This window comes from Borreliella chilensis, from assembly GCA_000808095.1.
In the GTDB taxonomy this organism is placed as follows: domain Bacteria; phylum Spirochaetota; class Spirochaetia; order Borreliales; family Borreliaceae; genus Borreliella; species Borreliella chilensis.
In genome coordinates this window covers 288,358-403,700 of the sequence record CP009910.1, presented here as the reverse complement: position 1 = coordinate 403,700, position 115,343 = coordinate 288,358, and the positions used below count along the sequence as shown (strand labels likewise).

The following is a 115,343-nucleotide window of genomic DNA, read 5'->3' as shown; positions in this document are numbered from 1 at the left end:
TAAAGAAGGCCTTTCTAAGTCAGATGCTGAAGAATTGAAAAAGAAACTTGAGGCAGTTGGCGCAAAAGTTGAAGTTAAATAAAAGATTAAAAATATATCAAAGTTGTTATTCCGCATGTCGTTGTGATATGCGGCTTGTTATGTCTTAAAAAAGGAGTCTTTTAATGATAAAAAGAGTTCATCTGGGACAAGGAAGAGCTGATGAGATTTTAGACTTACCTAACCTGATAGAAATACAATTAAATTCTTATGAAAAATTTTTACAACTTGATAAATTAAAAAATAAAAAGCCTTTACTTAATGAAGGCCTTGAGTCTGTTTTTAGAAATATATTTCCCATTAAAAGCGGCAATGGAGATGTTGCTCTTGAGTATGAAAGATACTATATAGAAAAGGATGCTCTTGATTTTACAGAAAAAGAATGTAAAAGAAAAGGGCAAAGTTATGAAGCTGTTTTAAAAGTAAGACTAAATTTGCAATTTTTGACTACTGGGGAAATAAGGCAAAAAGATGTGTACATGGGAACTATTCCTTTAATGACAGAAAGGGGCACTTTTATTATTAATGGGGCTGAAAGAGTTGTCGTTTCTCAGATTCATAGATCTCCAGGAGTTGTTTTTTATAAAGAAAAAGATTTGTATTCTGCTAGAATAATTCCTTATCGCGGTTCTTGGTTGGAATTTGAGATTGATTCTAAAAAAGATTATCTTTATGTAAAAATAGATAGAAAAAAAAGAATACTCATAACTCTTTTTTTAAGGGCTTTAGGGTTTGATACAAGAGAAAAAATAATAGAGACTTTTTACAACATTAAAAAAATTAAAGTTGAAGACGTTACAAAAAGAGATCTTCCAGGACAATATTTAGCCAAAAGTATTAGTATAAGAGAAAATATGTATTATCGAGCAGGAGATAAGATAACACTACAAGATGTTGAAGACTTTTTACAAAATGGAGTAAATGAAATAGAGCTTGTTGATTTTGATGGTTATGATGCTATTCCTGGAAAGTGCTTTGTAAGTTCAGATGTTATTTTAAATTGTCTTGAGAAAGAGGATGCTTTTTTTGCCTTAAAAGATGGTTCTAAAGAGCTTTCAAGAGAATCAGTTATGCTTGCTGTTTATAGTGCTCTTTTACCTGGTGAGCCAATATCAATTGATAATGCTGAAAACGATTTAAAAACTATATTCTTTTCTGAAAGAAGGTATGATCTTGGACGTGTAGGTCGTTATAAGCTTTCTAAAAAATTTGGGTTTGATGATTTAACCACATCAGTTTTAACTATGGGTGACATTGTTAACACCATATCTCATCTTTTAAGAATATATGAAGGTCACGATGTTCTTGATGATATTGATCATTTGGGAAATAGAAGAGTGCGTTCTGTTGGAGAGCTGCTTACCAATATATATAAAGGTGCGATGTCAAGGGTTGAAAAAATCGCTAAGGATAGAATGTCTAATAAGGAAGTTTTTAATCTAAAACCTCAAGAATTAATAAGCGTTAAGCCTATTGTATCTGCTGTGAAAGAATTTTTTGCGACTAGCCAACTTTCTCAGTTTATGGATCAGGTCAATCCTTTGGCCGAACTTACTCATAAAAGGCGTCTTAATGCTCTTGGACCAGGAGGGCTTTCAAGAGATAGAGCAGGATTTGAAGTAAGAGACGTTCATTACACCCATTATGGGAGAATGTGCCCTATTGAAACTCCCGAAGGACCAAATATTGGACTTATTGTTTCTTTAGCTACTTATTCTAGAGTTAATGATTATGGATTTTTAGAAACTCCCTATAGGAAAGTTATTGATGGAGAAGTGACTGATGAATTGGAATATTTATCTGCTATTGATGAGGAGAAGAAATGTATTGCTCAGGCTAATGCTGCTTTTAATTCTGACGGCAAGTACCTTGAAGATTTAGTTTCTGTTAGAATTTCTGGTGATTATACTACAACAAATCCTAAAAATATAGATTATATGGATGTTTCTCCTAGACAGTTAATTTCAGTATCTTCAGCATTAATTCCTTTTCTTGAGCACAATGATGCAAATCGAGCTCTTATGGGTTCTAATATGCAAAGACAAGCGGTACCTTTGCTTTTTCCTAAACCGCCTATTGTTGGTACTGGTATGGAAAGTATTGTTGCAAAGGATTCAGGAGTAGTAATTAAGGCCAAAAGAAGTGGGGAAGTTATTTTTGCGACAAGTAATAAAATAGTTATTAGACCTTTTGAATCAGAGAATTCTAAAGATGTAGATGAGTATCATATTGTTAAATATGAAAGGACAAATCAAGATACTTGTTTTAATCAATCTGTTTTGGTTAAAGAGGGACAAGAAGTTGAAAAGGGTGAGATAATAGCTGATGGTCCTGCTACTAGATATGGAGAGCTTGCTCTTGGCAATAATTTATTGTTAGGAGTTATTCCTTGGAATGGATTTAATTATGAGGATGCTATATTGATTTCTGATAGAATTGTAAAGGAAGATCTTTATACATCTATTCATATTAAAGAATTTAGCATAGAAGTAAGAGAAACTAAACTTGGGCCTGAAAAGGTTACGGGGGATATACCTAATGTTAGTGAGAAAATACTAAATAAATTAGATGAAAATGGAATTATACGGATAGGAACATATGTGAAGCCTGGCGATATTCTTGTTGGTAAAGTTACTCCAAAGTCAGAAGGAGACATTACCCCTGAATTTAGGCTTTTGACTTCAATTTTTGGAGAAAAAGCAAAAGATGTTAAAAATAATTCATTAAAAGTTCCTCATGGTACCGAAGGCACAGTTATTGATGTTCAAAGGATTACTAAAGAGGATGTTGGGAATCTTTCTCCTGGGGTTGAGGAGATACTTAAAGTTTACGTTGCTAAAAAAAGGAAGCTTAAAGAGGGTGACAAAATGGCTGGGCGACATGGCAATAAGGGTGTTGTTGCAAAAATTCTTCCTGTTGAAGATATGCCCTATCTTGCAGATGGAACTCCTCTTGATATATGCTTAAATCCTTTAGGAGTTCCATCTAGAATGAATATTGGACAGCTAATGGAATCGCAATTAGGCCTTGCTGGTAAATATCTTAGTGAATCTTATAATGTTCCTGTTTTTGAGTCTGCTACAAATGAACAAATCCAAGAAAAATTGAAAAAAGCTGGATTTAATGCAACTTCTAAAGAGATTTTATATGATGGTTATACAGGAGAGCCGTTTGAAAATGAAGTAATGGTTGGAGTGATTTATATGCTTAAGCTACATCATCTTGTTGATGATAAAATGCATGCAAGATCAACAGGACCATATTCTCTTGTTTCTCAGCAGCCTCTTGGAGGAAAAGCTCAGTTTGGTGGACAAAGACTTGGAGAAATGGAAGTTTGGGCTCTTGAAGCTTATGGTGCAGCTCATACTCTTCAGGAACTTTTAACAGTCAAATCTGATGATATGACGGGTAGAGTTAAGATATATGAAAATATAGTGAAAGGTATTCCTACTAATGTGTCAGGAATTCCTGAGTCTTTTAATGTGTTAATGCAAGAGCTTAGAGGACTTGGACTTGATTTGTCAATTTACGATGATAATGGGAATCAAGTTCCTTTGACAGAAAAGGAAGAAGAATTGATTAATAAAAACTAGGTTTTTGGAGTTTTTATGAAAGAGATAAAAGATTTTGAAAGAATAAAAATTAAAATAGCATCTCCTGATCAAATTAGAAATTGGTCTTATGGAGAGGTTAAAAAGTCTGAGACTATTAATTATAGAACTTTGAGACCCGAAAAGGATGGACTTTTTTGTGAGAGGATTTTTGGTACTACAAAGGAATGGGAATGTTATTGTGGAAAATTTAAATCAGTTAGATATAAGGGTATTATTTGCGATCGTTGTAATGTAGAGGTTACTCATTTTAAGGTGAGACGCGAGAGAATGGGGCATATTGAGTTAGCAGCTCCAGTTGCTCATATTTGGTATTACAAGTATATACCCTCTAGAATTGGGCTTTTGCTTGATATTACGGCGTCTAGTTTGAATTCTATTCTTTATTATGAAAAATATGTGGTAATTGAACCAGGTGATACCGATCTTAAAAAAATGCAACTTTTAAGTGAGGATGAGTACATAGAGGCTAGAGAGCGATATGGAATGTCTTTTAATGCTTCTATGGGAGCTGAAGCTATTAAAACTCTTCTTGAAAATCTTGATCTTGATGAGCTTTCTTCTAAACTTAGGGTTCAAATGATAGATAAAGATGACAAAACTGATAAGAAACTGTTAAGACGTCTTGAAATTATTGAAAATTTTAAAATTTCTGGGAATAAGCCAGAATGGATGATTATGGACGTTCTTCCTGTTATACCTCCAGAAATTAGGCCAATGGTGCAGCTTGATGGAGGCCGTTTTGCAACATCTGATCTTAATGATCTTTATAGAAGAGTTATAAATAGGAATAATCGTTTAAGAAAGTTGCTTCTTCTGAATGCACCAGAGATTATTGTAAGAAATGAAAAAAGAATGCTTCAAGAATCGGTAGACTCTCTTTTTGATAATTCTCATAAAAGAAAGGTTGTTAAAGGTTCGTCTAGCAGACCCCTTAAGTCTCTTTCTGATGCATTAAAGGGTAAACAGGGAAGATTTAGACAAAATCTTCTTGGTAAAAGAGTAGATTATTCTGGTCGTTCTGTTATTGTTGTTGGGCCTGAATTAAAACTGCATCAATGTGGGTTGCCTGCAAAGATGGCTCTTGAGCTGTTTAAGCCTTTTGTAGTAAGAAGGTTAATTGAGAGTGAAGCAGTTTTTAATATCAAAAGAGCAAAAAATTTAATTGAACAAGAAGTTGATGAAGTATGGCAAATTTTAGATCTTGTTATTAAAGAGCACCCCATTCTTTTAAATAGGGCGCCTACTCTTCATAGGCTTGGAATTCAAGCCTTTGAGCCGGTTTTAGTTGAGGGTAAGGCAATAAAATTGCATCCTCTTGTTTGTCATGCCTATAATGCTGATTTTGATGGTGACCAGATGGCAGTGCATGTGCCCCTTACTCCAGCAGCACAAGCTGAAAGTTGGGCTTTAATGCTTTCAACGAATAATCTTTTAAATCCTGCTAATGGGCATCCTATTGTTTTCCCATCTCAAGATATTGTTTTGGGTTTATATTATTTAACAATGGAAAAAAAGAATGTTGTTGGAGAAGGTAAAAAGTTTTTAAACTTTAATAATGTTATTCTTGCTGTAAATAATAGGAGTTTAGATTACAATGCTTCTATTTATGTTAAAATCGATGGTGAATACAAAAAGACCACAGCTGGTAGGGTAATATTTAATGAGGCTTTGCCTAATGGGATTGAATTTGTAAATAAAACTCTTAGTGATTTGGAGTTGCAAATTTTGATATCAAAAGTTTATGTGGTTCATGGTTCTTCCACTGTAATTGAAATGCTTGATATTGTCAAGGAACTAGGTTTTAGGTATGCTACTAGGTTTGGGTGCACAATTAGTATGAGTGATATTATTGTTCCTAATGAAAAGAGGGCTTATGTGGAAAGAGCTAATAAAGAGATTGCTAAAATTCAAAATGATTATGCTAAGGGTGTTATTACTGGTGAAGAGCGTTATAACAATGTAGTTTCTGTTTGGTTAAAGACAAATGAAGAGCTTACTAATAAGATGATGGAAATTTTAAAAAAAGACAGAGATGGATTTAATGTTATTTATATGATGGCAGATTCTGGTGCTAGGGGCAGTAGAAATCAAATAAGGCAACTTGCTGGTATGAGAGGATTGATGGCAAAAACTTCTGGAGATATTATTGAGCTTCCAATTATTTCCAACTTTAAAGAAGGTCTTTCTGTGATAGAGTTTTTTATATCTACAAATGGAGCAAGAAAAGGTTTAGCAGATACTGCTCTTAAGACAGCTGATGCTGGATATTTAACTCGAAGATTAGTAGATATTGCCCAAGATGTTGTTGTTAGAACAGAAGATTGTGGGACTATAAATGGAATAAAAGTTGAAACTGTAAAAAATGGTGAGGAAATATTAGAATCTTTGAAAGAAAAAGCTGTTGGGAGTTATTCTATTGAAAGAATAAAAAATCCAATTACCGGTGAGATTGTTTTAGACGTAAATGAAGAAATCTCAGAAACTAAAATAGAATTATTAGAAAAAATTGGTATTGAAAAACTTGTTATTAGATCTGTTTTAACATGTGAAGCTGAACACGGTGTTTGTCAAAAATGTTATGGGAGAGACTTTTCAAAAAACAAGCCTGTTAACATTGGTGAGGCTGTAGGAATAATTGCTGCTCAGTCCATAGGGCAACCAGGAACTCAATTGACCATGAGAACTTTTCATATTGGTGGTGTTGCTCAGGCTGGCAGTGAGGATGATAAAATATCTTTAAAGAATGCCTTTATATTGAATGGAATAGAGGGTTTTAATGTTAAGGTTGATAATGGAATTCTTTTTACAAGGAAAGGAACTTTAAAAATAATTAATGTTTTTTATGATGAAAAAATCAAGAACATAAAAGAAATTAAAGTTTTAGATTCTCAAAGGGTGATCAAAGGAATTCCTTTGTTTGTTAATAAAAATGGTGTGGAGATTTTCTCTTCTTATATTGGTTATGTTAAATTAAGAGACGATAATTTTTTCATAGTATCAGAAGAACAAGAAGTTGTCTTGAAAGCTGGTACAAAGCTCGAAATTGGGGTTGGCGATTATGTTGAATCGGGGAAAGTTATCGGCACATTTGATCCATTTGCAGAACCTATTATTGCAGAGGTTAAGGGAAAAATTAAATTTAAGGATATTATTTTAGGAACTACTCTTAAAGAAGAAATAAATACTGAAACAGGTAATGTTGAGAAAAGAATTACAGACAATGTTTTTGAATCTCTTGATCCGAGAATTTTTATCGTTGATAGTAGTGGTATGGAGGTTGCATCTTATGTATTGCCAGGGGATGCTTATCTTCAAGTTGAAGATGGTCAAAATATTAATATAGGGGATGTTGTTGCTAAACTTTCCAAGGGTTCTGAAAAAACACAAGACATTACAGGAGGATTGCCTCGTGTTAATGATCTTTTTGAAACGAGAATACCTAAAAATTTGACTGAAATGGCTAAAGTAAGTGGCATTGTTCAATTTAAATCAATTCAAAAAGGTAAAAGACTTATTAATATTTTAGATGAGTATGGAGTTGAGCATAAGCATTATATTCCAGCTGGCAAACATCTTTTGGTTAGAGATGGAGATGTTGTTAGAGCAGGAGATATGCTTTGTGATGGTAGGATTAATCCTCATGATGTGCTTGAAATTTTAGGTGGGATTAGTTTGCAAGAGTTTCTTTTGGCAGAAATTCAGGATGTTTATCGTAAACAAGGTGTTAGTATTAATGACAAACATATTGGTGTAATAATCAAACAAATGATGAAAAAGGTTAAGATTGTGGCAGTTGGTGATACTAATTTTGTTTATGGGCAAAAGGTAGATAAGCATGCTTTTTATGAGCAAAATAGAAAAGTAATTGAACAAGGCGGTGAGCCAGCAATAGCAAGTCCTATTCTTATAGGAGTTACTAAGACATCTCTTAATATAGATTCTTTTATTTCTGCAGCTTCTTTCCAGGAGACAACAAAAGTACTAACAGATGCTTCTATTGCTGGGAAAATAGATGATCTTAGAGGATTGAAAGAAAATGTTGTAATTGGTCATTTAATTCCTACTGGAACTGGTATGGGTCTTTATAAAAAAATTAAAGTTAGGGAAAATGTCGATTCTGAAGTTTAACTTGAAAATAAGTGATATATTTGCTACCATTTTATTAATAATTTCAAGAAAAGGAGAGCGTTGATAAATGCCTACAATTAATCAGTTAATTAGAAAGCCTAGAAAAAGTCAAACGGAGAAGACCGCATCTCCTGCGCTTCAAAATTGTCCTCAAAGAAGAGGAATTTGCACACGTGTAATGACTGTAACTCCTAAAAAGCCTAATTCAGCTTTAAGAAAAGTAGCTCGTGTTAGACTTTCAAATGGATTTGAAGTAACAGCATATATTCCAGGAATTGGTCATAATTTGCAAGAACATTCTGTAGTTTTGATTAGAGGGGGTCGGGTTAAAGACTTGCCTGGGGTGAGATACCATATTATTAGAGGAGCTAAAGATACTCTTGGTGTTAACAATAGGAAAAAGGGTAGATCTAAGTATGGAACAAAAAAGCCTAAAGCTTAATTAAAAGGTGGATTAATATTAGATATGTCAAGAAAGAATAAAAAAATCAAAAAGAAAATTTTTATTGATACCAGGTATAATTCTAGGATTGTTGCAAAGTTTGCAAACAGAATGATGTATGATGGAAAAAAATCAATAAGCGAGAGTATACTTTATAGTTCTATTGACTTGCTTTCTGAGAAGCTTGAAGATAGCGACAAGATGGCTGTTTTTTATAAAGCTTTAGATAATATTAAGCCATTGGTAGAGGTAAGAAGTAGGCGGGTAGGGGGTGCCACATACCAAGTTCCTGTTGAAGTTAGAGAAGAAAGAAGAGAAGCTTTGGCTATGAAGTGGATTATTTTTGCTGCTAGGAAATCTAGTGGCAAGTCTATGAAAGAAAAGTTGTCAAACGAGCTTTTAAATGCATATAATTCTACTGGGGCTGCTTTTAAGAAGAAAGAAGACACTCATAGAATGGCTGAAGCAAATAAAGCTTTTACTCATTATAGATGGTAAAAAGACGCCTTTTAAGGTGTCTTTTTGTTATTTATATATGTCGTTATTGGGGATATTTTTTTTATTATTTGTTAAAAGCAAAGGAGGATATTTTTGTGTTAAAAAAAGTTTATTGCTTTTTAATTTTTTTATTTATTGTGGCCTGTTCTGGTTCTAATGATAGTAAGTCAGCGTCAAAAACTGTTTCTCTTATAGTTGATGGTGCTTTTGATGATAAAGGATTTAATGAAAGTTCTTCTAAGGCATTAAGAAAATTAAAAAGAGATTTTAATATAAATATAATTGAAAAATCATCTACAGGTAATTCTCATTTGGGAGATATTGTAAACTTAGAGGATGGTAACTCAAGCTTGATTTGGGGAGTTGGATTTAGATTGTCTGATGTTATTTTGCAAAGAGCTGACGAGAATTTTTCTGTTAATTATGCAATCATAGAAGGGGTTTATAATGAAATTAAAATACCCAAAAATCTTCTTAATATTAATTTTAGATCTGAAGAGGTGGCTTTTTTGGCAGGATATTTTGCGGCAAAAGCTTCTAAAACCGGCAAGATTGGATTTATTGGGGGAGTAAGGGGAAAAGTTTTAGAATCTTTCATGTATGGGTACGAAGCTGGTGCTAAGTATGCAGATTCTAATATTGAAGTGATCTCTCAATATGTTGGCACATTTGGCGATTTTGGACTTGGTCGATCAACGGCATCTAATATGTATCGAGATGGAGTTGATATTATATTTGCTGCTGCAGGGCTTTCTGGTATAGGGGTAATTGAGGCAGCAAAGGAATTAGGACCCGATCATTATATTGTTGGAGTTGATCAGGATCAATCATATCTGGCTCCTAATAATGTGCTTGTTTCTGCTGTAAAAAAGGTTGATTCATTGATTTATGATTTAACAAAAAAGTATTTAGAAGTTGGAGCTTGGAATGGGGGAGATACCATCTTGCTTGGACTTAAAGAAGATGGACTTGGTTTGATTTTAAATGAGAATTTAAAATCAAATTATTCTGAGGTGTATAATAAATCATTGAAAATTGGAAAAAGTATAATCGATGGTGTAATTAGAGTTCCTTATGATAAGGTATCTTATGACAACTTTGTTTCGCAAATAGAAAATTAACTTGTAAAAATGTTTTAAATTCCTTAAAGAGATTGTAGAGAGTCTTTTAATCGTTGCAAGATATATTATTACATTTATCTTGCAAAAGGGTTTAAATTTAGATATTATGGTGCTGTGGGGAAAAGTTATTTTTTCTACCACTGTATTTTTATTAACATTAAATGTATTGGCTGGCATACTTGTAAAGTAGTTTATTAAAGTTATTATTTTATAAATGAATAAAATAATATTTGTTAGTAAAATAAAGTTAATATTTTAAAATTTAGAATTTTTTAAATAAATTTTGTAAGGAGAGGATTAATTTTGTTTAAAAATTTTATTTTTATTGCTTCATCGTTATTGATATTGGCTTGCTTTAAATCTAATAGTAAGTCTATTAACTCTAATAAAGCTGTTGTAGGTGTTTTGGCTAATGGTAGTTTTTACGATAAAGGCTATAATCAAAGTGCTCTTGATGGTGTTATAAATCTTAGAGATGATTTTGGAGTAAAGCTTATAACTAAATCTTTAAGGCCTTACCCTATTGAAGGAAAAAGACTTCTTACTGTCAATGAGGCAATGGTAGAGGATGCTTATGAGGTTCAAAAGAGTCCTTTAAATCTTTTTTGGTTGGTTGGATATCAATTCTCCGATTTATCGGTTAAGCTTTCATATGAGCGTCCAGATATTTGCTATGGGATTATAGATGCTTTTGATTATGGGGATATTCAAGTTCCCAAGAATTCTTTGGCTATTAAGTTTAGAAATGAAGAGGCCGCATTTTTAGCTGGCTATATTGCTGCCAAGATGAATAGAAGGGAAAAGATTGGATTTTTAACAGGCCCTATAAGTGAATCTTTAAATGATTTTAAGTTTGGTTTTAAGGCTGGAATTTTTTATGCCAACCCCAAATTAAGATTAGTTTCAAAAAAAGCACCTTCTTATTTTGATAAAGAGAAAGGTAAAGCAATGGCTAGGTTTATGTATAAAGAGGATAAAGTAGGTGTTATTTTTCCAATAGCTGGTATAACTGGTCTTGGAGTTTATGATGCGGCTAAAGAACTTGGATCTAAATATTATATTATTGGTTTAAATCAAGACCAATCATATATTGCGCCTCAAAATGTTATTACTTCAATACTTAAAGATATTGGCAAGGTTATTTATTCTGTTTCGGCAGATTATATTAAAAATGGTGTTTTTAAAGGCGGAGTTGTTATTGATCGAGGTTTAAAAGAAGGGGTAATAGAAATTGTTAAGGATCCTGATGTTTTAAATAGTAGGTTGGTTGACGAAGTTATTGATCTAGAAAATAAAATAATAAATGGAGAGATTATTGTTCCTGATAGTGAATATGCATTTGATTTATTTAAATCAAAGTTATAAACTAAGTAAATGCAATTGTGATTTTAAAAGGGAGAATAGATTATGGGTAAATTATTGTTGTTGATTTTGTTTGAAAGTATCGTTTTTTTATCATGTAGTGGCAAAGGTAGCCTTGATAATGGAGTTTCTAGGGTATCTTTAATCATTGATGGTACTTTTGATGATAAATCTTTTAATGAGAGTGCTTTTAATGGTGCAAAAAAAGTTAAAGAGGAGTTTAATATCGATCTTGTTTTAAAAGAGTCTTCAACAAATTCTTATTTATCTGATCTTGAAGGTCTCAAGGATGCAGGTTCAAATTTAATTTGGCTTATTGGATATAAATTTAGTGATGTGGCCAAGGCTGTTTCTTTGCAAAATCCCGAGATGAAATATGCAATTATTGATCCTGTTTCTTTTAATGAACCTATTCCTGCAAATTTAGTGGGTATGACTTTTAGAGCTCAAGAGGGTGCGTTTTTGACAGGTTATATTGCTGCAAAGATTTCTAAGACAGGTAAAATTGGGTTTTTAGGGGGAATGGAAGGCGAAATAGTAGGAGCCTTTAGGTATGGGTATGAAGCTGGTGCTAAGTATGCCAATAAGGATATAAAGGTATCTATTCAGTATATTGGTAGTTTTTTTGACATTGAAGCTGGAAGAAGTATTGCTACTAAAATGTATTCTGATGGAATGGATATTATTCATCATGCAGCAGGTCTTGGGGGAATTGGGGCTATTGAAGTTGCAAAAGAACTTGGTTCTGGACATTACATTATTGGAGTTGATGAGGACCAATCATATCTTGCTCCCGATAATATTATTACATCTACAACCAAAGATGTTGGCAGATCTTTAAATATTTTTACATCTAACTACTTAAAAACTAATACTTTTGAAGGTGGAAAATTAATAAATTATGGCCTTAAAGAAGGAGTTGTAGGATTTGTAAGAAATCCCAAGATGATTTCCTTTGAGCTTGAAAAAGAAATTGAGAGTCTTTCTAGCAAAATAATCAATGAAGAATTTATTGTTCCATATAATAAAGAAAGTTATGAAAAATTTCTTAAAGAATTTGTTTAAATAAAGAATCAATTTCTATGTTGTATTTTTAAATATTTAAAAATACATATTTATTTTGTTTGAATGATAAAAATGGAGAAACGTTTTGTATGGGAATTGTAATTTTTATTTTCAGCATTTTATTTATTTCTTGTTTTAATGAGAATGAAATAGAATCTAGTTCGAGTAAAATCAAGATATCTATGTTGGTAGATGGTATTCTTGATGATGAATCTTTTAATTCGACTGCTAATAAGGCTTTATTGCGTTTGGAAAAGGATTTCCCAGAAAGAATTGAAAAAGTTTTTTCTAAGGCTGCTTCTGGAGTTTATTCTAGCTATGTTTCAGATCTTGATAATTTAAAAATGAATGGTTCAAATTTGATTTGGCTTGTAGGGTATATGCTTACAGATGTTTCTTTATCTGTTCCGTTAGAGAATCCAAAAATTAGTTACGGAATAATAGATCCTGTTTATAGTGGTGATGTGCGGATTCCTAAAAATTTGATTGCTGTTGTTTTTAGAATAGAGCAAGGCGCTTTTTTGGCTGGCTATATTGCGGCTAAAAAGAGTGTTTCTGGAAAAATAGGTTTTATAGGAGGAGTAAAAGGAGACATAGTAGATGCATTTCGTTATGGTTATGAAGCTGGTGCAAAGTATGCTAATAAAGGTATAGAGATTGTAAGTGAATACTCTAATTCGTTTACTGATATTGGTATTGGTAGAGTGATGGCTGATAAAATGTATTCTCAAGGAGTAGATATAATTCACTTTGCAGCCGGTTTGACAGGAGTCGGTGTTATTGAGGCTGCAAAAGGACTTGGCGATGGTTACTATGTTATTGGAGCTGATCAAGATCAATCCCATCTTGCTCCTAAAAATTTTATTACTTCTGTTATTAAAAACATTGGTGACGCGTTATACTTGATTACTAGTGAATATCTTGAGAATAATAGCGTTTGGGAAGGTGGTAGGGTTGTTCAAATGGGATTAAGAGAGGGTGTTGTTGGTTTATCCAATGCAGATGAATTTGAGTACATAAGAGTTCTTGAAAGGAAAATAATCAATAAAGAGATTGTTGTTCCTTATAATCAGGAAGGATATGAGATTTTTATAGAGCAAGTATTAAAGCTGTAGGCTTTCCAGATAAAAAGATTTTAATTTTCTAGTTTTTAATTTTTTAATTATGTTGCATTTATTGTGTTATAATAAGTAGAAGTATATTTCTATTGTTTTAGAGGATTTTAGCATTGAATAAAAAAATGTTTCCCAAAATTTACTATTATGATCAAGACTTTATTGATATTTATAACAAAAGTTTGTCTTGGATTCAAGATAAGATTATTTTTCAAAAAGTTTCTGATAAAAGTAAAAAAGATAAAAATTATTATTCAGAAAATTGTAATTATATAGATCAGATGCAAGCTTGTATGTCAAGCTTTTTTCTTGTTTATAGCAATGGGGAATATTCATCTACATCTGCAATTGATAAATTTTATCAATTGCAGGAAGAATCTGGTGCAATCAGGGCTAGGTACGACAATCAAAATACTATTATTGATCTTGATGAGAATGAAGAGAATATTGGATTTCCTATTTTTGCGTGGGCTGAATATAATTTATATCATAAAACAGGGAATAAAAAGAGAATTTCTGAAGTTTTGCCAATTCTTGATAAGTATTATAAATGGATAGAGAGCAAATTTTTAAAGGGAAATGGTCTTTATTCAATTGATGTAAATAAAATTTTTTATAAAAACTCTCCAAGAGTAGATGCATACTATCCTGTAGATTTTAATTCATTACAAGTTCATAGTGCATATTGTATTTCTAAATTAGCAGACATTCTAAATGATAAAAATTTGTCGCTTGAATATAAAAAACGATTTTTTTCTCTTAAGGCTAAAATTAATTCTTTAATGTGGAGTGAAAAAGATGGATTTTATTATGATCTTGATGTTAATGAAAATATTCTTGAAATTAAGACAATAGTGGGTTTTTTCCCAATGCTTTCTGAGATTCCCAGTGAAGACAGAATAGAGAGAATGCTTTTTTACTTAAAAAGTAATAAGCATTTTGGTACTCCAAATCCTTTTCCAACGCTTTCTGTGAGTGAGCCGGGGTTTAGTGAATGTGGTAATGGGTATTATGGTTCAGTTTACACTTACATGAATTTTTTTGTAATCAAAGGTCTTGAATATTGTGGTCGTGCAAATATTGCAAGAGAATTTACTATAAGGCATTTATATTATATATTAGATACTTTAATGCCTTTTAATAAAATTAAAGGCCACATTTGGGAAGCTTATAAGCCTATGCAAGAAGGACCTGCATATTTTGATTCTAATAAAAAAACTTATACAGAAAGAGATCTTATTTGTTATCTTGCACTTTTTAGCATTAGTTTGATGATAGAAAATATTATTGGACTTACAATTAGTTTGCCTGATAAAACTGTATACTGGAATATACCCACTCTTGAGATTATGGGAATAGAAAGCTTATCTCTTAAAAAGAATCAAACTACAATAATTTGCAATAAAGGGAAAAGAGGTTGGGAAATAAAAATGGAATCTGAGAAACTTTATTATTTTACAATAAATATATTAAATAAAAAAGAAAAAACCCTTCCTATTCCTTCAGGAAGATGTTCTATGTTGTTAGATAAGCTTTGATGAATTAGATTCATTAAATGTCTTGTAAAATTTAAACTTTTGGAGGCCTTTTAATGATAGATATTGATGAATTGAGAATTTTTCTTAAACAGAAGAGTTATTCTAAAATTAAAGAAAAATTTTTAAAGCACGATTCTTTTGATATTTCTGAGGCTCTTAAAAGACTTAATGGGTCTGAATTGATTTTACTCTACAGATTTTTACCCAAGAAAATAGCAGTTGAAACTTTTTCTAATTTTGACCAATCTACGAAAAACAAATTAGCAAATTCTTTTACAAATAAAGAAATAAGCGAAATGATTGATGAGCTAAATCTTGATGATGTTATTGATCTTTTAGAAGAAGTTCCTGCAAATGTTGTTCAGAGATTTTTAGCAAGTTCTACAGAAGAGAATAGAGAGATTATTAATAAATTTTTGTCTTACAGTGATGATTCTGCCGGTTCAATTGTAACAATTGAGTATGTTGAGCTTAAAGAAGATTATACTGTTGGGCAAGCTCTTGACTATATTAGAAGAGTGGCTAAAACCAAAGAAGATATTTACACTTATTATATTACAGATGATGAAAAGCATTTAAAAGGAGTTATAAAAATTGAGGATTTAATATTAGCTAAAGATGACGTTATTCTTTCATCAATAATGAGAAATAGTGGATTTTATATTGTAAGGGTTAACGATGAGAAAGAAGATGTTGCGCTTCTTTTTCAAAAGTATGATATTACTAGTGTTCCTGTTGTTGATAATGAAGGAAGAATGATAGGGGTCATTATTATTGATGATATTTTAGAGGTTATTCAATCTGTGAATACTGAAGATTTTCAAATGATTGCTGCTGTTAAACCTTTGGATACATCGTATCTTGATACGTCTATTTTGGTTATGACTAAAAATAGGATAATTTGGCTTTTAGTTCTTATGGTATCTTCTACTTTTACAGCAACAATAATTTCAAGTTATCAAAATTTAATGTTGTCTTTAGTAATTTTGGCTAGTTTTATTCCCCTTTTAATGGACACTTCAGGTAATGCTGGTTCTCAGGCATCCGCATTAATAATTCGTGAACTTGCTCTTGGTACTGTCAAAATAAAAGATTTTTTTAAAGTTTTTTTAAAGGAAATATGTGTTAGTATTCTTGTGGGAGCAATTCTTGCTAGTGTTAATTTTTTAAGAATTGTATTTTTTGTGGCTCCACAACATTCTGATAAACTGAAAATAGCTTTTGTAGTTTCAGCTTGCTTGATGGTAAGTTTGACAGTAGCAAAGATATTGGGAGGTCTTTTACCCATTGTTGCTAAAATTTTTAAATTGGATCCGGCACTTATGGCAGGTCCTTTGATTACTACGATTGCAGATGCTATTACTTTGATAGCTTATTTTAATATAGCAAAATGGGTTTTGGTTAGTTATGCTGTTTGAATTTCATTTAAATATGTTAATTTCTATTTTTTTATAATAGGATATTTTTAATGTATAATTGTATTTTTTGTAAAATAATAAAGAAAGAGCTTCCTTGTTATAAAGTTTATGAGGATGATTTAGTTTTAGCATTCTTAGATATTAATCCTTTAAGCGTTGGTCATACTCTTGTTATTCCTAAAGAGCATAGCGAGAATTTATTGAGCATGGATGATAAATTTAATCAGAGAGTTTTAAAAGTCTGTAAAAAAATTTCAAATGCTTTAAAAAAAATGAATTTAAGCATTTGTAGCGGAATAAATATTCATTCTTCTTTAGGGGCTGATGCTGGGCAAGAGGTTTTTCATACCCATTTTCATGTAATTCCAAGATTTAAAAATGATGGTTTTGTTTTTAAAAGAAGTGACAAGCTTAACCTTGAAGTTGAAAAATTTAAACAGTTGTCTATTCAAATAAGTATGAACATTTAAGTTTATTTAGCCAAAAGGGATTTTTTATGAGAAGAAACTTTTTTTTCTTTTTTGTTTTTATGTTTAGTGTATTAAAAATTTATTCAGGAGTTCCTGGCTATCTTAATGTATACAATGGAGTTGGAGTTGGAGTTGATAATTTCACTAAAGATTTATTTTTTTATGAAAGACTCAAGTATCAATTTTTTAGTGGTCTTGGTGTTAATGTTTCTCAAAATTTTGCATTTGGTGGAGAATTTAATTTAGATATTAAATTTTTGCCAAGCTATACTTCTTATGCTAAAGAGATTATGTTTATGTTGGATAATCAAACATATTGGAAGTATCCTTCAAATTATTTTATAGTAAAAGATGTTTCAGTTTCAGTGAGAATGTATGGCAATTATTTCTTTTTACCCTATACCCCAATGTTTAGTTTAATCTTTTTTACAGGCTTAAAATTTTCATATATTGGGGCAAAAACTTATTTCATAGATTCAAATGGTTGGACATTGCTGAATAATGTTTTTTTTGGTGTAGATATTGGAGCTAGAATTAATATAGAGTTTATCTTTTTGGAATATTCAGCTTCTCCAATTTTTTACAACAGGCTTTTACTTTTAAATCAGATGCATAAAGTAACTCTAGGCTTTATTTTTCAGTTTGATGTAGCAACAGAAAATGACAAAGAGATACTTTCTATTTTGTAAATTTTATGATCTAGGGATATTTTAGATTTTCTTCTTTAATATTGTTTAATATTTGTAAGTATTTAGCAGATTCATATTTAGCCATATCAAGGTTGTGTTCTTTGTAATTTCCACATTCTTTGTGGCTTGCACCTGGAATAGGTTCTGAAAAGTTTATAATTTCGGAAAAAAGCCATGATATTAAGTCAACAAGATCTTCGCTTTCATAGTTTCCAAAAATCACTAAGTAAAAACCAGTTCTGCAGCCCATTGGACCAAAATATACTATTTTTTCAGCCCAAACTTCATTATTTCTAAGTAAAGTTGCTCCTATGTGCTCTATTGTGTGTATTGCCGCGTTTTCGATGATTGGTTCAATGTTAGGAGCTTTGATTCTAATGTCTATTGTAGTAAATATTACATTTTCAAAGATATCTTTTCTTGAGACATATATTCCAGGTTTTAATTTTGCATGATCTACTGTAAAGCTTGTTATTTTTTTCATTTTTTTAGTACCGTTTGTATTTTTTTTACAAAATCTAGTTTTTCCCACTCAAATTCATTTTTTCCAAAATGGCCGTAAGTGCAAGTTTTAAGATATATGGGTTGTTTTAGTTTTAATTTTTCAATTATACCATTGGGAGTTAAATCAAAGTTATTGATAATGAAATTTAGTATTTTGTTTGCATATTTGGGATCGTTTATTCCTGCAGTTATTTGAATAGATATTGGGTTTTCAATTCCGATTGCATATGCAAGCTGTAGTTCAAATTCTTTAGAAATCCCGGCTGCTACCATATTTTTTGCAATATATCTTGCCATGTAGGCGGCCGATCTATCTACTTTTGTGGCGTCTTTTCCGCTATATGCTCCTCCCCCGTGTCTTGCAAATCCTCCATAACTATCAGCAATAATTTTTCTTCCTGTAAGGCCCGTGTCTCCAGTAGGCCCTCCAATTACAAAATTTCCAGAAGGATTAATGTAATAAGTAGTATTTTCATCAAGCATTGATTTGTCTTGAATGGTAGGCTTAATAATTTCTTCAATTATTGTTTGTCTTATTAGCTTTTGGGAGATGTTTGGATGGTGCTGGTGAGAGACTATAATATTTTTTATCTTTACAGGTTTTCTGTTTTTATCATATTCTATTGTAACTTGAGATTTTGAGTCGGGTCTCAACCATTCTATTGCTCCTGATTTTCTAAGATTGCTAGCTTTTTTTAGAATTGAGTTGGCAAGTTCGTAAGGAGCAGGTAGAAAATTTTTTGTTTCATCGCAGGCATATCCAAATATTATTCCCTGATCACCGGCTCCAAGGGTAGTAGATCCTTTTTTTTTAATTGCGCTTATAATGTCGCTTGATTGATTGCCAATAACGTCTATTACCGTTATTGTTTTGTAATCAAGTCCATAATCAATATTTGTATAGCCTATGTCTTTAATGATGTTTTTAGCAATTTCTTTTATATCTATATTTTTTTTTACAGGACTATTTATTTCTCCTGCTATTACTACTAAATTTTGTGCAATTATGACCTCGCAAGCTACTTGTGCATTTTTATCTATTTTTAGTATTTCATCAAGAATAGCATCAGAAATTTGATCTGCAATTTTATCTGGATGCCCTTCAGATACAGCTTCGGAAGTTGAAGTTTGGTTAGCTGCTATTATTTTATTCATATTAGCCTAATAAGCTCCTTTGTCATTTTGCTAGAGTTTATTGATGATGTTTGTAAAAATTTATTAAAGTCTATATGGTTATCTTTACTGTTTGGTAAATCAGAAATTGAACGGATTATTATGAATGGTATTTTAAACATGTGGGCTACTTGAGCTATTGCGGCTCCTTCCATATCTACAGCTAAAGCATCTTTGAAATTTTTTTTGATTGTCTCAAGATTTTTTTCATTGTCAACAAATTGATCTCCTGTTAGTATTAAGCCAATATGGATATCGATGTTTAAAAGCTTGCTTTCAACAATATCGGCAACTTTTTTCAACAGATCTTCATCTGCTTTAAACTTTTGTGGTAAATTAGGGACTTGTCCTATTTTATGTCCAAATTTGGTTAAATCAAAGTCATAGTATGCTGCTTCTGAGGATACTATGATATCTGATATTTTAAGGTTAGAGTTTTCTTTTATTCCACCAGAACTTCCAGAATTTATTATATGAGTAATTTTGTATTTAGATATAATTTGACTACTCCAAGTTGCTGCGTTAACTTTTCCAATTCCTGTAGTTAAAGATATTACATCTTTTCCCGAAATTTTCCCTTTATAAATTCTTTTATTTTCTAAGCAGCTGTTTAATACAACTTCTTCTTTATTATCAATCATTTTATTTATTTCTTCTGATTCTTCTTGCATAGCTGATATGATCAAAATCATGCTGTTTCTCCTTTTACGTGTTTTTACATATTTTTTGTTAAAGAATATTTATTTTTAATTATTTCTATTTCATTTTGATTTAATATTTTTTTTATTCCTGTGTCTGTATTTGGTACGGATTGAACGTTAGATTGCTCATTTTTGTCTACAACTTTTCCATTTTTTATTATGTAGTTTATATATGGGAGATTTGGATCAGAATCGTCTATATCTATTATTTTGGCTATAGAATTGTCATTAAGCTCTACAATAAAGTCTATAGGACAAGAAGATATTGCGCTGATTATTAACTTTAAAACTCTTTTGTCAAATTTTTTGTCCGCATCTTTAATTAATTCAATAATAGATGCTCCAGAATTAAAAGATTTTCTGTATGTTTTATCTAGGATGATAGCAGAGTATGCACTAGCAGCGCCTATTATATTTGATTCTATGCTGATGTTTTCACTTGTTAGCCCTTTAGGATAGCCTGTTCCGTCTAGATTTTCTTTATGTGTTAGAAGGGTTAAACATATTGATCTTGACAAATTACTTGTTGAAGCTACTTGATAACTTATTATGGGATATTTTTTTATTATTTCTAATTCTTTATCAGTTAATGTTTCTTTTTTTTCACTGATTTCTGAGGGTATGAATAGAAATCCTATTTTATGTAAAAGAGCAACACTACAGAGTTCTACTGTTTTGTAATTGTTTAATCCCATTTCATTGCCAAGGGCTACTGTTAAGATTGCTGTATTTACTGAATGGATGATATGATAGGCTGCAGTAAGCTTGGGAATTCTAAAATATTTGATAAAAATTTTTTTGTGTTTCTTATAAAACTCTATTACTTTTTTTACAGTAGGCGTAATATCTTGGTAGTAGATTTTTTTATTTCTTTTGCAATTTTCATAAATTTCTTCTAAATTGCTTATTATTACATGATAACTAGAGATAGCCTCTTCGTTAAATTTTTTATGTATTTCTTCATATTCTTTTTTAACAGAATCATCACTGAAAAAATTTGTTCTCTCTTTAATATATGATTTTAAGCCCCATTTTTCAATAAGCTCAATATTTTTGTCTTCAATAAATGCATTTTCAGGCCAGACTAAAAATTCTTTGTCTATCAAATATGATAAATTTTTTATATTTTTGATAATGCTTTCAAAATTTTGCATTTATTTCCTTGAAATTAAGCTCTATTAACCATGTATATCACATTATTTATTAATTGTCCATCTATTAGTATAATGTATTTATTATATCTCAATTTTTGGATTAAGCTTTTTTGAAGAGATTTTTATGGTAGAAAAAATACGCTTAGGTTTTAATATTATATTTCTTGGATTATTTATTTATTTTTTGGTAATTTTAAGATTTCAAATGAAATTAAGCTTTATTTTGTTTAATTATCAGTTCTTTGTAATCTATTTTTTATTAGTTATTGTTTTTAATATTATTTATTCTCAATATTTTTCTTCCAGGTTGTATTTTATTTTAAATGGAATAGAAGACACATTTACTTTTTTAAAGCTTAAAATGATTCGTAAGAAGCTTAAAAGTATTTTCGAAATATCTATTCTTCTTAGATTTATTTTAATAAAACAAGATAAGAAAAGTCTTGATGAGCTTTATTTTTATTTAAAAGACAATAGATTAGGACATAAAACGATAATAGAGCTTTATTCTGTTCTTATTAGCTTTAGAGAAAAAGAAAAGGCTTTTAGTTTGATTTTAAATTACAAGGGCAGTAGAAATAAGTGGGTGAAATATTGTGAGGCTCTTAGCATGTTGTCTTTTGAAGAGCACTTAAAACTAAAAGATTTGGTAAATCTTTTAGATAAGTTTTTTTTAAAAAATGATATTTTTACTATTTATTTTTATTATTTATTGCAAAAATCGAAAATGTCTTTTGATTTGCTTGAAAGTAAAAAAATTAAGATTAGAAATCGATATTATAAATTTAAAAATAGGATAGATTCTAAGCATACAAGGTTGCTTCGTTCGAATTTATTTTTTGTTGTTTTTTATTATATTTATGATTTTTCTAAAAAAGATATTTTTTATTGAAGAGGTTGAGTTTTGAGTATAAGAGTTCGTTATGCGCCTTCTCCAACGGGTTTGCAACATATTGGTGGGATTAGAACAGCTTTGTTTAATTATTTTTTTGCAAAGTCTTGTGGGGGTAAATTTTTACTTAGAATTGAGGATACAGATCAGAGTAGATATTCTCCAGAAGCTGAAAATGATCTTTATTCAAGTCTTAAGTGGCTTGGTATTTCTTTCGATGAAGGTCCTGTTGTGGGGGGTGATTATGCTCCTTATGTTCAGTCTCAAAGAAGTGTGATATATAAGCGATATGCTAAAGATTTAATTGAATCTGGGCGCGCTTATTATTGTTATTGTAGTCCTGAAAGGTTGGAAAGGATTAAGAAAATTCAAAATATTAATAAGATGCCGCCTGGATATGATAGGCATTGTAGGAATTTAAGTGATAGTGAAGTTGAAAATTTACTAACTCAAAAAATTGCACCTGTTGTCAGATTTAAAATTCCTTTAGAAGGAGAGACTAGCTTTGATGATATTTTGCTTGGCAAGATTACATGGGCGAATAAAGATATTAGTCCTGATCCTGTTATTCTCAAGTCAGACGGACTTCCGACTTATCATCTTGCGAATGTTATTGATGATTATTTAATGAAAATTACTCATGTTTTAAGGGCCCAAGAATGGGTCTCTTCAGGTCCATTACATGTGCTTCTTTACAAGGCTTTTAAATGGGATTTGCCTATTTATTGTCACCTTCCAATGGTTATGGGAAATGATGGTCAAAAATTAAGTAAAAGGCATGGATCAACAGCTTTAAGGCAATTTATTGAAGATGGGTATCTCCCAGAAGCTATTATTAATTATGTTACTTTGCTTGGGTGGTCTTATGATGATAAGAGAGAATTTTTTTCAAAAAAGGACCTTGAGCAATTTTTTTTAATTGAAAGGATTAATAAATCTCCTGCGATTTTTGATTATCATAAGTTGGATTTTTTCAATAGTCACTATATTAGAGAAAAGAAGGATGAAGATTTGTTTAATCTTTTGCTTCCTTTTTTTCAAAAAAAAGGATATGTTTCTAAGCTTGGTACTTTAGAAGAGGTTCAAAAATTAAAATTATTAGTTCCTCTTATAAAGAGTAGAATTAAAAAGTTAAGTGATGCTTTAAACATGGCTAAATTTTTTTATGAGGACATTAAATCTTGGAATTTAGATGAGTTTTTGGGTAAGAAAAAAACAGCTAATGATGTTTATTCTATTTTAGAATTAATAAAGCCTATTTTAGAGGGATTTGAAAAAAGGTCGTCAGAAGAAAATGATAAAATTTTTTACGATTTTGCTGAGAAAAATGGTTTTAAATTGGGAGAAATTCTTCTTCCTATTAGAATTGCAGTGCTTGGCAGCAAAGTTTCTCCGCCGCTTTTTGATTCTTTAAAATTGATAGGTAAGTCTGAAGTTTTTAAAAGAATAAAATTAGCACAGGAATTTTTAAGAATAAATGTATAGCTATTAAGGATATTTTTATGGTTAGAATGGAAGATATTATTTCTCTTGCAAAAAGAAAAGGATTTGTATTTCAGTCTTCAGAGGTTTACGGAGGCCTTTCTGGAGCCTGGGATTATGGTCCTTTGGGAGTTGAACTTAAGGAAAATATAAAAAGAGAGTGGTGGAAAAGCATGGTGTATTTGCATGAAAATATTGTGGGTTTAGATAGTGCGATTTTTATGCGACCTGAAATTTGGAAAGCATCAGGGCATGTTGATGGTTTTTCAGATTCTATGGTTGATTGCAAAGATTGCAAAGGTAGATTTAGGTCAGATTTTGTTGATTTGTCAAAAAATTGTCCGAATTGCAAAGTTGGGAATAATTTTACCTCTCCAAGAAGTTTTAATTTAATGTTTGAGACTCATATTGGGGTAGTAGAGGGTAGTTCTAGTGAAATTTATTTAAGACCCGAAACAGCACAAGGAATTTTCGTTAATTTTAGGAATGTTTTGGATTCTTCAAGACTTAAGGTTCCTTTTGGTATTGCTCAGGTTGGTAAAGCGTTTAGAAATGAGATAGTTACGAAAAATTTTATATTTAGAACTTGTGAATTTGAACAAATGGAAATGCAATTTTTTGTTCATCCTAAACAAATAGATGAATGGTTTTGTTATTGGAAGCAAAATAGAATGAATTTTTTTGTAGAAACTCTTAAGATTAGGCCTGATAGATTAAGATTTAAGGCTCATGACTCAACTCAACTTGCTCATTATGCAAAATCTGCATTTGATATTGAATATGAATTTCCGTTTGGATTTCAAGAAGTAGAAGGTATTCATAACAGGGGTAATTATGATTTAACTCAGCATTCTAAATTTTCTAACAAACCTAAAATATTTGAGTATCATGATTTATTGACAAAAGAAAGATATGTGCCTTATGTTATTGAAACTTCTGTTGGGCTTACAAGGTCTGTTCTAATGACCCTTTGTGATGCTTATTCTGAGGAGAATCTTTCAGATGGAGATAAGCGTATTGTTCTTCGATTGCATCCCAAGTTGGCTCCTTATAAGATTGCGATATTCCCTCTTGTAAAAAAAGCTGAGCTTGTAGAGATTGCTAGAAGGATTTATATAGAACTTTGTGATGATTTTCATATATTTTACGACGATGGTGGAACAATAGGCAAAAGGTATAGACGCCAAGACGAAATAGGGACTCCTTATTGTGTAACAGTAGATTACAATACTATCGAAGATGAAACAGTTACGGTTAGAGAGAGAAATAATATGACTCAGAAGAGAATTTTTATTAATGATTTATATTCATACATTAAAACAGAGATTTTAAATTACAAAGAGGATTTTAATAAATGAATCTTGCTTTGAGTATTTTACATAAGCGTGGATTTTTAAAGCAATGCACATCTTTAAAAGTTTTAAGTGATTTAATGGATAGAGAAAAAATAGTTTTTTATGCAGGAGTTGACGCAACATCTAGTTCTCTTCATATTGGTCATTTGATTCCTTTTTTAGCAATGATGCATCTTGGAAAATATGGCCACATACCAATTGTTTTGATTGGAGATTCTACAGCTAAAATAGGTGATCCTTCTGGGAAAAGTGAAATGAGAAAGATTTTATCCTCAGAAGAGATTAACAATAATGCTTTGTCGATAAAAAATCAACTTCAAAGAATTACAAATTTTAGTTCAAGATGTTTTATTAACAATTCAAATTGGTTAGATAATCTCAATTATATTGAATTTTTAAGAGACATTGGCGTTCATTTTTCTGTTAATCGTATGTTGAGCTTTGAAACTTATAAAAGAAGGCTAGATTTTGGACTTTCATTTATTGAGTTTAATTATCAGCTTTTACAGTCTTATGATTATTATATGCTTAATAAAATGAAAAATTGTCGACTTCAAATTGGTGGTGATGATCAATGGGGGAATATCATCTCGGGTGTCGATTTGCTTAGAAGAAAATTTGGAATAGAAGCTTTTGGGCTTACGTTCCCATTGATTACAAGAAGTGATGGGAAAAAGATGGGCAAATCAGAAAAAGGTGCTGTTTATCTTGATTCTAATCTTTACAGTATCTATGATTTTTATCAGTATTTTAGAAATACTTCAGATTCTGATGTAAAAACTTTTTTATACCTTTTTACTTTTTTAGAAGAAGATGAGATTGAGTTAATTTCAAATTTTAAGGGTAATGCTTTGAATAAAGCCAAAGAGATTTTGGCTTTTGAGGTAACCAAAATTGTTCATGGAGAAGTAGAAGCTTTAAAAGCTCAAGCGGCGGCCTTTGCAGCATTTAGAGGGAGCGGAGATAGAAGCAATATTCCTTTTTTTAAATTTAGTTTTTCTGGTTTAGAAGAAGGAGTATTGTTGATTGATTTAATGCTAGATTCAAAAATTGTGTCTAGCAAGTCAGAAGGCAGAAGATTAATTAATTCTGGAGGGGTATATATTAATGGTAAAAGGATAGAAAATCAGAATCATTGTCTTATTGGAAAGGATTTTAATAACAATGAAATTGAGCTAAGAGTAGGTAAAAAAAAATTTTTACGAATTGTTTTATAGTTGATTTTGAATGTATGATAGAAGATCTTTAAATTGTTTATTTTTTAATGTATTTTTGTTTTTCATGGAATCTAAGCATCTTGTTTTTACTGAAGAACACATTTTTTATGGACTGATTAAAAGCGATAAGGTTAAAGAACTATTAAATTTGTGTGCAATTGACTTTTATAAACTTAATAAACAGCTAGAAGAATTTTTTAGTAAGCTTCCTTTAAGAGGTGATTATATCTTAGAGTATGTTTCTAGTATGGATTATTTATATGATGATATAATCAGCACTCTTTTTTTTTATAAAAAGCCTTATAAAATACAAGAAAAAGATTTATTGTGGGTTCTTGTCAAAAAAAGAAAAAATAGCATTTTAGATGCTTTGCTTAACTCAGGCTTTAATTTAACTATTTTTGATAAACTTATTGAAGTTCATGATTATTTGGGAATAAATACTAATTCTGATTCAGGTCGTGATAGTGAATTGATTGCAGAATATATTCATAATAATTCGCTAAAAAGTAAAGGAGGCTTTCATATTTTTGATGATAATCGTGATAAACTGGATCAAAATAATATTTTCTTAGAAAATAAAAACTCTATTGGTAATTTTTTAACAAACGTTATTGATGCTTTGGATTTGAATTTAAAGCACAATCCTTTGATTGGTAGAAATAGAGAATTATCTCGGTTAATTCAAGTAATACTTAGGAAACATAAAAGTAATCCTATTTTATTTGGAGAACCTGGTGTTGGAAAAACAATATTAATCCAAGGTCTTGCATATAAGATAAAAATAGAAAATGTTCCAAAGGATTTAATAGGGTATGAAATCTATTCTCTTGATATTGGCAGACTTATTTCGGGTACCAAATACAGGGGAGATCTTGAGAGTAGAATAAATAGGGTTTTAGATTTTTTAAATTCAAGAAAAAAAGTTATGCTTTTTATTGATGAAATCCATATGATAGTAGGGGCAGGAGCTACTTCATTTGGTAGTATGGATGTTTCTAATTTGTTAAAGCCTATTCTTACTTTAGGAAAAATCAAATTTATTGGAGCTACTACAGAATATGAATATAGAAAATTTTTTTTAAAAGATAAGGCTTTAATGAGAAGGTTTCAAAGCATAGAGCTTAAAGAGCCCGGTTTTGACGACACTTATAATATTTTGCAGGAGATTAAAAAAGATTATGAGAGATATCATAATGTGGAATATACAGACGAGGCAATACAAGCTTGCATTACTATGTCTCAAAAATATATTAAAGATAGGTTTCTTCCAGATAAGGCTTTTGATATTTTAGATGAACTAGGTTCTAAATTTAAGCTCGAAAACATAAAAAGAAGCATAACAAAAGATGATGTTTGTGATTTGATTAAATCTGTTGTTGGCTCTAATATTTTTAATTTTGAAGAGTATGATAGTGAATTGCTAATTAATTTAGAAAATAGAATAAAAAAAGAACTCATTGTGCACGATAGTTTGGTATTTGATTTGATGTTAAATATCAAGCTATTAAAATTTAATTTGCTTGCTAACAGAAGTACTATTGGAATATTTGCTTTTGTTGGTTCTTCTGGAGTGGGTAAGGGTAAGTTGACAGATATTTTGTCAGAAGAGTTTAAAATTCCAAAATTTAATATTAATATGGGCGAGTATAGTGATTTTAGTTCTCTTGATAGATTGATTGGTCCTGTTTTAAATAATGATGGTCACTATGAATCTGCTCGATTTTTCAAATTTTTGAATAAATCTACTAATTCTATAATTTTTCTATCAGATTTTGATAAATGTAATAAAAGGGTTTTAAATTTTTTTTTGGAAGGGTTTAAAACAGGTAGAATTTTTGATGGTCTTGGTAAAAAGGCAAGTTTATCAGAAAGTTTAATAGTGATAGGTATTAATGTTGAGAACAAAGAACTTAATAGTATTGGTTTTAAAAATAGAATGAGAATGGGAGATGATTTTAATCTTGTATTAGAGAAGAGATTTCCTAATGAATTTTTAGAGTTAATAGATCATGTGTTTGTTTTTCAATCTATTGATGAGGTAAATTTTGAAAAAGTGATTTTTAATGAACTTGGTAGTTTTGCAAAGATATTGAGAGATAGAAAATTTGATGTTTTTTTTGAAAAAAGTGTTGTTGATTATATTCGAGAAAAGATTTATGGAAAGGGTTATGGATTAAAAAGTGTTAAAAAGTTTATATTCAAAGAAGTAGGGAAGGTTTTAATAGATGAAATTCTTTTTAAGAAAATTGAAAATTCTGGTAAAATAAAAATCTATTTAGATGAAACAATAAAATATAAGTTTTTGTAAGGTTATGGGAGTATTTATGAAGATATCAATAATAGGGGCAGGCGCTTGGGGAACAGCTATTGCAAAGTCTTTGGCAGATAAATTTGATTTTAATATTTTTTTATGGTCTTTTGAAGAAGATGTTAAGGATAGTATTAATAATAATAATGTTAATGACAAGTATTTAAAGGAAATCAAATTGCCAAAAAATTTAGTTGCAAGTTCAGATTTATTTGAAGTTGTATCAATGTCTGATTATATTTTCATTGCAACGCCTTCTCTTTTTACTGTTGATATTTTAAAAAAATTGGACCAGTTTTTTTATTCTTTGGGGATAAGGCCAAAATTAGCAGTACTTACAAAAGGATTTATTACTTTTAATGGAAAAACTCAGACAGTTGTTGAAGTTGCTGAGAAGGTTATGCAAGGGTATGAAGATGAAATTACTTACATTGTTGGTCCAAGTCATGCTGAGGAGGTTGGACTTGGTGTGATAACAGGGCTTGTTGCGGCTAGCAATAACAGAGAAAATGCATATTCGTTTATCAATTTGTTTCGTAAAACGCCAATTTCTATGTTTTATAGTAATGATGTTTTTGGAGTGCAAGTAGCAGCATCTTTGAAAAATGTTTTTGCAATTGCGTTTGGAATTTTATATGAGTATAAATTAAATTATCCTAATTTGATAGGTAATAATACAGAATCATTTTTGTTTGCAATATCCTTGAATAATATGAGAAATATTGCAATTGAGCTTGGAAGAGGAAATGTTGAAACGCTGTTATTTTTGGCTGGTTCTGGAGATTTAGATGTTACTTGTAGAAGTATATTTGGAAGAAATAGACGATTGGGAAGTGAAATTGTTAGCAAAAATGTTTTAGAGAGGTTTTCAAATATAGACGATTTGATAAGCAATATTAAAAAAATTGGATATTTGCCAGAGGGAGTTTTAGCTGCTAAATCAATTTTTGTCCTTTTAAAAGAATCAAATCGTGATCTAAATCCTAATAGTTTGTTAAGTGTTATATATAAAATTTTGAATAAAGAGTTGGGACCTGAATCTATACTTGATTATATGAGAGATGCTATTCAATAAAATAAAGCCTCTTTAGAGGCTTTATTGTTTTTGTTCGTTCATCATATATAAAATTTTGTTATAAACATCTTCAATTATTTCAAAATTCATTACAATTTCTGTAAGTTCGTTAGATTTAATAGTTCCTATTATGTTTTCATTTGTTGTTAGATCGTCTCTTTTGACCAAAGAATTGCTGTCTACTAAAATTTTTATTCTTGTTATGTCTTTGTTTATTTTTTTAATGTTTTTGATTCCCCCAAAACATTCTACAATATGCTCTGCTACTTTGATTTTGTTTGTTTTTTCTAAATCCACCATAGTAATTTTATTCCTTGTAGAAGGCTTTGTATGCTAAGTAAGCATTGTATAAATCAAATTTAGAAGTTATTTCCATTGGAGAATGCATGCTTATAACAGCAGGTCCCATATCTATTGTTCTTATTCCATAGCTAGCTAAGAATTTGGCAACAGTTCCCCCTCCCCCTTCTTCTACTTTTCCAAGTGTTGCTACTTGCCAAGCAATGCTGTTTTTATTTAATAATTGCCTAATGTAAGAAACAAGCTCAGCATCAGCATCGCTTGCCATACTTTTTCCGCCATGTCCTGTATATTTCATTATGGGTATACCGTAGCCAAGCTTGGGGGCATTCTGTTCGTCATGAACTGAGCTGAATAGTGGATTTATTGCTGCGCAAACATCAGCAGAAATGCTTTTTGAATTCCATAAAGCTTTTTGAACATGAAGGTTGTTGTATTCTGAATTTTTAATTTTAAATATTATGTCAGAAACAAAATATTCAAGATATCTTGAATCTAGTCCAGTTGAACCTGTTGAACCAATTTCTTCTTTATCTACAAGAAAGCAAATAGCAGTTTTGTTTGGGATCTCTTCAAGATCAAATATAGATTCTAATGAGGTATAAACACAAATTTTGTCATCTTGTCCATAAGCACCAATTAAAGCTCTGTCAAATCCAATGTCTTTTGCTGTTCCTGCTGGTACTATTTCAATTTCTGATGACACGAAATCCTCTTCTTCTATTTTGTATTTTTCTTTTATGAGATGAAGAATTGCCAATTTAACTTTATTTTTTTCTTTTGTGTCAATTGGTAGACTTCCAATTAAAATTTTTAGATTTTCTCCTTCAATAATTTCATCGGATTTTTTGTTTCTTTGTATTTTTCTGTCAAGATGAGGCAAAATGTCGGGAATTATAAATACAGGATCATTTTCATTGTCGCCAATATTGATTTCAACTTTTTCTCCATTTTTTAAGAATGCCACACCTCTTATTGAAAGGGGAGTAGATAGCCACTGATATTTTTTTATTCCCCCATAATAGTTGGTTTTAAGAAATGCAAGTTCATTTTCTTCAGAGATTGGAGAAGGTTTTGCATCAAGCCTTGGTGAATCTGTGTGAGAAACAATGAAATTTATTCCATTTTCAATAGGATTTTTACCAATAATAGCAAAAGCAGCAGATTTGTCTCTACAGGTATAAAAAATTTTATCGCCTGGTATTAGATTTTTTTTCTCCTCAGCGTTAAAAAACCCTCTTTTTTTAGCTTTATCGAGAGCATAGGCTATAACTTCTCTTTCTGTTTTAAATTTACTTATAAATTTTTTATAATTTTCAGAAAAATTGAAAATTTGATTTTTTTCTTCTTCGTTTAAAGATATCCATGGATTTTGTTTTTTCATTACTAAGTCCTCCTATTTTATTCTAACATTTAATTGTTTTTAAAGTGTGTACAAAATAAATTATTTATTGTAAACTTACCTTTAATTTTTAATATGATAAATAAATCATAAGGGAGAATTTTTATGTATAAGAATGGTTTTTTTAAAAACTATTTAATAGGTTTTTTATTATTTTTAATAATTGGGTGTACTTCAAAAGACAGCTCAAGTGAGTATGTTGAAGAGCAAGAAGTTGACAATCCTTCTGAGCTTAATGAGGCCTCTAAAATAGATGAACACACCATTGGGCATATTTTTCATGCTATGGGAGTAGTTCATTCAAAAAATGATCGAAAAAGTTTGGGGAAAAATATAAAGGTTTTTTATTTTTCTGAAAAAGATGGATATTTTGAAACAATACCTTCAAAGAAGGATGCAAAGTTAATAGTTTATTTTTATGACAATATATATGCAGGAGAAGCTCCAATTAGTATCTCTGGCAAAGAAGCTTTTATTTTTGTTGGGATTACCTCTGATTTTACAAAGATTATAAATAGCAATTTACATGGTGCAAAAAGCGATCTTATTGGTACTTTTAGAGATCTTGATATTAAAAATTCAAAATTAGAAGTTACAGTAGATGAGAGCAATCCAGATGCCAAGACTTTTCTTAAATCTGTTAATTATATTATTGATGGTGTTGTAAAAATTTCACCTATGATGATGAATTAATTTATATTTTTGAATTTAGGCTTTAATTTAAAATTAAAGCCTATTTTGAAATCAAGCTCTCAAGCCCTTTTATTAAAATTTCTGCTGTTTTTACGTTGGTTGCAAGTGGTATTTTATGTACATCACAAAGTCTAATAAGAGCAGATACGTCTGGTTCATGAGGCTGGCTTGTTAGTGGATCTCTAAAAAAGAATATAGCTAAGATATTCCCTTCAGCTACTTCAGCCCCAATTTGCTGATCTCCCCCCATAGGTCCTGATTTGTATTTAATAATCTCAAGATCTGTAGCTTGTTGAATTCTGGATCCTGTTGTTCCTGTTGCAATAAGCTTGAATTTGGATAAGAAGAGATGGTTTTGTTTTACAAAATTTACCAAATCGTCTTTTTTTTTGTCGTGTGCAATTAATGCTATTTTTTTCCCCATTAATTTTATTCCTTTTCCAATGCAAAATAATTTTTATTGAAATTTAATAAAAATTAACAAATTTAATCATAGTACCATTTTTAGATTTTATTGTTTTTTAGAATTTATATTGGTTCTGGTTTGTGCCATAAGAATCCTTGTCCATAGTCTATTTCTAGTTCATTTATTTTTTTTAGTATTTCTTCGTTATATACAAATTCGGCAATAATTTTTATATTTTTTGTATCTGCTATTTTTTTAATGGATTTTATTATTACAAAATCTATTTCGCTAGAGTTTATTGCTTTTATAAAAGATCCGTCTATTTTAAGCAAGTCTATTGGCAGTGTTTTTATATATGAGAGTGATGTATGGCCGCTTCCAAAATCATCAAGTGCAAGCTTGATTCCAAAACCTTTTAATTCTTGGAAATATTTATTTATTATTTCAAAATTTTCAAGAATTCCAGTTTCTGTTATTTCTAAGCATATATTTTGAAGTGGGATTTGACTTTTCAATAAAGTATCTTTTAAAAAGATTCGAAAGTTTTGAGATTTTAGTGAGTAAGGAGATATGTTAATTGAAAAAATGTGAACTCCATTTTTTGATACAAAGCTTTTGTATTCTCTTAAAGCCTTTTTAACTATCAATTTATCAACTTCAACGGTTAAATTATATTTATCTATTAAGCTGAAAATTTGATCGTTTGGTATTGGTTTCCCCATATGGTCAAAAAGTCTTGTCAAGATTTCTATTTTAGGTTTTAAGTTCTTTTTAAGAGGAGTTATTTTTTGGTAATAAAGAGTAAAAAAATCATTTTTTATTGCTTTGAGTATATATTGAAAAATTTTATTTTGATTTTTTAAAATTACTGCTTCTGGAAGTTCTTCTTTGTACACAATAGGACTAGATTCTTTGTATTCAGATGATATTTTTGTAGCCATCATTAATTTAGGGATTTTAATTTCTAAGTTTTCTTTTAAATTTACTTCTATTATTCCGATATTGAATTCAAATATAATAATACCTTCTTTTTTTAATGCTAACGTAATTGTTTTTTTTATTTTTTTTGCAATTGAGATTATTCGTTTTTCACCGCCACTTGTGCATATAATTACTATTAAATTGTTATTTTTTAACTTAAAGATGTATTCAGAATACAACGACATTATTTTTGAATACATTATTTTAAGTATTTTTATGTGAAGTTTTTCTTTGTCTTCTTTGTATTCATATTCTGTTGTTAAGGATAGGTCTAAATTAAGCAAGTATATTCTGTTTTTTTTGTAAGTACCCATTTGGTTTACTAGTAATTTTTCAATTTCTTTGATATTCTGCATCTCATCTTGTGAATCAATAATTTCTAGGTATTTATAGTTTTCTATTTCATTAGTGTTTGGTATTTCTTTGATTGTTATTAATTTATCAATATTGTTTTGAGCAATTGTGCTAATAAATATATCTACATTTAATTTTTTATTATTTTTTAAAGTTAAAAGACAATCGGTTATTAATATGTTTTTAAATTCAGGAATAGAATTTGTATGATGACTTAAATCTATTTTTTTCAACTTTTCCCAATCTCTAATATCTATGTCGGTTACTTTGATTGTATTTCCAGAGGTTGTCATTGGAAGATTAAGATCTTTGCTTCCTTTTTCGTTGATATAAATAATTTCATTTTCTATGTTTGTAATAATTACTATTTCTTTTATGAGTTCAGATAAATTTAAGAAGAAATCTAGAGTTGTATTTTTGTTATCACAAAATATTTTTTTTTGGTGTATCAAGCTTTGCTTATATTCTAATTCGCTTATATCTTTTATTATTTCTATGTGATTAAGTTTTAAATATTCCTCATCAAATTTTTCATTACTAATTATGATAGAATGGATTTTGTTTGTATTTTTTAATTCATTTGCGATATTTATTGAAAAATCTATTGGTTTTTCATAATTATAAATAATAGCGAACTTAATATTATTTTGTTTTACATATTCACTATATAAAGCTTTTTCAGATTTTACGATTTGAATTAAGTTGAAAATAGATTTGAGCTTTATAAGGTCTTTAATATCAATTTCGTTTTTAGAAATTACAACAGAATTTATATTTTGATAATTATTAACCCCTTTCATTTTATTGGTTTGCTCTTATTTTAATTTTTGTATTTTAAATTAGTATTATTTTTTATTTTTTTAACTGCGATTTTTTTAGTGACTATTATCCAGATCAAGCCTGAAAACATTAGTGTTAGTGAAAGTATTTGTCCCATTGATATGTTTAAAAAAGAAAAGTCGGATAGATTTTTAATTGGCTTGTAATTTATTATAAATCCAAGTTCTTTGTCTGGCTCTCTTAAATATTCAATAAAGAATCTGAAAAAAGCATAAAGCATTATATATGCACCAAAAATAAATCCATCGTATTTTTTGATTTTTCTAAATAAAAACCATAATAACATAAAAGTTACAGGACCTTCGAAAAATCCCTCAATAAGTTGAGAAGGTATTCTTGGGAGGTTGATTAGCAGGTCATGAGGCAAGATTTCAAGCCCTACGGATGATGCAAATTCTTTTACGCCTGGTATATTTGTGTCAAGTGGTTCTGCATTTGGAAATATTATTCCTCCTTTTATTACTCTTCCATAAAGTTCTGCATTTGCAAAATTAGCAAGTCTTCCAAGTATGTAACCAGAAGAAAAAGCTATTGCCCCATAGTCTGTGAGTTTTAGAAAATATTTTTTTACATTTGTATTTTTAAGCTTTGTATTTATTATGATTAGAGGAGCAATTATTACTCCTAAAAAACCACCATGTATGGCCATTCCTCTAAAGCCTGTAAAATTCCAATGCTGATCAAATGGTAAAAGTATTAACCAAGGATGAGAATAATAAATTCCTGATTTGTCGTAAACTAAGGTAGCTGCTAATCTTCCTCCTAAAATTGCTCCAAGTACAAGTGAGAACATAAATGTTTCATAATGTTCTTTTTTGATATCAATATTGTCTTTTTGTATTTGATACCAAATAAACTTGTAAGAAATTAGTATGATAGAAATGTAAGATAGGCTATACCATGTAATTGGGATGCCTTGAATTACTTCAGGGTGTAACCAACTTGGGTAATTTATATAATTTGGCATTAGACCTCCTTAGTCTTTTCAAGCTTTTCAAAAAGCTTTTTTTTAAATAACATATTTTGCTTTCTCAAGGTTTCGATTTCTCTTTTCTGAGATTTTATTATATCAATAATTTCGCTATTGTCTATTGTTTTGTTTTTTATCAACGATTCAAGATATTCAATTTTTTGAATATATTCTTCTTGTGCTTCTCTTAGTACAAAATCATAACTTTCATTTAAGTCTTCTTCGTTTAAAAGCTCAGCATCATTTGTTAAATCTTCAATTTCAATCAAATTTTTTGCAATTTTTTTTAGACTTTTAGAGGTTGAGCTTGTAGGTTTGTATATAGTTATGGGAATTTTATTGTTTAAGGCCTGATCTACGAGTTCATCTTTATAAATTGCTCCTATGCTTTGTAAATTTATGCTTAAATAGTTTTTTGCTGATTTTATTATTTTTTCGGTTTTTTCAATGTCATTAGGAGTTTTTAGCATATTGAATACCATAAAAGGACTAATTTTTTTAAATAGTTTGTTAAATTTAGAGTAATTTTCAGGGTCTTTGCTTTCTAGTTTTAACAACAAATTAGGTATATATATTTTTTGAAGATCGATTGAATTTTGTTTTATTGTTATAAGAATTTCATTTCCTTTTGTTCCTCTTTTAAATACTGTTGATAACAGTCTGAATATTATATTTTTAAGAAATAAATACGCATTCATTGTAGCTGTTATTGTTGGTGTTGTTACTATTATTCCTCTTTTTGACATTAAAAAGAAGTCTATGATATTAAAGGTTGTTCCTGCGCCAAGATCAATCACCAAGTAATCATATTTTAAAGCTTTTAAGTTGCTTATTATAGTTTTTTTTTGAGAAGCAGCTATATTGGCAAGTTCTGGGATGTCGGAGTCTCCTGCAATAAAGTTTAGATTTTTAATTCCAGATTCAATAATAATGTCTGAGAAATTGATCTTTGTTTTTAAAAATGTGCCTATACTTTTTTTGGGTATAATGTTTAACATTGAATGTAAATTAGATGCTCCAAGGTCAAGGTCAATAAGCAAGACATTTTTTCCTTCGTTTGCCAGGCAAATTGCTATGTTTGCTGAGAAAAGGGATTTACCAACTCCCCCTTTACCACTAGCTACAGGAATAATAATCAAGTCTTACTCCGCTGTTTTTCTTTTTGCTTTAATTAGCGCTAACATTGTTACATTAAATGCTAGATAAACTAAAGTAATTCCCAAGAGCATAGCTAAAGAGGTTTGATAGGCGTATACTTTAAAAGTAAATCCTAAGATAAACAATAATAATGTCAATATTATTTGGAATAATTTAGTTATTACTATAATGTTGTGAAGAATTTTAAATTTTTCGTAGATAAAATAATACAGTGTTAAATTGGCCATAAAAAATTCAGGCGAGTATAAAATAAATGTTAGCATAAACTTTATGGAGTAATTATTAATAAAGATTAACTTATTAATGGCTTGGTATAGTAAGGCTAAAATTAAAAGGCTTTCAATTATTTGCAATATAATAAGGCTTACTCTTAGAAGGCATTGTTTTTTTTTAGAGTGTGAGTTTAACATAGTTTTAAAATATTATATTATGAAAATAAAATCAAGTTTTAATTTTTGCATTAGGAATGAATAAATGAAAGATAAATTTTTAATATTTGTGTATTTTTTGTTGACTCTAGGTATAAGCTCTTTAGTTATTGTTGAATCTATTTTTGCTTTTGGTGAATCTGATAATAAGCTATCAAGATCTAATTATGAGCAGATGATGATTCAAGCCTTTGAATTTGTAAAAGAAAATTATGTTGATCCTGTAAGCGATGAGGTAATTTTTGAAGGTGCTTTAAAAGGAATATTTCAAGCTTTAGGCGATCCTTATTCTCAATATTTGACAAAAAAGGATTTAGAAGAAATTTCAAAAACAACAGTGGGAGATTATGTTGGCATTGGGATTTCTATAATAAAAAAAATGCGCTCTCAAGATAAACAAGACAATATAAAAGATCTTGATCCTAATAACTCTTGTGTTTCTATTGTTACACCTTTTGAGGGAGGTCCAGCTTATAAGGCTGGAATTAAGTCTGGGGATTGTATTACTGCTGTTGATGGCAAGAGTGTTTCTTCTATGGAGGTAGATCAAGTTGTTGATCTACTAAAAGGCAAAGAGGGCACAAAAGTTAAAGTATCTATTCTTAGAGGAAAGGATTTGGCATTAGATTTTGAACTTACAAGAGAAAAGATAGAAATACAAACAATAAAGTATGATGTTATTAGTCCAAATATTGGTTATGTAAGAATAGTAAGCTTTAATCCACATACTTCTGTAGATTTTAGCAAAGCTTTAGACGATCTTAAAAATAGAAATATTAAATCTCTAGTTTTGGATTTAAGGCTTAATACTGGAGGATATTTTCAAGCAGCTATAAAAATGGCAGATGATATTTTGTCTAGAGGAACTATTGTGTCTACAAAATCAAGAAATTCTAGTAAGCCTATTGATTATAAGGCGGGTTCAAAGCAAATTTTGCCTTCGGATATAAAAATCGTTGCTTTAATAGACAGATCATCAGCTTCAGCATCAGAGGTTTTTGTAGGGGCCTTAAAAGATAATAATAGGGCATATATTATAGGCGAAAAGTCTTATGGTAAGGGGCTTATTCAGCATGTAGTTCCTTTTTATACTGGCGGGTTTAAAATTACAAGCTCAAAGTATTATACCCCATCTGGAAAGAGTATTCACAAGGTTGGGATTGAGCCTGATTTGGAAATAAAATCACCGAATTTTTCTGAAGAGGAAGCGTTAATATACAAAGAAATTTTTGATAAAAAGCTAGTAGAGGGCTTTTTGAAGGATAAAAAGTCTATTACTGAAGAAGAGATTGATTTTTTTGTTGAGAATCTTGTTAAAGAGAATCCAAAATATAAAATTGATAAAGAATTTTTAGGCAAGTATGTGTTTTTTAATTATTATCAAGACAATAATAAAGAACTACCAATTTATAATCTACATTATGACAAGGTTTTAAAAGCGGCTTGTGAGTATTTATCTAAAATGGATAATTAAATTGTGAAACAAATTGTTTTGGATGAGAATTGCTTATCAGGCAATTTTATTGTTGTTAATGATATAAAAATATATCATCATCTTATTAATGTAAGGCGACTTAAAAAGGGTAATAAGCTGAACATTCTTTTAAAAAATAAAGAATTAAGAGCGTCAGAAATAGTTGAGATTGGTAGTGATTTTATTAAGTTTGCTACCAATAAAATAGAGAAAATTGAAAAAAATAATTTTGAGATAAGTATCTTTATTTCTAGTTTAAAGGGTAAAAAGATAGATTCTGTGTTAAGGCAGGTTGTTGAAATTGGAGTTTCAGAGATTAATGTTATCAATTCAGATCATTCTGTGTCCAAAATAGATATAAGCAATACATCTGCTAAGACTTTAAGATTTTCAAAAATAATAAACGAGGCCTTAAAGCAAAGCGGCAATAAAATTGTTCCTAAAATTAATTTTTATAATAGTTTTTTTTCTGCGCCTTATTCTTTTTGTACTACTAAATATTATGTTGCTCATCAAAGTGGGGTGCTTTTAAGCAAGAATGAAAGTTTTGACAATTTTAGTAAAATTGGAATTATAATAGGTCCTGAAGGATGCTTTTCAAATGCAGAAATTTCCTTTTTCAAGGAGAAAGGCTTTAATTTTGTTAAGTTTGACACTCCAATTTTGCGAGCAGATACGGCTGTTATTTATTCGCTTGTTTATTTTAAGGCATTGTTAGAGGTTTGTAATGGCTAATTTAAAAGATATATATTCAAAACCAGACAGATTTTATTTTTTAGGCGTACCCATAGATGTTTTTGATAGTCGCAGTAAGCTTATAAGTAGGTTTGCGTATCTATCAGGGCATCCTTATCATTCAATAGTAGTTTTTATCGGGTTTAAAGCTTTTTTAAAGGTTTTGATTTTTAAAAAGTTTAGAAATCGCATTAAAAATTCTTCTCTTGTTTTTTTAAATTCCAAGATTGTAAGATTTTTTTGTAGGATTTTTAAAAGAGTTAATATTGATTGTTATGATTCAAATACAGTGCTTCTTATTTTAATGGGGATACTAGAAAATGCTCATAAAACATGTTATATTATTGACAAGGATAAGGTTATTTCAAAGAAGAAATTTTTAAGATTGAAAGAATCTCATAAAGAAATTAGTTTTATTGGGTATTATGATTTAAAAGCTGTAAAGAGAAATAAAGAAATGTTTTTTGCAAATATTAATAAACTTACTCCTAGTGTAATAATAAGCTTTTGTAATGATAGGTATCTTGAAAATTTATTTTATGAAAATAAATTTAATATTAGAACTAATTTAAGTGTTTTTTTATGAGTTTTTAATTTTAATTTGTCTTTCTATATTTTATGAGGTAAGTATGGCATTTTTGCTAAATCAATCGGTAGTTTATCCAATGCATGGAGTAGGTACTATTAAAGATATTAAAACTAAAGAGTTTAATGGTGAGATTATTGATTATTATGAAATACATTTTCCATTTAGCGATATGATTTTTATGGTTCCTGTTGCTAAGGTTGATGATTTTGGAATTAGAGCTTTGGTTAGTAGAGAAAAGGTAGAAGAAGTCTTTGAGATTATTAAAGACTTCGAAGGTCAAATAGATTCAAAAAAAATAAAAGATGGTGGTCATGAATTTTATAAAAAGAGCGATATTTTGGATACAGCAAAGTTATATAAGTTTTTATATAAAAAATCTACTCAAAAAGAACTTCCTTTTTATGAAAAGAGGATTTTGAATGATTTTGAGTTAATATTGGAGCACGAGATTAGCTTAGCTTTGCAAATTAGTTTTGATGAGGCTAAGAAGAAGATTAAAAATATTTTGGTCGACAGTAAAAAGGCTTAAAAGTTTCTTCAATTTTTGAGGGGGAGGATTTGCTGTGTTTGATTCTTTAAGATTGATCTTTTTAATAATTTATAGATTTATTTTAATATTTTGCCTTGTTTCTTTAATGTTTATCTGTACGTTTTATTTAAAATATAAGTTTTTGCATTTTAATTTTTCTATTTTTAGCTACAGTCTTTATTACAATTCTTATATTTATTCTTTCCCTTTGTCACTTGTTGTTACTTTTATGAGAGTGCCTTGCCCTTTTGATGGGGTGTTGTTAAAATCCTCTAGGGAGGTTTTTTCTTTTTATTTTATTATCTTTATTTTTATTGTATTATTTTCTTATTTAGGATTTTTGGTTAGTCGCAGTTTTAATTCTTACTTTATTGATATTAATAGAAATAATAATTTTATTCTTAAAGATGAAGTTGTGCATTTTTTAAGTGACAAAATAATCTTTTCTAGCAATAAACCTAAATTTTATGGTTTTAGTGGAGTTTTAATCGTTTCAGAGGATGACGAAAAAGATAAAAGTTTTACTTATAGATCAGATCTTTATGATTTTAGTAAGATTGATTTTATTGAGAATAATTTTGTAGATCAAAAGATTTATAATAATTTTGTTGATTATCTTTTTAGAGATTTAAAAATTTTGAATAATTTTTTACTCTCACTAAATTATTTTAATTTGATTTTTAATATATTGGGAATTTCTTTGTTATTATTTGCCTTCTCTTATGTTTTTAATCTCATTTTTTCAAGTAGTTTTGCAATTTTTCTTTATCCTATTTTTATTATACTTTTTTTAAAAATTTATAATATCTATTCGATTGAGTTTCCTAAGATTTACAACATAATAGTAGGAAAGAGCATGGTTTCTGATTTTATTCCTTTTATTTTTTGTGTTTTAACTTTTTTTTCTACCTACTTATTTGGCTTTGTTTCAGAATATATTAAAATCAGTAAAGATTTAGATAATAATTTATATAAGGGTAGTTAGTTATTAAAGCTTATGAAAAGAGAAATATATGCATTTTTGAGCAACTTTATTATTTTTCTATTTTTTTTTCTAGGTTTAATCTTTAGTTATTCTTACTTTTTTGGAGAAAATTTTTTAGAAAAGCATAGATTAATAGCAACTTTTTTTGATTCTATTTTACTTTTTTATAAGTATTTTTATGGGTTTTTTATTTTTATTGTTTGTATTTTCTTTGCTTTTTGTATTCAGCAAGAGATAAAGGTTTATTTAAAAACATATAATGGTTATTTGTTTTCTAGGCTTTATGCATTTTTATTATTATTTTTTATTATAGGGATTATTTTTACTGTTATATTTAATTTAATATTGCCTTATATAATTACCCAGAGAAATGAGTATAAATTTAGTTATGATAGGTATAATCTTCTTGAGAATGAGGCAAATAAAATATCTCTTAAGATTAAAAATATAGATATAAGCTTGTCTTCAAATAGATTTTTTGCATCCTCTGATTTAGTAGATTCAATGAGGCAAAAAAGAAAATATCTTGAAGATTTGATTAGAATATATGATAAAATGCGGATTATTTATGTAAATAATGAGGAGCTTTTAACAAACTATTATTTAGTGAAATCTGAATATAATAAAATTCCAAATTATGATGTTGATTTGGAAAAGATTAAAAAAACTTTTTCCTTATATCCTTTGCAAAGCCTTAAAAAGCAAGATTTTTTTAATATTGTCAATGGATTTATTTCTCAAAGTGATTATTATACCGCTAATTACTTTGCTTATATTGCTTATGTTGCAACAAAAGACGATAATTTTGTTGCGCTTTTAAATTTGACTTTAAAGTTTATTAATGAAAATAGAAATTTGCAAAAAGAGAGAATGCAGTTAATTTCTGAAGAAAAGCAAAAAAATTTTTTGTATCTTAATACTGACAAATTTAAATTAGCTTATTACGGTTTTTCAAATCTTCATAAACTATTACCTAGTGATAATGAAATTTTGAATTATAAAAACAAATCGCTTGAAAAGCTTAGAAAAAAATATCTTTTTTTTGATGAGATTGAAAAATATTTTGAATATTATGGAATAAACGATGTGTTTTTATTGCAATCAGATTCTAATAGAGGTTTTTATGATTATATTTATATGCAAAAAGTTGTAGCACTCAATCGTTATTCTAAAATAATAAAAAATTTTGAACTTATTAGATTTAATAGAACAGGAAATGTTGTATTGCATATTAAAATCCCATTTGCTACTTTAAGAGGCAATTCTGTATATCAAAATGTTTTAGACAAAGACAATGAGTGGAGTGAAATCACTCTTACTAAAGTTTTTGTGTCTATGAATAGTTTTGATACGAACGTTTTAGAAGTTATCAAGATTAATGAGAATGTAGAAAATTTAGCTTTATTTTCAAATTTTACTGAAGTTGGATTTTTTTTAAAAATTCAAAATTTGCCAAGTGCTTTTCATAAGGTTACTATATTGAATTTAAAATTAATTAATATTTTTTCCTTAAGTTTGGTTTTGCTAATTTCTCCCATTTTACTAGTCTTAATGGGCGCTTTTTTTATTTCTTTATTTTCTAAAATAGAGTTTAATTTCAATTCTAAGGCTATGATTTTTCTAGTTTCACTAATGATAGCTATTTTTTCAGGAATTACTTGTTTTTTTATAAATTATTTTTTAATTATTTTTACCTCTCTTATTATATATGTATTTAATAGCGTTTATATATCTTTAACTATTCTTTCTATGCTATTGTGTTTCTTTATTTTTAGAATAATAACATTAAATTATAAAGAAACACATATTTAATTTATTGTGGCTATTTAATTTTTTTTATATTCTTAATTCTAGAGAAAAACCACTCATTTATTAGTAAATTTTCTTTTTCAATAGTTTTTTTATTTAATATATAAGAATAGGCATTGATTTGAGTTTCATCAATAATAAAAGGAGATATTTCGTCAATTGATTGTGTTATTTTTAAATTTAATCCTTTGTAAAGAGTAAAGCCATTTGCAAGCCCAAAGCATGTATTTGATTGAGATTTGTTGTTAAAACTAATTAAGTTTTTTTGGGTATTTTTATCTAAAATCCAGTTGATAAATTTTTTAGTCAAAATAGATGTTTCTATAATCCCAATAAAGTTTGGGCTTGAGATAACAATTTCATTGTTATTGTTGGTTAAATATGAAAATTTTATTTGGTTTTTTTCTTGTTCGTTTAAGCTATTATAGAAATTTAGGTCACTTAATCCTGTTATTAAAAGAGATTTTTTATCAAGTAATATTTTGCTTAGTTTAAGGTAACTATATTTATTGAAGAAATCTTTTTGCAAATCTATTTGTTTTGCATTTAAAAATGATGAGAAGTATTCTAGCATTTCTGAAATTTTATTTTCATTGTAATTTAATTTGTTCTTTTCAAAAGAAAACCTTACATCGTTTATTTCAGAAATCACATAAAACAAATTTTCGGAAATATAGGGTGATATGAAAAATTTTCCTTCTTTAATGAAGTTGTCGTATTCTTTTTTTAAATATTTAATGTTTATGTATTTTTTAATGTTATGTGTATTCTTATAGATTAAGATAGGTAGGTCAAAGCTTAATGGAATAATTTTATAGTTGAATTGTTTGAAAATGTGTTTTAAGATGGGGTAATCTGGATTATAATTGATTTTTATAGATTTAAAATAGTTAATAATGTTTGCATTGCTAATGTTTTTAGAAATAATTATTTGTGCATTTTCTTTTTCTATTGTTTGTAGATCAATGCTATCTCTAAACTTAATTATAAAATTTAGTTTATTTTCGACGTTAAATTGATTTATATAAAATGGTATTTTTTTATTATCGGTTAGTACAACTATATTATTGTTTTTTGAACAGCCAGTGCTAAGCAATAAAATTGCTATTAATATTAAGTTTTTTATTCTCATAAAATTATTCAAGTTTTTTCTTTTATTTTACAATAAATTATGTATAATTTTTATAGTTAATATTGATTTTCATTTTAATTGGAAAATAGAGCAAGGGAACTGAAGATTTTTTAGGGGGATGATGAATTTGGGTTTATTTGATTTTATACTTTCTATGTTTAGTATTAATAAGGAGCTTACTTCGGAACAAATAAAGCAAAAAAGGCTAAAAGAAGTTAAAATTAGTTTAAGCAGGGTAAGTAATTTTTTTAATGCTTCAAAAATTCAGGCTTTACCCCAATTTTCTAGATTTCTTTATAATTTTTATAAGGTTTTTTCTCCTTTAAGGCCATTTGCTCAAAGGTATAAAAATTCTAATAAAATTGTTCATTTTGTTGTTGAAAAATATTTAAATGAAAGTCAAAAGAAATCTTTAGATTATATTTATTCTTTTTCTGCAAATGAGAACATAAATTTTGCTTCAGATCTTCCTAAGAATTTGCATAATAATTTATCTTATTTGTTTAAGAATATCACTCAAGAACAAATTAAGTTGATAGATGAAACTTATGAGGCATTGCATAATTTTTTTGATTTAGTCTTATATCAATACCACTTGGTTCTTAAAAATTTTGACAGTTTGCTTCCAGAAGATGATTTTGTATATAGGCCTAGGTTTAGTTCCATAGGTTGTGGAGTTATTATAGATGATCTTAAAGATTTGCTAGAATGTATGTCTTGTATTAAGAATATTTCTATTTGGAAAAACCTTTATGATATTATTTTGGAAATTTATGGGAATAAAGAAGATTTTCCTATTAAATTAAATGTTTGGAACAAGATTATTATTTCCATTTTGGATGTAAATAAGAGTAAAGAAATTTTATATCTAATAAGATATGTTAGTGGAGATCCAGATTATTTTCCTATTTCTATTGGGCAAAAGCCTAATCCAATAGCAAGAATGTTTTTCAATGACCTTACTAAGCATGTTGCAACTGAAATCGAAAAGATTAAAGTTTTGCAAAAAAATAGCAAATCTAAAATATTGGCTGAGCAGCTTTTCCCAGGAGTATCTCTTTTAAACTTGGATAATTATAATGAGAAAATGAATGAAAAGATTGTATCTAAAATTATGAGTACTACAGGATACATTTATTGCGAGCTTTTAGTCTATTTAAGAACTTATACTATTCATTTTGTTAAAAAAGATCTTAATGATATTATTAATTTACTTATTATTAAAGGACAATGGAAACTTATAGAGCTTTCAAGAGAAATGTCTAATGATATGCATGCTTTGATTAATATTTATACAAGTCTTATTGACTTTGATTCTAATTTAGGAGAGCAAGGCGGGTATGGTAATAGAATAAATGCATTGTTACATAGAGCTTCTGTAGGGGATAAATCTTCAGAAAAGTTATTGCTAAATATAATAGCAGATGTTAATAAAAAGGCGTTTACTATATCAAGTGAATATTATTCCAAGGTTTGTTCTATTGAACAGCGTTTACAAGATTGTCTTTCAGATTATTCGAAAGTTTCTTTGGAAAGAGAGTTGATTTATAATTGGAAAGAGCTTGACATGGATCTTGCTAAAAGCTATGGAAACAATTTAAATTTTGGAGGTATAATGAAAAATGTTTTAGGTAATTTGTCTTTATTTTTAAAGTTAATGGATTTATATTTGGAGAAAAAATCATAAGATCTTAAGGAGTGTTTAATGGCTAGAAAATGTGAGATAACAGGGAAAAAAACTATGTTCGGGAACAATGTTCCAAGAAAGGGGCTTGCTAAGAAAAAAGGTGGCGCTGGACAACATATTGGAGTAAAAACCAAAAGAACTTTTAAGGTAAATCTAATAAACAAAAAATTTTTTGTTCCAGAGCTTGGAAGAAGTGTTAATATTAAAGTTTCTGCTAATGCATTAAGAAGTATTTCAAAGATGGGACTTGATGCTTTTTTAAAGAAAAACTGCAAAAAAATAGAAAGCTTTTTATAGATTTTAATTTTTATAATTTTATTTTGTTAGAATGTTTCCCGATATCAAGTATTCTGGAGAATTAATTATTGTTTTTGATTCTTCAAATTCGAAGGTTTTAAAAAGGCTTGAAATGGTTATGATTGCATTTATGTTTTCTGGAAATATTTTTTTTGATTTATACTCTTTTAATATTCGATTGGAAGTAGGCGATTTTTCTTCAAGTAAAATACTTTTTAAATTTTCTTCAAGCTTTATAGCTTTTCTTATATTTGTAGATTTTGAGATAAAGTAAGATAAAAAAATAAATGAATTTTCTTCTTTATTGGTAAAAGGTTTTAAAAATTCACAAAATTTTATTAAGTGTTTATTGTAAGTTTTCCCAAAAATTATTGGAATTATTTTTATATTTTTCTTTATGTTACTAATAAAATTCAATGTAATTTCAATTTTATGATCATTTTCAATTAGTTTATTGTCTATGTTGACAAAATTTAAATTTTGTAATAGCTTTAATATTTTTAGATTTACTTTAATTTTTTTATTAAAAATTTTCCATATATGGTGATTGGATATATTAATTAAAAAATTGCTTTTTGCTTCAGATATTATAAATACATTATTGGTTTGATTTGATATTATTTTTTTAAACAAATATGCATTTTTTAAAAAAAACTCATAGTTGCCATAACTTGTTAGGATAGCCTTGTGAGTTTTTTTTTCTGACAACTTAAATGATAAGTTGTTTGTATTATTTGAATAAAATATATTTTCAACCAAGGGGCTTCTAATTTGTTTTATATATTTCGCCCCTTGATTGCGTCTTCTACTGTGTTTATTTCCATAAATTCTGTACCCTTGTCAGTATCTCTATTTGGGTTTCCAGAAATAATTATTACAGTATCTTTGTCATTAACAATGCCTTGTGCTTTTAGCATTTTAAGAGAAGTTACTACAAATTCGGTAGTTCTTTTAAAATTATTGTCTACAAGATTGGAATAAACCCCATAAGACAATGTGAGTTCTCTTGCCAGCCTCTCGCTGTTTGTTGTAATAAACAATGGAACACTAGCTCTATAAGTTGCCATTATTCTTGCAGTTTTGCCTTTTAGAGAATCTACAATAATTGCTTTTACATCCATAAGCTTTGTGGCATCAATTGCACATTTGATAATATAGTTTCTTGTAATGCTTTTGTCGTAAAAAAGTTCATCTTTAAATGAGGTCATTTCCCTGTGTTTTTCAACTTTTTTAGCAATGCTTGTCATCATTTTTACAGCTTCAATTGGATATTTCCCGTAAGCGGTTTCTCCGGATAGCATAATTGCATCTGTGCCGTTTAGAATAGCATTGGCGATGTCAGATACTTCTGCCCTAGTAGGTCTTGGATTTTCAATCATTGTATGAAGCATTTGAGTTGCCGTGATCACAGGTATTCCATATTGTATGCAAGTTTGTGTTATTTTAAGTTGGGCAATAGGGACATCTTCTGCAGGAATTTCAACCCCCATATCTCCTCTTGCAACCATTATTCCGTAGGATGCTTTTACTATTTCTTCAATATTGTCGATTCCTTCTTGATTTTCGATTTTGGATATGATTTTTACATCAGGATTTCCAGCAGCGTTTAAAATTTTTTGGACATCTTGTACATCTTTGGAATGTCTTACAAACGAATGAGCAATAAAATCAACATTATATTTTGCTGCAAGCTCAATAAATCCTTTGTCTTTTTCTGTTACTGATTGCAGTTTAAGAGAAATGCCAGGAGTATTGATTGATTTTTTATTTTTAATTTGGCCGTCATTTTTAATTTCACAAATTAATCGGTCAGGCAGTTTGCTGATAACGGTCATTTCAAGCTCACCATCATCAATTAGCACTTTAGATCCTTGAGGTACTTCTTTAACAAATCCATCATAATTGGTTTGGAAACTGTTAAGTTCATTAACAGGCGAATTTGATATGATTACTTTATCTCCAGTTTTTACAATAATAGGATTTTCAATATTTGCTGTTCTAACTTCCGGTCCTTTCGTGTCGATCATTAGAGCTATTTTATTTGAAATTTTTCTAACATTGTCGATTACTTTTATTGTATCTTCGTGTGATTGATGAGCAGTATTTAGTCTTATTACATTTACTCCTGCATCGTATAAATCTTTTATGTGTTCTGGTTCACATCTAAGATCAGATATTGTTGCTACAATTTTTGTTAGCTTTGAAATCATAAAGTTATTCCTCCACTTTTTTAAATTTTATGCTTTTTGTCTTTGAATAACAATATTTTGTAGAAAATTCAAAGTTTTGTTTTGTTGTTTAGTAGTATTTTAAGTTTGATTTTTTAATTTTTTTATTAGATTTTCATCTAGCTTAATATATAAATTTTTTTCTGCTTTTGGAATTACAAGGCCCAGCTTTCCGTTTTTAACTCTTCTTAAATTTTTAACTTGGGTGTAGTAAAGATCTGCCTTTCTCAATTTTTTTGCTAGTTTTGTATAAAATACACATAAATTGCCAGCAGCCAGAAGAACATTAAGGCAAGGAGTTTTGTTTTTTTGATTTTTAATAAAAACATAAGCTCCAGGATAATCTCTTGTATGAAGCCAATAGTCATTTCCTTTAACATAACGTCTTAATAGTTCGTCATTTTCTTTTGCGTTTCTTCCAACAATAATTTCAAATCCATAATAAACAAAATGTAAACCTATTTTTGGCGTTTTTTCCTTTTTTTTAATAGTAGTTTCTGTTTGAATATGTTCTTCTTTTGGAATGAAATTTGTGGTTTTTATCATGGTTATTTTTGATTGAATGGAATCAAATTTGTCTATATTTTCTTTTAATTGATTTTGAACGGTTTTAAAAGAATTTTTGCCTTTTTTATATGCTTTAAAATATTGCAAAGCATTTTCTTTGGGTGATAATGATTGGTTTAATGATATTTTTATTTTTTCTTCTTTATAATTCAAGAGACTGATTTCTTTAATTCCTTTTTGTATTTTGTGAATATTTGATAAAATCAGCTCACCTTTTTCCTTTTCATTTTCAATGTTTTTAATCAGTTTTATTTGTTGTTTTAAAGATTCTATTCTTTTCTCTAAAACAATTAGTTCTTTTTTATATTTTTCAATAAGCAATTCTTTTATATTGGTTTCTTTAATTTTGTTACTGAGTGACTCGTAGTAATCTTCAAGAAATTCAGAATAAGATGTATGGTTGATATTATTATATCCTTCTTTTAGACCCATGATTTTTTTATCAGACATTTTATTGCTTTCATATATTTCTTTAGCTTTTAAAAAGATTTCGCCAGTTATTTCTTTTATTTTTGGTCTTCTGTAGTATGCATCTAGTATTTTGAAGTTTGGATTTGTAGCTATTATATTAGGAGATGATGGCCACAATTTAATAAATAAGATAATTATGTCTTTTTTTAGAATTTCAAGAGAAATGATTCTTTCATTTTTCATTTGGCAAGCTTTTAGAATTTTTCCGTTTTGAATTTTTGATTTTAAAAAATCAGAAAATCTTAATTTTAAAGCATTCTTTTTGAATTTTTTTTTTGTTATATGAAATCTAGTTGTGTTGGGATTTAAACAGATTAATATTTTAATATTTTTATTATCAATTTTATTATAAATCTCTAAAATCAAGTTTTTATAATCAGGTTGTATTATTTTTTTTATGTAGGAGTTTACAAAAGGGATTTCTTTAATCAAATTATTTATTTCAACGTAATTCAAAGACATTCTTACTAAATCCTAATTCTTTAAAAGTGTTTTTACAATCAATCCTTAAATTTGTATTTTATGTAATAAACTATTATTAATAATAGTTTATTTCTATGATATGTAGTATTATGGAAATAAAGTTTATTGACAATAAATATTAAATTCAATTTTGTTAATAGCTTAAGCTAATAATAAGAGTTCATAAAATGATAAAAATAATACTTTTATTGGTTTTGTATCCTATTGGCATGTTTGCTCAAATATCTGCAAATCAATACTTTGAGGGAATTTATTCTAAATATCAAAATATAGAGGATATGCAAGCAACAATTAACCTCACTTTAAAGGGGTTAAAGCAAACAGGTGTTTTGCTTTATAAGTTTCCAGACAAGTTTATTGTTAATTTAGACTCAAATAATCAAGTTTTTGTAAGTGATGGTGAAGTTTTGACAGTTTATGTTCCATCCCTTGGTACTTCGTTTAATCAGCAATTAATAAAAGGTAGCAGTGGGGGAGGACTTATGAAAGTTTTAAATAGCGAGTACAGCGTGTCTTATACCAACTCCCCAAATTTAGAAGCTCTCGATTCATCTGAGCCTGGCAAATTTATTAAATTAACCTTTTCTAGAAAGCTTTACAAGGGGGCTGCTACTATTAATTCTTTTATTATTGCTTTTACTCCTGATGGAATAATTAGAAGAATTTCTGCTTATCCTACTAGTGGTGGGCGTGAAATAGTTATTGATTTTAACGCTGTGAAGTTTAATGTTGGAATTCTTGATAGTAAATTTAAGTATGATCCTCCAAAATCTTCAAATAAGGTAGATAATTTTTTGTATGATATTAAAAAAAATTAAGGTTTAATCTATGGAAGAAAATGATTTTATTAAATTTGGGAGTTATTTGAGAAAGGTTAGGAATGGCAAAAATTTGACTCTTGAAATGATAGCTGATGATATTAAAATTTCTATTAAGTATCTAAAAGCCCTTGAAGATTCTAATATTGAAATTTTTCCTAATGAAGTTTTGGCTGTCGGATTTTTGAGAACTTATAGCGAATATTTAGATATTGATCCTAGATTTATATCAACACTTTTCAAAGATTATAAAAGAAGGCTTAATAATAGCTATATTGGCATTAGATCTGAGGATAAAATATCAAATTCAGGGTTTTTAGGCAATAATAAAGTTTCAGATAAAAAGTTAAACTTTTTTAGTTTTGAGTCTTTTGGTGTGGCAAAAATCCTGTTAGGGATTATTGGTGTTGTTTTATTAGTATTGGTTGTTTTTGCTTTTAAAGAGATGGAGGGATATTTTAGGAAATTTTTTAGACTTAGTCAGGATGAGAAAATGATTTTAAATATTCATGAAGTGTCTTTTGATAAACAGAATTTTTGGAATGTTTCTCTTAAAGAGGGGGATTTTTTATCCTTAACGCATGGTGACAATATTTCAAAATATAGAGTGTCTTTTGTTAGTGATAATTTAGCTATGATTGATGAGTCTAAAAAAAGTGAAAATATTTTTAATTTGGGAGAGTTTAAAGAGATAAATCTTGATGATAATATTAGAGTCAAGATTATTTATGAGAATTATTCTTATGATAAGTCAAAAATAGCTCATGTAAGTTTAGAGTCTTTTGCTTTAAATGTTAAATATGTATCTGAAACTAATATTGACAATAGATTTAATATTTTAAATTGGCAGTTTGATGTTAAGGGTACTGAAAAGTTACCAAGTAGTAATTATCTTACACTATATTCTACTCAAAAACTTTCAAATGTTGATTTAAAAATCGATTTTCTAAATGATACATTTTTTAGATATGCTGATGAGAACAATCTTCACGGTAAGTCTTTTTTTGCATCGAAAGGTATTCCTATTAATCTAGTTTTTGAAAAGTCTTTGATACTATTTTTTTCAAGACTTTCTGATGTTAACATTATTCTCAATGAGAGAGACATTACCCCTTTTCTAAAAGAGCAAGGAAAAGAAATTTTTGCTGTTCAATTTTTTTGGGTAAAGACACCTTCAGGATTTGATCTTAAGGTTTCTGAAGTTTATTAGCAATGGATAAAATAAAAAATTTTTTCTCTAGCTTAAATTCTTTTCAAGAGAAAATTGTTTTTAATGAAAGTAAAAATCCAATTCTTGTTTTAGCAGGACCTGGAAGTGGTAAAACAAGAATTATAATTGCAAAAATTGCATACTTAATCAAACATATGAATATAAATCCTAATGAAATCTTGGCTCTAACTTTTACCAATAAAGCTGCAAATGAAATGAATGACAGAATAAATGATCTTTTAAAATTTGACAAGAAGCTTCATATTCAAACTTTTCATTCTTTTGGGTCTTGGCTTTTGAGAATTTACTATAAGGATTTTGATAAAAATTATGATTCAAATTTTACAATTTGGGATGCTAATGATGTTGCTAGATTTATCAAACAAATTGATCTTGCCCCGAATCTTGAAATGGCAAAACATATTGCAGCTTTGATTTTAAAAGACAAAGAAAATTTTTTTTTAGAAAAATTTATTGAATCAAACGAAAAAAGATATGAGTATATCAAAATTTATGAAGAAGAGAAGTCTAAGAGTAATGCTTTTGATTTTGCAGATCTTATTATCAAACCTATACTAATGCTGAGACAGTCTAAATTGCTAAAAGAATCTGTTCAGTCCAAATTTAAAGTTATTTTTGTTGATGAATATCAAGATACAAATTATTCTCAATTTTTATTTTTGAAAGAACTTTATTTAGATGGTATGTATTTTATGGTTGTAGGAGATGAGGATCAGTCGATATATTCTTTTAGAGGAGCTAGAATTGAAAATATTCTTGAATTTGAAAAAACTTTTTCTAATGTTATTAAATTTTATTTAGTACAAAATTATCGTTCAAATTCAAATATAGTTGGTATTGCAAATGAAGTTATCTCAAAAAATAAAAATAGATATGAAAAAAAAATAACGACTCAAAATAGTTCTGGTAAAAGAATGAAATTTTTAGTTTTTCAAAGCACACCAGATGAAGCTGAATATTTTTCGAACTTGCTTGTTAACAATAACATTGAAACGGCAATACTTTATAGATTTAATTCTCAATCTTTTCATTTTGAAACATCTTTTTTAAAGAAAAATATCCCATATAAGGTTTTAGGATCAATTAGATTTTATGATAGAGAAGAAATAAAGGATATTATTTGTTTACTTAGGCTGATTATAAACAAGAAAGATAAAATAGCTTTTTTAAGAATGATAAACAAGCCTTCTAGAGGAATTGGGAAAACTACTCTGGACAAAATAATTAGTGTTTTAAACGATACCGATGTTAATTTTAATTTGATTTCTGCTAGTAAGAAGACTTTATGTTTGCTTAAAAACAGAGCCAAAGAGTCTCTTTTATTTTTTTTAAATATTTATGATGAATTGAATAAAAAACTTTTTAAAGATAGTTATATTAATTTATCTGCTTTTATTGAAGATGTTGCAATTAAGTTCGGGCTTTTAGATTATTATAAAAAATTTGATAAGGATGAAAAATTAAGAAATATTGATGAACTTATAAATAGTGGAATTGAGTATTCGGGTACTTTTGAAGGTCTTGCGATATTTTTAGAAAATTCTTCACTTTCTCCTATGATTTCTGGAGATTTTAAGTCCAATGTTCTTTTGTCTTCAATCCACGGCGTTAAAGGACTTGAATTTGATAGAGTTGTGATTTCTGGACTTGAGAAAGGTCTTTTGCCAGCTGAAATCGAAGAATTAACAGAAGATAGACTTGAGGAGGAAAGAAGACTTTTTTATGTTGCAATTACAAGAGCTAAATCAGAACTTATTATTACTCTAAATTTAAGAAGAGCTTTTAGAGGTTCTTTTAAAAGCACCGCACTTTCAGTTTTTTTCCAAGATCTTGACAAAGATTCTTATGACATTATCTTTATTCCTGAATATTTAAAAGAAAATTTTAATAATTTTTTTATTGATAATAAGAGAGATATTAGATTTAATATTGGAGACTATATAATTTATAATGGAGATAGGGGGATTGTCGTTGATAGTTGGTACCAGGACAACTTGCAGTTTATTAAAATTAGTTTAAGAAATGGTAAAAAGGCAATTTTGAGTCCTGATTATATGAAAAGAGTGGTGAAAGTTTAGGAGTTTATTTTGGAAGATATACATTTGGAGAACAGCTTAAAACTAAGTTTGGTGACACTTAGCAAAGAAGGTGAAAATAAGTTCATTTCAAAATTTGAGAAAGTTATTAGGCTGGTTAATGGAATTTCAAATTTTGAAGTTCAAGTTAATTTTAATGCTAATAAGAGAAATATTTCTACATTGCGTGAAGATAAAGTAACATTTTCTCTTCCAATTGGATCAATTAAAAAACTTAGTAATTCATTTTTAGATGGATATTTTTCATCTCCTAAAATATTAGAATAAGGATAAGGCTTTGGACTTAAGCAATTTAACTTTAACCAAAATTCAAGAATTAGTTTTAACTAAAAAATGTAAAATTTATGATATTTTGCTTGCTTATAAAAAAAATTATGAATTAAATAAAGATATTAATGGTTACATTGAATTTTTTGATGATTCTTTAGAAATTGCAAAAAAGTATGATGATTGTTTTGAAAATTGTGAGTTAGTAGATTTACCTTTAATTGGTATGCTTATTGCCGTTAAAGATAATATTTCAATTCAAGACAAGTCTTTAACTTGTGCTTCTGAAATTTTAAAAGGCTATATTTCTCCTTATGATTCTACTGTGATCAAAAGACTTAAAGATAAAGGAGCAATTTTAATTGGTAGAACCAATATGGATGAATTCGCCATGGGTTCTACTTGTGAATTTTCTTGTTATGGTGCAACTTTAAATCCTTTAAATAGAGAATATGTTATAGGGGGTAGTTCCGGAGGTTCTGCAGCTGTAGTTGCGTCTTTTCAAGCGCCTTTTTCGCTTGGCAGCGATACTGGGGGTTCTGTTAGACTTCCTGCGTCTTTTTCAGGAATTTTGGGCTTTAAACCTTCTTATGGAGGCTTGTCTCGTTATGGGCTTGCATCTTATGCTTCGTCTTTTGATCAAATAGGATTTTTTTCTCATTCTATTGAAGACATTGCTTTAATTTTAAAGCATACCTGTGGGGCTGATAAGATGGATTCTACTAGTGTGGACATTTTTGATAATTTTTATCCTTTAAAAATTGAGTCTTTGCAAGGTAAAAATTTAGCTGTAATTAAAGAACTTAGCGAAGATTTAATGGACAAAAGTGTTGCAAGTAGTTTTGCTAAATTTAAATTTGATCTTTTGTCAAAAGGTATTAATATAAAAGAAGTTTCAATAGAAGAGATTAATTTTATTTTATCAATTTATTATACAATTTCGCCTGTTGAAGCATCTTCCAATCTTGCTCGTTATACCGGACTTTGTTATGGTAAGAGAATCTCAGAAAATTTAAGTCTTAATGATTTTTATTTTAAACATAGGAGTGATTTCTTGTCAGAAGAAGTTAAAAGACGTATTGTTCTTGGAAATTATTTATTGTCAGAAGGTTATGATTCTAAATATTATTCAAAAGCTTGTGAAATTCTGCAAAATTTAATTATTCCCAAATTTAACAAGCTTTTTGAAAGTTGTGATTTTATTATTACTCCAACAAGTTTTATAAAGCCTTTTAAAATTGGTTTAGATTTTGATGATCCTGTTAAAATGTATTATTCAGATATTTGTACTGTTATTGCAAATCTTATTGGAGCTCCTGCTATTTCGATTCCGTATTCTAAGGATAACGAAGGATTGTCAATTGGGATGCAAATAATTGGGGGTATTAAGAAAGATTTTGAACTTTTAAGTTTTTCAAAAAATGTTGTTAGGGAATTGGGATTGAATGGAATATAAATTAGTTATTGGATTAGAAATTCATGTTCAGCTAGGTTTAAAAACAAAGGCTTTTTGTGGGTGCAAGAATGAGTTTGGGGGAGTTCCTAACTCTCGTATTTGTCCAATTTGTCTTGGGTTGCCCGGTGCATTACCAAGTGTGAACGTAGAGCTTATTAATAGTGCAATTTTAGCAGGGCATGCCACAAATTCAAAAATCAAACATATTATTAAATTTGATAGAAAACATTATTATTATCCAGATTTACCAAAAGGCTATCAAATCTCGCAAAATGATAAGCCTATTTGTGAGGGGGGAAGCTTATTGATTGAAACCCCTTCTGGGTTTAAAAAGATTAATATTACTAGAATTCATATGGAAGAAGATTCGGGTAAAAGTTTGCATTTGTTGGATATTGAAAATCAAAGTTATATTGATTTTAATCGCTCTGGTGCTCCTTTGCTTGAGATCGTTTCTGCTCCAGACATTAACAATGGTGATGAGGCAGTTGCTTTTTTAAGCTCTTTAAGGGAGATCTTTAAGTATCTTGATTTGTCAGAATGTAATATGGAAAATGGTTCTTTTAGGTGTGATGTAAATGTCAATTTAATTGTTAAAGAGTGTGGTGTTGAGTATAAAACTCCCATAGCTGAAATAAAAAATTTGAACTCTTTTAAATCTATTAAAACTGCTATTGAATATGAAGAATTAAGACAGCAAGAGGAATGGGTTCAATTTAGGAAAACCCTTGATAGTTGTGGTAAGCATACTAGAGGATTTGATGATAAAAGTGGAATAACAGTAATTCAAAGAGATAAAGAGACCGTATCTGATTATCGTTATTTCCAAGAACCCGATATACCCTTAATAGAAATTGATGATTCTTATATTAGTAATATTAAGAATTTAAAGTTAATTGAGCTTCCATTTGATGCAAGGGTTAGACTTAAAAATCAATATGGGCTAAGCGATTTTGATGTTATTACTTTAACATCAGATAAACATTTACTTAGATATTTTGAAGATGCTGTTCTTGATGCAAGCGATCCTAAAAAAGTAGCCAATTGGATATTATCTGAAGTTTTAAGTGTTCTCAATGATAAAGGAATTAGTGTTCTTGAATTTAATTTGCCGCCAAGTCATATTGCAGAACTTGTTGAATTTGTTGTTGCTGGTAAAATAAGCGGTAAAATGGCAAAAAAGGTATTTTCAGAGATGATGTCTAGAAAAGTGTCTGCTGCTGTTGTTATAAGTGAAAGTCAATTAGAACAAATAAGTGATAAAGTTGTTATTAGACAAATTGTGCTTGAAGTTTTAAGTGAAAATCCCAAGTCAATTGAACTTTATAAAAAGGGCAAAGATCATGCTATTAAATTTATGATGGGGCAAATAATGAAAAAATCTTTGGGTAAGATTAATCCTATTCTTGCAAATGAAATTCTTTTAGAAAGTTTAGCAAATGTATGATTTGTCCTTAATAGACAATTTGCCAATAATTAAAAGAGCAAGATTTTTTTATCTTTACGATATTCACGGTAAGAGATATTTAGATTTATATTTAAATGGTGGGAAAAATTTTTTAGGCCATAGAATTCAAGGCTTAAATCGTCTTTTTAAGCAAACTGTGTCAAAGGGTTTGACATCTCCTTATCCTTCTATTTTTAAAAATCAGTTTGTCAATTTAGTATTTACTTTTTTTAAGGATGCTGGGTCTGTTTATATTTTTAAGCTAGAACAGGATGCAAAAAAGTTTTTATTATCTTCAACTGGTAAAGATAAAGTTTTTATGCCTTGGGAAAAAAAAGAAGGAATATATGAGTTTAAAGTGGGATTTAGGAATATTGAATATCCTATGATTTTTAATATTCCTTTGCCTGAGTTTATGTCTGTTAGTATTGTTGTTATGGATAACCTTTCTAGGAAAATAGAATTTAAAGATAATTTTGATGCTGTAACTTTGTCTTGTGCTAGACATACATTAAGCAAACTTTTATCTTATAGGAAAAATCTCAATGTTGATTTTAATTCTTTTGCTACATCTTTGTTTAGAGTGACTGATAGGTATATGTTTCCTCTTTATAATTCTTGTTATCATGCTGCAATTTTTGATGAATTTCTCAAATGTGGGTATTTAATTAGTCCAAATTTTAATATACCATCTATTGTTCCTTTAAAGTTTTCTAAAGGAGATTTGGATAATTTTAAGAAAATTTGCTGTGTTCTTAAGAATAAGTTTATTGATGGACTTGACAGTGATCCTTACAAATAATACAATAAATGAGATTTATGCATAAAATTATATGTAAAGGTAATGTGCTATTATGAGTAAAATAACCAATAATGATACGATTTGGGTCAAGCCAAAGACTGTTGAGAAAAAATGGTATGTAATTGATGCGGCAGATAAAATTTTAGGTAAAGTTGCTGTGGATGTTGTTAGAATTTTAAGAGGCAAGCATAAAGCTTATTATACTCCTCATCAAGATTTAGGGGACAATGTTATTATTATTAATGCTTCTAAGGTTAGGCTTACGGGTAAAAAATATCAACAAAAACTTTATTATAGGCATTCAAGATATCCAGGAGGTCTTTATTCTGATACTTTTAGAACATTGTCAGAAAAAAAGCCCTGCGCTCCTCTTGAAATTGCTATTAAAGGCATGTTACCAAAAGGTCCTTTAGGTCGTGATCTTTTTAGAAATTTAAAAGTCTTTTCTGGTTCAGAGCATACTCTTAAAGCTCAAAATCCTGTGAAACTGGAAGTTAATTTAAGAGAGGTAAAATGAAAAAATCAAATTTTAGCAATGTTAATTTATCAATGGGAACTGGTAGGAGAAAATCTTCTGTTGCTAGGGTTTACATTAGGGAAGGTAGTGGCAAGATCAAAGTAAATAATAGAGACTTTGATTCTTATATCCAACTTGAAAATTTAAGAACAATGGCACTCTCTCCGTTAGTTTTGACAAATACGATTGGGAGATATGATCTATATATTAATGTTTATGGGGGAGGAATTTCAGGTCAATCGGGAGCAATAAGGCACGGCATCTCAAGGGCTCTTTTTGAACTTGATGAATCTAATAAGATGATTTTGAGGTCTAATGGATTTTTAACAAGAGATTCAAGAAAAGTTGAACGTAAAAAGTTCGGGCAGAAAAAAGCGCGAAAAAGTTTTCAATTTTCCAAAAGATAATTTTATTTTTTATACATTTTACATTTTTATTTAAGCAAAAAAAAATCCCTTTCGCAGGGATTTAGTTTACTTTTGTTTAATTGAATAAAATACGTTTTTACCATGGTATTCAGCAGTTGTTTCCAATTCTTCTTCTATTCTTATGAGTTGGTTGTATTTTGCTATTCTGTCTGTTCTTGAAAGTGAACCGGTTTTGATTTGTCCTGTTCCAAGAGCTACTACAAGATCAGCTATTGTTGTGTCTTCTGTTTCTCCCGATCTGTGAGATACTATTGCTGTATACCCCGCTTTTTTAGCCATTTCAACAGCTTCAAATGTTTCTGTTAGTGTTCCAATTTGATTGACCTTGATAAGAATTGAATTAGCAACTCCCATCTCAATTCCTTTTTTAAGGAATGAAGTATTTGTTACAAATAAATCGTCACCAACAAGTTGTATTTTGTTTCCAATTTTATCTGTAAGTTTTTTCCATCCATCCCAATCTTCTTCGGCCATGCCATCTTCAATTGAAATAATTGGATATTTTTCTACCCATTTTGACCAATACTCAACCATTTGTTCAGAAGTAAGTTCTTCTTTTGTTGACCATTTAAGTACATATTTTTTTGTTTTTGGATCATAAAGCTCAGATGTTGCCGGATCAAGAGCTATTGCTATATCTTTACCAGGTTCATACCCAGCTTTTTTTATTGCCTCTATAATCACTTCGCAAGCTTCTTCATTTGATTTTAAATTTGGAGCAAATCCCCCTTCATCTCCAACAGAAGTTGCATATCCCTTGCTACTTAGAATGCTTTTTAGTGTATGGAAAACCTCTGCTGCCATTCTTATTGCTTGACTGAAAGTTTTCGCTCCTATTGGAATTATCATGAATTCCTGAAAGTCAACAGAGTTGTCAGAATGTGCACCGCCATTAATAATATTGCACATGGGTGTAGGCAAAATGTTAGCTTTGTATGCTCCAAGATATTGATAAGCCTTAAGTCCAAGGTATTTTGCAGCAGCTTTAGCTGTAGCCATTGAAACTGCTAAGATTGCATTAGCACCAAGCTTTTCTTTTGTAGGGGTGCCATCAAGTTCGATCATTTTTCTGTCGATTGCAACCTGATTTAAGGCGCTCATACCTTCAAGTTCTGGGGCAATTATGTTTTTTATATTTTCAATTGCTTTTAAAACCCCTTTTCCCATATATACAGACTTATCGCCGTCTCTAAGTTCAACAGCCTCATTAATTCCTGTTGATGCACCTGATGGTACAGCAGATCTTCCGCAAGTTCCATCTTCTAAAATGACATCAGCTTCAACTGTTGGATTCCCCCTGGAATCAATAATTTGTCTGGCTTTGATTTCATAAATATGAAAACCCATTTTTGTACTCCTCGTATTATTTACTTTAATTTATGCTTTTAGTATAATGTCAAAAGGTTTAAATGTGTAGTATTTTACCAAAAGAATTATTATTGTGAGTTTTGTATATAATCTATGAAAGAAAGGTGTTTGTATTTATTGATTTTTGCAGCTTTAAGTGTTAATAATCTTTTTTCAGATGATTATGTTATATATGATTTTGATTTGAGTTTAAATGAATTTTTAGAAGTTTCAACAAGAAAAGATAATCTTGCTCCTATGATTGACTCCAAGCGTATATTGTTGTTTTATCCTCCCAATAAAGAAATTAGAAAAATTTTTGCTGCTTTTGATTTTGATCAGTATTCTAAAAAATATTTATTCAAAAAAAATGAGTATGGAGTTTTTTTTGTTAAAGTCAATATTCCTCATGGTACAAGTGATATAAAATATAGGCTTATTGTAGACGGTGTTTGGACAAATGATGAATATAATAAAAATGTAGTTTATAATGAGGATTTAATCCCATTTTCTAAAATTGAGGTTGCTAAAGAAAAGTCTAGTTATATTTCTTTAAGAAATCCAATACAATCGTATGATAATAATGAAATTGAAATTTTTTATATAGGTCGTCCTGGACAAATAGTTACAATAGCTGGCAGTTTTAATAATTTCAATCCTTTTTTAAATAGGCTGATTGAAAAAGAAGACAATAAAGGAATTTATACTATTAGGCTTAAAAATTTACCTAAAGATAGAATTTATTATTATTTTATTGATTCTGGTAACAAGGTAATAGATAAGAATAATGTTAATAGAATAAACTTATATTTTGTTGAAGGGATTGATAATAAAATAGATTTTGAAGTCTCCTATTTCGATCATAAATAATCTTTAGTTAAATTTATTTATTCATTTCATCAAAAAGATATTTAGATACAAAGTGGTCTTTTTCTACTTCTTCAAGTTTTGGATGTACTTGGTTTGATAAATGAATGCTTCTAATGTTTGCTAGGGTTTGTTCGTCCAGTTTTATAGTTTTATTTTTTCTTTTTTCAGGGTTAATTTCAGGAATAGATGCTATTAGCATTTTAGTATACGGATGAATTGGGTTTGAAAATAGAGTTTCTCTTGGTGCAAGCTCGAGAATAACTCCAAGGTACATTACTGCAATTTTATCACTCATATATTTTACTACAGCTAGGTCATGAGAAATAAATAAATAAGACAAATTGAATTCTTTTTGCAGAGTTTTTAGTAGGTTTAAAATTTGAGCCCTGATTGATACATCAAGTGCAGAAACAGCTTCGTCTAAAAGTAAAAGCTTAGGATTTAAAGCTAGTGCTCTAGCAATTCCTATTCTTTGCCTTTGACCCCCTGAAAATTCATGAGGATATCTAGCTAACATGCTTTTATGTAGTCCAACAATATCTGTTAGTTTATTTACTCTTTGTTCTATTTCTTTTTTTGTTTTTGGAAGAATTTTGTTTTCATTATATATTTCTAGTGGTTCTGCTATTATTTCTTTTATTGTCATTCTTGGATCAAGCGAGGTATGAGGATCTTGGAATACCATTTGCATATCTTTTTTTGTTTTTAAGAGTTCCTTTTTTGAAAGTTTGGTTATGTTTTTATTGTTAAAGTAAATATTTCCAGAAGTTGGTGTATAAAGCTGCATGATTGAGCGAAGAGTAGTAGATTTTCCACAGCCAGATTCTCCAACAAGTCCCAAAGTTTTATTTTTTTCAACTTCAAAGCTAATGTTGTTTACCGCATTTACTTTTTGTTTATTTTTCCAAAATAAAAAATCTTCTCCAGTTGTGAATGTTTGTATTAAGTTTTCTACTTTAAGAATTATTTCTTTTTTACTGTTCATTTAAAACTCCTCAATACTAGTTTTTGTTATCTTAATAGGATTTTCTTTTATTGAATAAAGTTTTTTATTTGGATCGTGTTCTAGTGTAAGAATTGATTTTAAAAGTCCAATAGTGTAAGGGTGTTTAGGATTGTTAAATATTTCCTCTACTGTTCCTTCTTCTACAATTTTACCTTGATACATTACAGACACCGTATCACAAATTTCAGCAACAACGGCAAGATCATGAGTTATGAATATGGTAGAAGTATTAAATTTTTTAGATAGGTTTTTGATTAATAATAATATTTGCTCTTGGATTGTAACATCAAGAGCTGTTGTTGGCTCATCTGCTATTAACAAGGATGGGTGACAGCTTAGTGCCATGGCAATCATGACTCTTTGTCTCATTCCTCCTGAAAATTGATGAGGGAAATGTTTTATTCTCTCTTCTGCATTTACAACGCCAACAGTTTTTAACATTTCTATTGCTTTTTCTTTAGCTTCTTTTTTACCTAATTTTTGGTGTAAGATGATTGTTTCTTCAAGTTGAGTTGATATCCTTAAAAATGGGTTTAACGAAGTCATTGGATCTTGAAATATCATTGATATTTTATTCCCTCTGATTTTCAAAAGTTCTTTTTCGCTAAGTTTTAGCAGATCTTGATTTTCAAATAGTATTTCTCCACTTTTATATACTGTTGTAAGTTCTGGTAATAATTTTAAGATAGCCATGCTTGTTACAGATTTCCCACTTCCGGATTCTCCAACAATAGCCCTAATCTCTCCTCTTTTTACAGATAGGTTAATATTGTTTACGGGATGGATTGTTGTATGTTTTAATCTAAATTCAATTGCTAAATTTTTTATTTCTAATATATTTTCTTTTTTCACTCAATTTCTCCTTAGATGCTATCTTTTGGATCAAATGCATCCCTTAACCCGTCACCTAAAAAGTTCATAAATAATAGAAATATTGTCATAACTATAGCTGGAATAAAAATTTTCCATGGATATTCAACAAATGTTGCAATTCCATTTTGCACTAATTCTCCCCAACTTGTCATTGGAGCTGAAATTCCAAGTCCTAAAAAGGATAAAAATGCTTCAGCCATAATAAAGCTTGGAACTCTTATTGTTGTGAAGATAACTATCATTCCAATGCTATTAGGAATTAGGTGATTTAAGATTATTCTTTTATTTGTTGCACCAAGGGTTTTAGCTGCTTGTATAAATTCAGAACTTGAGAGTGATTGTACTTGGCCTCGTACAACTCGAGCTACTGTTAACCAGGATACAAATGCAAGCGCTATGAATAATCCTATTATACTCCTTTCCATTATTGCCATTAGTATTATTACAATAAGCAAATAAGGCAATACATAAAGAATTTCAATTGTTTTGGTTATTATTTTATCGGGCAATCCTCCAAAAAATCCTGCTATTGAGCCTAGAATAGTTCCTATTATCATAGATAAAAAAGCTCCAATAAATCCTACAGAAAGAGAGATTTGACTGCCTTGTATTAATCTTGCAAGCAAATCTCTTCCAAGATTGTCTGTGCCAAGTAAATATACTCTTTTATGTACTTTTACTTCTTTTTTATCTATTACTTGTACTTCAGTTTCTATTCTTCTTTTTATATTCTCTAGTTTGTTTAGTTCGTCTTCATTTATTTCTCTTTTTTCTTTTTTAGCTAATTTTTCAATAAAATTTTTTTCTTTTTTGTACCAAAGTTCTCCGGCAGCTTGGAAGGATGGTGGCAAATCGGAATGTTCTACTACTTGGGTGTGGTATTTATATATTGGCAAGATTGGTTGTAGAATGGCAATTAAGATGTAAAATCCAATTACAAAAAGACTGCCAAATGCCAGTTTATTTTCTTTAAATCTTGACCAAGCTCTTCTTTCGAGTTTAGAATTGCTTTTTTCATTTTGTTTTTCAAAACTATTCATTTTGATTTCCTCCTATACTCTTGGATCTAACATTTTATAGATAATGTCCGATATTAATATAGAAATGAGCAGTATTATTGAGTATACTAGCAGCCCTCCCATTAATACTGGGTAATCTCTGTTTAGTGCAGATTCTGTTATAAACATTCCCATTCCAGCAATTCTAAATATTTTTTCAATAACTACGCTTCCAGAAATTATAGCAGCAAATGCTGGGCCAATATAACTTACCACAGGCAGCATTGCTCCTCTTAGCATATGTTTTACAACTATTTTTCTAAAGCTTAGTCCTTTTGCACGTGCAGTTCTTATGAAGTCACTTTGTATTATTTCTAGCATCGAACCTCTGATTATTCTTGCAAAAATAGCTATGTTGGGCATACTAAGAGTTATTATGGGTAGAATTAAATTTAAAAATCCTCCTCTTTCTGTGATCCATCCAGAAGTGTAAAATAAGCCCCATTTGATTGCAAAAAAGTATTGTAAAATTGGCCCTATTACGAACAATGGTATGGAAATTCCTAGTATTGCTATTGATGTTATTATGTAATCTACGTAAGTATTTTTGTAAATAGCTGCTAAGATCCCTATTGGTATTCCTATTGCTAGCGATATAATGAGTGACATTACTCCTAGTGTAAGCGATTTTGGGAATCCTAATCTTATGTATTGATTAACCGTAAGGTCTTTCTTTTTTAAAGAAGGCCCCAGATCTCCTTTGAAGACGTTTGAAATATAGTAAAAGGCTTGAATATAAAACGGTTTGTCAAGATGATATTTTTCCATCAATCTTTCTTTTACTTGAGGGTCAATAGGTTTTTCAGAATCAAATGGACTTCCAGGGGCCATTCTCATTACAAAAAAGCATAAAAAAACTATTGCTAGTAAAGTTGGTATTATTCCTATTATTTTTTTTAAAGTAAACCTTAACATTTTTGCTCCTTTGTAATAGATATTGGTAACATTATGTATTAGTCAATTATATCATATAGTCTTTATTGTTTTTCAATCTATAATTGATAATTTTTGATGGAATAGAAGATTGTGTCCATTGTGACCAATATTTTCAATAAATTGATTTTTTAATTTTAAGACTCTAAGATAATTTTATCTTAGAGTCTTAATGGATTATTTGTTTATTTTTTTAGACAAGGCTAGTTTTTGAGTGTAATGTAGGCAATTTTTTCTATATTACACTCAAATATTATTTTAAATTCCATATTGAATCCTTTTTAAAGAATTTATTAATTTTGTTGTAAATTTTTAATTGGTTTTAATTCAGAGAAATAATAAACCTCTGATACACTAGGATTCCATCCAGTCCATTTGTCATTTCTGAAAAGATAGTGCCCAGAATATATGTATATTGGTGCAGCAGGAAAATCTTTTTCAATTATTATTGATTCTGCTTTTCTAAGTAAATTTTTTCTTTTTATAGGATCTTGTTCAAAATCTGATTCTCTGATAAGTGCATCAAACTCTAAGTTTGAATATCTGTATGATGCAAGTTGTGAATTTTCACTTGTAAAGATAGTAAAATAGGTGTGTGGATCTAAATATTCCCCAATTCGTCCAATTCTTATTATTTCAAAATTGCCCGCATTTCTGCTATTAGTAAGAACAGGCCAATTCTCATTAGTAAGCATAATATTGATATTTAAAATTTTTTTCCATTGGTCTTGAATAAATGCAGCAATTTTTTTATGAGTTTCATTTGTATTATATTTTAGCGTTAGGATTGGAAATCCTTTCCCATTAGGATATCCAGCTTCTGTTAAAAGCTTTTTAGATCTTTCAGGATCAAATAAAATCAATTTTTTGCCGTAATTATAATTTTCAAGATTAGGAGTTATTTCTCTTGTGGGAACTGTTCCATCGTTAAGTACTTTGTAAGTTAAAGTTTCTCTATCAATGGCTAGCGTTAAAGCTTCTCTAACTCTAGAATCATCAAGGGGTTTTATTTTAGTATTAAATGAGTATAAGTAAATTGCATTACTTTTGTGTTGATAGTAGTCGGTTTGCAGTTTTATTTCATTGACAATGTCTGGTGGGATGCTGTTAAAAATAGCATCAATTTCATTATTTTTATACATATTATATACAGTTAGATCGTTATCAGATGTAATGTATACAAGTTCTTCAAGCTCTACTTCTTTTGCATTGTAATAGTGTTCGTTTTTTTCGAATATAATTTTTTCATTAGGCAATCTTTTTTTTAATTTAAAAGGCCCGCTGGTAACCATGTTCTCAGGGTTTGTCCAATTTTCTTTATATTTTTCAATAACGTGAATAGGCACTGGCATGAATATGTGGTGCAAAAGCAATTCAAGAAAATAGGGTTTTGGAGATGTTAGTGTTATTTCTAATGTTTTGCTATCAATTGCTTTAATTCCAAGCTCAGAATCAGACACTTTTTCATCAAAATACTCTTGACCATTTTTTATTATTGATTTAATCATATCTACGTTAGTAGATTCTGTTTTTTTATTTAAAATTCTGAGAAAAGATTTTCTTATTCCTTCAGCAGTAATTGCAACTCCATCGCTCCAAACAATGTTATCTCTTAGATAAAATTGATACGTTTTTTTATCTTTTGAGACTTCCCAATTTTTAGCAAGTCCAGGCTTGAGCTTACCTGTTTTGGTGTTTAATGTTAAGAGTCCTGAGAATGCTTGTTCTAAAATTCTTGCTCCGATTGTTTCATCTACTAAGTGTGGGTCAAGCGATGAAGGTGCTCCTCCTATGTACACTTTGAACGCTAATTTTTCCTTTTCCGAATTGTTATTACATGTAATTAAAGATATGGCAAATATAATTAGTGTTGCTATCTCAAATTTTTTACCGATTTTTTCAAATTTATTAAAATTCATTTTAACCTTCTTCCTAGATTATAATTATTTTTAAATTTTAAATTATCTTTTTTTTAGAAGAAAGTCAATAAAAATCGCCTATAAAAAACAGATTAATAGGCGATTTTTGTTTGATTAAATAAATAATTATTTATTTTTTAATTTTAGTTGAGACAAATCAAATCTTTCTGAAATATTGGTATTCCAACCAGTCCACTTGTCATTTCTGAAAAGGTAACTATTTCCATATATGTATATTGGTGCTATTGGGAAATCTTTTTCAATAATTATCTCTTCTGCTTTTCTTAGGATGTCTTGTCTTTTTATTGGATCAAGCTCAAGATCAGATTTCTTAATAAGTTCATTGTACTCTGAGTTTGAGTAATTGTAAGATGAGAATTGTGTGTATCCTTTAGTGAATATGCTTAAAAATGTCAAAGGATCAGCATAATCACCTACCCATCCGGCTCTTGCTATTTCGTAATTTCCATTTGCTTTGGTGTTTAAGTAAGTTGTCCACTCTTCGTTTTCAAGTTCAACAGTAATATTTAAATTTTTTTTCCATTGGTTTTGAATGAATTCACAAATTTTTTTATTTGCTTCGCTTGTATTATATTTTAATTTTAAAATAGGGAATCCATCACCGTCAGGATAACCCGCTTCAGCTAGAAGGGTTTTTGCAGCTTCAGTATTAAATAATTCTAAATCTTTTGCATAAGAATATGAGCTAAAGTTAGGAGTTACTCTTCTTGTAGGGGTAGTTCCATTGTCAAGAACTTTATACGTGAGTGTTTCTCTATCAATAGCAAGAGTTAATGCTTTTCTGACTTTAACATTGTCAAGTGGTTTAATTTGTGTGTTGAATGCATAAAAGTATAAGGCATTAATAGCTGATGAGTAATAATCGCTTCTTAATTTTAGATTTTTAATTAAATCGGGTGGTATGGAGCCAAAGATCGCGTCTATTTCTTCATTTTCATACATTTTATACGCTGTTGAGTTGTCATTTGTTGTATAAAACACAATGTCTTGTACTTCTACTTTGCTTGAGTCGTAGTATTTGTCATTTTTTTCAAGCACATATTTTTCATTAGGAATTCGTTCTTTTAATTTAAATGGACCGCTAACAACCATATTCTCAGGACTTGTCCAGCTTTGTCCATACTTTTCGGTTACGTGAATTGGTATTGGAATAAATGACTGGTGTACTAACATATCAATAAAATAGGGTTTTGGAGATTCTAGTGTTATTTCTAATGTTTTTTCGTTAATTGCTCTAATTCCAAGTTCAGAGTCAGACACTTGTCCTTCAAAATATTTTTGACCATTCTTAATCGCCGATTTAACCATTTCAGCGTAACTTGAACCAGTTTCTTTATTTAAAATTCTAAGAAAAGATTTTCTGATCCCTTCGGCAGTGATTGCAACTCCATCACTCCAGGTGATTTTTTCTCTTAGGTTAAATGTATAAACTGTTCCGTCAGAGGAAATATCCCAACTTTTTGCAAGTCCAGGTTTGTTTCCCCCTGTGTTAGGATCGCCTGTAACAAGCCCTCTAAACATTGTATCTAACATTTTTGATGCCACACTGTCTTCTGCTAATTGGGGGTCAAGACTGCTTGGCTCTGATCCTAAGCTTATTTTAAATGATACTCCTTCTTCTTTTTTCTCTTTATTACAACAAAGAAGAGTTAGAAAAAATATTATTGAAAATAATGACTTTTGCAATTTCATAATTTTTTATACCTCCGTTTTAAAGTTAGCTTTAAAATTTAACTTTAATTTTATAATTGCCTTTCTGTAGATATTAATTTTAAATCTTAATTTTAAAATTACTTATTTTATTATTTTTTAGTTTTAATGTCTTCATATAAATAGCTTTCTGAAACATTTGGTGTCCATCCTGTCCATTTATCATTTCTGAAAAGGTAATGAGCTTTAGGGATATATAATGGTGCCATAGGAAAATCTTTTTCCACTATTATTGCTTCAGCTTCTCTTAAAATGTCTTGCCTTTTTATTGGGTCAAGTTCCAAATTAGATTTTGCTATTAAAGCGTCATACTCTTTATTGGAATATTGGTATGATCCGAAAGAATGGTTTTCTGTTGTGAATAAACTTTCAAAAAATGTTAAAGGATCAGAATAGTCTCCTATCCATCCTACGCTTGATATTTGGTAATTCCCGCTTCTTCTGCTTCCTAAGAACGTTGTCCACTCTTCATTTTCGATTTCTATGTTAATGTTTAGAATTTTTTTAAATTGTTCTTGTAAGAATTCTGTTGCTATTGAACTTCCCCCATTTGTTGAGATTTTATATTTTAACCTAGGGAATCCTTTTCCATCAGGATATCCAGCTTCAGCTAAAAGTTTTTTTGCATTCTCAGGATCAAATAATATTAAATTCTTTCCATAAGAGTAATTATCAAATTTTGGAGTTAAATTTCTTGTTGGGTCTGAACTTCCTTTTAAAACTATTTTAGACAAAGTTTTTCTATCAATAGCAAGAGAGAGTGCTTGTCGAACTTTTAAATTGTCTAGTGGTTTTATGGTTGTATTGAATGCTATGTATGCCATTGCGTTTTTTGATCCTGAGTAATAATCATCTCTTATTTTAATTTCTTCTAAATTATTTTTTTCTGCTCCTTGAAGAAAATCGATTTCACCATTTATGTACATATTGTAAGCTACATTGCCTTCTATTGGATAAAATATTACTTCATCAATTTCTACATTTTTAGTATTGTAATATTTTTCATTTTTTTCTATTACGATTTTATCGTTAATTGATCTTTCTTTGAGCTTGTATGCACCGCTAACAACCATATTTTCAGGATTTGTCCAATTTTCTCCATATTTCTCAATAATGTGTATTGGGACTGGTATGTATGCTGAATTTGTTAGCATGTCAGGAAAATAAGGTTTTGGAGATGTCAATGTTATTTCTAGGGTTTTGCTGTCAATTGCTTTTATGCCCAGTTCAGACTCAGAAACTGTTTCATCAAAATATTCTTGTGCATTTTTTATTGCGGATTTTACTAAATTAGCATACAATGCAGCTGTTTTTTTATTTAAAATTCTTAGATAGGATTTTTTTATCTCTTCAGCAGTAATTGCAACTCCATCGCTCCAAACTATATCTTCTCTTAAGTGGAATGTGTAAATACTCCCATTGCCAGAAATGTCCCAGCTTTTTGCAAGTCCCGGTTTATATTTTCCGGTTTGTGAATCTTTTACTGCTAGGCCTAAGAATAGGTTTGTAATTATATTGGTAGAATAAAGGTCTGTTGAGAGTTGAGGATCAAGTGATGATGGTTCGTTTAAGTTTGACACTCTAAAAACTATTTTTTCTTTTTTCTGATTATTAGTACAGGCTATTAATGCAAAAATAGTTATCATTAAAGCTATTTTTATGTATTTCATGAAATTTTCCTTTTTCAATAAGAATTTATATTTTTGTTGTATTGATTTTTTGCTAATCTTTTTTAATAAATAATGTTTATTTTGTTTTTAAGTGCAGGCCCCCTAATATTTTTATTTATCTTGTTTTTAAATTTTACTTTAATTCTTATAATAAAAAAAGTCTGATAGAATAAATATCTTTAATTTCTATTTTGTTTCTTTTTATAATTTTGGTATACATAAAATTTTGAGTTTATTTGTGGTGTTTACAATATAATGTTATTAGCGTTGTGTTATGAAGATAAAATTAATTTATTTAGCATTTTACTTGTTTGTCAATTTTTATTGTCTGAAATTTTATTTTAATTTGTGTAATAAATAAGGTATAATGGGTGTGGAATGTTTTAAAAAATGTATGCTTGTTTAATATTAGTTTTTATTGCTAGTTTTAAAGAGCTGTTTGTTGGTAGCGAATAAAATGATATGGCTAATAATTAAGTGGCAACATAGAATGCTTTAAAAGGTGCTAGTTTTATGTTTGTACAAAATGAAAGTTTTGGTAAATATTTTAAAGACATGGAGAGCGATTTTGTAAGTCAGTTTAAGTCTGTTGAAAATGTTAATTATTTAGATAAATCTTATCGTAATGCAGATTCTAATAGTAGAAGATTGGCGGATAGAATGATAGAAAGACTTCTTGAGAGTGGGTCTACTATTGTTGGTATGCAAAATATTTTAGAGCTTTATCAGAAGACCAAATCCGGTAAGTCTTCAATTATATTAATGGAACATTACAGCAATTTTGATTTTCCCTGTTTTCAATTTTTACTTTGCAAAATGGGTTATAATGATATTGCAGACCATATAATTCCAATAGCTGGAATTAAGCTTTTTAGAGACAATTTATTTGTTAAAACCCTTTCTTTGGGGTACAATGCGATATTGGTGTATCCACCGCATGCATTTGTTGGAATTGGTTTGGAGCATGCTAGGAAAAGACGTGTTTTCAATTCTAATTCCATGAAACGTATTTATGAAAATAAAAATAATGGATATATTATACTGATTTTTCCTACAGCTACTAGATATAGAAAAGGAAGACCTGAGACAAAAAAAATAATTTCAGAAATTGGTAATTATTTTAAAATTTTTGACTATTATTTGATGATTGGAGTCAATGGAAATGTTTTAGAAGTTTCTGAAGATGGAGATATGTCTCACGATGTTTTTAAAAGAGATACTCTTATATATAATGCTGGTGAGGTAATAAGTATTGTTGAGTATAAGGATAAAATTCTAAACTCTTTAAAAGATGGCCAGATAGAGGTCACAAAGGAAGTTTTGGGTTTAAAAATTGCTGAGGATTTAGAAACTCGCTTTAGGGTTCTTCACGCAGAAGGACTTGAAGTTTACAAAAAGAGCTTTTGAGCTAGGAATTTGATTATATATGCCTAAGATAGATAAGATAAGACAATTCAAAAGGGAAATATTAGATAATCTTTCTAATGAAAGGTTGTCTAAGGAGTCTTTTGGGGTAAGTATGGAGGTTAAGCTTCCTGAGCCTGGAGAAAATATTGTTCCTTGGATAAGTGAAGATCTTGACTTAGAGGAAGATGATAATGAGCTTGATTTGAATTTTATGCTTGATGCTCTTGAGAGTGAGGATAAATTACCCTATTCTGACATTCTTGATGAGAATTTGCCTTCAAGTGATTCTGAAGAGAGAATCGACATGGATTCAGAGCTTTCAACTTTGAATACTGATTTTGATACTTCTTCTGGTGATTCTTTTGAAAATAGCATTGAAAAAGCTCTTGAAGATAATTCTATTGATTTAGATGTTGCTTCAAAACTTGATTTTGATCAGTTAATCGATTCTTCAGAATTTAATTCTGAAGAATCGATTAACAATAAAGAAAATAATGATTCTTTTGAATTTAATGATGATTCTTTTGAATTTAATGATGATTCTTTTGTTTTAAGAGATGATGATTTTATACAGTCTAATGAATTTAATATTGGTGATACGGTCACTGATAAAAGCCAGACAGTCGAACAATCAGAGATATTTGTTGGAGATAACTTAAATTTAAATACTGATGATAATGACTTTGATAACGTTGCAGATGATTTTAAATTTTTAGAGTATGATCAAAATGAAAATTCTAAACGTTTTGGATTTAAGGTTAATTATCCATTGTTTTTAAAGCATTTGAATTCTTATCCTAGAAATTTAAGAGTTGCAATTGCTGAGGCTTTAACTAAGGAGAATGTTTCAAGGTATAAGCTTGAAGCATTAGTTGATCTTGTTGAAAAAAATAAAAAAAGATTGAAATTTATTGCTAAATTTGTAGGAGATATTGTTGGGCGCTCTATTAAATTGCCTATAATTTATTTTAAGGCGGAAGAGTTTAGCAAGCTTCAGCAGAGGTTGAGTTATAGAATCTCAAGAGCTTTGCTACCTTTGATAAAGATAGCGTCTCTTTTTGTTGTTTTAGTTTTAGTTTCTTTGTATTTTATAGTAGATATAGTATTTTTTTATGTTGCCTCTGAGAGTAAGTATAAAGAAGGTATAGAGTCTGTATATGCAAATAAAAGAGAGCTTGCAAAAGCTACCTTTAGGGATGCTTATTACATTAGGCCTGATGATAAATGGTTTATTAATTATGCTAAAGCGTTTGAAGACATCAGAGATTTTGATAGTGCTGAAGAGAAGTATGAGGAGTTATTTACAATTGAGCCATTTTCTCAAAATTCTACAAATAGAAGACGAAAAAAGTTTAATAAGGAAGGATATATTGCCTATGCTTTTATGAAAATGCGTCTTGGAGAATATTATCAGGCTAATTCGATACTTGATGAGGTTATATCTCATGATCTTTATGATTATGAGGCTTTAGTATTAAAGGGAGACAATTATTTTAAATGGGCTAAAACAAATTCTAACTACTATAAAGATAGTATTAATAGCTATACGGTTGTGCTTTCAAAGTATGGACGAAAAAAGGAAATTTTATTTAAACTTTTTAATGCTTATATTGAAGCTGACTTAGATATTGAGTCTGATAATGTTAATAAATTTATTAAGTCAAATGTAATTTTAGATGTTGATGAAGTTGTTTACACAAAATATGCTAAAAAGTTGATAGACAAGTATGTTTCTTTTGTGAATTATAATCAGAGGGCAAACAATCTTGCTATAAACTTAAATTATCTTAATGGACAAACAAATTTATTGAATAAAGAATTTTCTGATTTCAAAAGGAATGATGGTAGAACTATTTTTAAGCTTGACAATAATGTTAATATGAATTCAGAAATCGAATATATTCTTAAAAAGATATTAAATAAGAATCCCAATTACGATAAGGCGCTTTTTGAAAGTGGAAGATATTCATATTACATAGGGGATTTTAAGAAGGCTGAAGTATATTTGCTTAAAGCATTAAGTAGTTTTAGGCGGAAAAATTCAATTGAAGATGCTGTTGATAAGATATTAGCTTATAAAATTTTAGCAGACATTTATGAAAAATCTCGAGATTCTCTTAGGGCTAGCAATATTATTGGCTTGGCCTTAAATGATTATTCTTTTTATAAAAAGCACAATCTTATAAAAGGATCTAAGGAGGTCTCTTCAATTTATGAAAAGCAAGGTGATATTCTTAGATCTTTAAACGATTTTAAGTCTGCGATATCTTCTTACAAATTGGCAATAAATGAGGGTGTTGATTATCCGGATGTTTACTATAAAGTTGGGTTACTGAGTTATAGAGAAAATAATTATGAAGATGCATTAAAATATTTATTTAAAGTAGAGAGCATGGCGGGGTTTTCAAGTAGTAACGAAGTTTTAAATTCTATTGCGTCAACTCTTTATAAAATAGGCGATTTTTTAGCTTCTAGAAGCTATTACTTAAGGGTTATGCAAAATTTAGAACTAGAGAAGGCTAATGTTTTGAATTTAAAGCCCAAAGAAAATGGTTATCATAAAATTCTTTTGCTAAAAGAAATTGAAGCTTATAATAATCTTGGGATTGTAGAAGTAATGGCATCTTTTTCGTCTGTAAGAGATACTAAACTTTTTAATTCTGGAGTTAGTAATTTAAGCGAATCAGCTAGAATTTTTGATATATTAAATAGAGATGAAGATATGGTAAAAAGTGCTAAAAAAGATCTTGCTAGTTTAAATCTCAGGAATATTTTTAAGAATAATTTTTCTAAGTCTAATGTTTTGTTTTATGAAAATTTATCTGAAAAGCTTTAATTATTAGCCTTATTATTGGTTTTGGGTTGTTTATGAGGGTTTACTATGAAGAGAATTTTCTTATTTCTTTTTATTAGCTTTTATTTGTTTGGATTTGAAGATAGTTCTTTGAAAATTGGTATTGATGATGTTTATGTTGAGGCCCATGAAGAAGGATTTCATCTTTTTATTAGAAAAAAACCCTCAATCAAATCAGTAATATTGACAGAGTCTTTTGAAATTCCTGATAAGAAAAAAGATGTGGCTACTTATTCATTCCGCACATTAAGTTATAATAAGGTTAATGGGGATGAAATTCGAATTTTAAATGGAAGAGTTATTAGAAATAAAGAACTCTTATCATTGACATCTTCCACCCCTGTTCCTAATAAGAAATTTGGAGAAGCTTTTCATATATTGATTCCAAAAAAATTAAAATATGGATTTCCAAATTTTTCAACAAGAAGCGGTGAAATTGATTTAGAGGTGTTAAAAAGCAAAAAAGAGCCTTTTTGGTTTTCTATAAGATCTTTTGAGAAAAAATATAATGATTATTTAGGTAAGTACCAAGACAATGCTTATGAATTATTTTTCAAGGATACTCAAAATCAAGGAAAAATTGAATTTAATAAATTAAGAGACACCTTTACAAAGTTTTCAGATGAGGTTGTTATTGCCAATAATGGCATTGATGTTGTTGATAAAATAAAAAAAATTTTAAAAGACTCAGAAGATTCAGTTTATGACTTAGATCTGGTGCTTGTTATTGATACTACTGATAGCATGAAAAGTAATATTGAGATTTTAAAAGAACATTTGTTTTCAATAATAGAACCCCAACTGCAAAAATTTAAATCCTATAGAATAGGGCTTGTTTTTTACAAAGATTATCTTGAAGATTTTTTAACCAAGGCTTTTGATTTTAATACTATTCCCTATTTAAACAATATTCTTAAACATGTTAATGTTGGTGGTGGTGGGGATTATCCAGAAGCTGTTTTTGAAGGGATTGATGCTGCTGTAACTCAGTTTGATTGGCGGGCAGAAAGAAGATTTGTTATAGTTATAGGGGATGCTCCCCCACATGAGTATCCAAGAGGATCTGTTGTTTATAAAGACGTTATCAATTCTGCAAAGGAAAAAGATATTACAATTTATGGAATAATATTTCAGTAATTTTTTTATTTTTTTAAATTGTTGTTCTCTATTTTATTTAATATTTTTTTGGCTAAAGGCTTAATCCATTTAGGCATTTCCATCTTATTTTCTATTAGCTCTTCAAATATTTTTTTTGCTTTTTCTGTTTTATTTGTTGTGTAGTATATAAATGCAATTTCATATTTACCAGTAGCAACTATATTTGGATTGTGGATGTAATTTTGAATCATTTTTTCATATGCTTTTAATGCAGAGTTGTAGTCATTAACATTGATAGCTTTTTGGGCTTCTCTGAGATAAATTCCATAAGGAGTTTCTTTTGTTAATTTTTCCAAGTTAATTGTATAGCATGAAATAAATATTAAGCTTAATAATGTTAGTTTCTTCATTTTCTATCTCTTTTAGAATGTTTTTATTATTTAATTTTATTAGATATAAAAAAAGAAAGCAAGGCTTTAAGCCTTGCTGTATTGATTTTTGTGCTATTTGGCAGGAATTATTATTTTCCAGTTAGAATGTATTAGGTCTGGATTTTGTATTTTTTGTCTATTAGCAAACCAAATTTTTGGCCATAAGTAAGGATCGTTATATAATTTTTTAGAAATGCCCCATAAGGTGTTACCTATTTTTATTATATAAAGCTCGCTGCTTGCATTGCTTTGGTAAGCTTCTAAGTACCTTGCAGATTCTAAAAATAATTCATTGGCAAGTCGAAAATTTTTAACATTTTTAGCCTCAACTCCTTCTTCCCACAATTTTCTAGATCGTTCAATAAGTTCTAGTGTTTTAAATTGCTCTTGAGATTGAGAGTTTTTTGCTATTTCTGCTTTTTCTTCGTACGCAAGTACTATTGGAGTTTCTGTTTTTCCTAGAAGATAAATGCTTTCATTAATGTTTAAAAGATTTAAGTGACCGTTTCTTTCTTTAATAAATGCTCTTCCATTCCATGGTGATGGCTTGATAAGCTTATTGTTGCTATAAATTGGCAGGTTTGAAGCCGCTTCAAGTGCCTTTAATTGCTTATACATTCTTTCATCTGTTTCTTTTAAGGCCTTAGCTTCTTTAGCATTTTTTGCTGCTTGTTGTGCCCTGTTGAATGCTTTGCTATACATGTCAAGGGAATTGTCAAGATCGTAATTTTTGTATTTTCTTGTTGCTTCAAAATATAAGTTATTTACTTCGTCGATTTCCAATGGAATCCATACATATGCCTCATTTGCTTCTGCATCGTTTAAATACTTTTCAATGTTTTCTTTAAGGTAATTTGTCTTTTCTTTTTTTTCTTTTGTTTCTTTAATTATTGTTTTGTATCTTTCAAGTATTTTTAGTGCAATTTCGTTTCCTTCTTTTACCTTTTTTTTAGAAAAATTTTCTTTCATTGTTTCTTCTAATCTTTCAGCTTCATTGAACTCTTTAGAATAAAAAAGATGCCCCCTCTCTCTTATTAGTTCATTTTTAATATCTTTTATATCTCTTAATTGAAAATTTTTATTATTTGGCTGTGCAATTTTAGCATTTTCACTCTCTCTTGCTTCCGGAGGCGTTTTGCATGCGATAAAAGAGATTGCTACTACAATGCATAGCATTGATATTAATTTATTCTTTTTATTCATAAATACACCCTTCTAATAACTTGGCTGCTATTATCTTTAAGTAAGAACTTTTAAATATTAATGTTCTTCTTTTACTATTTTTTATTATTAAATTATAGCATGTCAATAAAACACTTAATATTTTTAATTCTTAAATTAAATTATAGTTCTTTTTCAGCATTGTTCAAAGTGTAATAAATTTATGCAAAACAAGGTATAATTAAGTTTGTAAGTTTTTTAAAGACCAGGAGAGCTATATTCTTAGAATGTATTATTTTGCCCTTTTAATATTGTTTTCAAGTAGAGTATTATTTTCTCAAGTAGCGGTTATAAAAGAAATAGAGGGTAAAGTTAATGTTATTAGAAATACACTTCCTGTTAAGCTTGATTTAGATGATGAAATTTTTGAATATGATTTTATCGAGGTTGGAGAAAATTCAAAGCTTAAAATAAATTTATATGGAATAAACGGTGTTTCTGCTGATTTAATTTTTTATCCCAACACAAGTAGTTTTGTTTTTTATTCTTCTCTTAAAGATTTACAGGATGCAAAAATATATTTGTTTAGAGGAAGTATTGATGCTGTAATTCATAAGATTGTTAAAGGGTCTTCATTTTCTGTTATCATAGACAATAAGTTTTTTAAAGTTGAGAATATGGCAAGATTTTATGTCAACAGTGATTATTTTAATAATTGTTTTATTAATGTTTACAAGGGTAATGTCAGGCACATTGATAAAAATGAATATTTGATTTTTCCTAATACAAGCCTTTTGCTTTTTAATGGAAATTCTTTTTTACATAAAGTTAATGAAGGTACTTTAAAAGGTGTTAATCAAAATTTTATAAGAATGGCTAAAGATAATTTTATGTCTTTAAATAAAAGATTTTTATATGTTTTTATTTTAAAATATATTGAGGATAGTTTTAGATTTGACTTTATGTATAATTATTTAATTAAAGATTTTAAGTTTAATTCCATATATTCAAAGTGGAGCTTGGAAGATAAAAATTATAGACTTGGCAGCAGAGTTGATATGATTAAAAATATTAATTATTTAAAGGGTAGAATTGGTATGCTTTTTAATAATTTTGTTGATTTGGCAAATAGGTTTTATTTTGTGGATGATATTCTTAAATATTGCTCTTTTCCCTCAGATAATTCAATAGCTGTTAACAACTCTATTTCAAAATTTTTAAAAGAGTACAAAGCTAATAAAAATTTTTTGAGAAATAAGTTTTTTAAAACAATCCATTCCCTAAAAATGTATTTAAGGCGTTCAAATGATGATATTACTAGCAATTTAAATATTAATGAATTGTATTTATTACGCCCTAGAGAGTTTTGATTTTTTATGTATTTAGGTTATTGTGTTAAAGTTATTTGTTAGGTAAAATGATAAATTTTTTGAAAATTCATCAGCGATACTGGGGAATTAATGTATTTGGTTTTATTATTTGTTTTAAGCTATTAATATTAAGCGCTATTAAAAATATGAACAATTTTCAAATTTTATTACACCATTTAATGAAATTTAAAATTTGTATTCAGAATTTATTTAATGTTTTGTTAAATTTGGGATATGAGTTTTTTGCCAAAAATCCTATTATAAGGATAAAATGTGACTTGCAGATTTTTGGTTAATTTTTTAATTAGTTTTGGCAACTTTATTTTTTATAAGCCTATTGTCGATCTTTTGTATTTGACTTTCATGGTGTTAAGATGAATTTAATAATAATCAATAAAAGGAATATTTTGTCTTTATGAGTAAAAACATGTTTTTTAAAGGGTTTTGGATTTTATTTACATTAGTTAATTTATATTTATTTGTTTATTTAATTTTCTTAAAAAAGCGAGAAGTTGATATTTCTAATAAAACGAATATTGCTTTATTTATTCCGGGAGTTATTTCAGGATCTCCATCTTATAAAGAAATGTATGATTCTTTGCTTGAATTTAAAGAAAAGCATAAAAATATTGAAATTAAAGTTTTAGAAGCTGGATTTAATCAGAGTGAGTGGATAGAAATGCTTGAAAAATTATTAACTTCAAAAAAATATGATTTTTTAATAACTACAAATAATGCTATGCAAGATATTGTTGATAGTGTTTCAAGTAATTATCCTTATACCAAGTTTTTAATTTTTGATTCTTTAGTCAAAAATACCAACAATCAAGTTTATTCAGTTTCTTATAATGTTGCAGAAGAAGCATATATTTTAGGATATTATGTAGGCCTTTTTTTAAAGGAATTTAATTCTGGTTTAGGAAATGTTGCTCTGATTGCAGGGCAAGAATATCCTGTTATGAGAGATTATATTTATTCTTATTTCAAAAAAGGTATTCTTGATGTGGGCGTGAATTCTGAAGTTTATTATAGAGTTTTGGGCAATTGGCATGATAGCAATTTAGCCAAATTGTTATCAGATTCTTTGATTAAAAATTCAGGTACTTTGGTAATACTTCCTATTGTAGGGCCTGCTGTTGAAGGAGTACTTTCTTCTGTTAGAGGAAATAATGTTTTTGCTGTTCTTTTTGATAGTGAGGATTATTTGGACAATAAAGAAAACATTATTGGTTCAGGAATTACAAATCAGAAATATTATGTTTCATATATTTTAGATAAGGCGCTTAAGTCAGAGATTAACTATGGTAATTTTGATATTTTTGGTATAAAACATAAAGGAGTTTTATTTAATACTTCTAATTCTTTTTATTTAGATCAAACCAGTCAAAATCTTAAAGACGACCTTTTAAAAAAAATAGAAGAGATTAGTGCAAATGGTATAAAAATCAATTTGGAACAAAATTAATGGTAGAGTTTAAAAATATAGTTAAATATTTTCCAGACATTGATAAGCCTATTTTAGACAGCATTAATTTAAAGATCGGAGAAGTTAAGATTTTTACGGTAGTTGGTAAAAATGGAGAAGGAAAGAGCACTTTAGCTAAGATTATTGCCGGACTTATTGAATTTGATAGTGGTGAAATATTGGTAAATGGTGTTAAGCAAAAAAATTGGAATGTAGATAAGGCCAAAAATAATGGTATTTATCTTGTTTCTCAAGTCCCTAATTTGAAAATGAATTTAAGAGTATGGGAGTATTTGAGTATTTATTGGTTTGGTTATGCGTTTTTTATGCCAATGAATAAATCTAAGACCTATAAATATTATAAATGGCTTATGCAATTTTATAATATTTCTTTTGATTTAGATAAGAAAATTAAGGATTTAAATATTAAAGAGATTTATTTTTTGCTTATTATTGCTTCTCTTAAAGAGAATGCAAAAATAATTATATTTGATGAGAGCGCTGCTTATTTTTCCCAAAAAGAAGCACAATCTTTCATAAAATTGCTTGTATTGCTTAAAAAATCAGGCATCGCTTCTTTTTTTATTACTCACAGTGAAATCGCAGATGCTGTAAAATTTAGTGATGAGTTTATTGTTTTAAAAGATGGAAAGTGTTTTAGGACAATAAACAAAGAAACAATATTGAGCAAACTTGAATCATCTAGTGATAGAGTCTTTTTTACAAATATTAATTTTAATAAATTTGAAAAGGATTCTATTCGATTTAATCTATTTTTTGAAGATTTTTGGAAATATGATGTTAGTTTTTCTTTAAGTAAAAGAGGTGTTTTAGGAATAATTGGCGAGGAAGCTGCAATTAAAACGTGGGAAAAATTATTCTTAGGAGAGCTTTTTTTTGTTGGAAGCATTAAAATTGATGGCATTAGATATGAGCGAGTAAATATTTTTGAGTGTAAAGCTGGATTTTTACCCTTAGGTATTGGCAATTTATTTCCCGATAATAGTAGCATATTGGATAATTTTTTAGCTAAATTTATGAATTTTGAAAATAAAATTTTTATTAGACAGTCTTATGTTAATAAGATTAAAGATTTTTTTAAAAAAAAAATGGAATTTTATAGTAAAGAGGAAATATATAGAATTCTTTATTCCAAATCTTTAGCGTTTTCTGGAGGAACTTTGAAGAAGTTTGCTCTTTACAGAGAAATGTATATTGCAAAAAGTTTTTTAATTTGTTTTTCCCCTTTAAGTAATTTAGATCACAAATCTTGTAATGAAATGTCTGTTGCTATTCGTAATTATTCAAAAGAAAAGCCAGTTCTTTTATTTACTTCCAATTTGGATGAATTACTTTTGCTATCCGACAACATTTTAGCAATGAAAATGGGAGAAGTTCTATTAAATGTATCTAGAGAAGAGCTGAGTAAAGAAAAATTAAAGGAATTGCTATTTTTATGATCTTATTTAGAAATAGCTTTATGGCATTCATTTTTTCTTTTTTGATATTAAGTATCAGCTATTTTTTTGTTGATTTTTTTCAATTTTCTTATATTAAGATGATATCTTGGCGCTTTATTTTGTTTTTAATCATGGCTACTGGCATTACCACTTGTGCCAAGAGCAATTCATTAAATCTTGGCAATGAGGGTCAAGTTTATTTTGGAGCATTTTTAGTTTATATATTTTCAAGTTTTTTTGGATTAACATATTTTAATTTTATATATTTAATATTTTTGAGTTCTTTTTTTGTAGGACTTTTAGGACTTATTCCTTTTTGCATTACTTTTTTCTTTGGATTAAATGGAGCTTTAACGGGTCTTTTAATTTCTTATGGAAATCAAAGATTGGTAGATGGATTTATTTCAAATCTATTAAAAATAGATAGTTTTTCTAATCAGACAAAAAGAATTAATAGTTTGTTTGATTTAGATTCATCACTTATTTATTTGGTTTTATTTGGTATGTCAATTTGGCTTTTTTATGTTTTTATGCATAAAAAAACTATTTATGGTCTTCAGCTTGAAATATTAAACAATAAAAAAAAGATAGATATTTTTTTCAACATAAATGAATTTAAATATAAATTTTTTGCTGTATTTGGTAGTGCTTTTTTAAATGGCCTTGCAGGCTCTATGTTTGTAGTATTTTTTAAACAGTATTTGTTTTTAGGATTAACTTCAGGACTTGGTTGGAGTAGTTTAATTGTTGCTGTAATCTCAGGATTTAATTATATTTATGTATTATTTTTTAGTCTATTTTTTTCAATATTAATCGAATTTAATAATTTTCTTAATATAAACTATGATTTTAAGTATGAATTTATTGGTCTATATCAATCAGTTGCTATTTTTCTATCTTTGTTTTTGATTAAAACTAGGAAAAAGTAGATGTTTGGTATTTTTGCTCAGGCTCTTGTATTTTCGTATTTAGCACTTGGAGCTCTTTATACAGAGAGAATAGGGCTTTTGAATGTATCTATTGAAGGTATTTCTTATCTTTCTATATTCTTAACATCTTTTTTTATTTATTTTGGGTATGGAATTTTTATGTCAACCATTTTTACTCTTTTTATCAGCTTTTTGTTCGGATTTTTTTTATCTTTCCTTGTAAAGAAAAATTATGATATTTTTATAGCGGGAATAGGTATTAATATTTTTTGCTATTTTTTTGTTGATTATTTGATGAAGAGTAATTTTAATTTCATTCCAAGCTTTACCTTAAATTTATTTGGAAATTTTGAGGTTATTGCTTTTATTGTTGTTTTTGTTGTTTTTTTATTTATTACTATTTATGTTATAAGTTATTCAAGAATTAGGGCGGTTTTTGAATTTATCTCTTCGGGGAATTATGAAGATATTTTAGGTGAAAAAATAAGCAATCGGTTCAAATCTTTTGCAATTTTTGTATCAATTTTCACAGCAAGTCTTGCTGGTTCATTTCTTGCTGTAAATCTTAATGCTTACTCTTATAATTTAGGATTAAACAATGGCTGGCTTGCTATTTGCATTTTATATATTGCATTTTCAAAACCTTTATTAATTTTTCCGATTTCTTTTTTAGTAGTTTTTTTTGAATATCAGTTTTTTCATACTCAAGAATATATAAATTCTTATTTTTCCCTTTCTTTTCCATTTTATGTAGCAATAATAATAAATATATTGGTTTCGTTGTTTAAGAAAAAAGATAAATATTAGTTTAAGTTCCGCATGTTGTGTTTTGAATTGTTTTTAGTGTGCTAATTTGTAGATATAATTCTTTTATTTTTTGCCTATTAAAATAATAAAAAGGTATTTGTTTAATTATTTCTAAATTATTTAAAAAAATTGTAAATAAGGTGTCGTTATTGAGTATTAATTGGAATGTTGAAGTTAATATTGTATTAAATGCTGCATTTTCATTATTTATAAGATGATAAATACTTTTTTTAAAAAGAGCATCGATTGCTATAAATATATTTTCTTTGAACAATTCTTTGCCGATTTGGAAAAATTTAATTATGTAGTTCATTGAATTTTCAACTTCTCCTATTAAAAAATATGCCCAAGAGATATCTAAAAAGTTTTTTTTATCTTTAAAGTCTATTACTTTTAAGTAATCTTGGGATTTAATAATTGCTTTTTTCCAGTTTTTATTTAAATATTCTAATTCTGATAGCAGAAGGTGAGCATCAGCTTGATTTTGATCTATTTTAATTATTTTTTTTAGATTTGCTATTGCTTTATTATATTTTTTGGATTTTTTTAGTAGCATTGATTTTTGATAAAGTTTTTCTATTGTATATTTGTTTGCTTGTTCAGCAGTTTTTATTGTTGATGTTGTTGCATAGCAAATATCTGTAATCAAAGCATAGAAAAGTGTTATTATTATTGTTTTTCTCATTAAATTCCTTCTTTTATTTGTTCGACAATATCTATTAGCATATTTTTATATCTATTTGTTAATGGATATAAATTCAGTTCGTTTTTAAACTCGTTTAAATATTTTAAAGCAATAATAGTCGAGTTTCTTATTGATTTTGATGAATTTATCATGTTTGTAAGTTTAAATATTTCTTTTCTTGTCCTGGAGTTTTTGATATTTTTTATTTGATTAAGTTTTGCAATAATTTTAGGTTCAAATTTTTTTTCTTGTAAAAAACAAATTATTGGTAAGCTTTTTTTCCCTTCAAGTAAGTCATCTCCGAAATCTTTACCATTAATTTTATTTTTAATATTTTTGATATCATCTATTATTTGGAAATAAACACCAAGTTTTAAAAATGTACTGTAAAATTTTTTAGCTTTATCTTCATTATTTGTAAGTATTGCAGCTAGAAAGCTAGCCATTCCGAAAAGCGAAGCTGTTTTTAATTCTACTAAAGAAATATATTCTTTAATGCTTGGAATATATGATTCGTTGTGAAATTTAATATCAATTCCTTGTCCCAGGTGAAGATTTGAAAGAGTTGTAAAGAAATTTTCATAAATCAGTAATTTTTGATTTTCTTTCAAATTTGATTTTTCTATTAATTTTGCTGGTAAAAAATAAATTAAATTACCAGCGTTTATACTGTTATCTATTCCGTAGATTAAATGTATGGCTGGTGTGCCGCGTCTTTTTAGCGAGTTGTCTTCAATGTCATCAATAATTAAACTTCCAGAATGAGGAAGTTCAAGTAGCAAACTTAATTGATATATTAATTTGTCATTTTTTTCTCTTAAGCCTAATGCGTATGCTAGAAGGACCATTATCATTGGTCTTATTCGTTTCCCACCCCTATTAATAATTTCAATTGCCGGTGCTTTAATATAATCAAGGGTATTTTTTTTTATTTTAAAAGTAAACTTTAAATCTTTATCTTTGAATAAATTTAGAAAATTTGTTGTTGAGAAGATGTTATTAATATTTTTTTCAATATTTTTTAAAAATAGTTTATTTTGCATAATAAGAATTATAATGAAAAAGTATAATAAAGTGTATTGAAAGGATTAATATGCGTCGCTTGGATGATGAGTATTCTCAAAAAGCTAGAAGAGAAGGCTATTTGGCAAGGTCTGTGTACAAGTTGATGGAAATTAATGAAAAATTTTCTTTATTTTCTTATGGTAATGTTTTAGATATTGGTGCATCGCCTGGGAGTTTCTCTCAATATGCATATAAAAAGCTTAAAAAAGGTATTCTTGTGTCTGTTGATATTAATGATATTGGCCTTAGTTATGTTGATAATTTTTATTTTATAAAAGGAGATATATTTTCAGATGATACAGTTTTTAAAATTAATTCGCTTGGGCCTTATAGCCTTATAATTAGCGATGCAGCTCCTAGAACTACTGGAAATAGACTTGTAGATACCAGTAATTCTTTTAACTTAAGTATGAAAATAATAGATTTATCGCTTGAAGTTTTACTTGAAAAAGGAAGTTTGCTTGTTAAGGTTTTTCAGGGGGGAGATGAAATGCAAATTTTTAAAAGATTTGAAAAATATTTTAAATTTGTAAAAAAAATTAGGCCCAAGGCTGTAAGGAAAAATTCTTTTGAAATTTATTTTTTAGGTAAAATTTTTGGTAAGTAAGTTGATCAAATTGTTAATCAGCAATTCAAAGGTATAAAATATGTTGAGAAAAGAAAAGTCTAAGGATAGAAAGTCGCAACTTCAAGTTGCAGGGTTTAAAATAGGTAAAGAAAGTTATGGGGTTTCAATAGAGCATATTAGAGAAATTATTAAAGTTCCATCGGAAGGAGTTTATGCTATACCAAATGTTCCTGAATATATTATAGGCATTTATAATCTTAGAGGTAGCATTATTCCTTTAGTTAATTTGAATATTAGATTTGGGGTTCCTTCTATTTCTGTAACAGAAGAGGATATGCTTTTAACAGGATACTTAATAGTTAAGATTAAAAACAAACTTTTGGGTATTTTTGTTGATAGGGTTCTTAAAGTTATTAGTTTTGATGATTCTAGAATTCAAGAACCACCTGCTACTTTGCAAACTTTAGATAGAAGGTATATATCTGGAGTTGTAAAACTTGATGAGGCTGATAATCTTGAGAGCGAATATTTAGTGTTAATTGATATCGCGAAAATTTTTGATAAAGGTGAATTTGACAATATTCCCTATAAAGATCAAAATGAAGAATAAAATTCTTCTTTGTATTAATACTTTAAAGTCGGGATCTAGTATTTTGGGAAGTGATATTAAAGTTTATCTAGAGACTAAATATTTTGTTGAGGTGGTATTAATAGACGTTAGCAAGCCTTTAGTTTCTTTCCCGAGAGAAAATTTTCTTTTTTTAATAACTTTGGGAGGAGATGGAACAGTTCTTTTGGCTGTTAATTTGCTTCTTGAAAATAAAAATTTTAATATTCCAATTATTTCGATTAATATGGGAAAGGTAGGGTTTTTAGCAGACATTAAGATTGAAGACTTTAAAAAAGTCATAGATAGATTTTTTAACAACTCTTTAGTTATTAATAAAAAATTTTTGCTTCATGTAGCAGTATATCAGCAAGGTAAAGATGTAATTTCTAAATATGCTTTAAATGATATTATTATTCGCTCAAGCGTTCTTAATAAAATGATTTATGTAGATCTTAAAGTTAATTCTGAGAGTTTTTTGTCATATAAAAGCGATGGAGTAATTGTATCTACTCCAACAGGTTCAACAGGATATTCTTTTTCAGCAGGAGGACCTATTTTGGAAGCAGATCTTGAGGGATTTTTACTTACACCTATTTCTCCCCATTCTGTTTATAATCGTTCTTTCGTATTTTCTAAATTTAGCAAACTATCTCTTTCTTTTTCAAAGGAATATTTTGTAGGATCAGTATCAATTTTTTTGGATGGAATTAATTTTGGTCCTTTTGGAGTTGATGTTGTTTTTGAATTTGAAATTTCTGCTCAAAGCTTAAATTTCGTTTCATTTTGTACAGATACTTTTGTCAAGAGATTAAAAAACAAATTATTGTAAATTCAATATTTTTTTAAGTAGTGAATTTACAATAAATATTGTTTGTTATTTAAATATTTAATTTAATCTAATCTTGTTAAAGATTAGATTATTTTGTATGTTTTAAGACTTGACGCTTTTAAAAAGCAGTTAAAATTTTACATAATTTACTATAAGGATATTAATGTTTTGTTTATTCTTGCAGAATTAATGTTCCAAGGGTGTTTTTTATAAATTTATAACTTGTTAAAATATTTAATATATTTGTTGGTAAAATCAATATATTGGACAGCTTATAAATCATCTTTGTGTGAATATTTAGGCAGGTGTTTATGGATTTAATTGATAATGAAAATTATAAAAAAATAGTGTATATTAATAATCTTGTTTCAAGGACTTTAAATGATATAGCAATTATAAAAGAAACTAACGGATTCACCTCAAATGCTAAGCTTTCATTTGATCTTATTGATTTCAATTTAAATGTTTTAAGCTATATTTCATCTTTAAATTATTTTTATACTAGGCCTAGATTGAAAGTAAATTATTCTATAAAAAAAGTTTTGTCTGGATTGATTTCTGATTTTAGTTTAGTTATTAGCCCTGCTCTTCTTATTAGCCCAAGAGAGTTGATTGAAACACCTCAGACTCTTAATTTAAACCCTGAAGAGAGGTTTTTGATTGTCAAAAAATTGGGATATTTAATTGATTTGGCTAAAAATTTTAGTAAAAAAGATTCTAAAACGCTTGTTTTTCTTGAGGATATTTATCTTAAATTTATTGTTTTTTCTAAAAATATTATTGATTTTAGAGATTTTTCTAAAAACTTAAAACTTGAGAGTCCTTATTATAAATTTCAATTTGAACATCTTATTAAAGTGTTAGAACTTTTAGAAGAAGGAGCATTTATTTTAAGAAGTAAATATGAGCTTAGCGGATCTCATGGATTTGGGTTACACTCTCTTGGGTATCTTGAAGCTGGAAGAGTTTTGGCTACCATAGCCTCCCAAAAAGAAGCTGCTGAAAAATTTTCAAGGTTTCATGAGGTTTGGTCTTCAAAGTTTAGTTCAGATTTAATTAAAGCGAAATAGATAGATTAAAATGGGAGAAAGTATTTAGATTGAGTTTTAATGTGGAAGAGGGCACGATTAAATTCAGGAAATTAAAAATTTTTTTAATCTTGAGTTTATTTTTATTATTTATAATTTTGGTCGATTTTTTAGTAAGATCTACCATGAATGTATCTAATTTTTATGATTTTAAGAATTTTGAAAACAAACCTGATTATAAAAATATAAATTTAAGCAAGAATGTTTTTATATTAAATAAGGTTTTAAATCTTAATTTTAGAGAATCTTGTTATTCTCTTGTAAGTGATAACTTAATAAGTTATTCGGATTATTATTATGTGATTTCTAATTCTGGTGGAGATTATTCTGTTTTTTCTGCCAAAAACAGTAAATTTTTATTTACACTCAAGTTTAAAGATTTTGTTTTTGTAATAAATAATTTGGTTTTTACTTTAAACAATTTATATAAAACTTTAGAGATTTATGATTCTAGCGGCAATAATATATTGGTACTCAATTTTTTGTCCTCAATTTTAAGTGTGGACTATAACAATGAAGTTTTAGTTTTAGGACTTTCTAATGGAGAGATTTATATATATAAACATGGCAAGACAGTTTATATGGAAAATTTTTTAAAGAAAAAATTTCCAACATTTTTTGTTAAATTAAGTTTTGATAATAAATATTTAGTGTTATTAAAAGGTAGTTCTGAGTATTTTTTAGAAGTAATTGACTTAGAGAGCAATTATAAAAAAATTTTGGAGTTAAACAATGTAACTATTAATAGTTTTGATCCTTTTATAAAAATAGATGATTATTATAATTTATTTATTGAGGGTAAAAATTCATTTGTAGTTCTGAATATTAAAAGTGGCAAAATATTTAAAGTTGAAAATAAAAATTCTATTTTAGGGGCATCTTATGATTATTTTCAAAATATTTACAGAGTATATTCTTATTCTGAGAGTGAAAAAATTATTAATATAAAAACTTATTCAGCAAATTCTTTTAGATTATTTGATAATGTCTTTATTAAAGATGAAGTAAGCTCTTTTGTTAAATTTGGAGAGGGAATTTTGTATTTTAATGGCAATAATGATTTAAAATACTTAGGATTAGGGCAGTGATTTTAATTATTTTTATATTACTTTTTAATATTTTAGATTTATATCCATTTTTGGAATTTAGAAATGATGAAAAATTTGCTTTAGTTAAAGATTTTTGTGCATTGGATAATAATAAGTTAAATATTGGAGTAAGATTAAGACCTTTGGAGAAGGCCGTGTCTGTTTTTTCAAATAATTATAAAATTTTGTATTCAAAAAATAGGTTAGATAATGAGAGTAGTATTTTAATTATTTTTGACAATGACTTAAATTTGAGTTTAGAGGTTTTGGGAGGTTTTTTTTATAAATTTGGAAAGATTTTTTTAAAGGATAAAAAGAGTGTCATTGATCTAGTGGTTAGTGATTTTAATACTGAAAAGATTATCAATCCTTTGTTTGTTCTCAAGAACAAAAACAATGTATTTTCTGATACGGTTTATATTTTGGGTAAGGTCTTTTTAAAAGGAAAGGGTGATGATGAAAGATTGGAATTATCAAAAGACTTGAATTTAAATGTCGATTCTGGACAATACAGTCTTTTGTTATATTTTCATACTCAAAAAGTAGAAGCTTCTAGTAATTCCCTTAAAGGAATTTATTATTTTGAGATTGTTTTAAACAATAAAAGTATTTTTCGTTCAGATTTTCAAAATATTTTTTTGAGTAATAATACATATGTTTTATCTCAAGAGAAAAATTATGGATTAGATGTTTTGAATATTAAAAAAGATGACGGATGTCTTAAGATAAATGATCTTAATTTTATTAAGGGTAGCAATGAGATCAAAATAAAATATGGCGATGTTTATGGAAATGAAAAAAAAATAATTTATAGGTTTAAATTAAATGAATAATAGTATTTCCCATTTTCCAGTACTTCTTGATGCGATTTGTAAGCTTGTAGAAGATTTACGCGTAGAAGACAATTTAATATACATTGACTCCACTCTTGGGGAAGGTGGCCATGCAAAGTCTATTCTTGAGAAATATGACTTTTTAAGTTTGGTTGGAATTGAAAGAGATTCTCAGATTTTAGATAGGGCAAAGCAGTTTCTTTTTATGTTTGAAAAGAGAATTACATATTTTAATGATTGGTTTGATGATTTTTTCATCAATTACCCTTTAAGTGCCAAGGCTAATTTTATTTTGGTTGATCTTGGTATTTCTATGTTTCATTACAAATATAGCAAAAAAGGATTTTCTTTTCTTGAGGACGAGCCTTTGGATATGAGACTTTGTTCTTCTTCTTGCAGCATTAGTGCGGCTGAGATTGTAAATACTTTTACTAAAGAAGATCTTGAAGATTTAATTTATAATTTAAGCAATGAGCATTATTCTAGAAAAATTTCTAAAGCTATTGTAGAATATCGAAAAATTAAGAAAATACAAACTACAAAAGAGCTTCAATCTATAATAAGCAAAGCTTATCCTTTTTCAAAAGTTAGAATTAATCCAGCTACAAAAACTTTTCAAGCGTTAAGAATTTATGTAAATGATGAGCTTGCTAGACTTAAAAGGAGTTTGCCTTTGTGGATAGAAAATTTAGCCAAAGATGGAATTTTAGCTATTATTACGTTTCATTCGATAGAGGATCGTATTGTAAAAGATTTTTTTAGAAGTTTAAACTGTGATTTGTATGCTAAGATTTCAAAAAAGCCCATTAAGCCAAGTTTTGATGAGATTAAAAAAAATAAGCCTTCAAGGAGCGCTAAACTTAGAGTTGTGAAAAAAATTTTATGAATAGTATAAGTAAGATTGAGTTTAAAGTTTATTGCATTTTAATTTTGATACTAACAATTATAGTGTGTTTTAATATTTATTTAAATTTCAGATATGTTGTAAGACTTAGAGAATTTAATTATTTAGATAATGAACAGGAAAGTGTTATTGACGATAATTTAAGATTATTAACAGTAATATATGAACTTGAAAATATTAATAGAATAGAGAATTTTTGTTCTGGAGATTTAAATTTGGAAAAAAAAGATAATAAAGATATAAATATTTTTGTTGAGTAAAAGATTTTAGAATGAGGTTTGAGTGCGTATAAAGATTAAGGATATTTTAATCTCTTCTAAAGATGTGAAGTTTGTGGGGAATATAAGAAATATTGAAAAGATAGTGTCTTTTTATTCGTTAGATAGTCGCGAAATAAAGGGTAGTAATATAAATGACAGCCTTTATTTCGCTTATAAGGGCAATAAAGTAGATGGATTTTCTTTTGTTAAATATTTAATTGATTTGGGTGTGAAGTGCTTTGTATGTTCAAGAAATCATGAATCTGAGTGTATAGAATATTTAAATAATAATGAGGAGTTAGTTTTTTTGCTTACAAGTGATGTAATAAAGCTTCTTCAAACTTTGGCATCGTTTCTGATTAAAAGGACAAGCTTTAAAAGGATTGCTATTACAGGTAGTAACGGGAAAACTACAACCAAAGAGATGCTTTATAGCATACTTTCGAAAAAATATAAGACTTACAAAACTTGGGGTAATTTAAATTCTGACATTGGACTTCCTCTTAGTATTTTACGGGTAGAAGGAAATGAAGAATACGCTGTTTTTGAGGTTGGGATCAGTTATGTTGGAGAAATGGATCTTTTATCTCAAATTTTAAAACCAGAAATTGTTATTATTACTAATATAAGCTATGCACACATGCAAGCTTTCAAAGAGATACAAGCCATTGCTTTTGAAAAGAGCAAAATAATTGGTAAGAATATTGAAATCTTTGTTGTAAACGAAATGAATGATTATTGTGTTTATTTAGAAAAAAGAGCAAAAATCGAAAATCCAAATGTTGAAATTGTTTATTTTGATTTTGAAAATCTTAATATTAAATCATTTTCTTTTTTGGAAGGAAAATTTTCTTATGATTTTGTTTACAAAGGGTTTGAGTATTCTATTTTATTGTTAGGTAGGCATAATATTTTTAATGCCATAGGTTGTATTAATTTAGCCTTATTTTTAGGAATGAGAGAAAAAGAAATAAGAGAAGGTCTTGTTGAGACTGATTTTCAAAAGGGTAGGGCAGAAATTTTGACAAGAAATGGGTATTTAATTTTAAATGATTCTTATAATGGCAATATGGGTTCTTTTATGGCTTTGAAAAATATGATTTTAGATCTTAATATTCAAAATAGAAAATTTATAGTTCTTGGATCTTTTAAGGAGCTTGGAGAATTTACATACAAAGCGCACAAAGATTTGATTCAAGAAGCTGTTTTAATGAATTTTGATAAAATTTTTTTAATTGGCGAAGAATTTTTAGATGTTAGAGATTCTGAGAATTTAGTTGAGAAATGTTTATATTATTTTAATGAGTTTGATAAATTTATTGAATTTTTTTTAAAAAGCTTAGAACCTTCAGTTTTTATTGTCATTAAGGGTTCAAGGTTTAATAGGTTGGAGAGAATTTTAAATTATATTTAGACAATAATGAGGTTCTTATGTTTTATCTTTTAGGTTTGCGGTTACTTAAATATATTACTTTTAGGATGGCTTATGCTACGATTTTTGCATTCTTATTGTCTTTGTTTGTAGGTCCTCATATTATTTTAAGGCTAAAAAGATTAAGAGCCGATCAGATTTTAAGAGAAGATGGTCCTAGAAGACATTTGAGCGAAAAAACAGGAATTCCTACTATGGGAGGCATTCTTATTTTTTTTTGTGTTTTTATCTCTTTAGTGTTTTGGAGCAATATTTTAAATGTTTATTTTTTAATTATGGTTTTTGTTATGCTTGGATTTGCCTTTTTAGGATTTATGGACGATTTTTTGAAAATTAAAAGGAAGACTTCAGATGGGCTTAAAGCTCGATTTAAGATTTATGGGCAAATAATATTTTCTTTTATTTCTGTTGGAATTCTGTATTATTTAGGGGATGAGCATGTTAGTATAATCTATTTCCCTTTTATTAAGTCTTTTCAAATAGATTTAGGAATATTTTATATTCCTTTTGGCATGTTTATTTTAATTTCTGCTTCTAATTCTTTTAATTTAACAGATGGGCTTGATGGACTTGCAATTGGGTTGAGCATAGTTATAACAGGAGCTTTAATGATAATTGCATATCTTACTAGTAGAGCTGATTTTGCAGCTTACTTGCATATTCCAAATATTAAAGGTTCTGAAGAGCTTGTAATATTTCTTGGAGCTTTGCTTGGAGGAAGTTTTGGATTTTTATGGTTTAATGCTTATCCTGCTAAAATTATGATGGGGGATACAGGCAGCCTGGCTTTGGGAGCTATTCTTGGAATGGCGGCTTTAATTTTAAAAAGTGAAATACTTTTTTCAATTCTTGCAGGTGTTTTTATTATTGAAACTTTGTCTGTAATTATTCAAGTCATGGTTTACAAAAAAACCAAAAAAAGAGTATTTAGAATGGCTCCACTTCACCATCATTTTGAAGAACTTGGATGGTCTGAGATGCAAGTTGTTATTCGATTTTGGATAATAGGATTAATATTTGCTATACTTGCTTTAAGTACAATAAAAATTAGATAATTTGTTATGTTTGTAGAGGTAAGTTCACTTAGAATATGTTATTTGCTTGTTTTGCTGCTATTAGTAGCCTATGGGCTTGTAGTTTTTTACACCTCTTCCTTTTTTTTAAGCTTAGAACTAACAGGAAATCCAAATTTTTTATTTTTTACAAGACTTAATTATCTTTTTTTGAGCTTTATTGTTTTTTTTGCTTTTGAGAGAATTTCTTTAAATTTTTTTAAAAATTCAATATTTCCTGTATTGATTATAACCTTTTTTTTAATTATGGCGACTTTTTTATCTCCAAGTATTTCTGGAGCAAAGAGATGGATATTCTTTCAAGGTGTTAGTATTCAACCTTCTGAGATTTTTAAAATATCTTTTACTATTTATCTCTCATCTTATTTGAGTAAATTCGATTTAAGAAAAAATAATGGTATTTCATACTGGTTAAAGCCAATGTTTATTTTTGCAATTTTTTGGGTATTAATAATTTTGCAAAACGATTATTCAACAGCTATTTATTTTGCTATTCTTTTTTTTATTGTTTTGTTTGTTTCTAATATGGCATTTAGTTATGTTTTTGCCATTGTGATTACTTTTTTGCCGGTTTCTGTTATATTTTTGATGCTTGAGCCTTATAGGGTTTCTAGAATTTTTGCCTTTCTTAATCCTTACGACGATCCTTCAGGCAAAGGTTATCAAATAATAGCATCTCTTAATGCTTTAAAGAGTGGGGGAATTTTAGGCAAAGGTTTAGGGATGGGAGAGATAAAACTTGGGAAGCTTCCAGAGGCTAATTCTGATTTTATTTTTTCAGTTCTTGGGGAAGAATTGGGATTTTTGGGTGTATTTTTTGCTATAAGTTTATTTTTTTTATTTTTTTGTACTGGCTATTTTATAGCTATCCATTCTAATAACAAGTTCAAATTTTTTATTGCATTTATTTCAAGTCTTGCAATTTTTCTTCAAAGCATGATGAATATTCTAATTGCAATTGGTCTTTTGCCTCCCACAGGAATAAATTTGCCTTTTTTTTCATCAGGAGGTTCTTCTATTGTTGTTACCATGGCACTTTCTGGTCTTATTTCAAATGTTTCAAGGGATTTAAGTAATAATTGATTGGATTTTTCTAGTGTGTAAATCGGATTAGTTTATGATTATTGAGAGAAAATTTTTAATTAAATATATATATTTTTCAACGTCTTTAATTTTTTTTGAAATAATAATTATTATTTTTGTGTCTCCTTATTTTTTGATTAGATATATTAGCATAAATAATGATACTTCTCTTTCTAAAGAAGATATAATTAAGATTTCAGGAATTAAGCCTAATACTTATTATCATAATGTTAATGTTAGAATATATGAGGAGAATCTTAAAAGAGATTTAAGAGTAAAGAATGCTAAGGTTGATCTTAAGTTTCCTAATAAAATTAATATTAAAATAGAGAAAAGAATACCCGTTGCTGTTGCTTTAGAAAATGTAAATGGTAACATTACTTATTATTGTATTGCATCAGATGGTGTAATTTTGGAAAAAAGTGAGTATTTAATTTATGATTTACCTATAATTAGTGGATTAATTTTGAATGATAATAATGTCGGAGATTTTCTAGAGGATAGAATGCTTAATGTTGTAAGAGGTCTTAATTATCTTAAAATAAATCAAAAATATTTGTATAATTTAATATCAGAGGTAAATTTTTTAAAATTGAATTTCTATGATTATAATGTAATTTTGTATATTAAAAGCATATATAATAAAATATTGATAACAGTTGATATGGATTTAACAGACGTGATGCATAAAGTATTTCTTGCAGTTGATTTGCTTAAAGGAAAGCCTGGTGTTATAGATTTAAGAAGTGGTGATATCATTTTGTTAGGAGAAAGTTAGTGTCTAGGAATTTGATAGTAGGTTTGGATGTTGGAACTTCAAAAATTTGTACTGTTGTTGCTGAAGTAAATTTGAATGATCAATTGGAAATAGTTGGAATAGGCACTAGTATATCAAGAGGAGTTAGGAAGGGAGTTTTAATAAACATTGAAGCTGCTCTTGATTCAATATCTAATTCTATTGAGGCTGCAGAGCTCATTTCAGGGTGTGATATTACATCGCTTTCAGTTTCTATGTCTGGGAGTAGTGTTGAGGGAACCAATTCGCGTGGTGTTGTTGCAATAAATTCAAGAACAAGAGAGATTAACGAAGAAGATGTTGATAGGGTAATCGAAGCTGCAAAGGCAATTGTTATTCCAATGGATAGAGAAATTCTTCATGTTATTCCTCAAGAATTTATTGTAGATGGAATACCTCATATAAAAAATCCAATAGATATGATGGGTATTCGTCTTGAAGGAGAAGTGCATATTATTACAGGATCTAGCTCTTCTAGTCAGAATTTAGTCAGATGTGTAAATCGAGCTGGATTTGCAGTTGATGAGGTTGTTCTTGGAAGTTTAGCTTCTTCTTATGCAACTCTTTCTAAAGAAGAGCGTGAGATGGGTGTTTTGTTTATTGATATGGGTAAAGGAACTACTGATATTATTCTTTATATTGACGGTTCTCCTTATTATACAGGTGTAATTCCTATTGGTGTTAATAGGGTAACTCTTGATATTGCTCAAGTTTGGAAGGTTCCTGAGGATGTTGCTGAGAATATTAAAGTAACAGCTGGCATTGCCCATCCATCTATTCTTGATAGTCAAATGGAAACTGTAATTATTCCAAATCTAGGGACTCGACCCCCTCAAGAAAAAAGCAGAAAAGAGTTGTCTATAATCATTAATTCAAGATTAAAAGAAATCTTTGAAATGATGAGGGCGGAAATACTTAAACGTGGGCTTTATAATAAAATTAATGGTGGGATAGTTTTAACAGGTGGGGGAGCTTTATTCCCAGGTATTTCTAATTTAATAGAAGAAGTATTTCATTATCCTGCAAGAATAGGTTTGCCAATGAGTATTAATGGGATTGGAGAAGAGCATATAGATCCTAAGTTTTCTTCAGCTCTTGGTCTTGTTCTTTATAAGCATGAGCAACAAAAATTCAATAAATTAAAGAAGGTAAGCAGTAAAGTTAAAAGAAAAAATAAAATATCTTCAAAGTTGAAAGGTTGGTTTTTGAAAGAATGGTTTTGACCAATCATGGAGGAAGCGTTAATGAAAGATTATAATATGATTGATGGCCATACAAGAAGATTTGATTCTACTACAAATCCCACAATTCTTAAGGTGATTGGTGCAGGAGGAGGAGGTAGTAATGCTGTTAATCGTATGATTGAATATGGAGTAAGAGATGTTGAATTTATTGTGGCTAATACTGATCTTCAGGCTCTCCAAACCTCTATTGCTCCCATAAAAATTGCTCTTGGAGCAAAAGTTACAGCGGGGCTTGGTGCTGGAGGAAAGCCTGAGATTGGGCAGGCTGCCGCAGAGGAAGACATAGATGTTATACGTAATCATCTTTCTGGTGCTGATATGGTGTTTATTACTGCTGGTATGGGTGGTGGAACAGGAACCGGAGCAGCTCCGGTTATTGCGCAAGTTGCAAAAGAGCTTGGAATTTTGACAGTTGGAGTTGTGACGAAGCCTTTTAAGTTTGAAGGTCCTAAGAAATTAAGACTTGCTGAGCAAGGAATAAATAATTTAAGAAAGTCTGTAGATACATTAATTATCATTCCAAATCAAAAGCTTTTAACTGTTGTTGACAAAAGGACTACTATTAAAGATGCTTTTAAACGTGCAGATGATGTTTTGAGAATGGGTGTTCAAGGTATTGCAGGGCTTATTATTGAACACGGAGAGGTTAATATTGATTTTGCCGATGTTAAAAGTATTATGCAAGGGCAAGGTGATGCTTTAATGGGAATCGGATATGGCAAGGGTGAAAACAGAGCTGTTGATGCTGCAACTTCTGCTATTAGTAATCCTTTACTTGAGGAAGTGCGTATTGAGGGGTCTAAAGGACTTCTTGTCAATGTTACTGGTGGTGATGATTTTTCATTGCTTGAGCTTGAAGAGATTATGGGAATAATTACTGCTAGTGTTGATGATGAGGCTACTGTAATATATGGCCATGCTATTAATTCAAATCTTGAAGATGAAATTTATGTTACAGTTGTTGCTACAGGTTTTGCATCTAAAAGGCAAAAGGAAATATCCAATTCGCCAGAAAATAATACCTTAAGTTCTAAAGAGTTTGACACTTTAATGTCAGGTACTCAAAATATTCCTTCTGGATCTTATGAACATCAAGATTCTTCTTTTGCAGTAAAGTCTAAAAATGTTAATTATTTTGATGATGATATTGATGTTCCAACATTTCTTAGAAATTTAAACAAAAAAAGTAGCGATGATTAGATGAAAATTTTTTTGTTAATGCTTATTAATTTATTTGTATCTTGCGGAAATGAATCTAAGGAAAAATTGAATCTTGGGCTTAGGTTAAGAGAATTGGAAATTTCAGGCGGTGGATCTGAATCTAAAATTGAAGTTTATAAGGAATTTGTAGAAAAAGAAGATAAGAATATTTTAAAGATAGTTAATTCAATTGATAAAAAAGCCAGGTTTTTCAATTTGATTGGGCTTGAATTTTTTAAGCTTGGGCAATACGGACCCTCTATTGAGTATTTTGGTAAAAATTTAGAAATCAACCCCAATAGTTATTTGTCACATTTTTACGTAGGTGTTGCTTCTTATAATTTAGCTAAAAATTTAAAGATAAAAAATGAAATTGAAAGATACATGATTCTTGCTGAAAATTCTTTTTTAAAGTCAATTTCAATTAGAAATGATTTCAAAGAGTCTCTTTTTGCTATTTCTAATATGTATGTATATGAACTTGATAAGCAGCTTGAAGCTAAAGAGTATTTAAATAAGCTTGATAATATGGGTGAGGATTATTTTGAGTTTTTAATGTTAAGAGGTGCAAATTATTATTCGCTTGGTGATTTTGGTAATGCTATATTGTTTTATGATAAAGCTAGTAAAAAGGCTGTAACTGAAGAGCAAAAAGAAGGTGTTTCTAGGATCATGAGCAATTTGAAGTAATTATTTATGATGAAATTGCTTTATATTGATAATTTAAAATTTTTAAAAAGCAAGGAAAAACTAAAGCTTTTTATTAATTTTGATTTTAATGATATTATTAAATTGACTCAAAAAGACATTGAGGCTTATCTTTCAAGATCATTTAAAAGATTATTTAGGCTGCCTGATTTAAAGTTAATAGAATTGCAAGAAAAAGTTATTAGAAGGACAAAAGCCAAAATTGCTATTCTAGGATCTAAGATTTACCCTAATAAGCTTAAGAGAATTTATGATCCCCCTTTTGCTATTTATTACAAAGGTAATTTGCCTAATTTTTCTTCATTGTCTTGGGCTGTTGTTGGTTCGAGAAGAATTAGCAAAACTCTTGCTGAGAGAACGAGAGAGTTTTCTGCACATCTTGCAAGAAATGGTGTAGAGATTATTTCTGGATTTGCAATTGGGGCTGATATTGAGGCCCATATAGCTGCAATTAATGAGAATAGGAGGACATTTGCTGTTATTCCAACAGATATTGACAATATTTATCCTAAGCAAAATCGAAAATATGTTTTTAAGCTTTTAGAACAAGGGGGCGGAATAATTACTGAGACGTTGCCTTTTGATAAAATTCAAAATTATTTTTTTGCTAAAAGAAATAGATTAATCTCAGGCTTGTCGGATGCTATTTTTATAACTTATGCGCCTTTAAAATCGGGAGCTTTGATTACAGCTGAACTTGGTCTTGACCTGGGGCTTGACATTTATGTTTATGATTTAGATTTTTGTGGCGATGGAGCCGTTAAATTGTATAGTTTTGGTGCTCAAGAGATAAAAACCATTAAAGATCTTTATGCTTTATTGAATGTTGAATATATAGATTCCAATAAGATTGAGGATGATTCTAAAGAGTATTGTAATTGTAAAAATGTATCTGATTTTCTTATTGATGAACTTTTAAACGAGATATATAAATAGGGGGGTAATATGAGCTTTAAAGGAACTACAGTTATTGCAATAAAAAAAAATGGCAAAACTGTGGTAGCAGCAGATGGACAAGTAACTTTTGGACATACTGTTTTAAAGAGTAATGCTATTAAAATACGAAAATTGCTTAATGGAAAAATTTTGGCAGGATTTGCAGGTTCAACGTCTGATGCAATTACTCTTTTTGAAAAATTTGAAGAAAAAATCAAGGCAAAAGGTGATGGTTTGATTGACATTAAAAGGGCTGCTGTTGACCTTGCAAAAGATTGGCGTTCTGACAAGATACTTCATAAGCTTGAGGCTATGATGCTTGTTGCTGATTCTAGTAATATTCTTTTAATTTCTGGTACTGGTGATGTTGTTGAGCCTGAAGAGGATGTTATTTCAATTGGTAGTGGGGGCAATTATGCGTATTCAGCAGCTCTTGCTTACATGGAAAATAAAAAATTAAGTGCTTTTGAAGTTGCGCTTAGATCTTTAAAGATAGCGGCAAGAGTGTGCATATATACTAATTCTAACATTGTGATTGAGGAGATTGAAAATGAATAAGTTAGAACATCATATAGTTCCCAAAGATATAGTTGCAGAACTTGATAAGTACATAATAGGTCAAAACGAAGCTAAAAAATTAGTATCAATTGCTCTTGTTAATAGATATATAAGATCTAGACTTCCCAAAGAAATAAAAGATGAGGTAATGCCTAAAAACATTATTATGATTGGGTCAACTGGTATTGGAAAGACTGAGATTGCAAGAAGGCTTTCTAAATTAATCAAGGCTCCTTTTATTAAAGTTGAAGCTACAAAATATACTGAGGTTGGTTATGTTGGTCGTGATGTTGAATCTATGGTTAGGGATTTAATGGGCATTGCAGTTAATATGGTAAAAGAAGAAATGTATAGCGCTGTAAGAGAAGATGCTTTAGTAAAAACAGAAGAGAGAATAGTTGAAAGTCTTTTTAAGGGGTCTAGCAATTTTGAAAATGTAGATCCAAGCGAAATAAAGGCGGAAGAAAAGGTAAAAGAGAAGCTAAGGAAAAAGCTTAGAGCAGGTGAGCTTGATGACACTGCTATTGAAATACAAATTTCTAGCAAAATGCCATTTTCTACAATAGAAATATTTACAGGTGGTAATTTTGAAGAGATTGATATGGGTATTGGAGGTTTATTGGGCAATCTATTTGATAGAAAAAAGAAAAGAGAATTGAAGATTAAAAAGGCAAAGGAAATAATTTTAGCAGAAGAGCTTGAGAAATTAGTTGATCATGAAAACATTTCAGATATTGCAAAATCCAAAGTTGAAAATATGGGAATTATTTTTATTGATGAGATCGACAAAATTGCTGCTAAGAATAGGAGTGGTAATGATGTATCTAGAGAAGGCGTTCAAAGAGATATTTTACCAATTATCGAAGGTTCTAAAGTTAATACAAAATATGGTATAGTTGATACTTCTCATATTTTATTTATTGCAGCAGGGGCATTTAATTTAGCAAAACCTTCTGATTTAATACCCGAGCTTCAAGGGAGATTCCCGATTAAGGTTGAGCTTAAGAGTTTAAGCATAGACGATTTGAAAAAAATTTTAAAACAAACCAAAAATTCTTTAATAAAGCAGTATGTTGCAATGTTTAAGGTTTATAATTTGGATTTGAAGTTTAGTGAGGAGGCTATAGATAAAATTGCAGAGCTCACTTTTAATATGAATCTTGAAAATGAAAATCTTGGTGCTAGAAGACTTCATGGCGTTATGGAAAGAGTGCTTGCAGATCTTTTTTTTGAGGTGCCTGGTAGTAAGTTAAAAAAATTTGAAATAAACTTGGACTATGTTAATAAAAAAATACAAATTAACGAACAAAAAGATTTAAATTATTATATAATTTAGTTAAAAGTAATTTTAAAAAGAGGGGGTTCTAATTTGAATGATTTCGAGAGATCTGTAGATTTTTCACACAGATATTTAGATGTTCTAAGCTTAAGACAAGGTGTTATTTCTGACAATATAGCAAACGTAGATACTCCAAATTTTAAAAGAAGTAAAATTTCTTTTGAGTCAGAGCTTGAGAAGGCTGTTTCAAATAAATGTAGAAATGATCTAGACTTGATAAAGTCTAGTGATAAGCATTTGTCTGGAATTAAAAATCCAGAGTATTCAGACGTTAAGCCCCAGAGAGTTCTTGATCACCTTTCAGCTGTGAATAATAATGGCAATAATGTTGATATTGATTCTGAGATTAAGGCGCTTGTTCAAAATCAAATGATGTATCACCTTATGACTAATATTCAGGCACATTATTTTAAAAGCATTAATATTGTATTAAAATAAATTAGTATCTTAAGGAATGTAAAATGGGATTGTTTTCAAGTATTAATGTGGCTTCAACAGGGTTGACGGCACAAAGATTGAGGATTGATGTTATTTCTAATAATATTGCAAATGTTTCTACTTCTAGAACTTCTGATGGTGGGCCTTATAGAAGGCAAAGAATTGTTTTTGCTCCAAGGATTAATAATCCTTACTGGAAGGGGCCTTTTATTCCAGATTATCTTGATAATGGTATTGGTCAAGGAGTTAGGGTTGCAAGCATTGAAAAAGACAAGTCTCCGTTAAAGTTAAAATACGACCCAACTCATCCTGATGCAATAAGTTTTGGAGATAAAAAAGGTTATGTAGAGCTTCCTAATGTCAATTTAGTTGAAGAAATGGTAGATATGATTTCAGCTTCTCGTGCTTATGAGGCAAATTCTACTGTTATCAATAGTAGCAAGTCTATGTTTAGGAGCGCATTAGCTATACTTCAAAGCTAAAAGGAGATTATTGGTGAAAATAGATGCTTTTTTTACAGAGAGTAATATTAATTTAGTTAAAAAAAATCCTTTACATTTTGATGTGAATCTTTTTAGTTCCAAAAGCAGTGATATTAAAACATTTAAAGATGTTTTAATAAATACGGTTACTGATATCAACAAAAGCCAATTAAATGTTTCTAAAGTTATGGAGCAAGCTATTCTTCGACCTAGTAGTGTTGATGTTCATGATGTTGTAATAGCAATGTCTAAGGCTAATATGAATTTAAGCATTTTAAAAGCTGTTGTTGAGAGAAGCGTGAAGGCTTATCAAGATATAATCAATATTCGTTAAGGAGCCATAAGATTTTGAGCAATTTTTTTACTAAATTTTTTGTTTCAGCAAAAGGAATCTTCAAAAAAGCTAGTACTGTTCAGAAAATAGCCTTAGGATTGATTATTTTTTTTGTAATTATTGCTTTTGTTTTTTTGATAGGGTTTTCTACTAGAAGTCAAAGCATTGCTCTTTTTGGGGTTGAAATTAAAGATCAATATCTCTTAGATAGGATATCACAAAGACTTGATAGAGAAAATGTTAAATATTTTTTAAGTTCTGATGGAAGAATTTATTTAGATGATGAGAAACTTGCAAAAAAAATGAGAGCAATTCTTGTCAGAGAAGAGCTTGTACCTGTTCATATGGATCCATGGGCTTTGTTTGATATTGATAGATGGACTATTACTGATTTTGAAAGAAGCATTAATCTTAGAAGATCAATTACAAGAGCTGTTGAACAGCACATTGTGGCTTTAGACGATGTTGATGCTGTTAGTGTAAATCTTGTTATGCCTGAAAAAGCTCTTTTTAAAGATGCTCAAGAACCTGTTAAGGCATCTGTTAGAATTACCCCAAGACCTGGCTCTGATATTATTACTAATAGGAAAAAGGTTGAAGGACTTGTTAAGCTTATTCAATATGCCATTGAGGGTCTTGAATCTGATAATATTGCTGTTGTTGATAATAGTGGAACTATTTTAAATGATTTTTCGAATCTAGATGGAATAGATAGAATAGACTTAGCAGAAAAAGAGCGTAAATTAAAACTTAAGTATGAAGCCATGCTTAGGGGAGAAATTGACTCTGCATTAAGCAAGGTTTTGTCTATTGATAGATTTATGATAGCAAGAGTAAATGTGAAACTTGACACCTCAAAAGAAACCACAGAGTCTAAAGAGTATGCTCCTATTGAGATTCAAGCTCAAGATCCAAAAGCTGCTTATAACACTAGAAAAGTAAGTGATTCAACTATTATATCTTCTCAGACTCAAAAAAAAGAATATCAAGGACAAGGATATAGTCCATGGGGACCTCCTGGGCAAGAAGGCAATACTCCCCCTGAATATCAGGACTTAAGTGATATTACTGGTAAATATAATGAGTCGCAAGAAATTAAAAATGTTGCTTTAAACGAAAAAAAATCTACAAGTGAAAAAGAGCCTGCTAGGATTGTGGGTGTTTCTCTTGGTATTTTCGTGGATGGTATTTGGAATTTTGTATATGATGAGAAGGGAGATTTTATAATAGAAAATGGAATGAGAAAAAGAGAATACAAACCTATGGCATTAGAAGAGATAAAAAATATTGAAGATGTTTTGCAAAGCTCTTTTGAATATAAGCCAGAAAGAGGCGATTCAATAACGGTTAGAAACATATCTTTTGATCGTATGAATGAGTTTAGAGAAATAGATGAAAATTATTTTGCAAGTGAAAGGTTTAAATATCTTTTATTTGTTGCAAGTATAATATTTTCACTATTAATTTTAGTATTTACAGTATTTTTTGCTATTTCTAGAGAGCTTGAAAGACGAAGACGCCTTAGAGAAGAGGAGTTGGCAAAGCAAGCCCATTTAAGGCGTCAGCAAGCCTTGATGGATGGTGGGGATGATATTGGCGTTGATGATGTTGTTGGTGGGATCAGAGAAGGCGATGAGCTGCAAAATAATGCTGAACTTTTGGCCAGGGAAAAACCAGAAGATGTTGCCAAGCTTATAAGAACATGGCTTTTGAAAAATGCGTAGAAGGTAGTAATGGATATGGAAGAAAAAAAAGAAAAGGAGATTCTTGACGTTTCTGCTTTAACAGGTAAGCAAAAGGCTGCTATTTTGTTGGTTTCAATAGGTTCTGAAATCTCTTCTAAAGTGTTTAAGTATCTTTCTCAAGAAGAGATAGAGTCTTTGACATTTGAGATAGCAAAGCTTGAGACAATTACTTCTGAGCTTAAAGATAATGTTCTTTTAGAGTTTAAAGAATTAATGATGGCTCAAGAATTTATTCAAAAGGGTGGCATTGATTATGCAAGAGAGCTTCTTGAAAAATCTCTTGGAACCCAAAAAGCAGTTGACATTATTAATAATTTGGGGTCTGCTTTACAGTCTAGGCCTTTTGAATTTGTTAGAAGAGCAGATCCTGCAAATATTTTAAACTTTATTCAACAAGAACATCCCCAAACAATTGCTTTAATACTTTCATATCTTGATCCCCAAAAAGCTTCTTTTATTCTGTCTAGTTTGCCTACAGAAGTACAAACCAATGTTGCAAGACGAATCGCATTAATGGACAGAACCTCTCCTGAGGTTGTAAGAGAGGTTGAAAGAGTTCTTGAGAAAAAATTAGCTTCTCTTTCTTCAGAAGATTACACATCAGCAGGAGGAGTTGATAATGTTGTTGAGATAATCAATATGGCTGATAGAAAGACGGAGAAGTTTATTATTGAATCTCTTGAAGAGGAAGATCCAGAGCTTGCAGAAGAGATTAAGAAGAAAATGTTTGTGTTTGAGGATATAGTTTTGCTTGATGATAGATCTATACAAAGGGTTTTAAGAGAGATAGATGGTCAAGAGTTGGCAAAAGCTTTAAAATCTGTAGACATTCCTGTCCAAGAAAAAATTTTCAAAAACATGTCAAAAAGAGCAGCTTCAATGCTTAAGGAGGATATGGAATTTTTGGGTCCTACTAGACGAAAAGATGTTGAAGAATCTCAACAAAAAATTGTTTCTCTTATTAGAAAATTAGAAGAACAAGGGGAAATAGTTATTTCAAGAGGTGGTGAAGAAGATGTGCTTGTCTGATAAAGGAGTGTTGTTTGCCTAAGGTTTTATATAAGTCATCAGAAGTTGATAGTTCAGTAAGGTTGGAATTTGTTGAGATAGCAAAACCTATTTTTGAATCTTTGGAAATTAAGAAGAAGGAATGCAAGGTTTACGATATAGACAGTAAAATTGCTAATCTTAAAGAGGAGTTGCAATTATTAAGAGATGAAAAATTGCGACTTGAGGAAGAGCTTGTTAAAAGGCAAGAACTTGCTAAAGAAGAAGTTCAGATTGAATCTGAGAGGCTTATTGAAGAGGCTAAAGCAAAAGCCAATGAAGTATTAGAGGCAGCCAAGCAAGAAGCAGATCTTTTGCAAAGAGAAGCTGTTTATAAAAAAGAATCTATTGAAGCTGAATCTAATGCTGAGATTGAAAAATTAGCAAGAGAGTATGAAGAAAAGTTAAAAAAAGATCTTGAGATAGCAACATCTAAAGGTAGGGAAGAAGGGTATAACAAGGGTTATGAGAGCGGTTTTAAAGATTTTGACAAAGTGATGAGAAAGTTGCATGGCATAATAGCATCTTTGATTGCTGAGAGGAGAGGCATTCTTGAATCTTCGGGTGAGCAGATAGTAAGCCTTGTTATGCAAATTGCAATCAAGGTTATTAAAAGAATTACAGCTTCTCAAAAAGATATTGTTTTGGAAAATGTTAATGAGGTGTTAAAAAAGGTAAAAGATAAAACAAAAATTACCATTCGTGTAAATCTTGACGATTTAGATATTGTTAGACATAAAAAGAGTGATTTTATTTTTAGATTTGATGTTATAGAAGATTTAGAAATTATAGAAGATCCCAACATAGGTAAAGGTGGCTGTATAATTGAAACTAATTTTGGAGAGATTGATGCACGTATTTCTTCTCAACTTGATAAAATAGAGGAAAAATTTAAAAACTTTTCTTTATTAAGTTGAATATCTAAAGGAATTTTAGTGGGCAATTTTTTTGAAAATTATTTAAAACAAGTAGATAATATTGAAACTGTCTCTTTTGTTGGCAGGGTTCAAAAAATAAAGGGCCTTTTGGTTGAAAGTTTAGGGCCCCAGTGTGCTGTTGGAGATTTGTGTTTAATTGATCAAAGAAATAATAGAAGGGTGTGTGCTGAGGTTTTAGGCTTTAATGGTCCTTATGTTAGTCTTATGGCTTATGAAGGATTTAGTGGGATTGAAGTTGGGAATAAAGTCTATTCTTTAAATAAAGGATTAGAAATTAATCTTAGTGATGAGCTTTTAGGAAGAGTTATTGATTCTCTTGGTAGACCTATTGATAATAAAGGGTCATTTTTGAACAATAGATATAAAGAGTTGGTTTTCAAAAAAATTAACCCAATTAGTAGGAGTATTTTTGAAGAGCAAATATTAACAGGGGTTAAAGTTCTTGATGGGTTTTTGCCAGTTGCAAAAGGGCAAAGGGTCGGTATTTTTTCAGGTGCTGGTGTTGGTAAATCTACTTTGCTTGGTATGATTGCAAAAAATTCAAATGCAGATGTAAATGTTATTGCTTTTATTGGGGAAAGAGGTAGGGAGCTTAATGAGTTTATTGAGCATGAACTTGGTAAGGAGCGTTTAAAAAAAAGCGTTTTAGTTGTCTCAACTTCTGATGAATCACCTATATCAAGGTATAAGGGAGCTTATGTTGCCACCATGATAGCAGAATACTTTAGAGAGCAAGGTAAAGATGTAGTGTTGCTTTTTGATTCTATTACTAGATTTGCAAATGCTAAAAGGGAGATGTCTCTTTCTTTAGGAGAGCCTCCTGTAGCTAAAGGTTACCCGCCTTCTGTGTTTGTTGAAATTCCAATTTTACTTGAAAGATCGGGGTTTAATGGTAAGGGAGGAAGTGTTACTGGGTTTTATACTGTTCTTGTTGAAGGGGATGATTTTACAGAGCCTGTAGCTGATAATATTAAGGCTGTTTTAGATGGTCATATTATTTTAGACAGAGATTTGTTTGATAGAGGGATTTATCCTTCAATAAATGTTCTTAGTTCGACTTCAAGATCTATTCATAGAATAATGAATTTAGAAAAACAAAAGTTAATAATGAAAGTTAGAAGTTTATTATCTGTTTATAAAGATTATGAAGATCTTATTAGAACAGGGATTTATCTTAAAGGATCCAATAAAGATGTCGATTTTGCAATTTCTAAGTATCCAAAGATTATTAATTTTATTTCTCAAGGAATAAATGAAACATTTGATTTTGAAAATTTAGAAGATGAAATAAGGGAAATATTATCTTGAATGATTTAAACTTTAGAAAACAAAAGCTTAATAGGATATTGGCCATTAGAACCTATTATAGAAAGTTAAGCGAGAGAGACTTAATGAATATAAATAAGAAAATTTTGAAAATAAATCAGTTTTTAGATGGAATCCCTAATATTTTAAAAAGCCTGGATAGTTTTGACAATCTTTCTATAAGGGGTTATATAGACTGTTTAAATTATAAAAAAAAACAAGATTTTAAAATTCTTGAAAAGCTTAAAAAGAATTATAATGAGTGTTATGATATTTATGTAGATAAATATAGGGAAGAAAAAAAGATTGAGATATTAATAAAAATTTTAAATGGCTCTATAATTAAAAATAGAGAAAAAAAAGAAAGCTTATTGCTAGATGAGTATGCAAATTATAAAGTTTGTCAAAATCTGAGGATTAAATAGTGAATAATTTTTTGTCGTTCTTTTTTAGAGCATTTTTCTTGTTATCTTTAATTGTTATTTTATTTTTCTTTATATTATTCTTTATTGATTTCCTTGGAATGTATAATACTAGAAGGTATTTTCCTGAGTTTGTAAGAACTAAATTTTTAGGAGAGACTTCTTTGGGATTTAATCATAATTCTAATATAATTCTTGATGAGGCTAGGCTTGTTAAGGAAAGAGAAGCTATTGATATTAAGAGTCAGCAGATTGAAAAGCTTAAGGAAGATCTAAAATTAAAAGAAGACAGTTTAAATAAGCTTGAATTTGAGCTTAAGCAAAAGCAGAAAGATTTAGATTTAAAACAAAAAGTAATAGATGATATTATAAATAAATATAATGACGAGGAAGCAAATATTTTACAAACAGCTGTATATTTAATGAATATGCCACCAGAGGATGCTGTTAAGCGGCTTGAAGATTTAAATCCTGAGCTTGCAATATCTTATATGCGAAAAATTGAAGAATTTTCAAAAAAAGAAGGTCGTGCATCAATTGTTCCCTATTGGTTGTCTCTTATGGATTCTAAAAAAGCTGCTGTATTGATTAGAAAAATGTCTGTTAGTTCATTGGAGTAACGTTTGTATGAGTAATTTATTAAATTTAAATAAAGCTTATGACAATAAATTTAATCTTTTAAATACAATTAAGAGATTAAATTTGAATGTTTCTAAAGCGGAATCTAAAGAGAATATGGGTTCTTTTTTTAATATTATGTCTTTTGAATCTAAAAAATTGGCTAAAGCAAAATTTATGGTATTTGATTTTTTAAATTTCTTAAAAGATAATGGACTTATCTCTAAAGATTTTAAAAAATCTCCTTTAAATAAGTCCTTTTTTTTAAAAAAACTTGACAATAAGGCTTTTGTTTCTGATTTGAAGTCCTTGATCAACAGAATGAATGTTTTTTTAGATTTTGAAGGTTTTAATAATATTAGAGAAAATTTATCTTTTAATTTTGATTCTCTAAATAAAGAAAAATTTTTTGAAAAAATTGAAAGCCTTTGTTTGTCTTTCAATGATTTGAGCTCTTTTTTTGGGTACGATTTTTTGGCTGTCTTAATTGATGATTATAATCAGATGAGTTTGAATGATAAAAAGGAAGAAAAAAATGTTATTAACATTGATGTCCAAGATTTTAGAAAGAGCAGCAATAGTGATCATAATGATTTTGTTTCTTCAAAGTTTAGTTTAAAAGCAATTGATGGTCAAAATTTTGTTGGTAGGTATAAAGTTAAAGAAATATCAGAAGATTCTTTAAAAGGTTTTGTTGAAGAATTTACTGATTATAATATAAAAACCTCTAAAGAGGTTGATAGTTTTGATTTTGTGAGTAGCTTAAAGCCAGAGTGGAATCTTAAGATTAATAAAAATATTGTGGATAAAGCTAAAGTTGTGTTAAAATCGAATAATACAGGAGAAATTAAGTTGGTTTTAAAGCCTAGAGAGCTTGGCAGTATACGAATTAACTTAAACCTTGATTCTAATAATAATTTGTTGGGAAAAATAGTGGTAGATAATCAAAATGTTAAAATACTTTTTGACCAAAATATGCATTCATTAAATAAAATGCTTGGTGAAAGTGGTTTTAATGCTAGCTTAAATCTTTTTCTTGCTGGTGAAAATTTTAATTCTTTTTCTAAAAGTTTTAAGGATGATTCTAAGGATCAAAATTTTTATTTTGGGTATAATAAAGTTTTTCAAATTGAAGAAGAAATTGAATTTTCTCAGGATTTAGATAAAAATGTCGATTTAATTGTCTAAAGGAGAGTTAAATGAGTAAAATAAATAATATTGAGAATGTTTCTAATTTGGCTATCAATAGCAAGATTAGAAGGGAATTTGATTTTAAGACCGACAATGTTTCTAATAAGGTTAATCTAGGCAGAGATGATTTTTTAAAGTTACTCATTACTCAACTTAGGTATCAAGATCCTACAAATCCAATGAAGGATAAAGAATTTATTGCTCAAATGGCGCAATTTTCTACTCTTGAGCAAATGACAAATATGAGTAAATCGTTTGAGAAACTTTCATCTTCTTTGGGAATAAGAAAAGATTTAGATTTATTAGGTAAAGTAATTAAATTTAAGCATGGTGATGGGGAAATTGTTGAAGGCCGTGTCACAAGTATTAAGACAGGTGCAATACCCCAAATAATGGTTAATGGTAATTATTATGTATATAAAAACATATTATCGGTAGGCTTGGAGGAGTAATTATATGATGAGGTCTTTGTATTCTGGTGTTTCTGGGCTTCAGAATCATCAAACAAGAATGGATGTTGTTGGTAACAACATTGCTAATGTAAATACAATTGGGTTTAAAAAGGGGAGAGTAAATTTTCAAGATATGATATCACAGTCTATTTCTGGAGCTTCTCGTCCTACTGATGATCGTGGTGGGACTAATCCTAAACAGGTTGGATTAGGCATGAATGTTGCTGCAATTGATACTATTCATACTCAAGGAGCTTTTCAAAGTACCCAAAAAGCATCTGATCTTGGAGTTAGTGGCAATGGATTTTTTATTTTAAAAGAAGGTAAAAATTTGTTTTATACAAGAGCTGGCGCTTTTGATGTGGACTCTGATCGACATCTTGTAAATCCTGCAAATGGAATGCGAATTCAAGGCTGGATGGCAAGGGATTTAGAAGGAGAAAAGGTTATCAATACAGCTGCTGATGTTGAAGATCTTCTTATTCCTATTGGAGACAAAGAGGGAGCAAAGTCTACTAGGAATGTTACTTTTGCTTGTAATCTTGACAAGAGATTGCCCTTAGTCCAAGAAGGTGCAGGCTCAGCAGATATTGCACGTGGAACTTGGGTGGTCAATAAGTCATTGTATGATAGTTTTGGGAATGTTAGCGTTCTTGAGCTTAGGGTTGTAAAAGATTTAAATACCCCTAATTTATGGAATGCATCAGTACTGATAAATGGCGAGCAAAATTCAAATTTTACACTAGGGTTTGATAATGAAGGTGCATTAGCTTCTTTGAATGGACAACCAAGCCAAAAAGGAGATGTTCTTCAATTTCCTGTAACATTTAATGTTGTAGGTTCAAATATAGGTGAGGCTGGTGAGCAGCAAACTGTAAATTTGAATTTGGGAACAGTTGGAAGTTATACTGATTCAATCACTCAGTTTGCTGATTCTAGTAGTACAAAGGCTATTGTTCAAGATGGATATGGTATGGGATATATGGAAAATTATGAGATTGATCAAAATGGTGTTATAGTTGGGATTTATTCAAACGGTATAAGACGAGATCTTGGCAAAATTGCTCTTGCTTCTTTTATGAATCCTGGAGGTCTTGCAAAATCAGGTGATACTAATTTTGTGGAAACAAGCAATTCAGGTCAAGTTAGAATAGGTGAGACTGGGCTTGCTGGACTTGGTTCTATTAGATCGGGTGTTTTAGAAATGGCTAATGTTGATCTTGCAGAGCAGTTTACAGACATGATAGTGACTCAAAGAGGATTTCAGGCAAATGCTAAAACTATTACTACTTCTGATCAATTATTGCAAGAACTTGTAAGATTGAAGAATTAACTTGAGATTGTTTTTTAATATATGATTTTTGTAACTAAGCTTAATGGTTATGGATATTATTTAAATCCTTATCATATTGAAAGTATTGAAGCCAATCCTGATACTACAATTCTTCTTATGAATGGGAAGAAGTTAATTGTAAAGGAAAAAGTTGAAGAGGTGGTCAATAGGATTAAGTTATATCGGAGAGAAGTTGCTTCTTTTGAAAAAATTGTAGGAGAAGGAAATGGGAGAGTTGAATTATGAATTTAGCTAGTATAATTGGATGGGGAGTTGGATTTGGAGCTATTTTAATTTCTATGGCATTTACTCCTACAGGACTTGGTGTTTTTTGGGATTTGAGTTCTATTTTTATTACTGTTGTTGGATCTTTTTCTGCTCTTATGGCTTCTTCAGAAGTTATTGCTGTAAAAAAAATTCCAACATATTTGGGATTTTTCTTTAGAAGGAATTATCATGCTAAGATTTCTATTATAAAAATATTGGTAGAGCTTTCAGAAAAGGCTAGAAAGGAAGGCCTTTTATCCCTTGATGATGAGCTTGAGCAAATTAATGATCCATTTTTTAAGTCAGGAATGAGGCTTGTTGTTGATGGAGCAGATCCTGAAGTAATTAGGACTATGCTTTATTTAGAGCTTGATCAGATGCAAGAAAGGCATAAAGTCGGTTCAGATCTTTTTAAGACTTGGGCAAAGCTTGCCCCAGCTTTTGGAATGACGGGTACTCTTATTGGGCTTGTAGCTCTTCTTGGTAATTTAGAGGACAAATCTGCACTTGGTTCTTCTATGGCTGTTGCTCTTATCACAACCCTTTATGGGACTATAATGGCAAATTTAATGTTTACTCCAGTTCAACTGAAGCTAGAGAAAATTGATTCTGAAGAAGCTGCGGTAAAGACAATGATAATTGAGGGTGTTTTATCAATCCAGTCTGGAGATAATCCTAGAATTTTAGAACAAAAATTGGTAACATTTTTAACCCCAAAAGATCGAAGTCATCTTAGTAGTAGTATTGGAGGTGAATGATGGCTTTGCGGACTAAAAAACCTTTAAAATGCGATGAAGGATCTCCAGATTATATGTTGACTTATGGAGACATGGTTACTTTACTGCTTGTATTTTTTGTTACTATGTTTTCATTAAATGATATTATTTTTCAAGAAAATGTAATAAGGATAATGTCTGCTTCTTTCACGGGTGCGGGATTTTTTAAAGGTGGTAAAACTTTAGATTTTAATAAATTGTCTTATTTGAGTAATAGTTTTATGTCATTGCCTTCTACTGTACGAAATAAGCAAGCATCTCAGACTGCTAAAAATAAATCTATGATTGAATTTATTGAAAAAATTCAATCTAAAAATATTATAGTAAGACAAGAAGAGAGGGGAATTGTCATATCTCTTGCAGCAGATGCGTTTTTTGATTCTGCTAGTGCAGATGTTAAGCTTGAAGACAATAGAGACTCTATTCAAAAAATAGCGTCTTTTATCGGAGTTTTGAATTCTAGAGGTTATAATTTTAAAATAGAAGGGCATACAGACAATATTGATACTGATATAAATGGGCCTTGGAAAAATAATTGGGAACTTTCGGTTGCAAGATCTGTTAATATGCTAGAGCATATTTTAAATTATTTAGATCAATCTAATGTTAAGAGCGTTGAGAGTAAGTTTGAAGTATCTGGTTTTGGTGGAAGCAGGCCTATTGCAACAGATGATACTCCTGAAGGTAGGGCTTACAATAGGAGAATTGATATATTAATTACTACGGACGCATCTTTAAGTTTTCCTAAGGAGATTATTCAATAATTATTCTTTTTAACTGTAAAGAAGAAAAATTAATAGGAGGAATTTTATTATGCCTAATAGGGACGATGAAAATTTAGATATAGGAGATTCCAATGTTAGTAGAAAAGGTGGTTTATTACCCGATATTATAATAAAAATTTTACAGATACTTGCGATAGGGATATTTACTGTTGCGATAATGATAATTGTTTCTTATTTTGTATCTAAAATGGTGGTAAGCCAAAGTGGAGCTCCTAGTGATTTTCCAGTTTTTTCGAATGAATACTTAGGAAAGCCGCCTATGCTTATATGGTATGAAAGTATAGATGAGATTAGAGGCAATACTTTGGATGTTCCTCCAAAAACTTTTGTTGTAAAGCTTGCTTTGGGGTATGCCGAGAATAATGTTAATATTCTTAATGAGCTTGGAAGGCAAAAAGTGCGTTTAAAAGATATTATTAGGGAATATTTTAGCCAAAGGACTGGTCAAGAAATAAAAAATGAAAGTCAAATAAAAGCAGAAATTAAGGCAAGAATTAATAGTGTGCTTAGAAACGGAGAAATAAAAGAAATAGCATTAACCCAAATTGACATTTTTGATATGTAATAAATTTAAAGGAATTTTAAATGGCAAACAATCCAGGAGCTTTATCTCAAGACGATATAGATAGTCTTTTAGAGTCTATTAATTCATCTGAAAGCTTATCGTTAGACGAATCCCTTTCTAATGTTATATCTAGTCCTACAGGCAAAAAGCAAAAAGTTAAAGTATATGACTTTAAAAGGCCAGATAAATTTTCAAAAGAACAGGTAAGGACAGTTTCAAGTTTTCATGAGGCATTTGCTAGGTATACCACAACTTCGCTTTCTGCTCTGTTGAGGAAAATGGTTCATGTTCACGTAGCTTCAGTTGACCAATTAACTTATGAAGAGTTTATTAGGTCAATACCAAACCCCACAACTTTAGCAATAATAAACATGGATCCTCTCAAGGGATCAGCAATTTTTGAAGTTGATCCCACCATAGCGTTTGCTATAGTAGATAGGCTTTTTGGGGGAGATGGAGATACAATTAAAGATAAAAGTAGGGATTTGACAGAAATTGAGCAGTCTGTTATGGAAAGTGTTATTATTCGTATACTTGCCAATATGAGAGAGGCTTGGTCTCAAGTAGTTGATTTAAGGCCGAGATTTGGGCACATTGAAGTCAATCCTCAGTTTGCACAAATAGTTCCCCCTACAGAAATGATTATCTTAGTAACTCTTGAGGTCAAGATAGGGAAAGTAGAAGGTCTTATGAATTTTTGTTTGCCTTATATTACTATAGAACCTATTGTTTCAAAATTATCAACAAGATATTGGCATTCTTTGATTGGGGTTGGAACTACTAGTGAAAATCTTGATGCTTTGCGTGAAAAGTTGGAAAATACGGCTATGCCTTTGATAGCAGAAATAGGAGAAGTTAAGCTTAAAGTAAGAGAAATTTTATCGCTTGAGAAAGGAGATGTTTTAAATCTTGAATCTTCTTTAATAAATAAAGATTTAACTTTAAAAGTTGGTGCTAAAGAAAAGTTTAAATGCAGAATGGGTTTAATGGGTAACAAAGTTTCAGTACAAATTA

The 115,343-nt window shown here is 29.0% G+C and carries 108 protein-coding genes (2 of these 108 only partly in view); 82 read left to right on the top strand and 26 right to left on the bottom strand.

From position 1 onward, the window contains the following. The 13 genes from rplL to OY14_01850 all read left to right on the top strand — a co-directional run. Positions 1-82: the final stretch of a 50S ribosomal protein L7/L12 gene (gene rplL, locus OY14_01910; protein AJA90211.1), read on the top strand. Its footprint begins 296 nt before the window's first position; 82 of the gene's 378 nt are visible here — the last part of the coding sequence; the start codon falls outside the window, past its left edge; it ends in the stop codon at positions 80-82. Positions 83-164: 82 nt separating this feature from the next. Beyond that, the gene (locus OY14_01905) at positions 165-3,632 is read left to right on the top strand and encodes a DNA-directed RNA polymerase subunit beta (GenBank protein ID AJA90210.1); all 3,468 of its coding nucleotides are present in this window, start codon (positions 165-167) and stop codon (positions 3,630-3,632) included. A 15-nt stretch (positions 3,633-3,647) separates the two neighbouring features. Beyond that, a complete protein-coding gene (locus OY14_01900; protein ID AJA90209.1) occupies positions 3,648-7,781 on the top strand; it encodes a DNA-directed RNA polymerase subunit beta' in 4,134 nt (1,377 codons plus the stop codon). A gap of 67 nt (positions 7,782-7,848) precedes the next feature. Next, positions 7,849-8,223, top strand: a complete 375-nt coding sequence (locus OY14_01895; GenBank protein ID AJA90208.1) for a 30S ribosomal protein S12 — start codon at positions 7,849-7,851, stop codon at positions 8,221-8,223. Positions 8,224-8,247: 24 nt separating this feature from the next. After that, positions 8,248-8,721, top strand: coding sequence for a 30S ribosomal protein S7 (locus OY14_01890; GenBank protein ID AJA90207.1), 474 nt, complete (start codon positions 8,248-8,250; stop codon positions 8,719-8,721). A gap of 95 nt (positions 8,722-8,816) precedes the next feature. Further along, positions 8,817-9,842 carry a membrane protein gene (locus tag OY14_01885; protein ID AJA90206.1) on the top strand — a complete coding sequence of 342 codons (1,026 nt, stop codon included), beginning with the start codon at positions 8,817-8,819 and terminating at the stop codon, positions 9,840-9,842. 303 nt (positions 9,843-10,145) lie between these two features. Continuing rightward, positions 10,146-11,207 (top strand): membrane protein, encoded by a 1,062-nt coding sequence (locus OY14_01880; protein ID AJA90205.1) that lies wholly within the window; start codon positions 10,146-10,148, stop codon positions 11,205-11,207. 42 nt (positions 11,208-11,249) lie between these two features. Beyond that, positions 11,250-12,269 (top strand): membrane protein, encoded by a 1,020-nt coding sequence (locus OY14_01875; GenBank protein AJA90204.1) that lies wholly within the window; start codon positions 11,250-11,252, stop codon positions 12,267-12,269. An 89-nt stretch (positions 12,270-12,358) separates the two neighbouring features. Beyond that, positions 12,359-13,384, top strand: a complete 1,026-nt coding sequence (locus OY14_01870) for a membrane protein (GenBank protein AJA90203.1) — start codon at positions 12,359-12,361, stop codon at positions 13,382-13,384. 113 nt (positions 13,385-13,497) lie between these two features. Further along, positions 13,498-14,922, top strand: coding sequence for a hypothetical protein (locus OY14_01865; protein ID AJA90202.1), 1,425 nt, complete (start codon positions 13,498-13,500; stop codon positions 14,920-14,922). A gap of 53 nt (positions 14,923-14,975) precedes the next feature. Next, positions 14,976-16,340: a magnesium transporter gene (locus OY14_01860; protein AJA90201.1), complete on the top strand. Its 1,365-nt coding sequence runs from the start codon at positions 14,976-14,978 to the stop codon at positions 16,338-16,340. A 50-nt stretch (positions 16,341-16,390) separates the two neighbouring features. After that, on the top strand, positions 16,391-16,810 hold the full coding sequence (locus tag OY14_01855; protein ID AJA90200.1) for a diadenosine tetraphosphate hydrolase: 420 nt from the start codon (positions 16,391-16,393) through the stop codon (positions 16,808-16,810). A 26-nt stretch (positions 16,811-16,836) separates the two neighbouring features. Beyond that, positions 16,837-17,499 (top strand): hypothetical protein, encoded by a 663-nt coding sequence (locus tag OY14_01850; protein AJA90199.1) that lies wholly within the window; start codon positions 16,837-16,839, stop codon positions 17,497-17,499. A gap of 10 nt (positions 17,500-17,509) precedes the next feature. Here the strand turns inward: OY14_01850 and OY14_01845 are convergent, their stop codons facing one another. The 4 genes from OY14_01845 to OY14_01830 are packed head-to-tail and all read right to left on the bottom strand — an operon-like array spanning position 17,510 to position 21,031. Continuing rightward, positions 17,510-17,983, bottom strand: coding sequence for an S-ribosylhomocysteinase (locus OY14_01845; GenBank protein AJA90637.1), 474 nt, complete (start codon positions 17,981-17,983; stop codon positions 17,510-17,512). Further along, positions 17,980-19,158, bottom strand: coding sequence for an S-adenosylmethionine synthetase (locus OY14_01840; protein AJA90198.1), 1,179 nt, complete (start codon positions 19,156-19,158; stop codon positions 17,980-17,982). The genes OY14_01845 and OY14_01840 overlap by 4 nt, the downstream gene beginning before the upstream one ends. Next, positions 19,155-19,868 (bottom strand): 5'-nucleosidase, encoded by a 714-nt coding sequence (locus tag OY14_01835; protein AJA90197.1) that lies wholly within the window; start codon positions 19,866-19,868, stop codon positions 19,155-19,157. The genes OY14_01840 and OY14_01835 overlap by 4 nt, the downstream gene beginning before the upstream one ends. Positions 19,869-19,891: 23 nt before the next feature. Then, the gene (locus OY14_01830; protein AJA90196.1) at positions 19,892-21,031 is read right to left on the bottom strand and encodes a hypothetical protein; all 1,140 of its coding nucleotides are present in this window, start codon (positions 21,029-21,031) and stop codon (positions 19,892-19,894) included. A 124-nt stretch (positions 21,032-21,155) separates the two neighbouring features. On the opposite strand from OY14_01830, the gene OY14_01825 reads away from it, so the two are divergent. From OY14_01825 to OY14_01800, 6 genes are read left to right on the top strand one after another with little or no spacing between them, the layout of a single operon-like run. After that, positions 21,156-21,923 carry a P31-23 gene (locus OY14_01825; protein ID AJA90195.1) on the top strand — a complete coding sequence of 256 codons (768 nt, stop codon included), beginning with the start codon at positions 21,156-21,158 and terminating at the stop codon, positions 21,921-21,923. A 12-nt stretch (positions 21,924-21,935) separates the two neighbouring features. Further along, positions 21,936-23,408, top strand: a complete 1,473-nt coding sequence (locus OY14_01820; protein ID AJA90194.1) for a glutamyl-tRNA synthetase — start codon at positions 21,936-21,938, stop codon at positions 23,406-23,408. Positions 23,409-23,425: 17 nt separating this feature from the next. Next, complete coding sequence (locus tag OY14_01815; GenBank protein AJA90193.1) at positions 23,426-24,763, top strand: glycine-tRNA synthetase subunit beta; 1,338 nt, start codon at positions 23,426-23,428, stop codon at positions 24,761-24,763. Beyond that, positions 24,760-25,977 carry a tyrosyl-tRNA synthetase gene (locus OY14_01810; protein AJA90192.1) on the top strand — a complete coding sequence of 406 codons (1,218 nt, stop codon included), beginning with the start codon at positions 24,760-24,762 and terminating at the stop codon, positions 25,975-25,977. The genes OY14_01815 and OY14_01810 overlap by 4 nt, the downstream gene beginning before the upstream one ends. Positions 25,978-25,987: 10 nt before the next feature. After that, complete coding sequence (locus tag OY14_01805) at positions 25,988-28,288, top strand: Clp protease ClpA (protein AJA90191.1); 2,301 nt, start codon at positions 25,988-25,990, stop codon at positions 28,286-28,288. Positions 28,289-28,304: 16 nt separating this feature from the next. Next, the gene (locus OY14_01800; GenBank protein ID AJA90190.1) at positions 28,305-29,363 is read left to right on the top strand and encodes a glycerol-3-phosphate dehydrogenase; all 1,059 of its coding nucleotides are present in this window, start codon (positions 28,305-28,307) and stop codon (positions 29,361-29,363) included. A 21-nt stretch (positions 29,364-29,384) separates the two neighbouring features. Here OY14_01800 and OY14_01795 read toward each other — a convergent pair whose 3' ends face one another. Then, positions 29,385-29,663 (bottom strand): DNA mismatch repair protein MutT, encoded by a 279-nt coding sequence (locus OY14_01795; GenBank protein ID AJA90189.1) that lies wholly within the window; start codon positions 29,661-29,663, stop codon positions 29,385-29,387. 7 nt (positions 29,664-29,670) lie between these two features. Beyond that, positions 29,671-31,047: an aminopeptidase 1 gene (locus OY14_01790; GenBank protein AJA90188.1), complete on the bottom strand. Its 1,377-nt coding sequence runs from the start codon at positions 31,045-31,047 to the stop codon at positions 29,671-29,673. A gap of 123 nt (positions 31,048-31,170) precedes the next feature. Here OY14_01790 and OY14_01785 point away from each other — a divergent pair, with 123 nt between their 5' ends. Next, positions 31,171-31,758, top strand: a complete 588-nt coding sequence (locus tag OY14_01785) for an outer surface lipoprotein (GenBank protein ID AJA90187.1) — start codon at positions 31,171-31,173, stop codon at positions 31,756-31,758. Between the two features lie 40 nt (positions 31,759-31,798). Here OY14_01785 and OY14_01780 read toward each other — a convergent pair whose 3' ends face one another. The 4 genes from OY14_01780 to OY14_01765 form a co-directional block, all read right to left on the bottom strand. Beyond that, positions 31,799-32,182 carry a methylglyoxal synthase gene (locus OY14_01780; protein AJA90186.1) on the bottom strand — a complete coding sequence of 128 codons (384 nt, stop codon included), beginning with the start codon at positions 32,180-32,182 and terminating at the stop codon, positions 31,799-31,801. 104 nt (positions 32,183-32,286) lie between these two features. Continuing rightward, on the bottom strand, positions 32,287-34,299 hold the full coding sequence (locus OY14_01775) for a periplasmic protein (GenBank protein AJA90185.1): 2,013 nt from the start codon (positions 34,297-34,299) through the stop codon (positions 32,287-32,289). Between the two features lie 20 nt (positions 34,300-34,319). Next, positions 34,320-35,306, bottom strand: coding sequence for a diacylglyceryl transferase (locus tag OY14_01770; protein AJA90184.1), 987 nt, complete (start codon positions 35,304-35,306; stop codon positions 34,320-34,322). After that, entirely contained in the window at positions 35,306-36,448 is a 1,143-nt protein-coding gene (locus OY14_01765; GenBank protein ID AJA90183.1) for an ATP-binding protein, read from the bottom strand. The genes OY14_01770 and OY14_01765 overlap by 1 nt, the downstream gene beginning before the upstream one ends. Before the next feature lie 493 nt (positions 36,449-36,941). Between OY14_01765 and OY14_01760 the strand changes: the two genes are divergently transcribed. The 6 genes from OY14_01760 to OY14_01735 are packed head-to-tail and all read left to right on the top strand — an operon-like array spanning position 36,942 to position 43,019. After that, positions 36,942-38,369, top strand: coding sequence for a peptidase S41 (locus OY14_01760; GenBank protein AJA90182.1), 1,428 nt, complete (start codon positions 36,942-36,944; stop codon positions 38,367-38,369). A 3-nt stretch (positions 38,370-38,372) separates the two neighbouring features. Then, on the top strand, positions 38,373-39,104 hold the full coding sequence (locus OY14_01755; GenBank protein AJA90181.1) for a 16S rRNA methyltransferase: 732 nt from the start codon (positions 38,373-38,375) through the stop codon (positions 39,102-39,104). Beyond that, a complete protein-coding gene (locus tag OY14_01750) occupies positions 39,097-39,690 on the top strand; it encodes a hypothetical protein (protein ID AJA90180.1) in 594 nt (197 codons plus the stop codon). The genes OY14_01755 and OY14_01750 overlap by 8 nt, the downstream gene beginning before the upstream one ends. A gap of 43 nt (positions 39,691-39,733) precedes the next feature. Continuing rightward, positions 39,734-40,222, top strand: coding sequence for a transcriptional regulator (locus OY14_01745; GenBank protein AJA90179.1), 489 nt, complete (start codon positions 39,734-39,736; stop codon positions 40,220-40,222). A gap of 34 nt (positions 40,223-40,256) precedes the next feature. Next, positions 40,257-41,207, top strand: a complete 951-nt coding sequence (locus tag OY14_01740) for a membrane protein (protein AJA90178.1) — start codon at positions 40,257-40,259, stop codon at positions 41,205-41,207. Between the two features lie 12 nt (positions 41,208-41,219). Further along, the gene (locus tag OY14_01735; GenBank protein AJA90177.1) at positions 41,220-43,019 is read left to right on the top strand and encodes a membrane protein; all 1,800 of its coding nucleotides are present in this window, start codon (positions 41,220-41,222) and stop codon (positions 43,017-43,019) included. A gap of 10 nt (positions 43,020-43,029) precedes the next feature. Here OY14_01735 and OY14_01730 read toward each other — a convergent pair whose 3' ends face one another. Next, a complete protein-coding gene (locus tag OY14_01730; GenBank protein AJA90176.1) occupies positions 43,030-44,160 on the bottom strand; it encodes a hypothetical protein in 1,131 nt (376 codons plus the stop codon). A 109-nt stretch (positions 44,161-44,269) separates the two neighbouring features. Between OY14_01730 and OY14_01725 the strand changes: the two genes are divergently transcribed. Both OY14_01725 and OY14_01720 read left to right on the top strand, forming a co-directional pair. Beyond that, complete coding sequence (locus OY14_01725; protein ID AJA90175.1) at positions 44,270-45,835, top strand: hypothetical protein; 1,566 nt, start codon at positions 44,270-44,272, stop codon at positions 45,833-45,835. A gap of 18 nt (positions 45,836-45,853) precedes the next feature. Beyond that, positions 45,854-46,132, top strand: coding sequence for a 50S ribosomal protein L28 (locus OY14_01720; GenBank protein AJA90174.1), 279 nt, complete (start codon positions 45,854-45,856; stop codon positions 46,130-46,132). A gap of 18 nt (positions 46,133-46,150) precedes the next feature. Here OY14_01720 and OY14_01715 read toward each other — a convergent pair whose 3' ends face one another. The 3 genes from OY14_01715 to OY14_01705 form a co-directional block, all read right to left on the bottom strand. Next, on the bottom strand, positions 46,151-46,891 hold the full coding sequence (locus OY14_01715) for a hypothetical protein (GenBank protein ID AJA90173.1): 741 nt from the start codon (positions 46,889-46,891) through the stop codon (positions 46,151-46,153). A 17-nt stretch (positions 46,892-46,908) separates the two neighbouring features. Beyond that, complete coding sequence (locus OY14_01710) at positions 46,909-48,342, bottom strand: pyruvate kinase (protein ID AJA90172.1); 1,434 nt, start codon at positions 48,340-48,342, stop codon at positions 46,909-46,911. 99 nt (positions 48,343-48,441) lie between these two features. Beyond that, on the bottom strand, positions 48,442-49,860 hold the full coding sequence (locus OY14_01705) for a ferrous iron transporter A (GenBank protein ID AJA90171.1): 1,419 nt from the start codon (positions 49,858-49,860) through the stop codon (positions 48,442-48,444). 188 nt (positions 49,861-50,048) lie between these two features. Here OY14_01705 and OY14_01700 point away from each other — a divergent pair, with 188 nt between their 5' ends. The 9 genes from OY14_01700 to OY14_01660 are packed head-to-tail and all read left to right on the top strand — an operon-like array spanning position 50,049 to position 58,922. Then, complete coding sequence (locus tag OY14_01700) at positions 50,049-50,699, top strand: export chaperone (protein ID AJA90170.1); 651 nt, start codon at positions 50,049-50,051, stop codon at positions 50,697-50,699. Between the two features lie 10 nt (positions 50,700-50,709). Further along, the gene (locus OY14_01695) at positions 50,710-51,909 is read left to right on the top strand and encodes a membrane protein (protein ID AJA90169.1); all 1,200 of its coding nucleotides are present in this window, start codon (positions 50,710-50,712) and stop codon (positions 51,907-51,909) included. 2 nt (positions 51,910-51,911) lie between these two features. Then, complete coding sequence (locus OY14_01690; GenBank protein ID AJA90168.1) at positions 51,912-54,008, top strand: DNA helicase; 2,097 nt, start codon at positions 51,912-51,914, stop codon at positions 54,006-54,008. A 9-nt stretch (positions 54,009-54,017) separates the two neighbouring features. Then, positions 54,018-54,293 carry a glutamyl-tRNA amidotransferase gene (locus OY14_01685; GenBank protein ID AJA90167.1) on the top strand — a complete coding sequence of 92 codons (276 nt, stop codon included), beginning with the start codon at positions 54,018-54,020 and terminating at the stop codon, positions 54,291-54,293. A gap of 10 nt (positions 54,294-54,303) precedes the next feature. After that, entirely contained in the window at positions 54,304-55,749 is a 1,446-nt protein-coding gene (locus OY14_01680; protein AJA90166.1) for a glutamyl-tRNA amidotransferase, read from the top strand. After that, positions 55,739-57,196, top strand: a complete 1,458-nt coding sequence (locus OY14_01675; GenBank protein AJA90165.1) for a glutamyl-tRNA amidotransferase — start codon at positions 55,739-55,741, stop codon at positions 57,194-57,196. Before OY14_01680 ends, OY14_01675 begins: the two co-directional genes overlap by 11 nt. Next, on the top strand, positions 57,189-57,998 hold the full coding sequence (locus OY14_01670; GenBank protein ID AJA90164.1) for a hypothetical protein: 810 nt from the start codon (positions 57,189-57,191) through the stop codon (positions 57,996-57,998). The genes OY14_01675 and OY14_01670 overlap by 8 nt, the downstream gene beginning before the upstream one ends. Positions 57,999-58,050: 52 nt before the next feature. Then, positions 58,051-58,515: a 50S ribosomal protein L13 gene (locus tag OY14_01665; protein AJA90163.1), complete on the top strand. Its 465-nt coding sequence runs from the start codon at positions 58,051-58,053 to the stop codon at positions 58,513-58,515. Next, positions 58,512-58,922 (top strand): 30S ribosomal protein S9, encoded by a 411-nt coding sequence (locus tag OY14_01660; GenBank protein ID AJA90162.1) that lies wholly within the window; start codon positions 58,512-58,514, stop codon positions 58,920-58,922. Before OY14_01665 ends, OY14_01660 begins: the two co-directional genes overlap by 4 nt. 66 nt (positions 58,923-58,988) lie before the next feature. On the opposite strand, the gene eno is transcribed toward OY14_01660, so the two are convergent. After that, positions 58,989-60,290 carry an enolase gene (eno, locus tag OY14_01655; protein ID AJA90161.1) on the bottom strand — a complete coding sequence of 434 codons (1,302 nt, stop codon included), beginning with the start codon at positions 60,288-60,290 and terminating at the stop codon, positions 58,989-58,991. Between the two features lie 114 nt (positions 60,291-60,404). Here eno and OY14_01650 point away from each other — a divergent pair, with 114 nt between their 5' ends. Then, positions 60,405-61,160: a hypothetical protein gene (locus tag OY14_01650; protein AJA90160.1), complete on the top strand. Its 756-nt coding sequence runs from the start codon at positions 60,405-60,407 to the stop codon at positions 61,158-61,160. Positions 61,161-61,173: 13 nt separating this feature from the next. Here OY14_01650 and OY14_01645 read toward each other — a convergent pair whose 3' ends face one another. The 7 genes from OY14_01645 to OY14_01615 all read right to left on the bottom strand — a co-directional run bounded on the left by OY14_01645 (position 61,174) and on the right by OY14_01615 (position 70,350). Beyond that, positions 61,174-62,145, bottom strand: a complete 972-nt coding sequence (locus tag OY14_01645) for a peptide ABC transporter ATPase (protein AJA90159.1) — start codon at positions 62,143-62,145, stop codon at positions 61,174-61,176. After that, a complete protein-coding gene (locus OY14_01640) occupies positions 62,146-63,018 on the bottom strand; it encodes a peptide ABC transporter ATPase (GenBank protein AJA90158.1) in 873 nt (290 codons plus the stop codon). An 11-nt stretch (positions 63,019-63,029) separates the two neighbouring features. Continuing rightward, positions 63,030-64,079, bottom strand: a complete 1,050-nt coding sequence (locus tag OY14_01635) for a peptide ABC transporter permease (GenBank protein AJA90157.1) — start codon at positions 64,077-64,079, stop codon at positions 63,030-63,032. A 12-nt stretch (positions 64,080-64,091) separates the two neighbouring features. Continuing rightward, a complete protein-coding gene (locus tag OY14_01630; GenBank protein AJA90156.1) occupies positions 64,092-65,012 on the bottom strand; it encodes an ABC transporter in 921 nt (306 codons plus the stop codon). 311 nt (positions 65,013-65,323) lie between these two features. Continuing rightward, a complete protein-coding gene (locus OY14_01625; GenBank protein ID AJA90155.1) occupies positions 65,324-66,949 on the bottom strand; it encodes an ABC transporter substrate-binding protein in 1,626 nt (541 codons plus the stop codon). 126 nt (positions 66,950-67,075) lie between these two features. Beyond that, positions 67,076-68,662, bottom strand: coding sequence for an ABC transporter substrate-binding protein (locus OY14_01620; GenBank protein AJA90154.1), 1,587 nt, complete (start codon positions 68,660-68,662; stop codon positions 67,076-67,078). 110 nt (positions 68,663-68,772) lie between these two features. Beyond that, positions 68,773-70,350 carry an ABC transporter substrate-binding protein gene (locus OY14_01615; GenBank protein ID AJA90153.1) on the bottom strand — a complete coding sequence of 526 codons (1,578 nt, stop codon included), beginning with the start codon at positions 70,348-70,350 and terminating at the stop codon, positions 68,773-68,775. A 513-nt stretch (positions 70,351-70,863) separates the two neighbouring features. On the opposite strand from OY14_01615, the gene OY14_01610 reads away from it, so the two are divergent. Genes OY14_01610 through OY14_01600 form a run of 3 tightly spaced genes read left to right on the top strand, consistent with a single transcriptional unit; the run spans position 70,864 to position 75,748 of the window. Continuing rightward, the gene (locus tag OY14_01610; protein ID AJA90152.1) at positions 70,864-71,757 is read left to right on the top strand and encodes a glycerol-3-phosphate acyltransferase; all 894 of its coding nucleotides are present in this window, start codon (positions 70,864-70,866) and stop codon (positions 71,755-71,757) included. A gap of 19 nt (positions 71,758-71,776) precedes the next feature. Then, positions 71,777-74,593, top strand: coding sequence for a hypothetical protein (locus tag OY14_01605; GenBank protein AJA90151.1), 2,817 nt, complete (start codon positions 71,777-71,779; stop codon positions 74,591-74,593). Positions 74,594-74,638: 45 nt separating this feature from the next. Further along, entirely contained in the window at positions 74,639-75,748 is a 1,110-nt protein-coding gene (locus OY14_01600; GenBank protein AJA90150.1) for a membrane protein, read from the top strand. Between the two features lie 5 nt (positions 75,749-75,753). Here the strand turns inward: OY14_01600 and OY14_01595 are convergent, their stop codons facing one another. Further along, positions 75,754-76,119 (bottom strand): hypothetical protein, encoded by a 366-nt coding sequence (locus tag OY14_01595; protein ID AJA90149.1) that lies wholly within the window; start codon positions 76,117-76,119, stop codon positions 75,754-75,756. A gap of 93 nt (positions 76,120-76,212) precedes the next feature. Beyond that, positions 76,213-77,343, bottom strand: a complete 1,131-nt coding sequence (locus OY14_01590) for a peptidoglycan-binding protein LysM (GenBank protein ID AJA90148.1) — start codon at positions 77,341-77,343, stop codon at positions 76,213-76,215. Between the two features lie 269 nt (positions 77,344-77,612). On the opposite strand from OY14_01590, the gene OY14_01585 reads away from it, so the two are divergent. The 6 genes from OY14_01585 (at position 77,613) to OY14_01560 (ending at position 83,332) form a co-directional block, all read left to right on the top strand. Continuing rightward, positions 77,613-78,671 carry a hypothetical protein gene (locus OY14_01585; protein AJA90636.1) on the top strand — a complete coding sequence of 353 codons (1,059 nt, stop codon included), beginning with the start codon at positions 77,613-77,615 and terminating at the stop codon, positions 78,669-78,671. A gap of 47 nt (positions 78,672-78,718) precedes the next feature. Further along, on the top strand, positions 78,719-78,967 hold the full coding sequence (locus OY14_01580) for a hypothetical protein (protein AJA90147.1): 249 nt from the start codon (positions 78,719-78,721) through the stop codon (positions 78,965-78,967). 119 nt (positions 78,968-79,086) lie between these two features. After that, positions 79,087-80,136 (top strand): hypothetical protein, encoded by a 1,050-nt coding sequence (locus OY14_01575; protein AJA90146.1) that lies wholly within the window; start codon positions 79,087-79,089, stop codon positions 80,134-80,136. Beyond that, complete coding sequence (locus OY14_01570) at positions 80,136-81,596, top strand: sugar ABC transporter ATP-binding protein (GenBank protein ID AJA90145.1); 1,461 nt, start codon at positions 80,136-80,138, stop codon at positions 81,594-81,596. Before OY14_01575 ends, OY14_01570 begins: the two co-directional genes overlap by 1 nt. Beyond that, positions 81,593-82,525 carry a membrane protein gene (locus OY14_01565; GenBank protein AJA90144.1) on the top strand — a complete coding sequence of 311 codons (933 nt, stop codon included), beginning with the start codon at positions 81,593-81,595 and terminating at the stop codon, positions 82,523-82,525. Before OY14_01570 ends, OY14_01565 begins: the two co-directional genes overlap by 4 nt. Further along, a complete protein-coding gene (locus OY14_01560; GenBank protein ID AJA90143.1) occupies positions 82,526-83,332 on the top strand; it encodes a membrane protein in 807 nt (268 codons plus the stop codon). Position 83,333: 1 nt separating this feature from the next. On the opposite strand, the gene OY14_01555 is transcribed toward OY14_01560, so the two are convergent. Beyond that, on the bottom strand, positions 83,334-84,017 hold the full coding sequence (locus tag OY14_01555) for a hypothetical protein (protein AJA90142.1): 684 nt from the start codon (positions 84,015-84,017) through the stop codon (positions 83,334-83,336). After that, a complete protein-coding gene (locus tag OY14_01550; protein AJA90141.1) occupies positions 84,017-85,060 on the bottom strand; it encodes an octaprenyl-diphosphate synthase in 1,044 nt (347 codons plus the stop codon). The genes OY14_01555 and OY14_01550 overlap by 1 nt, the downstream gene beginning before the upstream one ends. A gap of 50 nt (positions 85,061-85,110) precedes the next feature. Here OY14_01550 and rrmJ point away from each other — a divergent pair, with 50 nt between their 5' ends. The 35 genes from rrmJ to OY14_01375 all read left to right on the top strand — a co-directional run. Further along, positions 85,111-85,689, top strand: coding sequence for a 23S rRNA methyltransferase (gene rrmJ, locus OY14_01545; protein AJA90140.1), 579 nt, complete (start codon positions 85,111-85,113; stop codon positions 85,687-85,689). 40 nt (positions 85,690-85,729) lie between these two features. Further along, positions 85,730-86,260, top strand: a complete 531-nt coding sequence (locus tag OY14_01540; GenBank protein ID AJA90139.1) for a chemotaxis protein CheW — start codon at positions 85,730-85,732, stop codon at positions 86,258-86,260. Beyond that, a complete protein-coding gene (locus OY14_01535; GenBank protein AJA90138.1) occupies positions 86,250-87,089 on the top strand; it encodes an inorganic polyphosphate kinase in 840 nt (279 codons plus the stop codon). The genes OY14_01540 and OY14_01535 overlap by 11 nt, the downstream gene beginning before the upstream one ends. A gap of 311 nt (positions 87,090-87,400) precedes the next feature. Next, a complete protein-coding gene (locus OY14_01530) occupies positions 87,401-88,159 on the top strand; it encodes a hypothetical protein (protein AJA90137.1) in 759 nt (252 codons plus the stop codon). Between the two features lie 29 nt (positions 88,160-88,188). Then, positions 88,189-89,265: a hypothetical protein gene (locus OY14_01525; GenBank protein ID AJA90136.1), complete on the top strand. Its 1,077-nt coding sequence runs from the start codon at positions 88,189-88,191 to the stop codon at positions 89,263-89,265. Then, positions 89,262-90,098 (top strand): hypothetical protein, encoded by an 837-nt coding sequence (locus OY14_01520; GenBank protein ID AJA90135.1) that lies wholly within the window; start codon positions 89,262-89,264, stop codon positions 90,096-90,098. The genes OY14_01525 and OY14_01520 overlap by 4 nt, the downstream gene beginning before the upstream one ends. Next, on the top strand, positions 90,091-90,984 hold the full coding sequence (locus OY14_01515) for a 16S rRNA methyltransferase (GenBank protein ID AJA90134.1): 894 nt from the start codon (positions 90,091-90,093) through the stop codon (positions 90,982-90,984). The genes OY14_01520 and OY14_01515 overlap by 8 nt, the downstream gene beginning before the upstream one ends. Beyond that, complete coding sequence (locus OY14_01510) at positions 90,981-91,262, top strand: hypothetical protein (protein ID AJA90133.1); 282 nt, start codon at positions 90,981-90,983, stop codon at positions 91,260-91,262. Before OY14_01515 ends, OY14_01510 begins: the two co-directional genes overlap by 4 nt. A gap of 22 nt (positions 91,263-91,284) precedes the next feature. Beyond that, a complete protein-coding gene (locus OY14_01505; protein AJA90132.1) occupies positions 91,285-92,676 on the top strand; it encodes a UDP-N-acetylmuramoyl-tripeptide--D-alanyl-D-alanine ligase in 1,392 nt (463 codons plus the stop codon). 17 nt (positions 92,677-92,693) lie between these two features. Continuing rightward, entirely contained in the window at positions 92,694-93,749 is a 1,056-nt protein-coding gene (locus tag OY14_01500; protein AJA90131.1) for a phospho-N-acetylmuramoyl-pentapeptide-transferase, read from the top strand. A 6-nt stretch (positions 93,750-93,755) separates the two neighbouring features. Beyond that, positions 93,756-94,850, top strand: a complete 1,095-nt coding sequence (locus tag OY14_01495; GenBank protein AJA90130.1) for a cell division protein FtsW — start codon at positions 93,756-93,758, stop codon at positions 94,848-94,850. Positions 94,851-94,884: 34 nt separating this feature from the next. Next, a complete protein-coding gene (locus tag OY14_01490; protein ID AJA90129.1) occupies positions 94,885-95,628 on the top strand; it encodes a cell division protein FtsQ in 744 nt (247 codons plus the stop codon). Further along, positions 95,628-96,869 (top strand): cell division protein FtsA, encoded by a 1,242-nt coding sequence (locus tag OY14_01485; GenBank protein AJA90128.1) that lies wholly within the window; start codon positions 95,628-95,630, stop codon positions 96,867-96,869. Before OY14_01490 ends, OY14_01485 begins: the two co-directional genes overlap by 1 nt. 21 nt (positions 96,870-96,890) lie before the next feature. Further along, positions 96,891-98,090, top strand: coding sequence for a cell division protein FtsZ (locus tag OY14_01480; protein ID AJA90127.1), 1,200 nt, complete (start codon positions 96,891-96,893; stop codon positions 98,088-98,090). Continuing rightward, a complete protein-coding gene (locus OY14_01475; protein AJA90126.1) occupies positions 98,091-98,780 on the top strand; it encodes a TPR repeat-containing protein in 690 nt (229 codons plus the stop codon). It begins immediately after the preceding gene. Between the two features lie 9 nt (positions 98,781-98,789). Further along, positions 98,790-99,734: a DNA repair protein Smf gene (locus OY14_01470; GenBank protein AJA90125.1), complete on the top strand. Its 945-nt coding sequence runs from the start codon at positions 98,790-98,792 to the stop codon at positions 99,732-99,734. A gap of 9 nt (positions 99,735-99,743) precedes the next feature. Then, entirely contained in the window at positions 99,744-100,292 is a 549-nt protein-coding gene (locus tag OY14_01465) for a peptidase (protein ID AJA90124.1), read from the top strand. Next, positions 100,285-101,628 carry an ATP-dependent protease gene (locus tag OY14_01460; protein ID AJA90123.1) on the top strand — a complete coding sequence of 448 codons (1,344 nt, stop codon included), beginning with the start codon at positions 100,285-100,287 and terminating at the stop codon, positions 101,626-101,628. Before OY14_01465 ends, OY14_01460 begins: the two co-directional genes overlap by 8 nt. Positions 101,629-101,661: 33 nt before the next feature. Further along, complete coding sequence (gene flgB / locus OY14_01455) at positions 101,662-102,069, top strand: flagellar basal body rod protein FlgB (protein ID AJA90122.1); 408 nt, start codon at positions 101,662-101,664, stop codon at positions 102,067-102,069. A gap of 23 nt (positions 102,070-102,092) precedes the next feature. Then, positions 102,093-102,551, top strand: coding sequence for a flagellar basal body rod protein FlgC (flgC, locus tag OY14_01450; protein AJA90121.1), 459 nt, complete (start codon positions 102,093-102,095; stop codon positions 102,549-102,551). 13 nt (positions 102,552-102,564) lie between these two features. Further along, positions 102,565-102,885 (top strand): flagellar hook-basal body protein FliE, encoded by a 321-nt coding sequence (gene fliE, locus OY14_01445; protein ID AJA90120.1) that lies wholly within the window; start codon positions 102,565-102,567, stop codon positions 102,883-102,885. A 14-nt stretch (positions 102,886-102,899) separates the two neighbouring features. After that, positions 102,900-104,609, top strand: a complete 1,710-nt coding sequence (locus OY14_01440) for a flagellar M-ring protein FliF (protein ID AJA90119.1) — start codon at positions 102,900-102,902, stop codon at positions 104,607-104,609. Between the two features lie 15 nt (positions 104,610-104,624). After that, entirely contained in the window at positions 104,625-105,659 is a 1,035-nt protein-coding gene (locus OY14_01435; GenBank protein ID AJA90118.1) for a flagellar motor switch protein FliG, read from the top strand. Positions 105,660-105,673: 14 nt separating this feature from the next. Then, positions 105,674-106,594 carry a flagellar assembly protein FliH gene (locus OY14_01430; protein ID AJA90117.1) on the top strand — a complete coding sequence of 307 codons (921 nt, stop codon included), beginning with the start codon at positions 105,674-105,676 and terminating at the stop codon, positions 106,592-106,594. Positions 106,595-106,612: 18 nt separating this feature from the next. Continuing rightward, the gene (gene fliI / locus OY14_01425) at positions 106,613-107,923 is read left to right on the top strand and encodes an ATP synthase (protein AJA90116.1); all 1,311 of its coding nucleotides are present in this window, start codon (positions 106,613-106,615) and stop codon (positions 107,921-107,923) included. Continuing rightward, entirely contained in the window at positions 107,920-108,345 is a 426-nt protein-coding gene (locus tag OY14_01420; GenBank protein AJA90115.1) for a flagellar protein FlbA, read from the top strand. Before fliI ends, OY14_01420 begins: the two co-directional genes overlap by 4 nt. After that, entirely contained in the window at positions 108,345-108,962 is a 618-nt protein-coding gene (locus tag OY14_01415; GenBank protein ID AJA90114.1) for a flagellar protein, read from the top strand. Before OY14_01420 ends, OY14_01415 begins: the two co-directional genes overlap by 1 nt. Before the next feature lie 7 nt (positions 108,963-108,969). Beyond that, positions 108,970-110,148 carry a flagellar protein gene (locus OY14_01410; protein ID AJA90113.1) on the top strand — a complete coding sequence of 393 codons (1,179 nt, stop codon included), beginning with the start codon at positions 108,970-108,972 and terminating at the stop codon, positions 110,146-110,148. Positions 110,149-110,159: 11 nt separating this feature from the next. Beyond that, a complete protein-coding gene (locus OY14_01405; GenBank protein AJA90112.1) occupies positions 110,160-110,603 on the top strand; it encodes a flagellar basal body rod modification protein FlgD in 444 nt (147 codons plus the stop codon). Positions 110,604-110,607: 4 nt separating this feature from the next. Next, complete coding sequence (locus OY14_01400; protein ID AJA90111.1) at positions 110,608-111,936, top strand: flagellar hook protein FlgE; 1,329 nt, start codon at positions 110,608-110,610, stop codon at positions 111,934-111,936. Positions 111,937-111,957: 21 nt separating this feature from the next. Beyond that, positions 111,958-112,182, top strand: coding sequence for a flagellar protein FlbD (locus OY14_01395; protein ID AJA90110.1), 225 nt, complete (start codon positions 111,958-111,960; stop codon positions 112,180-112,182). Then, positions 112,179-112,961 (top strand): Motility protein A, encoded by a 783-nt coding sequence (locus OY14_01390; protein ID AJA90109.1) that lies wholly within the window; start codon positions 112,179-112,181, stop codon positions 112,959-112,961. Before OY14_01395 ends, OY14_01390 begins: the two co-directional genes overlap by 4 nt. Beyond that, positions 112,961-113,743 carry a flagellar motor protein MotB gene (locus OY14_01385; GenBank protein AJA90108.1) on the top strand — a complete coding sequence of 261 codons (783 nt, stop codon included), beginning with the start codon at positions 112,961-112,963 and terminating at the stop codon, positions 113,741-113,743. The genes OY14_01390 and OY14_01385 overlap by 1 nt, the downstream gene beginning before the upstream one ends. 49 nt (positions 113,744-113,792) lie before the next feature. Further along, positions 113,793-114,329, top strand: a complete 537-nt coding sequence (gene fliL, locus OY14_01380; GenBank protein ID AJA90107.1) for a flagellar basal body-associated protein FliL — start codon at positions 113,793-113,795, stop codon at positions 114,327-114,329. Positions 114,330-114,349: 20 nt separating this feature from the next. Continuing rightward, a protein-coding gene (locus OY14_01375; protein ID AJA90106.1) for a flagellar motor switch protein FliM crosses the window boundary here: on the top strand, positions 114,350-115,343 show its 5' portion. Its footprint extends 65 nt past the window's final position; the window shows 994 of its 1,059 coding nt (coding positions 1-994); its start codon is at positions 114,350-114,352; its stop codon lies off the right edge, out of view.

Bases quoted from the DNA above. Each gene is read 5' to 3' on its own strand.
- OY14_01700 (AJA90170.1), top strand. From the start codon at position 50,049: ATGATAAAAATAATACTTTTATTGGTTTTGTATCCTATTGGCATGTTT.
- OY14_01400 (AJA90111.1), top strand. From the start codon at position 110,608: ATGATGAGGTCTTTGTATTCTGGTGTTTCTGGGCTTCAGAATCATCAA.
- OY14_01575 (AJA90146.1), top strand. From the start codon at position 79,087: ATGAGTAAAAACATGTTTTTTAAAGGGTTTTGGATTTTATTTACATTA.
- OY14_01750 (AJA90180.1), top strand. From the start codon at position 39,097: ATGGCTAATTTAAAAGATATATATTCAAAACCAGACAGATTTTATTTT.
- OY14_01510 (AJA90133.1), top strand. From the start codon at position 90,981: ATGAATAGTATAAGTAAGATTGAGTTTAAAGTTTATTGCATTTTAATT.
- OY14_01535 (AJA90138.1), top strand. From the start codon at position 86,250: ATGAAGAATAAAATTCTTCTTTGTATTAATACTTTAAAGTCGGGATCT.
- OY14_01435 (AJA90118.1), top strand. From the start codon at position 104,625: ATGGAAGAAAAAAAAGAAAAGGAGATTCTTGACGTTTCTGCTTTAACA.
- OY14_01895 (AJA90208.1), top strand. From the start codon at position 7,849: ATGCCTACAATTAATCAGTTAATTAGAAAGCCTAGAAAAAGTCAAACG.
- OY14_01645 (AJA90159.1), bottom strand. From the start codon at position 62,145: ATGAACAGTAAAAAAGAAATAATTCTTAAAGTAGAAAACTTAATACAA.
- OY14_01570 (AJA90145.1), top strand. From the start codon at position 80,136: ATGGTAGAGTTTAAAAATATAGTTAAATATTTTCCAGACATTGATAAG.
- OY14_01875 (AJA90204.1), top strand. From the start codon at position 11,250: ATGGGTAAATTATTGTTGTTGATTTTGTTTGAAAGTATCGTTTTTTTA.
- OY14_01590 (AJA90148.1), bottom strand. From the start codon at position 77,343: ATGAATAAAAAGAATAAATTAATATCAATGCTATGCATTGTAGTAGCA.
- OY14_01675 (AJA90165.1), top strand. From the start codon at position 55,739: ATGGAATATAAATTAGTTATTGGATTAGAAATTCATGTTCAGCTAGGT.
- OY14_01665 (AJA90163.1), top strand. From the start codon at position 58,051: ATGAGTAAAATAACCAATAATGATACGATTTGGGTCAAGCCAAAGACT.
- OY14_01760 (AJA90182.1), top strand. From the start codon at position 36,942: ATGAAAGATAAATTTTTAATATTTGTGTATTTTTTGTTGACTCTAGGT.
- OY14_01460 (AJA90123.1), top strand. From the start codon at position 100,285: ATGAATAAGTTAGAACATCATATAGTTCCCAAAGATATAGTTGCAGAA.
- OY14_01770 (AJA90184.1), bottom strand. From the start codon at position 35,306: ATGCCAAATTATATAAATTACCCAAGTTGGTTACACCCTGAAGTAATT.
- OY14_01620 (AJA90154.1), bottom strand. From the start codon at position 68,662: ATGAAATTGCAAAAGTCATTATTTTCAATAATATTTTTTCTAACTCTT.
- OY14_01825 (AJA90195.1), top strand. From the start codon at position 21,156: ATGGTAGAAAAAATACGCTTAGGTTTTAATATTATATTTCTTGGATTA.
- OY14_01540 (AJA90139.1), top strand. From the start codon at position 85,730: ATGTTGAGAAAAGAAAAGTCTAAGGATAGAAAGTCGCAACTTCAAGTT.
- OY14_01850 (AJA90199.1), top strand. From the start codon at position 16,837: ATGAGAAGAAACTTTTTTTTCTTTTTTGTTTTTATGTTTAGTGTATTA.
- rrmJ (AJA90140.1), top strand. From the start codon at position 85,111: ATGCGTCGCTTGGATGATGAGTATTCTCAAAAAGCTAGAAGAGAAGGC.
- OY14_01870 (AJA90203.1), top strand. From the start codon at position 12,359: ATGGGAATTGTAATTTTTATTTTCAGCATTTTATTTATTTCTTGTTTT.
- eno (AJA90161.1), bottom strand. From the start codon at position 60,290: ATGGGTTTTCATATTTATGAAATCAAAGCCAGACAAATTATTGATTCC.
- OY14_01840 (AJA90198.1), bottom strand. From the start codon at position 19,158: ATGAATAAAATAATAGCAGCTAACCAAACTTCAACTTCCGAAGCTGTA.
- OY14_01670 (AJA90164.1), top strand. From the start codon at position 57,189: ATGTATGATTTGTCCTTAATAGACAATTTGCCAATAATTAAAAGAGCA.
- OY14_01465 (AJA90124.1), top strand. From the start codon at position 99,744: ATGAGCTTTAAAGGAACTACAGTTATTGCAATAAAAAAAAATGGCAAA.
- OY14_01780 (AJA90186.1), bottom strand. From the start codon at position 32,182: ATGGGGAAAAAAATAGCATTAATTGCACACGACAAAAAAAAAGACGAT.
- OY14_01720 (AJA90174.1), top strand. From the start codon at position 45,854: ATGGCTAGAAAATGTGAGATAACAGGGAAAAAAACTATGTTCGGGAAC.
- OY14_01385 (AJA90108.1), top strand. From the start codon at position 112,961: ATGGCTTTGCGGACTAAAAAACCTTTAAAATGCGATGAAGGATCTCCA.
- OY14_01775 (AJA90185.1), bottom strand. From the start codon at position 34,299: ATGAAAGGGGTTAATAATTATCAAAATATAAATTCTGTTGTAATTTCT.
- OY14_01830 (AJA90196.1), bottom strand. From the start codon at position 21,031: ATGCAAAATTTTGAAAGCATTATCAAAAATATAAAAAATTTATCATAT.
- OY14_01630 (AJA90156.1), bottom strand. From the start codon at position 65,012: ATGTTAAGGTTTACTTTAAAAAAAATAATAGGAATAATACCAACTTTA.
- OY14_01805 (AJA90191.1), top strand. From the start codon at position 25,988: ATGTATGATAGAAGATCTTTAAATTGTTTATTTTTTAATGTATTTTTG.
- OY14_01595 (AJA90149.1), bottom strand. From the start codon at position 76,119: ATGAAGAAACTAACATTATTAAGCTTAATATTTATTTCATGCTATACA.
- OY14_01470 (AJA90125.1), top strand. From the start codon at position 98,790: ATGAAATTGCTTTATATTGATAATTTAAAATTTTTAAAAAGCAAGGAA.
- OY14_01660 (AJA90162.1), top strand. From the start codon at position 58,512: ATGAAAAAATCAAATTTTAGCAATGTTAATTTATCAATGGGAACTGGT.
- OY14_01565 (AJA90144.1), top strand. From the start codon at position 81,593: ATGATCTTATTTAGAAATAGCTTTATGGCATTCATTTTTTCTTTTTTG.
- OY14_01605 (AJA90151.1), top strand. From the start codon at position 71,777: ATGCCTAAGATAGATAAGATAAGACAATTCAAAAGGGAAATATTAGAT.
- OY14_01580 (AJA90147.1), top strand. From the start codon at position 78,719: ATGATAAATTTTTTGAAAATTCATCAGCGATACTGGGGAATTAATGTA.
- OY14_01610 (AJA90152.1), top strand. From the start codon at position 70,864: ATGTTTGTACAAAATGAAAGTTTTGGTAAATATTTTAAAGACATGGAG.
- OY14_01810 (AJA90192.1), top strand. From the start codon at position 24,760: ATGAATCTTGCTTTGAGTATTTTACATAAGCGTGGATTTTTAAAGCAA.
- OY14_01900 (AJA90209.1), top strand. From the start codon at position 3,648: ATGAAAGAGATAAAAGATTTTGAAAGAATAAAAATTAAAATAGCATCT.
- OY14_01555 (AJA90142.1), bottom strand. From the start codon at position 84,017: ATGAGAAAAACAATAATAATAACACTTTTCTATGCTTTGATTACAGAT.
- OY14_01490 (AJA90129.1), top strand. From the start codon at position 94,885: ATGATTATTGAGAGAAAATTTTTAATTAAATATATATATTTTTCAACG.
- OY14_01635 (AJA90157.1), bottom strand. From the start codon at position 64,079: ATGAATAGTTTTGAAAAACAAAATGAAAAAAGCAATTCTAAACTCGAA.
- OY14_01480 (AJA90127.1), top strand. From the start codon at position 96,891: ATGAAAGATTATAATATGATTGATGGCCATACAAGAAGATTTGATTCT.
- OY14_01500 (AJA90131.1), top strand. From the start codon at position 92,694: ATGTTTTATCTTTTAGGTTTGCGGTTACTTAAATATATTACTTTTAGG.
- OY14_01695 (AJA90169.1), top strand. From the start codon at position 50,710: ATGGAAGAAAATGATTTTATTAAATTTGGGAGTTATTTGAGAAAGGTT.
- OY14_01625 (AJA90155.1), bottom strand. From the start codon at position 66,949: ATGAATTTTAATAAATTTGAAAAAATCGGTAAAAAATTTGAGATAGCA.
- OY14_01530 (AJA90137.1), top strand. From the start codon at position 87,401: ATGGATTTAATTGATAATGAAAATTATAAAAAAATAGTGTATATTAAT.
- OY14_01745 (AJA90179.1), top strand. From the start codon at position 39,734: ATGGCATTTTTGCTAAATCAATCGGTAGTTTATCCAATGCATGGAGTA.
- flgC (AJA90121.1), top strand. From the start codon at position 102,093: ATGGGATTGTTTTCAAGTATTAATGTGGCTTCAACAGGGTTGACGGCA.
- OY14_01815 (AJA90193.1), top strand. From the start codon at position 23,426: ATGGTTAGAATGGAAGATATTATTTCTCTTGCAAAAAGAAAAGGATTT.
- OY14_01390 (AJA90109.1), top strand. From the start codon at position 112,179: ATGAATTTAGCTAGTATAATTGGATGGGGAGTTGGATTTGGAGCTATT.
- OY14_01725 (AJA90175.1), top strand. From the start codon at position 44,270: ATGAATTTGGGTTTATTTGATTTTATACTTTCTATGTTTAGTATTAAT.
- OY14_01515 (AJA90134.1), top strand. From the start codon at position 90,091: ATGAATAATAGTATTTCCCATTTTCCAGTACTTCTTGATGCGATTTGT.
- OY14_01845 (AJA90637.1), bottom strand. From the start codon at position 17,983: ATGAAAAAAATAACAAGCTTTACAGTAGATCATGCAAAATTAAAACCT.
- OY14_01855 (AJA90200.1), top strand. From the start codon at position 16,391: ATGTATAATTGTATTTTTTGTAAAATAATAAAGAAAGAGCTTCCTTGT.
- OY14_01690 (AJA90168.1), top strand. From the start codon at position 51,912: ATGGATAAAATAAAAAATTTTTTCTCTAGCTTAAATTCTTTTCAAGAG.
- OY14_01735 (AJA90177.1), top strand. From the start codon at position 41,220: ATGAAAAGAGAAATATATGCATTTTTGAGCAACTTTATTATTTTTCTA.
- OY14_01410 (AJA90113.1), top strand. From the start codon at position 108,970: ATGAGTAATTTATTAAATTTAAATAAAGCTTATGACAATAAATTTAAT.
- OY14_01835 (AJA90197.1), bottom strand. From the start codon at position 19,868: ATGATTTTGATCATATCAGCTATGCAAGAAGAATCAGAAGAAATAAAT.
- OY14_01905 (AJA90210.1), top strand. From the start codon at position 165: ATGATAAAAAGAGTTCATCTGGGACAAGGAAGAGCTGATGAGATTTTA.
- OY14_01615 (AJA90153.1), bottom strand. From the start codon at position 70,350: ATGAAATACATAAAAATAGCTTTAATGATAACTATTTTTGCATTAATA.
- OY14_01705 (AJA90171.1), bottom strand. From the start codon at position 49,860: ATGTCTTTGAATTACGTTGAAATAAATAATTTGATTAAAGAAATCCCT.
- OY14_01790 (AJA90188.1), bottom strand. From the start codon at position 31,047: ATGAAAAAACAAAATCCATGGATATCTTTAAACGAAGAAGAAAAAAAT.
- OY14_01475 (AJA90126.1), top strand. From the start codon at position 98,091: ATGAAAATTTTTTTGTTAATGCTTATTAATTTATTTGTATCTTGCGGA.
- OY14_01560 (AJA90143.1), top strand. From the start codon at position 82,526: ATGTTTGGTATTTTTGCTCAGGCTCTTGTATTTTCGTATTTAGCACTT.
- OY14_01890 (AJA90207.1), top strand. From the start codon at position 8,248: ATGTCAAGAAAGAATAAAAAAATCAAAAAGAAAATTTTTATTGATACC.
- fliL (AJA90107.1), top strand. From the start codon at position 113,793: ATGCCTAATAGGGACGATGAAAATTTAGATATAGGAGATTCCAATGTT.
- OY14_01550 (AJA90141.1), bottom strand. From the start codon at position 85,060: ATGCAAAATAAACTATTTTTAAAAAATATTGAAAAAAATATTAATAAC.
- OY14_01710 (AJA90172.1), bottom strand. From the start codon at position 48,342: ATGATTTCAAAGCTAACAAAAATTGTAGCAACAATATCTGATCTTAGA.
- OY14_01600 (AJA90150.1), top strand. From the start codon at position 74,639: ATGAAGAGAATTTTCTTATTTCTTTTTATTAGCTTTTATTTGTTTGGA.
- OY14_01650 (AJA90160.1), top strand. From the start codon at position 60,405: ATGAAAGAAAGGTGTTTGTATTTATTGATTTTTGCAGCTTTAAGTGTT.
- OY14_01800 (AJA90190.1), top strand. From the start codon at position 28,305: ATGAAGATATCAATAATAGGGGCAGGCGCTTGGGGAACAGCTATTGCA.
- OY14_01405 (AJA90112.1), top strand. From the start codon at position 110,160: ATGAGTAAAATAAATAATATTGAGAATGTTTCTAATTTGGCTATCAAT.
- OY14_01785 (AJA90187.1), top strand. From the start codon at position 31,171: ATGTATAAGAATGGTTTTTTTAAAAACTATTTAATAGGTTTTTTATTA.
- OY14_01495 (AJA90130.1), top strand. From the start codon at position 93,756: ATGTTTGTAGAGGTAAGTTCACTTAGAATATGTTATTTGCTTGTTTTG.
- OY14_01795 (AJA90189.1), bottom strand. From the start codon at position 29,663: ATGGTGGATTTAGAAAAAACAAACAAAATCAAAGTAGCAGAGCATATT.
- OY14_01860 (AJA90201.1), top strand. From the start codon at position 14,976: ATGATAGATATTGATGAATTGAGAATTTTTCTTAAACAGAAGAGTTAT.
- OY14_01395 (AJA90110.1), top strand. From the start codon at position 111,958: ATGATTTTTGTAACTAAGCTTAATGGTTATGGATATTATTTAAATCCT.